The sequence below is a fragment of the Pedobacter terrae genome (assembly GCF_900100705.1).
Taxonomy (GTDB): domain Bacteria; phylum Bacteroidota; class Bacteroidia; order Sphingobacteriales; family Sphingobacteriaceae; genus Pedobacter; species Pedobacter terrae.
This window is the reverse complement of record NZ_FNCH01000019.1, coordinates 1-97,982: the sequence shown is the minus strand read 5'-3', so window position 1 is coordinate 97,982 and position 97,982 is coordinate 1. Positions and strand designations below refer to the sequence as shown.

The 97,982-nt window shown below is 38.4% G+C and carries 101 protein-coding genes, 4 tRNA genes and 2 pseudogenes; 58 read left to right on the top strand and 49 right to left on the bottom strand.

The annotated features are described in order from the left end of the window. Positions 1-393: 393 nt before the first annotated feature. The 9 genes and pseudogenes from BLR60_RS19855 (at position 394) to BLR60_RS19810 (ending at position 8,136) form a co-directional block, all read left to right on the top strand. On the top strand, positions 394-1,791 hold the full coding sequence (locus BLR60_RS19855) for an anthranilate synthase component I family protein (protein WP_090503033.1): 1,398 nt from the start codon (positions 394-396) through the stop codon (positions 1,789-1,791). A 51-nt stretch (positions 1,792-1,842) separates the two neighbouring features. After that, positions 1,843-2,457: an anthranilate synthase component II gene (locus tag BLR60_RS19850; protein WP_090503030.1), complete on the top strand. Its 615-nt coding sequence runs from the start codon at positions 1,843-1,845 to the stop codon at positions 2,455-2,457. A gap of 73 nt (positions 2,458-2,530) precedes the next feature. Beyond that, positions 2,531-3,364 carry an indole-3-glycerol phosphate synthase TrpC gene (gene trpC, locus BLR60_RS19845; RefSeq protein WP_244155708.1) on the top strand — a complete coding sequence of 278 codons (834 nt, stop codon included), beginning with the start codon at positions 2,531-2,533 and terminating at the stop codon, positions 3,362-3,364. Between the two features lie 68 nt (positions 3,365-3,432). Continuing rightward, positions 3,433-4,623, top strand: coding sequence for a GTPase HflX (gene hflX / locus BLR60_RS19840; protein ID WP_090503028.1), 1,191 nt, complete (start codon positions 3,433-3,435; stop codon positions 4,621-4,623). A gap of 404 nt (positions 4,624-5,027) precedes the next feature. Next, positions 5,028-5,405 (top strand): 30S ribosome-binding factor RbfA, encoded by a 378-nt coding sequence (gene rbfA, locus BLR60_RS19835; RefSeq protein ID WP_090503026.1) that lies wholly within the window; start codon positions 5,028-5,030, stop codon positions 5,403-5,405. Positions 5,406-5,411: 6 nt separating this feature from the next. After that, positions 5,412-6,062, top strand: a pseudogene (trhA, locus tag BLR60_RS25240) (PAQR family membrane homeostasis protein TrhA). Next, complete coding sequence (locus tag BLR60_RS19820) at positions 6,050-6,736, top strand: peptidoglycan DD-metalloendopeptidase family protein (RefSeq protein ID WP_090503018.1); 687 nt, start codon at positions 6,050-6,052, stop codon at positions 6,734-6,736. The pseudogene trhA and the gene BLR60_RS19820 overlap by 13 nt, the downstream one beginning before the upstream one ends. Before the next feature lie 360 nt (positions 6,737-7,096). Next, positions 7,097-7,747, top strand: a complete 651-nt coding sequence (locus tag BLR60_RS19815) for a TonB family protein (RefSeq protein WP_090503016.1) — start codon at positions 7,097-7,099, stop codon at positions 7,745-7,747. Next, positions 7,747-8,136: a hypothetical protein gene (locus tag BLR60_RS19810; protein WP_090503014.1), complete on the top strand. Its 390-nt coding sequence runs from the start codon at positions 7,747-7,749 to the stop codon at positions 8,134-8,136. Before BLR60_RS19815 ends, BLR60_RS19810 begins: the two co-directional genes overlap by 1 nt. On the opposite strand, the gene BLR60_RS19805 is transcribed toward BLR60_RS19810, so the two are convergent. Beyond that, entirely contained in the window at positions 8,125-8,997 is an 873-nt protein-coding gene (locus tag BLR60_RS19805; RefSeq protein WP_090503012.1) for a diacylglycerol/lipid kinase family protein, read from the bottom strand. The genes BLR60_RS19810 and BLR60_RS19805 overlap by 12 nt on opposite strands. A gap of 59 nt (positions 8,998-9,056) precedes the next feature. On the opposite strand from BLR60_RS19805, the gene BLR60_RS19800 reads away from it, so the two are divergent. Further along, positions 9,057-10,031, top strand: a complete 975-nt coding sequence (locus tag BLR60_RS19800; RefSeq protein WP_090503010.1) for an App1 family protein — start codon at positions 9,057-9,059, stop codon at positions 10,029-10,031. A gap of 723 nt (positions 10,032-10,754) precedes the next feature. Here BLR60_RS19800 and BLR60_RS19795 read toward each other — a convergent pair. Further along, positions 10,755-11,123, bottom strand: coding sequence for a YccF domain-containing protein (locus BLR60_RS19795; protein ID WP_090503008.1), 369 nt, complete (start codon positions 11,121-11,123; stop codon positions 10,755-10,757). A 106-nt stretch (positions 11,124-11,229) separates the two neighbouring features. Between BLR60_RS19795 and BLR60_RS19790 the strand changes: the two genes are divergently transcribed. Beyond that, the gene (locus BLR60_RS19790) at positions 11,230-11,583 is read left to right on the top strand and encodes a hypothetical protein (protein WP_090503006.1); all 354 of its coding nucleotides are present in this window, start codon (positions 11,230-11,232) and stop codon (positions 11,581-11,583) included. Between the two features lie 56 nt (positions 11,584-11,639). On the opposite strand, the gene BLR60_RS19785 is transcribed toward BLR60_RS19790, so the two are convergent. Further along, positions 11,640-12,839 carry a DUF1501 domain-containing protein gene (locus BLR60_RS19785; RefSeq protein ID WP_090503004.1) on the bottom strand — a complete coding sequence of 400 codons (1,200 nt, stop codon included), beginning with the start codon at positions 12,837-12,839 and terminating at the stop codon, positions 11,640-11,642. 114 nt (positions 12,840-12,953) lie between these two features. Further along, the gene (locus tag BLR60_RS19780) at positions 12,954-14,396 is read right to left on the bottom strand and encodes a DUF1800 domain-containing protein (protein ID WP_090503003.1); all 1,443 of its coding nucleotides are present in this window, start codon (positions 14,394-14,396) and stop codon (positions 12,954-12,956) included. Between the two features lie 73 nt (positions 14,397-14,469). Here BLR60_RS19780 and aat point away from each other — a divergent pair, with 73 nt between their 5' ends. Continuing rightward, positions 14,470-15,102, top strand: a complete 633-nt coding sequence (gene aat, locus BLR60_RS19775) for a leucyl/phenylalanyl-tRNA--protein transferase (RefSeq protein WP_090503001.1) — start codon at positions 14,470-14,472, stop codon at positions 15,100-15,102. A 216-nt stretch (positions 15,103-15,318) separates the two neighbouring features. Here the strand turns inward: aat and BLR60_RS19770 are convergent, their stop codons facing one another. From BLR60_RS19770 to dapF, 8 genes are all read right to left on the bottom strand, one after another. After that, on the bottom strand, positions 15,319-15,927 hold the full coding sequence (locus tag BLR60_RS19770) for a TMEM175 family protein (protein ID WP_090502999.1): 609 nt from the start codon (positions 15,925-15,927) through the stop codon (positions 15,319-15,321). 237 nt (positions 15,928-16,164) lie between these two features. After that, entirely contained in the window at positions 16,165-16,947 is a 783-nt protein-coding gene (locus tag BLR60_RS19765; RefSeq protein ID WP_090502997.1) for a 3-keto-disaccharide hydrolase, read from the bottom strand. A 66-nt stretch (positions 16,948-17,013) separates the two neighbouring features. Continuing rightward, positions 17,014-17,331 (bottom strand): YgaP family membrane protein, encoded by a 318-nt coding sequence (locus BLR60_RS19760; RefSeq protein ID WP_090502995.1) that lies wholly within the window; start codon positions 17,329-17,331, stop codon positions 17,014-17,016. A gap of 311 nt (positions 17,332-17,642) precedes the next feature. Beyond that, complete coding sequence (locus BLR60_RS19755) at positions 17,643-20,534, bottom strand: DEAD/DEAH box helicase (RefSeq protein ID WP_090502993.1); 2,892 nt, start codon at positions 20,532-20,534, stop codon at positions 17,643-17,645. A gap of 460 nt (positions 20,535-20,994) precedes the next feature. After that, complete coding sequence (locus tag BLR60_RS19750; protein WP_090503045.1) at positions 20,995-22,395, bottom strand: efflux transporter outer membrane subunit; 1,401 nt, start codon at positions 22,393-22,395, stop codon at positions 20,995-20,997. Between the two features lie 10 nt (positions 22,396-22,405). Beyond that, entirely contained in the window at positions 22,406-25,588 is a 3,183-nt protein-coding gene (locus BLR60_RS19745; RefSeq protein ID WP_090502991.1) for an efflux RND transporter permease subunit, read from the bottom strand. A gap of 49 nt (positions 25,589-25,637) precedes the next feature. Next, positions 25,638-26,807: an efflux RND transporter periplasmic adaptor subunit gene (locus BLR60_RS19740; RefSeq protein ID WP_090502989.1), complete on the bottom strand. Its 1,170-nt coding sequence runs from the start codon at positions 26,805-26,807 to the stop codon at positions 25,638-25,640. Between the two features lie 781 nt (positions 26,808-27,588). After that, positions 27,589-28,371 carry a diaminopimelate epimerase gene (gene dapF / locus BLR60_RS19735; RefSeq protein ID WP_090502987.1) on the bottom strand — a complete coding sequence of 261 codons (783 nt, stop codon included), beginning with the start codon at positions 28,369-28,371 and terminating at the stop codon, positions 27,589-27,591. Between the two features lie 401 nt (positions 28,372-28,772). Between dapF and BLR60_RS19730 the strand changes: the two genes are divergently transcribed. Next, positions 28,773-30,323 carry a trypsin-like peptidase domain-containing protein gene (locus BLR60_RS19730; RefSeq protein WP_208600685.1) on the top strand — a complete coding sequence of 517 codons (1,551 nt, stop codon included), beginning with the start codon at positions 28,773-28,775 and terminating at the stop codon, positions 30,321-30,323. A gap of 58 nt (positions 30,324-30,381) precedes the next feature. Here BLR60_RS19730 and BLR60_RS19725 read toward each other — a convergent pair whose 3' ends face one another. After that, a complete protein-coding gene (locus BLR60_RS19725; RefSeq protein ID WP_090502984.1) occupies positions 30,382-30,726 on the bottom strand; it encodes a four-helix bundle copper-binding protein in 345 nt (114 codons plus the stop codon). Between the two features lie 597 nt (positions 30,727-31,323). On the opposite strand from BLR60_RS19725, the gene BLR60_RS19720 reads away from it, so the two are divergent. The 6 genes from BLR60_RS19720 to BLR60_RS19695 all read left to right on the top strand — a co-directional run bounded on the left by BLR60_RS19720 (position 31,324) and on the right by BLR60_RS19695 (position 36,715). Further along, the gene (locus BLR60_RS19720) at positions 31,324-31,827 is read left to right on the top strand and encodes a hypothetical protein (protein ID WP_090502982.1); all 504 of its coding nucleotides are present in this window, start codon (positions 31,324-31,326) and stop codon (positions 31,825-31,827) included. A 259-nt stretch (positions 31,828-32,086) separates the two neighbouring features. Then, positions 32,087-32,278, top strand: a complete 192-nt coding sequence (locus BLR60_RS19715; protein WP_010599638.1) for a cold-shock protein — start codon at positions 32,087-32,089, stop codon at positions 32,276-32,278. 247 nt (positions 32,279-32,525) lie between these two features. Next, positions 32,526-32,930 carry a GxxExxY protein gene (locus BLR60_RS19710; RefSeq protein WP_090502980.1) on the top strand — a complete coding sequence of 135 codons (405 nt, stop codon included), beginning with the start codon at positions 32,526-32,528 and terminating at the stop codon, positions 32,928-32,930. Positions 32,931-33,186: 256 nt separating this feature from the next. Continuing rightward, entirely contained in the window at positions 33,187-33,867 is a 681-nt protein-coding gene (locus BLR60_RS19705; RefSeq protein WP_090502978.1) for a succinate dehydrogenase cytochrome b subunit, read from the top strand. Positions 33,868-33,884: 17 nt separating this feature from the next. Beyond that, the gene (locus tag BLR60_RS19700; protein WP_090502976.1) at positions 33,885-35,864 is read left to right on the top strand and encodes a fumarate reductase/succinate dehydrogenase flavoprotein subunit; all 1,980 of its coding nucleotides are present in this window, start codon (positions 33,885-33,887) and stop codon (positions 35,862-35,864) included. Between the two features lie 80 nt (positions 35,865-35,944). Then, positions 35,945-36,715 (top strand): succinate dehydrogenase/fumarate reductase iron-sulfur subunit, encoded by a 771-nt coding sequence (locus BLR60_RS19695; RefSeq protein ID WP_090502974.1) that lies wholly within the window; start codon positions 35,945-35,947, stop codon positions 36,713-36,715. Positions 36,716-37,175: 460 nt separating this feature from the next. On the opposite strand, the gene BLR60_RS19690 is transcribed toward BLR60_RS19695, so the two are convergent. The 6 genes from BLR60_RS19690 to BLR60_RS19660 form a co-directional block, all read right to left on the bottom strand. After that, positions 37,176-37,805: a TonB-dependent receptor plug domain-containing protein gene (locus tag BLR60_RS19690; RefSeq protein WP_090502972.1), complete on the bottom strand. Its 630-nt coding sequence runs from the start codon at positions 37,803-37,805 to the stop codon at positions 37,176-37,178. An 11-nt stretch (positions 37,806-37,816) separates the two neighbouring features. Further along, entirely contained in the window at positions 37,817-39,796 is a 1,980-nt protein-coding gene (locus BLR60_RS19685; RefSeq protein ID WP_090502970.1) for a M56 family metallopeptidase, read from the bottom strand. Continuing rightward, the gene (locus tag BLR60_RS19680; protein ID WP_090502968.1) at positions 39,793-40,170 is read right to left on the bottom strand and encodes a BlaI/MecI/CopY family transcriptional regulator; all 378 of its coding nucleotides are present in this window, start codon (positions 40,168-40,170) and stop codon (positions 39,793-39,795) included. The genes BLR60_RS19685 and BLR60_RS19680 overlap by 4 nt, the downstream gene beginning before the upstream one ends. A 208-nt stretch (positions 40,171-40,378) precedes the next feature. After that, the gene (locus tag BLR60_RS19675) at positions 40,379-41,020 is read right to left on the bottom strand and encodes a response regulator transcription factor (RefSeq protein ID WP_090502966.1); all 642 of its coding nucleotides are present in this window, start codon (positions 41,018-41,020) and stop codon (positions 40,379-40,381) included. 3 nt (positions 41,021-41,023) lie between these two features. Beyond that, positions 41,024-41,815: a sensor histidine kinase gene (locus BLR60_RS19670; protein WP_090502964.1), complete on the bottom strand. Its 792-nt coding sequence runs from the start codon at positions 41,813-41,815 to the stop codon at positions 41,024-41,026. Between the two features lie 616 nt (positions 41,816-42,431). Further along, positions 42,432-42,809, bottom strand: coding sequence for a hypothetical protein (locus BLR60_RS19660; protein ID WP_090502959.1), 378 nt, complete (start codon positions 42,807-42,809; stop codon positions 42,432-42,434). Positions 42,810-43,096: 287 nt separating this feature from the next. Between BLR60_RS19660 and BLR60_RS19655 the strand changes: the two genes are divergently transcribed. Further along, entirely contained in the window at positions 43,097-43,327 is a 231-nt protein-coding gene (locus BLR60_RS19655) for a response regulator transcription factor (protein WP_090502957.1), read from the top strand. A 105-nt stretch (positions 43,328-43,432) separates the two neighbouring features. Here the strand turns inward: BLR60_RS19655 and BLR60_RS19650 are convergent, their stop codons facing one another. The 3 genes from BLR60_RS19650 to BLR60_RS19640 are packed head-to-tail and all read right to left on the bottom strand — an operon-like array spanning position 43,433 to position 45,403. Further along, a complete protein-coding gene (locus BLR60_RS19650; RefSeq protein WP_090502955.1) occupies positions 43,433-44,230 on the bottom strand; it encodes an ABC transporter permease in 798 nt (265 codons plus the stop codon). A 1-nt stretch (position 44,231) separates the two neighbouring features. Then, entirely contained in the window at positions 44,232-45,140 is a 909-nt protein-coding gene (locus BLR60_RS19645; protein ID WP_090502952.1) for an ABC transporter ATP-binding protein, read from the bottom strand. Between the two features lie 5 nt (positions 45,141-45,145). Continuing rightward, positions 45,146-45,403, bottom strand: a complete 258-nt coding sequence (locus BLR60_RS19640) for a hypothetical protein (RefSeq protein WP_090502949.1) — start codon at positions 45,401-45,403, stop codon at positions 45,146-45,148. Between the two features lie 252 nt (positions 45,404-45,655). On the opposite strand from BLR60_RS19640, the gene BLR60_RS19635 reads away from it, so the two are divergent. After that, the gene (locus BLR60_RS19635) at positions 45,656-46,690 is read left to right on the top strand and encodes a sensor histidine kinase (RefSeq protein ID WP_244155707.1); all 1,035 of its coding nucleotides are present in this window, start codon (positions 45,656-45,658) and stop codon (positions 46,688-46,690) included. Positions 46,691-46,746: 56 nt separating this feature from the next. After that, positions 46,747-47,496 carry a LytR/AlgR family response regulator transcription factor gene (locus BLR60_RS19630; RefSeq protein WP_090502946.1) on the top strand — a complete coding sequence of 250 codons (750 nt, stop codon included), beginning with the start codon at positions 46,747-46,749 and terminating at the stop codon, positions 47,494-47,496. A 226-nt stretch (positions 47,497-47,722) separates the two neighbouring features. On the opposite strand, the gene BLR60_RS19625 is transcribed toward BLR60_RS19630, so the two are convergent. From BLR60_RS19625 to BLR60_RS19610, 4 genes are all read right to left on the bottom strand, one after another. Beyond that, positions 47,723-48,481 carry a lysophospholipid acyltransferase family protein gene (locus tag BLR60_RS19625; RefSeq protein ID WP_090502944.1) on the bottom strand — a complete coding sequence of 253 codons (759 nt, stop codon included), beginning with the start codon at positions 48,479-48,481 and terminating at the stop codon, positions 47,723-47,725. A 35-nt stretch (positions 48,482-48,516) separates the two neighbouring features. Then, positions 48,517-48,978 carry an IS200/IS605 family transposase gene (tnpA, locus tag BLR60_RS19620; protein WP_090502942.1) on the bottom strand — a complete coding sequence of 154 codons (462 nt, stop codon included), beginning with the start codon at positions 48,976-48,978 and terminating at the stop codon, positions 48,517-48,519. Positions 48,979-49,631: 653 nt separating this feature from the next. Beyond that, positions 49,632-50,186: an NUDIX domain-containing protein gene (locus BLR60_RS19615; RefSeq protein WP_090503039.1), complete on the bottom strand. Its 555-nt coding sequence runs from the start codon at positions 50,184-50,186 to the stop codon at positions 49,632-49,634. A gap of 179 nt (positions 50,187-50,365) precedes the next feature. Further along, on the bottom strand, positions 50,366-52,852 hold the full coding sequence (locus tag BLR60_RS19610) for a TonB-dependent receptor (RefSeq protein ID WP_090502940.1): 2,487 nt from the start codon (positions 52,850-52,852) through the stop codon (positions 50,366-50,368). A gap of 270 nt (positions 52,853-53,122) precedes the next feature. Between BLR60_RS19610 and BLR60_RS19605 the strand changes: the two genes are divergently transcribed. Then, entirely contained in the window at positions 53,123-54,049 is a 927-nt protein-coding gene (locus tag BLR60_RS19605) for a 2-hydroxyacid dehydrogenase (protein ID WP_090503037.1), read from the top strand. A gap of 306 nt (positions 54,050-54,355) precedes the next feature. Then, entirely contained in the window at positions 54,356-54,823 is a 468-nt protein-coding gene (locus BLR60_RS19600) for an OsmC family protein (RefSeq protein ID WP_090502938.1), read from the top strand. A 57-nt stretch (positions 54,824-54,880) separates the two neighbouring features. On the opposite strand, the gene BLR60_RS19595 is transcribed toward BLR60_RS19600, so the two are convergent. Beyond that, positions 54,881-56,761: a M1 family metallopeptidase gene (locus BLR60_RS19595; protein WP_090502935.1), complete on the bottom strand. Its 1,881-nt coding sequence runs from the start codon at positions 56,759-56,761 to the stop codon at positions 54,881-54,883. Between the two features lie 276 nt (positions 56,762-57,037). On the opposite strand from BLR60_RS19595, the gene greA reads away from it, so the two are divergent. Continuing rightward, positions 57,038-57,511, top strand: coding sequence for a transcription elongation factor GreA (gene greA / locus BLR60_RS19590; RefSeq protein ID WP_010603520.1), 474 nt, complete (start codon positions 57,038-57,040; stop codon positions 57,509-57,511). Between the two features lie 84 nt (positions 57,512-57,595). Continuing rightward, positions 57,596-57,994: an HIT family protein gene (locus tag BLR60_RS19585; protein WP_090502933.1), complete on the top strand. Its 399-nt coding sequence runs from the start codon at positions 57,596-57,598 to the stop codon at positions 57,992-57,994. Positions 57,995-58,050: 56 nt separating this feature from the next. On the opposite strand, the gene BLR60_RS19580 is transcribed toward BLR60_RS19585, so the two are convergent. Next, positions 58,051-58,911, bottom strand: a complete 861-nt coding sequence (locus BLR60_RS19580) for a hypothetical protein (RefSeq protein WP_090502930.1) — start codon at positions 58,909-58,911, stop codon at positions 58,051-58,053. A gap of 178 nt (positions 58,912-59,089) precedes the next feature. On the opposite strand from BLR60_RS19580, the gene BLR60_RS19575 reads away from it, so the two are divergent. Together BLR60_RS19575 and BLR60_RS19570 are read left to right on the top strand one after the other, a co-directional pair. Next, positions 59,090-59,731: an RNA polymerase sigma factor gene (locus tag BLR60_RS19575; RefSeq protein ID WP_244155706.1), complete on the top strand. Its 642-nt coding sequence runs from the start codon at positions 59,090-59,092 to the stop codon at positions 59,729-59,731. After that, positions 59,728-60,912, top strand: a complete 1,185-nt coding sequence (locus BLR60_RS19570; protein ID WP_090502928.1) for a porin family protein — start codon at positions 59,728-59,730, stop codon at positions 60,910-60,912. The genes BLR60_RS19575 and BLR60_RS19570 overlap by 4 nt, the downstream gene beginning before the upstream one ends. A gap of 6 nt (positions 60,913-60,918) precedes the next feature. Here BLR60_RS19570 and BLR60_RS19565 read toward each other — a convergent pair whose 3' ends face one another. From BLR60_RS19565 to BLR60_RS19520, 9 genes are all read right to left on the bottom strand, one after another. After that, entirely contained in the window at positions 60,919-61,200 is a 282-nt protein-coding gene (locus tag BLR60_RS19565; RefSeq protein WP_090502926.1) for a GNAT family N-acetyltransferase, read from the bottom strand. Between the two features lie 5 nt (positions 61,201-61,205). After that, positions 61,206-62,096 (bottom strand): pirin family protein, encoded by an 891-nt coding sequence (locus BLR60_RS19560; RefSeq protein ID WP_090502924.1) that lies wholly within the window; start codon positions 62,094-62,096, stop codon positions 61,206-61,208. Between the two features lie 563 nt (positions 62,097-62,659). Further along, positions 62,660-63,760 carry an NADH:flavin oxidoreductase gene (locus BLR60_RS19550; RefSeq protein WP_090502921.1) on the bottom strand — a complete coding sequence of 367 codons (1,101 nt, stop codon included), beginning with the start codon at positions 63,758-63,760 and terminating at the stop codon, positions 62,660-62,662. An 11-nt stretch (positions 63,761-63,771) separates the two neighbouring features. After that, positions 63,772-64,074 (bottom strand): ArsR/SmtB family transcription factor, encoded by a 303-nt coding sequence (locus tag BLR60_RS19545; RefSeq protein ID WP_090502920.1) that lies wholly within the window; start codon positions 64,072-64,074, stop codon positions 63,772-63,774. Positions 64,075-64,530: 456 nt separating this feature from the next. After that, on the bottom strand, positions 64,531-65,064 hold the full coding sequence (locus tag BLR60_RS25125) for a hypothetical protein (RefSeq protein WP_208600684.1): 534 nt from the start codon (positions 65,062-65,064) through the stop codon (positions 64,531-64,533). A 96-nt stretch (positions 65,065-65,160) separates the two neighbouring features. Beyond that, complete coding sequence (locus BLR60_RS19535) at positions 65,161-65,559, bottom strand: winged helix-turn-helix transcriptional regulator (protein ID WP_090502918.1); 399 nt, start codon at positions 65,557-65,559, stop codon at positions 65,161-65,163. A gap of 111 nt (positions 65,560-65,670) precedes the next feature. Then, positions 65,671-65,865, bottom strand: a complete 195-nt coding sequence (locus tag BLR60_RS19530; RefSeq protein WP_090502916.1) for a hypothetical protein — start codon at positions 65,863-65,865, stop codon at positions 65,671-65,673. A gap of 115 nt (positions 65,866-65,980) precedes the next feature. Further along, a complete protein-coding gene (locus tag BLR60_RS19525; protein ID WP_056849153.1) occupies positions 65,981-66,205 on the bottom strand; it encodes a CDGSH iron-sulfur domain-containing protein in 225 nt (74 codons plus the stop codon). 84 nt (positions 66,206-66,289) lie between these two features. After that, positions 66,290-66,973, bottom strand: coding sequence for a GNAT family N-acetyltransferase (locus BLR60_RS19520; RefSeq protein ID WP_090502915.1), 684 nt, complete (start codon positions 66,971-66,973; stop codon positions 66,290-66,292). Positions 66,974-67,416: 443 nt separating this feature from the next. Here BLR60_RS19520 and BLR60_RS19515 point away from each other — a divergent pair, with 443 nt between their 5' ends. Together BLR60_RS19515 and BLR60_RS19510 are read left to right on the top strand one after the other, a co-directional pair. Next, positions 67,417-69,342: a histidine kinase gene (locus tag BLR60_RS19515; protein ID WP_090502913.1), complete on the top strand. Its 1,926-nt coding sequence runs from the start codon at positions 67,417-67,419 to the stop codon at positions 69,340-69,342. A gap of 13 nt (positions 69,343-69,355) precedes the next feature. Then, positions 69,356-70,102, top strand: coding sequence for a LytR/AlgR family response regulator transcription factor (locus BLR60_RS19510; RefSeq protein WP_090502912.1), 747 nt, complete (start codon positions 69,356-69,358; stop codon positions 70,100-70,102). Between the two features lie 147 nt (positions 70,103-70,249). Here the strand turns inward: BLR60_RS19510 and BLR60_RS19505 are convergent, their stop codons facing one another. Both BLR60_RS19505 and BLR60_RS19500 read right to left on the bottom strand, forming a co-directional pair. Continuing rightward, positions 70,250-70,984 (bottom strand): SDR family oxidoreductase, encoded by a 735-nt coding sequence (locus tag BLR60_RS19505; protein WP_090502909.1) that lies wholly within the window; start codon positions 70,982-70,984, stop codon positions 70,250-70,252. Between the two features lie 64 nt (positions 70,985-71,048). Next, entirely contained in the window at positions 71,049-71,933 is an 885-nt protein-coding gene (locus BLR60_RS19500; RefSeq protein WP_090502908.1) for a helix-turn-helix domain-containing protein, read from the bottom strand. 495 nt (positions 71,934-72,428) lie between these two features. On the opposite strand from BLR60_RS19500, the gene BLR60_RS19495 reads away from it, so the two are divergent. The 4 genes from BLR60_RS19495 to BLR60_RS19480 are packed head-to-tail and all read left to right on the top strand — an operon-like array spanning position 72,429 to position 76,587. After that, complete coding sequence (locus BLR60_RS19495) at positions 72,429-73,259, top strand: class II glutamine amidotransferase domain-containing protein (RefSeq protein ID WP_208600683.1); 831 nt, start codon at positions 72,429-72,431, stop codon at positions 73,257-73,259. Then, a complete protein-coding gene (locus BLR60_RS19490) occupies positions 73,260-74,495 on the top strand; it encodes a hypothetical protein (protein WP_090502904.1) in 1,236 nt (411 codons plus the stop codon). A gap of 2 nt (positions 74,496-74,497) precedes the next feature. After that, a complete protein-coding gene (locus BLR60_RS19485; RefSeq protein WP_090502901.1) occupies positions 74,498-75,415 on the top strand; it encodes a glycosyltransferase family 2 protein in 918 nt (305 codons plus the stop codon). A gap of 8 nt (positions 75,416-75,423) precedes the next feature. After that, complete coding sequence (locus BLR60_RS19480) at positions 75,424-76,587, top strand: AMP-binding protein (RefSeq protein ID WP_090502899.1); 1,164 nt, start codon at positions 75,424-75,426, stop codon at positions 76,585-76,587. 150 nt (positions 76,588-76,737) lie between these two features. Here the strand turns inward: BLR60_RS19480 and BLR60_RS19475 are convergent, their stop codons facing one another. The 4 genes from BLR60_RS19475 to BLR60_RS19460 all read right to left on the bottom strand — a co-directional run bounded on the left by BLR60_RS19475 (position 76,738) and on the right by BLR60_RS19460 (position 79,724). After that, positions 76,738-77,436: a response regulator transcription factor gene (locus tag BLR60_RS19475; RefSeq protein ID WP_090502897.1), complete on the bottom strand. Its 699-nt coding sequence runs from the start codon at positions 77,434-77,436 to the stop codon at positions 76,738-76,740. Continuing rightward, positions 77,414-78,220: a sensor histidine kinase gene (locus BLR60_RS19470; RefSeq protein ID WP_090502894.1), complete on the bottom strand. Its 807-nt coding sequence runs from the start codon at positions 78,218-78,220 to the stop codon at positions 77,414-77,416. The genes BLR60_RS19475 and BLR60_RS19470 overlap by 23 nt, the downstream gene beginning before the upstream one ends. Then, positions 78,184-78,840: a hypothetical protein gene (locus BLR60_RS19465; RefSeq protein WP_090502892.1), complete on the bottom strand. Its 657-nt coding sequence runs from the start codon at positions 78,838-78,840 to the stop codon at positions 78,184-78,186. The genes BLR60_RS19470 and BLR60_RS19465 overlap by 37 nt, the downstream gene beginning before the upstream one ends. Before the next feature lie 83 nt (positions 78,841-78,923). After that, positions 78,924-79,724 (bottom strand): hypothetical protein, encoded by an 801-nt coding sequence (locus tag BLR60_RS19460; protein WP_090502890.1) that lies wholly within the window; start codon positions 79,722-79,724, stop codon positions 78,924-78,926. A gap of 467 nt (positions 79,725-80,191) precedes the next feature. Between BLR60_RS19460 and BLR60_RS19455 the strand changes: the two genes are divergently transcribed. The 19 genes from BLR60_RS19455 (at position 80,192) to BLR60_RS19365 (ending at position 89,416) form a co-directional block, all read left to right on the top strand. Beyond that, positions 80,192-80,926 carry a helix-turn-helix domain-containing protein gene (locus BLR60_RS19455; protein WP_167354789.1) on the top strand — a complete coding sequence of 245 codons (735 nt, stop codon included), beginning with the start codon at positions 80,192-80,194 and terminating at the stop codon, positions 80,924-80,926. A gap of 67 nt (positions 80,927-80,993) precedes the next feature. Next, on the top strand, positions 80,994-81,149 hold the full coding sequence (locus BLR60_RS25485) for a RebB family R body protein (RefSeq protein WP_090502886.1): 156 nt from the start codon (positions 80,994-80,996) through the stop codon (positions 81,147-81,149). Between the two features lie 70 nt (positions 81,150-81,219). Next, positions 81,220-81,546 (top strand): hypothetical protein, encoded by a 327-nt coding sequence (locus BLR60_RS19445; protein WP_090502885.1) that lies wholly within the window; start codon positions 81,220-81,222, stop codon positions 81,544-81,546. Positions 81,547-81,570: 24 nt separating this feature from the next. Beyond that, positions 81,571-82,599 carry a hypothetical protein gene (locus BLR60_RS19440; RefSeq protein ID WP_090502883.1) on the top strand — a complete coding sequence of 343 codons (1,029 nt, stop codon included), beginning with the start codon at positions 81,571-81,573 and terminating at the stop codon, positions 82,597-82,599. Positions 82,600-82,609: 10 nt separating this feature from the next. Then, on the top strand, positions 82,610-82,987 hold the full coding sequence (locus BLR60_RS19435) for a RebB family R body protein (protein WP_090502881.1): 378 nt from the start codon (positions 82,610-82,612) through the stop codon (positions 82,985-82,987). 20 nt (positions 82,988-83,007) lie between these two features. Further along, positions 83,008-83,232: a RebB family R body protein gene (locus tag BLR60_RS19430; RefSeq protein WP_090502879.1), complete on the top strand. Its 225-nt coding sequence runs from the start codon at positions 83,008-83,010 to the stop codon at positions 83,230-83,232. Positions 83,233-83,260: 28 nt separating this feature from the next. Continuing rightward, positions 83,261-83,527 carry a RebB family R body protein gene (locus BLR60_RS19425; protein WP_090502877.1) on the top strand — a complete coding sequence of 89 codons (267 nt, stop codon included), beginning with the start codon at positions 83,261-83,263 and terminating at the stop codon, positions 83,525-83,527. 42 nt (positions 83,528-83,569) lie between these two features. Continuing rightward, complete coding sequence (locus BLR60_RS19420; protein ID WP_090502875.1) at positions 83,570-83,836, top strand: RebB family R body protein; 267 nt, start codon at positions 83,570-83,572, stop codon at positions 83,834-83,836. Between the two features lie 30 nt (positions 83,837-83,866). Next, a complete protein-coding gene (locus tag BLR60_RS19415) occupies positions 83,867-84,133 on the top strand; it encodes a RebB family R body protein (protein ID WP_090502873.1) in 267 nt (88 codons plus the stop codon). Positions 84,134-84,162: 29 nt separating this feature from the next. Next, positions 84,163-84,429: a RebB family R body protein gene (locus BLR60_RS19410; RefSeq protein ID WP_090502871.1), complete on the top strand. Its 267-nt coding sequence runs from the start codon at positions 84,163-84,165 to the stop codon at positions 84,427-84,429. A 28-nt stretch (positions 84,430-84,457) separates the two neighbouring features. Then, positions 84,458-84,745, top strand: a complete 288-nt coding sequence (locus BLR60_RS19405) for a RebB family R body protein (RefSeq protein WP_090502869.1) — start codon at positions 84,458-84,460, stop codon at positions 84,743-84,745. A 41-nt stretch (positions 84,746-84,786) separates the two neighbouring features. Next, positions 84,787-85,056, top strand: a complete 270-nt coding sequence (locus tag BLR60_RS19400) for a RebB family R body protein (RefSeq protein WP_029287502.1) — start codon at positions 84,787-84,789, stop codon at positions 85,054-85,056. 101 nt (positions 85,057-85,157) lie between these two features. Further along, the gene (locus BLR60_RS19395) at positions 85,158-85,562 is read left to right on the top strand and encodes a hypothetical protein (RefSeq protein ID WP_090502867.1); all 405 of its coding nucleotides are present in this window, start codon (positions 85,158-85,160) and stop codon (positions 85,560-85,562) included. 11 nt (positions 85,563-85,573) lie between these two features. Next, entirely contained in the window at positions 85,574-86,353 is a 780-nt protein-coding gene (locus tag BLR60_RS19390) for a hypothetical protein (protein ID WP_090502865.1), read from the top strand. Positions 86,354-86,380: 27 nt separating this feature from the next. Continuing rightward, a complete protein-coding gene (locus BLR60_RS19385; protein WP_090502863.1) occupies positions 86,381-86,851 on the top strand; it encodes a hypothetical protein in 471 nt (156 codons plus the stop codon). A 112-nt stretch (positions 86,852-86,963) separates the two neighbouring features. Beyond that, entirely contained in the window at positions 86,964-87,743 is a 780-nt protein-coding gene (locus BLR60_RS19380; protein WP_143009117.1) for a hypothetical protein, read from the top strand. Positions 87,744-87,792: 49 nt separating this feature from the next. Continuing rightward, positions 87,793-88,650, top strand: a complete 858-nt coding sequence (locus BLR60_RS19375) for a GH25 family lysozyme (protein ID WP_090502859.1) — start codon at positions 87,793-87,795, stop codon at positions 88,648-88,650. Between the two features lie 8 nt (positions 88,651-88,658). Next, complete coding sequence (locus tag BLR60_RS19370; RefSeq protein WP_090502857.1) at positions 88,659-89,075, top strand: hypothetical protein; 417 nt, start codon at positions 88,659-88,661, stop codon at positions 89,073-89,075. Between the two features lie 11 nt (positions 89,076-89,086). After that, positions 89,087-89,416 (top strand): hypothetical protein, encoded by a 330-nt coding sequence (locus BLR60_RS19365; RefSeq protein ID WP_090502854.1) that lies wholly within the window; start codon positions 89,087-89,089, stop codon positions 89,414-89,416. Between the two features lie 257 nt (positions 89,417-89,673). Here the strand turns inward: BLR60_RS19365 and BLR60_RS19360 are convergent. Further along, positions 89,674-89,745: transfer RNA gene (locus BLR60_RS19360), tRNA-Glu, on the bottom strand. A gap of 68 nt (positions 89,746-89,813) precedes the next feature. After that, positions 89,814-89,889, bottom strand: a tRNA-Met gene (locus BLR60_RS19355). 339 nt (positions 89,890-90,228) lie between these two features. Between BLR60_RS19355 and BLR60_RS19350 the strand changes: the two genes are divergently transcribed. Both BLR60_RS19350 and BLR60_RS19345 read left to right on the top strand, forming a co-directional pair. Continuing rightward, entirely contained in the window at positions 90,229-91,731 is a 1,503-nt protein-coding gene (locus BLR60_RS19350) for a hypothetical protein (RefSeq protein ID WP_090502852.1), read from the top strand. Between the two features lie 7 nt (positions 91,732-91,738). Beyond that, entirely contained in the window at positions 91,739-92,332 is a 594-nt protein-coding gene (locus BLR60_RS19345; protein ID WP_143009116.1) for a hypothetical protein, read from the top strand. Between the two features lie 500 nt (positions 92,333-92,832). On the opposite strand, the pseudogene BLR60_RS25235 reads toward BLR60_RS19345, so the two are convergent. The 4 genes and pseudogenes from BLR60_RS25235 to BLR60_RS19325 all read right to left on the bottom strand — a co-directional run. Next, positions 92,833-93,372, bottom strand: a pseudogene (locus BLR60_RS25235) (site-specific integrase); the annotation flags it as partial. Between the two features lie 69 nt (positions 93,373-93,441). Then, a complete protein-coding gene (locus tag BLR60_RS25230) occupies positions 93,442-94,050 on the bottom strand; it encodes a phage integrase SAM-like domain and Arm DNA-binding domain-containing protein (protein WP_244155704.1) in 609 nt (202 codons plus the stop codon). Positions 94,051-94,297: 247 nt separating this feature from the next. Then, positions 94,298-94,369: transfer RNA gene (locus tag BLR60_RS19330), tRNA-Glu, on the bottom strand. A 68-nt stretch (positions 94,370-94,437) separates the two neighbouring features. After that, positions 94,438-94,513: transfer RNA gene (locus BLR60_RS19325), tRNA-Met, on the bottom strand. Positions 94,514-94,626: 113 nt separating this feature from the next. Here BLR60_RS19325 and era point away from each other — a divergent pair. The 3 genes from era to BLR60_RS19310 all read left to right on the top strand — a co-directional run bounded on the left by era (position 94,627) and on the right by BLR60_RS19310 (position 97,774). After that, entirely contained in the window at positions 94,627-95,523 is an 897-nt protein-coding gene (gene era, locus BLR60_RS19320; RefSeq protein WP_090502846.1) for a GTPase Era, read from the top strand. 186 nt (positions 95,524-95,709) lie between these two features. Continuing rightward, positions 95,710-97,011, top strand: a complete 1,302-nt coding sequence (der, locus tag BLR60_RS19315) for a ribosome biogenesis GTPase Der (protein ID WP_090502844.1) — start codon at positions 95,710-95,712, stop codon at positions 97,009-97,011. A 376-nt stretch (positions 97,012-97,387) separates the two neighbouring features. Further along, positions 97,388-97,774 (top strand): GNAT family N-acetyltransferase, encoded by a 387-nt coding sequence (locus BLR60_RS19310; protein ID WP_090502842.1) that lies wholly within the window; start codon positions 97,388-97,390, stop codon positions 97,772-97,774. The last annotated feature ends 208 nt before the right edge of the window (positions 97,775-97,982 follow it).

Below are 97,982 nucleotides of genomic sequence, written 5' to 3'. Positions count from 1 at the left end.
TAACTCCAATTGAAATGGCAAAAAAAGCAAATGAAAAAATCTAATAATTAATGCTCCTCAAAAAAATCTGTTACCGAATTACTAAACTATTACAAGGATGACAAGTGGATTAAGACTCACGACTCCGTACTAAACTTATTTTCATAAATATTTTGCTTTTTCAAAATTCTTTATATTTTTGTAGCTCATGATCAACAATATACATACATGGCTTTGGCAAAGTAATTCGAAAACGGATTGCGCCGGCTGCGTATGAAAGAAATATAGTTTATCAACCTAAACCTTATTAAAGAACCATTAAAGCCCGGCGTAGAACCACACGCCGGGCTTTTTATTGTTAAAATAATTTAACCGTTATTGCAATGCACGAAGCGATAACAACATCGTAAAAACATGTATAAAATAAATACAACTTACAAAAAACTACTTGCCGATACCACCACGCCGGTAAGCATTTACCTGCGCCTGCGCGATGTTTATCCAAACAGCATTTTACTGGAGAGCTCGGATTACCACAGCCGCGAAAACTCCATGAGTTTTGTTTGCGCTGATCCGGTTGCGGGTGTCATTTTAAAAGGTTCCCGACTGGAAACGTATTTTCCTGACGGGGCGGTCGAAATTACCGAGAGCAAAAGCCTGATTGATGAAATTGCTGATTTTAAGGATAAGTTTAGGGAAACTGAACTGCCTGAAATCAAATTCATTTCGAGTGGCTTGTTCGGCTATTTTACCTGGAATGCCGTGCAGCATTTTGAAGATATCAAGTTTACCTCCGAAACGCCCGAAGGAGAAGAGATTCCGGAAATGCAATACCACTTGTATCGTTACATCATTGCCATCGATCATTTTAAAAACGAGATTACACTATTCAAAAATACTTTCGAAGGCGAAGAAGAAGGGGGATTGGAAAAAATGGAATACCTGATCCAGAATAAAAATTATCCTGAATATAAGTTCCAGCTTCGTGGTGAGGAAAGTTCAAATCTGACAGATCAGGGTTTTATGGATCTGGTAGAAAAACTACAAAAGCATATTTATCGTGGCGATGTTTTTCAGATCGTTCCTTCAAGAGCATTTAAACAAGCTTTTACCGGAGATGAATTTAATGTATACCGTTGCCTGCGTTCAATAAATCCGTCACCTTACCTGTTTTATTTTGATTACGGGAATTTTAAACTGTTTGGCTCTTCACCAGAGGCGCAAATTACGATCAAAAACAATTCGGCCAATATTTTTCCAATTGCAGGAACATTTAAGCGAAGTGGAAACGACATTGAAGATGCAGAGCAGGCCAGAAAGTTAGAGCAAGATCCTAAAGAAAGTGCTGAGCATGTAATGCTGGTAGATTTGGCCAGAAATGACTTAAGCAGGCACTGTAACCGCGTTGAAGTAAAGTCTTTTAAAGAAGTGCAGTACTATTCTCACCTTATCCACCTGGTGAGTAAAGTGAGTGGCCGTTTGCAGGAAAATGTAAGTGCTTTTAAGGTGGTCGCCGATACTTATCCGGCAGGGACTTTGAGTGGGGCACCAAAATATAAAGCCATGCAGCTGATTGATGAAAATGAAAAACTGGGCAGAAATTTTTACGCCGGTGCCATTGGCTTTATGGGCTTTAACGAAGATTTTAACCACGCCATCATGATCAGGACTTTTATGAGCAAGAATAACGAACTGCATTACCGTGCGGGGGCAGGTATTGTGGCCGATTCAGTGCCTGAAACCGAAATGCAGGAAGTAAACAATAAAATTGCCGCATTGCGTAAAGCAGTGCAAATGGCAGAGCAGATTTAGTTTGTAGTTGGGAGTTTTTAGTCTGGAGTAAATCCACTAGTAAGAAATACAATGGAAAAAGATATTAATAGTAATTCCCCTTCAGAGGGCAAGGGGGTAGTTCTGGTGATCGATAATTACGATAGTTTTACCTATAATTTAGTGCATTTGATTAATGAAGTGGGTTACGAAGCGGTAGTTTGGAGAAATGATAAATTTGATCTGGCAGATGTAGGCAAGTATGATAAAATATTGCTTTCACCAGGCCCAGGTATCCCTGAAGAAGCTGGTTTATTGCTGGATGTAATTAAAACTTATGCACCAACAAAAAGCATTTTTGGGGTTTGTTTAGGCCAACAGGCCATTGCCGAAGCCTTTGGGGGTACGCTGTACAATTTAGGCAGGCCCATGCACGGAATTGCTACACCGGTAACGGTTGTAGACGGCGATGAGCCATTGTTCTGGGAATGCCCGCAAACCATTAATGTTGGCCGCTATCACAGTTGGGTGGTGAGTAAAGATAATTTTCCTGCCTGTTTAAAAATTACAGCCAGAGATCATAAGAATGAAATTATGGCGTTAAGACATGAGACGTTAGATGTGCGTGGTGTACAGTTTCATCCTGAGAGTGTGTTAACGGAGTATGGTAAACAGATGATGGAGAATTGGTTAACCGCTGCGCCTTAACCCCCAGCCCCCCTAAAGGGGGAGTTAAAAGCAAGGGGGAAATAGCAGGGGTTAAACTTTAAGCAAAATATTTATGAAAAAAAATATGAACGATGGAACGGAAAAGACCCCTTTAGGGGGTGTGGGGTCTATATTAGATAAAATCGTAAAACGTAAGAAAGAAGAAATTGCTGATGCGAAAGCCTTGGTTTCCATAACTGATTTAGAAAATTCGGTGCATTTTAAGCGGCAACCCTATTCTTTTAGGGAATTTTTATTGGCTCATGATCGAACAGGGATTATCGCAGAGTTTAAGCGTCGATCGCCCTCTAAAGGTTTAATCAATGGCGTGGCCGATGTTGCTGAAGTAACGCAGGCATACAGTGCTGCTGGAGCATCTGCACTTTCTGTACTCACTGATGTAGATTTTTTTGGTGGTAAAACCGATGATATCCTAGCTGCCCGTGCTGCAAACAAGATTCCGATTTTAAGAAAGGACTTTATGATCGATGAGTACCAGATTTTGGAAGCAAAAGCCTGGGGTGCTGATATTATTCTGTTGATTGCGGCTATATTAACGCCGCAACAGATTAATGATTTTGGAAAGTTTGCGCATAAGCTTGGTTTAAATGTGCTTTTAGAGGTGCATAATCTGGAAGAGCTGGAAAGAAGTATTTCTCCTCATTTAGATGCTATTGGGGTAAACAACAGAAACCTGGCAGATTTTACGGTTGATATCCAGACTTCGTTCGATTTGGTGAATAAAATTCCGGATGAATTTTTAAAGATTTCGGAAAGTGCCATCAGTAATCCGCAGACCATTAAAGAATTGAAAGTAGCAGGTTTTAATGGATTTTTGATCGGTGAAAATTTTATGAAAACGGATAATCCGGGAACTGCCATTCAGCAGTTTGTAGAACAGATTTAGCGATCTATAAACCTCGCAGTTTGCGGGAGGATGATTGGTCGCAAATTTCGTATCTTTGTATCAATTACATGGGAAAACAAAAATTTTATGATACTGCCGTGGTGCAGGAAAGGGCAATTTTAGTCGGCGTGGTTACGCCTGGCGAAAAAGAAGCCCAAACAAAAGAATATTTAGACGAGCTGGCCTTTTTGGTAGATACAGCAGGAGGGAAGGTGGAGAAAGTTTTTACGCAAAAAATGCTTAAGCCTGAGCGTGCCACCTTTGTAGGTACAGGTAAGCTCGAAGAAATTAAAGCTTATGTAAAATCAGAAGAAATTGATGTGGTGGTTTTTGATGACGAGTTATCGCCGTCACAATTGCGTAATATCGATCGTGAGCTTGGGGTTAAGGTTTTAGATAGAAGTAATTTAATCCTGGATATTTTTGCCAACAGGGCACAAACTGCTCAAGCAAAAACGCAGGTGGAGTTGGCACAATTGCAATATGTTCTGCCGCGTTTAACGGGTATGTGGACCCACCTGGAACGCCAAAAAGGTGGTATCGGGATGCGCGGTCCGGGTGAAACGCAGATTGAAAGTGATAGACGGATTATTTTAAATAAAATCTCTTTGTTAAAAGAGCGTTTAAGAAATATCGACAGACAAAACGAGACACAACGTAAAAACCGTGGTCAGCTGATTCGGGTAGCTTTGGTTGGTTATACCAACGTTGGTAAATCTACCATCATGAATATGTTGTCGAAATCGGAAGTATTTGCAGAAAATAAACTTTTTGCTACTTTAGATACCACTGTTCGTAAAGTAGTAATCGAGAATTTACCTTTCCTGCTTTCTGATACTGTTGGGTTTATCCGCAAATTGCCTCACCATTTGGTAGAATGCTTTAAATCTACCTTGGATGAAGTTAGGGAAGCCGATTTGCTGATTCATGTGGTAGATGTTTCGCATCCAAATTTCGAAGATCAGATTAATACCGTTAACGAAACGTTGAAAGATCTCGGTGCGATTGATAAAGATATGATCCTGGTTTTCAATAAAATTGATGCTTATGTTTCGCCTGAAGTTGACAATGAAGAGGATGATGGAAAGCTTACTTTAGAAGACTTTAAGAAAAGTTGGATGAGCCACGATAAAGTGCCTGTATTGTTTATATCAGCCACTGAGAAAGAAAATTTAGAAGAATTTAAAACGTTATTGTACGATAAAGTTAAGGCTGCCCATGTGGCGAGGTACCCGTATGATAGCAATTTATTATATTAAATAAATTCCGTCAATAGGTTGCGGAGATAAGTCTTACAGCTTTTAAAAGTAGGTCTCAGTTTGATTAATGACATCTCTATTCAATGTTTCTAAGTCCTTTTAATTTGGAATCGTCACCCTGATCCGATAACTATCGGATTTATTTCAGGGTCTATTTGGAGTAGAGAGGCTGAAATGAATTCAGCACGACGATCGCCTTCGAATAATATTAATCAAGAAGGTGGTGAGGTTTTAAAGGTTTTTACATTTTTTGAAATATTTATTATTGCCCGGTTTAATGTTAGCAGATGAGTTATGGTCTGATAATTGATTCTTGGTCATTGATAATTTAAACCTTATCGATCGATATTATCTGGATTAAATCGTCTGGTAATTGATGATTGGTAATTGATAATTTAAATAATATGGAAAGTAAACGTCAGCAAAAATTTGCAGGAGTATTACAAGAGGAGTTAGCACAGGTTTTTCAGCGTGAAGGTGCTGCATTTTTACCTAATACATTGGTAACCATTACCCGCGTAAGGGTTTCGCCTGATTTGGCAGTAGCAAAAGTTTACCTTAGCTTTTTTAATACCAATAATACCACACTATCAATCAACACCGTTAATTCGCATGCTGGAGAGATCAGGTATAAATTGGGAAGCAGAATCCGCCACCAGGTAAGAGTGGTGCCAGAGCTTACTTTCTTTGTAGATGATACTAATGAGTATGTGGAACGCATGGATCATCTTTTTGATAAGATTGCTAAAGAACCCAGACAAAAAGACGAAGACAGCGAATAATTTTTTGTGAGGAAGCTAAGGGAGCCCGTTAATTTCTTCACACATTTTATACCGGCATTGGTAGCAATTCCGGCCGGATACTTTTTGCTTCAAAAATGCCATACATCGATTGAATACGCCGCTGCATGGATTTATAGTATAGGTATTTTTATTCTTTTTGGCGTAAGTGCCATGTATCATGGCTATCCTGCAACCGAATACGGTGTGCGTTTTTGGCAAAAATTTGATCACTGTTGTATTTACCTCATGATTGCCGGCTCTTACAGCCCCACTGCCTTACTGGTTTTTGACGGCTGGCTGGGTTGGAGCCTGTTTGCTATTGTATGGATTATAGCCATCGTGGGTTGCCTGCTCAAAATTTTAACCGCTTAAAAAGTACAGCTATATCTTTTGTCTATCTATATTTTAATGGGCTGTTTAATTGTGCCATTGCTCCAAAAAATGTTAGGCACCTTACCCATCGGAGCTATTTTCTGGTTATTGTTAGGAGGCGTTTTTTATATCGGCGGAACTTATTATTACGCAAAGGATAAACAGCTTTCCAGGTGGATGCATAGTCATGAACTTTGGCACTTAATTGTTATCGGTGGCGCTTTATCGCACTATATTTATAATTACGTTTATATTTTAAATAAACATCTTCCATGCATATTCTAAAGCAGGTAATTGAAAAGAACCGCGAATTCATCCATAAGATTGTAGATTTCGATCCGAAACATGATCAGCTTTTGCCTTTTGATTTTACCGTTGTCAATACGGAATTAAAAGATGAAATTTTAGATGATACCGACCTGTTCTCTGAGTGGGTAAATGAAAAGTTAGCTAAAAACAATACCCGATACGGAATTGGCGGATACAACGAACACCGCACTATTTATTCTAGAAGTGCTTATTTTAATGCTGGTGAGGAACACCGCAGGTTACATTTAGGTGTAGATATCTGGGGAGCTGAAGGAACACCAGTTTACAATTTTTACGATGCAATTGTTCATAGCTTTGCCAATAACAATAATTTCGGCGATTACGGGGCAACCATCATTCTGGCTTATGATATCGAAGGGTATAAATTCCATGCGCTTTACGGGCACTTAAATTTAGCTTCTTTAGGTAATCTGAAAGAAGGAATGCAGATAAAAGCAGGGGCAAAATTCGCCGAACTGGGGAACAAAGATGAAAACGGTTGGTGGCCGCCACACCTTCATTTTCAGCTGATAGAAGATATGCAGGGATTAACAGGCGATTATCCGGGCGTATGTAAATTTAGTGAGCGGGAAAAATATCTAGCCAATTGTCCTGATCCGAATTTAATTTTGAAGGTTACTTTTTCTTAACCGCAAAGAAAATAAGGAATGCGCAAAGGGCGCAAAGTTTTTTCTGTGTTTTCGGTGCCTCTATGGCCAAATATGATGTTGCAAATTTAACCACAGAGAGAACAGAGGGAAGGCACCGAGGCCACAGAGCGGATTTTTAGCGATCGTCATTCCTAATTTGATTGGGAACCACAAAGTGTTCATGCATACCTTTGAAAAGAGAAAAACTGATGAATAATCGTAATGCAATAAGCTTTAAGGTTTCCGACTGCACAGGAATGACGAACTTACTATTTAAATTAAATCTCTCATTTTCTCTGTGAAAAACTTGGTGTTCCTCTGTGGTAAAATGTTTTCAGCTTTTTTTAGTAAATTAGTACAATGAAAAAACTGTTCACCTTGTGTTTACTTTTCTGCTGCTCGCTAGCCATGGCTCAGCAGTTTAAAACTGGTAAAAGCGGTTTTACAAACTTCCTGATGGAGAATACCATCTATCCGCAGTTTTCTAAAGATAATTGTATCCAGGGAACAGTGAATATAAGTTTTAAGCTTAATGCACAAGGGAAAGTTTATTTTTCGAAAGTGAGCAAAGGCATACTGTCTGATTTGGATGAGGAAGCACTGCGTTTAGTGAGAATGAGCAGTGGTAAATGGCAGGTTCCGGCGGGTTACGATACAACAGTTTCGATCATTGCCCCGGTTAATTTTAAACTTTCGGGCTACAATTGCGAAGGGAAATCAAGTGAAGCCATGCAGGAAGCCATTCGCAACTATCAGGCTGAAGAAGGCCTCACCAATTCTGTGATTAATTTCTATAAAAATATCGATCAGGCCAAACCCGGACAAGAAGTTCAGATTATAGCGATCAAAAACCAGTTGGGTATAGATGATGAATACCTCGATGATCGCATTAAAATGGGCCTAAAAAAGATAAAACAGGGAGACAAACAAGGTGCTTGTGAGGATTTTCTTTTTGTTAAATACATGGGAAGCAAAAAAGCAGATGATTATTTAGCAAAGTATTGTAAGTAATGAAGAACACCGGCCGGTTTTTTGCCTTATTGGATCTCATTAGTATCGTTTTGCTGTCCAAACAATTTTGGCAGATTTTAACACACCTGAACGAAATCCCCGATCAGATCCTTTCGCAAGCCAAAGTTGTATTGTTGCTGCCCTTATTCGTTTCACTATTCATTTCTGCTGCCGGTTTAATTCTGAACAAGAAATTTGGCTTTGTTGCCTATTACATTCAATTTCCTTTCCGTTTGGTGGTATGGGTATTTTCCATCGGTTTTATTACTTTTTTACCCGAAATGCTAAACCTGGCTGAACGATGGTTCGATATTTTATTCCGGATCTGTTTTATTGCCGAATTTTTCAGGTTGTATTTTACGATTAAAATTCACCGCTCAGTTTTCTAATACTTCAGGTAAAACTACTGTTATGGCAGCAGGAAGGACTTTTGCTTCAACAGTATTTACCTTTCCAATATATTCTCCATCAATCTGAAAGTGTGCTTTGTGTTTTGAGGAAATTTTTACTTCAGCAGTTTGAAATACTTCTATCTTTTTAGGGTTGAAGGGTAACTTCGTAATCCATATCTTTATGACCTCCAGGTAGGAATAATCTTTTACCAGAACCACTTCAAAAAGATCATCATCTAATTTTCCGTCAGGATTAATCTTAAGTCCGGTCCCATACATGGTCGCATTGGCAATGGCTACCATCGCTGCTTTAGAGGTAACGGTTTCATCTTTAAGCTTCAGCTGCACTTCCATTCTGCTGTGGTTCCATAAGGCATGCCAGGTGGCTTTGGCATAACCCCACATACCGCGTTGCGGCAGGGTATCGAATTTTTTTACCAGATAGGCATTAAAACCAAGGTCTGATAAATGAATGCAGATCTCATCATTAAGTTTAACCACATGGATTTTTTGCAAATGGCCTTCATCCAAAATGGCTAAGGCCTGTTCAATATCAGTAGGTATGCCCAATTCTTTTGCCATCCCGTTAGCCGAACCAGCGGGAATAATGCCGATAGGCGTTTCGGTATGCAGCAGGCATTCTGCAACCAGTTTTAAGGTTCCGTCGCCACCAACGGCTACTACGCGATCTGCTTTCGCACTTTTGATCTTCTCCTTGATCTTTTCTAAAGAACAGTCTTCCGGTAATTCGAAAAGATCAATTTCTGTATTTTTTGAATCGAAATGGGTAGAAATTACTTCCTTTAAATTTAGATCATGACTGCCTGAGCCTGGGTTGATGATGAATAATAATTTCATGTTTTACCTGATGGGGTTTAATCAACAAACAACTTTAAATAAACTCTGTTTTAATACAGATGAATAAATCTGTTAGTGTAAAAGTATATCACGGTTATGGTCATGCACACAATTTGGTTGTTTATGGTCATGTTTTTAAGCACAAGGCGAAAACAAGGCAAGTTTACAGTAATAATTTGTTTGTTAATATTATCCATCTCTTAAAGCTCTTTATTTTAAAACCTTATGCTTCTGTTGAGGTGCGTTTGCATTTCTTTGATCAGACTGTTTATAATAAAACCGAAGTAGATGGTTTTTTTAAGTTCGAATGGAAGGCCCAACATGATGTTCCGGCGGGGTGGCACAATGTTAAAGTGGAAGCTATTGATCAAGACGGATCTGTTTTAAATAGTGGAGAAGGTAGGGTATATGTGCCACACATTACGCAATATGCTTTTATTTCTGATGTGGACGATACTGTGATGGTTTCTCACTCGGCAACTATAGGCAGAAGATTGAGAGAGTTATTTATCAAAAACCCCCATACACGTAAAACCTTTTCAGATACGGCCAGCCACTATCAGCAATTGGCCTTGTCGCACACGGAGGCGAATCAACCCAACCCTTTTTTTTATGTAAGCAGCAGTGAATGGAATCTTTACGATTATTTGGTGGAGACTTTCAGGTTTAATCAACTGCCTGAGGGTGCTTTTCTGTTGAATACACTCAAAAGGTGGAGAGATTTAATTAAAACGGGTAAAACCGGTCATGAGGGTAAATTATTAAGGGTAATGCGAATCTTAGATACCTTTCCCAATCAGAAGTTTGTATTCTTTGGAGATAATTCGCAGCAGGATCCGGAAATTTATAGTTCAATAGTAGAAAAGTACCCCAAAAATATCGAAGCGGTTTATATCCGTAATATCCGGCCTGAAAAAGAGTTAGAAACCAAAGAACTGCTTAAAAAAGTAAAAGATAAAGGGGTGGAAGCTTGTTTATTTAATGATAGTGCGGAAGCGATTGTACATTCTAGATCCATAGGATTGATCCAATAATTTAAAGGGGCGTCATTCCTGCGCAGGCCTATCGTGTGGACACATCTCTGTTAGCTTTTATTTGTTCTTTAGCACTTAGTTTTAAGGCGATCGTCATGCTGATCCGATAGCTATCGGATTTATTTTACAAGTAGAAATATGGTTTTCAATTGCCTTGTAGCTACTTCGTGGTCAGGATCTTTCGTACTATTAACCCCGTTGATTAAGAAAAATTATTTTTCAGCAAAAATATTATTTTTTCCGCTCTATGCCGCGGGGGGCATGGTACTTTGGAGCGCCAAAGTACCCAAAGCGCTTTGTCATCCGATAGCTATCGGATCCAGCTAGGAGCCTTTCACACAACCACACTCACATCAAAAAAACAGCGGCACTTCGTTTAATCAGTTATTGTTTATGTTTTCTTTGGTCTGATTGAGCCCTATGGGGTTTGTGTTTAATTCTCTTTAGCAATTAAATTAGTATTATGAACACAAAACCACTGCGTTTAAGGTTTGGTAATGCTATTTGTTCTTTCCTGCAACTGTTTTTTTGATAGCTCCGGCTCCTGGGATTGACGGCGTTCTTCGGTAAAACCAGTAATCTATTAAAGCAAGCTCGGAATTGAGCAAGCCGAAGCAATCTCAAGTAGCGATCTTCGTAAGATTGCCTGCCTGCTGCAGGCAGGCTTCGTCGTTCCTCCTCGCAATGACGAATAAGCAGTAGATTTTTTTTAAAATTTAATTATTAAGAAATCGATTTTCCGAAAGGCGTAAAGGCCAGATTCATCAGTTTAAAATGCTGGCGTCCGAATGGAATACCAACAATGGTAATGCAAAGCAGGATGCCGAAAAACAAATGCGTTAAGGCAATCCAGAATCCTCCACAAAAAATCCAGATTAAATTCATGATAGTAGATAAGCAGCCGGTATTCGATGATGTATCACTTATTTTAACGCCGAAAGGTGCGAGGCCTACAATAGCAAATTTAAAGCATTGAATGCCAAAAGGAATCCCCACAATGGTTAGGCAAAGGATTAATCCTCCGATGATATATTCGAAGAAAATAAAGATACCGCCAAAAATAATCCAGATAATATTGCCTAAAAAGTTCATTGTGTTTTTTACGTTAAGATTTAATATTGCATATTTTGTTACAGATCGTTCGTGTATTCTAACTGGATTCTTTGTAATTTAGACTTACACACAAAAGAAACACAATATGAAAAAAATCATCTTTGCAGCGGCAATGTTCGCATGCTTTGGGCTATCGCGCGTTAAAGCCCAAAATGTAAATGGAGTGAAACTGACTGATATCCATGTAGATTATATTCAAATTCGCGCAGTAAAAAGTTTTTTAACAGACAGACAATGGATTGCATTGGAACATGGTCAAAAAGTAGGTGATTATAGCGAACTCTACATCAGGGATGATCACGATAAAAAAATCGAATTTAATTCGGCTATTGATGCGATCAATAAAATGAAGGGCTATGGTTATGAGTTGTTTAGCGTTTATACGGAGCAGATAGATCAATCCTCAAACCGGCCGGTATATGTATTGAAAAGAAAGTAGAGAATAAGAAGTCAGGTTTCATAGCATGCTGGCCACTAAACTTGACTTCTTGTACCTTATATAAAATCCAATGTATTAAATTTCTTATTCAAAATATCAGCATTATTTACATCCAGCCACTTATCTAAAATGGTACCGTAAACCTGTCTGAAATCCAGCTGGTATTTTAAATCTCCTGTGTCTAAATCACTAAGGTTAGGCGCTGCATTGAAGATTCCCTGCTTCTTCAATCGTCCACCAAAAACAAACATATTATTTGCCGTGCCATGATCGGTACCATTACTGGCATTTTGCTCCACCCTACGGCCAAATTCAGAGAAGGTAATCACCAGGGTATCTTCGAGCTTATTGTTCGATTTGAGATCTTTTAAGAAAGCAGCCATGCCCTCGCTATACTGTTTAAGCAGGTTCCCTTGTTGACCAATCTGATTCACGTGGGTATCAAAACCGCTTAATGATACATAATAAACCCTCGTTTTTAATCCCGAAGAAATAAATTTCGAAACCGTTTTCAGTTGATTGGCAAAACCTGAAGTTGGGTAGGTGAACTTAGACTGATAAACTTTAGAAGTATTCTGTATATAAGTGGCTGATGATGAGGTTTCAATCATAGTTTTATACAAATAACCTAAATTATCTTCATCTAAATGTTCCTTATCGTTCTGTAACATGGCCTTAAAAAACGGATCGTTGGTATTACGGAACAGAGCTGCAGGATCTTTTAATGCAATTCCTTTTTTGGTCTGACCCTTCATAGCCAGCGAAAGTGAGTCGTCAACTTCTATCGCGGTATAAGGGAATTTGCAGGTTTGGCAATTGCTATCTAAATAGCGGCCAATCCATCCGGTTGATAAAAATTGATTGCTATCGCTACCGGTTTGCCAGATATCCATTGATCGGAAGTGCGAGCGATCGGGGTTTGGGTACCCTACATCGTTAATAATGGTCATCCAGCCTTGGTCGTAAATCTCTTGCAGAGCGGCCATGTTCGGATTTAATCCCTGCATATCGTTCAGTTTAATTACTTCTTCGGGTTTAATGGCAATACTATTTCTTTTTTGATAGTAAATGTCGTTTCCAAAGGGAATAACTGTATTTAGGCCGTCATTTCCGCCAGAAAGCTGTACCACAACCAGGTTTTTGTAGAGGCTTAGTTCATCAAGTGCCATGGCCTCAAGTGGTTTCATAAAAGCGGGAACAAATAGCGAACCTGCTGCAACAAATCCTGTATTTCTTAAAAAATTTCTTCTGTTCATCTTATTGGTGTTTTTGTTCACTTGTCAATGGTTTATCGGTTGATGGTTGATTGCCTGGATGTTTAGCGAAAACGGCTATTGACCATGAGCTATTAACGATCAACAAACATAAGCCTAGCACAACTGATACTCTGGCATGCTTGTAATTTCTACCGCCGTGCTTCTCAATCCTTTATTATCGCCTACCATCGTTGTTATTTTGGTATTCAGTTTCGGTTGCAATAAAAATTCGGTGAGTTCCAGTGGTGTTAATCCCTTTGGCAGCGTGCTTAAAAATTTAGGCCAGTCTGCATTTGCATTTACGTAAGATTTTGGTTTCGAGTTGGCATTTGCATTGGTGGTAGCCGTTCGGCTTAAAGCAATTACCGCTTCATCCTCGGGGTCGGCCTTGCCGCTAAAATCAATTTCTCCATCATTCAAAACAAGTGAAGGAATCCGCATTCTTAACATTAACGATGAACTATCGATCCAGCTTTGTCCACCAGGCCAGCCTGCAACATTGGGCGGGTTAAATAAATATTGCCCTAAACTGCTTTGTAGCTGTATTAAAACCTGTGGCTTGTTATAGGTAACATAAAACTCGCGGCTTAAACCAACTAAAAATTCGGCTGGTGATTTAATTTTCGTGCCAACATTTTCCGGGCTATAGAACCAATCGGAAGTAAACATTTTTTTCATCATTGAAGCGATGTCGTATTTCGAATTGTAAAAATGTGTGGCAAGTTCTTTAATATGTGCCTCGTTAGGGCTATCATTAACGAAGAATTTATATACTTTCCCGGCTATAAAATGCGCGGTTTCTGGTTTTTCGAGAATAATATCAATAATGTTTTCGCCCTCAAAATTTCCGATTTTACCGAAAAACGTTTTTGTTCCGGGATCATGCAGATTCTTCCTGAAAATAAACGAACCATCTTTGTCATACATCCAGCCGGTAAATGAGCGGGCAGATTCTTTAATATCCTGTTCTGAATAATTTCCTCTTCCTAAAGTAAAAAGCTCCATCAGTTCCCGGGCGAAATTTTCATTTGGCTTACCTTTTTTATTCTGCTGGTTATTTAGGTATTGTAACATTGCAGGCGACTTAGAAACCTCAACCAATAAGGTTTTAAAGCTACCTAAGGCGTTTGCTCTCTGAATATTGTTCAGCTGTTGTGCAAAAAAAGGATTGTTGCTGCGGCAGGCAAAATGTCCATGCCAAAAGAGCGTCATCTTTTCCCTCAAGGGCGCATCTGTATTGATCATCTTGGTAATGAAAGCAATATTCAGGTCGCGGCTCACATCATTCTGTTCGCGGATAATTTGCTGGCGCATTTTCTTTTCCTCATCAGTAAGGTCTTTTTTTGCATATAAACCAGCCTGTACCAAAAGCTGCCGTCTTGATTCAAAATCGTTTACTAAGCTAATTGGATCATCTTTTTGCGAATCTTTAAGCAAACTATCTACTACTTTATCCAGTCTTTTTCTGCTTAATTTTTCTAAGTCGGTATAAGAAATTCCGAAGCCCGCCCGGTTATAAAGATGTTTTACTTTTAAGAAATTATCTTTCGTATTCATAATGGACTGTTTTACAATATGACTTATTTAGAACGTCAGGGTTTAATCTTTGTTTTCTTTCTTATTTTTGGTCATGTTTTTTCAGTTGCTAGATGATCATCCAGGCTTTCCTGATCCGGCCTTGGCAGAGGAGGACGGTTTGTTAGCCATAGGGGGCGATTTAAGTACGGAGCGGTTATTGATTGCCTATTCAACCGGTATATTTCCATGGTTTAGTGAAGGTGAACCTATTCTTTGGTATTCGCCACACGAACGCTGTGTGATTTATCCTGATAAAATCAAGATCAGTAAAAGCATGAGGAAAATTTTAAAACAGGAGGTTTTTAAAATTACTTTTAACCAGGCTTTTACCCAGGTGATCCAAAACTGCGCCACTACAGAAAGAAAAGGGCAGGACGGCACCTGGATTACCAACGACATGCAAGATGCTTATATCAAACTCCATCAACAAGGTTATGCACACAGTGTAGAGGTTTGGCAGCAGGATAAATTGGTTGGGGGGTTATACGGCTTAAAGGTAAACCGGGTTTTTTGTGGTGAAAGTATGTTTAGCCATGTCAGTAATGCCTCAAAAGCTGCCCTTATTTTTTTAAGCAAAATGAATATTGATTTAATTGACTGTCAGTTGCCAAATGGCCATTTGATGAGTTTAGGTGCAGAGATGATTGATCGGGAATTATACATGGAAACGCTACAGGCCCACTAATACCAATGTGCCTGGCTTATCATTTATTTGGAGCGCAGCTTGCTACTGTTATTTAGGTTTCTTCCCGCTTTACGTTTTACTTCTCCCGGTACTATTTCAGTGCCGATTGATCGGAGAAGAACCGGGAGGCGTGCTCACTTCAATCGGGGCTAAGGGGCTACGCTTGTGTGGCTATTTCCGGCTAACTGCCTAATGCCTGCCGGTATTGTATTGATGCTAGTTAGCTTGCTCATTATCAATGAAACCCTGCTCGCGCATGGCGTTTTCGATTCTGCTATCAGGAATAAACCAGATACAGGCCACCGCGAAATAAAGCGCTACGCCAATCCATGGGTTGATAAAACTTAATCCAACACCCGCAATATAGAATAACAACGAGAATTTTCCTTTAGCATCATTACCAATGGCATGTACCACTAAAGAGTGCTGACCTTCTGTTTTTTTAATGATAATGACCAATAAGGTATAAGAAATGGCTGCTAGAAGTAATACCACACCATACACAATAACCGGCCACAGTGCAAAGTGGTGTTCGCCCATCCAGCCAGCCGCAAACGGAAAAAGTGAAAGCCAGAATAAGAAATTTAGATTGGCCCAAAGCATTGATCCGTTTACCCTTTTAACGGCATGCAATAGATGGTGATGATTGTTCCAGTAAATGCCAACGTAAATGAAACTTAGGATATAACTGATGAATTTTGGGAAAAGCGGTTTTAAGGTTGCTAAAGTTTCGCCATGTTCAGGTACTTTGATTTCCAAAACCATAATGGTGATGATAATTGCAATTACACCATCACTAAATGCCTCTAATCTGCCTTTGTTCATAAAAAAAATCCGATCTTAAATATCTGATTACAATTATCCGTCAAATTATTTTATAAAACAAAACCTGCAAGCTTTTGGCCTGCAGGTTCCTTATTGTTGTTTTGTTGAAATTATAATTTCTATCGTCACTATTTGCAACCGGGATGTATGAACTTCACATTTTTAATGTGACTATAATTCCTTTAAGCGATACAATCGCAATTCTCTTCGATCCTTGTTATAAACAAAGACATCTAATTATAGTTCTCTTACCCAGATGTTTCTGTAGCTAATGGCCGGACTTGGATCGCCGTGATCTTGTAATTTAATAGAAGAAGGGCCATGTTTTTTATATTCAGGGGCACCGATGTACCTTGTTGCACCCTTTAATACAAATCCATTCTGTAGAAGTACGCCATTTAAAAATAAGGTAACACTTGCTGGTTTTTGTAGGGTTCCATCTTCGTTAAAACGTGGTGCATTCCAAATGATGTCGTAATATTGCCATTCGCCAGGTTTTTTGTTGGCATTAGCTAAAGGAACTGCCTGTTTATAAACACTTCCTGTTTGTCCGTTCACATAGGTTTTATTGTTGTAAACATCTAAAATCTGGATTTCGTAACCATCATCACCACCCCCGGTTGAAGCTAAAAACACGCCGCTATTTCCACGTGCCTGACCTTCGCCTGTAATGTTTTCAGGAATTTTCCATTCCATATGCAGCTGGTAATCGGTAAACTTTTTATTGGTTTCGATGTTTCCAGTACCTTTTTTCACGGTAAAAAAGCCATCATCAATTGTCCATGCAGCTGGTTTAGCCGGGTCTTTAACAGCGTGCCACGCATCTAAATTTCTACCGTTAAAAAGAATAATAGCATCAGATGGTGCATCCTGAGGCAATTTACCCGGCGTAACAATTTTAGGAACAGGTTCCCAAACCTCTGTTGTTTTTGGATCGTTGGCAGGATCTGGTTTCTTATCTTGTGCCATAACTTGCCCTGCAAAAAGTGCCGGGATAAATAATAGTGTGTACTTGTTCATGATAGTGGGTTAACTTTTTTAAAGTTAACCAGTTTATTAAGAAATGGAAATTTAGTATTTAAAATTTTACCCTAAATCGTCAACAACATAGGTTTCAGTTATCACGACCTCATCAGGCGCTACATCTTCTCCTCGTTGTTCTGCTAAATCGCGCATTGGGCAGTAGCCTGTAATCCCACGGTAAAGTAATCCTGCACCAATTGCTGCGCCAGTCAGACCAATTACAGGATGCGAAAAAATGCTGGTAATACCTTTAAAAAGTAAATATGTACCCGCTGCGCCAGATAACCAACGTTCTGATTTCGAAACATTTTCAAATAACTCTGGATATTTCCATGCCTCTTTAACATTATTTACTGCGGTATTAAAATCTTGATTTGTCATAATAGTAGAATTTATGTTCTATTGTATAACAAGTAAGGAGGAAATGAGTTTGAAAAGAATTTTAAATATGGGATCATCTCTGAGAATCGTCCTGCTGAACTTCCGCCTGGTCGGTCGGACGGGTGTTTCAGCATCTTATTGGTTATCAAGACCCTGAAATAAATTACCTTCGGTGAGCTCGCTTAAGGCTCGGTTTACTTCGTACCTTTCCACTTCGCTACAAGTCAGGGTTGACGTATGTGACTGATTTACTTTCAAAATTCAACTTGCTCAGATGGGTTATATTAACCAATGACTGTAAATACTTTATATTAGTTTAAAATATCTCTGATATCCTCTTTACTCAGTGATTTAAAGAAACTTTCTTCGGTAGTGATCAATGAATTGGCTAAAGATTTTTTACGGTTCTGTAAAGCTAAAATTTTCTCCTCGACAGTATCTTTTGCGATGAATTTATAGATAAAGACTTTTTTATCCTGACCAATCCGGTGGGTTCTATCAATAGCCTGCTGTTCTACTGCAGGGTTCCACCACGGATCGAGGATAAAAACGTAATCGGCCTGGGTTAAATTTAAACCAACACCACCAGCTTTGATGGAGATTAAGAAAACCTTCAGCTCGGTATTCTGCTGAAATTCAGAAACGATCTCGCCACGGTTACGGGTTGAGCCATCTAAATAAGCAAATGGTATATGTTCTGCTTCAAAATGTTTTTTGAAGATATCCAGGTGTTTTACAAATTGTGAAAATACTAAAACTTTATGCCCGCCCTTAAGCACATTATCTAACGTATGGATGACGTTTTCAAATTTGCCAGAATCAGAAATGTACTCCCCATCAATCATTACAGGGTGGTTAGCGAGCTGACGTAAAGCGGTTAATCCCTGTAAAAGCTGAACCTGTTTCCGAGCGAAAGTTCCGTCATCCATGCTCTGCAATAAATCATTACGGTAGGCTGATTTTGTTTTTTCGTAATAAGCGGCCTGGTCTTCACTCATGTCGCAATAAATTACCTGTTCCGTTTTAGGAGGTAATTCTGCCGCTACCTGCTCTTTTGTTCTGCGGAGTACAAAAGGTTTGATAATAGATTGGAGTTTACGTGCTTTTTCCTCGTCCTTTTTCTTTTCTATTGCCTGTACATATTCTTCGTAAAAAAATGCCTGCGTACCTAATAAGCCTGGATTTAAGAAAGTTAACTGCGACCATAAATCACTTACCGAATTCTCTACCGGTGTACCACTCAGAATCAGTTTGTGTTTTGATTTTAAGCTTCTGACGGCTTTGAAAGATTTTGATGCCGGGTTTTTAATGTTCTGACTTTCATCAAGAATAATGTAATTGAAATAGAAGTTTTTTAACTCATCTACATCTACCCTGGTTACACCATAAGTGGTAATGATAATGTCGTAATTGGCAAAATTGGCTACATCTTTATTACGATTAGTACCTGTATGGGCCAGTATTTTAAGTTTCGGGGTAAATTTTTTAGCCTCTGTTAACCAGTTATAAATTAAAGAAGTTGGCATAATAATCAGCGACGTGGTTTGCGTTTCCACCAGTTGATCATCTTCCTTCACTTTTTGCAGCATGGCTAAGGTCTGGATGGTTTTACCCAAACCCATATCATCTGCTAAACAGCCACCAAAATTATATTCGCGTAAAAAGCTGAACCAGTTATAACCAGCTTTCTGATAATCGCGCAAACTACCTTTAAAATGAACCGGCATCTGTGTATCGGCAATATCCTCAAAATCCGAAAGACGCTGAAGTTTACGCTCGAGTGTAACATTAGCCAGTCTATCTTCAGCCAGGTCATTAATTAAACCGATATGGTGTTTCTTTAATTTAAGCGTTTGCCCTGTTTCTGCCAAACTGAACAAACTGCCGTATTGCGTAAACCACTTATCAGGGATAATGGCTATTTCTCCGTCGGGTAATAAAAATTCGCGCCTTTTATGTAAAATATGTTGTTTTAAAGATAGAAACGGGATCTGGTATTTACCAAACCAAACCACTGCATGGATATCGAACCAATCATTTCCTTCTTTAACCTCCAGGTCGATTTTACTGGCACCGAGTACAAATTTTTTCTGTCCTGTAGCCTGTTCAATTTCAAAACCCGATGCCTCTAAGATTTCGATATGCTCATTTACCCAGTTTATGGCGCCATAACTTGGGTTTTCTTCTGCTGAAGCTACTTCCAGATTACTGAACAAAGAACTTGTTTTTTTAAGCCCTAAGGAGAGGAGCAAATTGAACTGTTTTTTCTCCCAGTCTGCCGAACGTCTAATACGGTGGAAAATATAGTTATCTTCTGTTTTTTCTAAACGTACCGTAACTTTATGTGCATTTTCTACTGAGAATGTGTACTCCCCATATTTAAAATATAGCTGAATCTGAGAAAGACCACCATCAACATATAAAACCTTAATCACTGGTATAGCCTCAAATTGCTCGGTCCGGATCTCGAAACCTTCAGCATACACGTGGTGTTTTTCTATTAAGGGCGCAACAAATTTTTCGAAATAAGTGGCTTCAGTTGTTTTGGGTATGGCTATAAAGCGTTTATTTAAAAAGGGCTGTAATTTCTTGCCCTCAATATCCTGATCAAAAAAGTATAATACATCATTCAGCAATAACCAGGCAGGTTTGTTGCTAATAATCTGCGCCTCTTTAAACATGAATTCGATGCGCAGGTTCTGGTATTTGATGGTAGGAAAATAACGTGTTTCTGTTTCATTCCTCCGGAAATGGAAAAGGATAGAAGCAGGCTCATGAGCAAGTTCGATTTTGCGTTCTACAGGCCAGCCATCTTTGTCCATTATATAAAGCTCATTTTTGACCTTTAAGATTTCTAAAGCTTCGGCAAGTTTCTTTTCAATTTTAGGACGAACACTTTCATAAAACTTATCGTCGAAAATTTTGGTAAAGAATTCAGTAGGTCTGATTAATTTTTTATAATACTTTTTAATGAGCGAATCCTGCTCAATATCATCCAAAATCCTGATCAGTTTATAATCAATGTCAGTCAAACAGGCATTAAATTCTTCAGCGGTGTGGGTGAAAATTCGTTGATAAGTAAAGGAAAAATCTCCCTGTGGATTTAGCTGAACTACGTGTGGTTCAATTAAATAGCCCAAATACTCATGCTTGCACAAAGAGTACACCACTTTACAGGCTTTAGAACTATCGACACGTAACATTGATTGGTTTAAAAATTTTTCTAAGCTAAGCGCTTAAAAAAAATTAAACTTACAATATTTTGCGGTTACATCAAAAAAACTGGCCTTTTTTAGCATAAAAAGGTATAGATTTTTAATATCCGTTGAAAATGAACTATGATGGGGATAATTTAGCCTACAGATATTAATTTTTTGGTACAAACAAAGTTTAGTGACCAGGATTTTAGTTCACAAGCCTACATTATCTTTCTTAAACTGACTTGCCCTGATTGTTTACCAGGCGGTATCACTACGTTGCGGTTCCTCATTAATATTGATTTTTACAATAAAATATCACTCGTGATGACAAACAAAAACTTCCGTGCTAATCTGTGCTTTCGTGGCAAAAACATAACGCGATTGCCTGTACCAACACAACCCGTGAAATAAAAAAGGCATCCTGTATAAATCAGAATGCCCTTAACGTACTTTTTATGACTGTTTATTTCCAACCACCACCCAGTGCGCGGTATAGATTTACCACTGACTGTAATTTTTGTAATCGATCATTAATCCCGTTCAATTGAGCGGTTAACAAACTTTGTTCTGAAGTTAACACATCCGTATAATTTGTTGCTGAGCTGTAGCGCAATAATTCTTTGGTAAAATCTACTGCTTTCGTTAAAGAGGCAATTTGTTTTGCCCTCGTTTCCTCTTTCTCTGCCGCCGTTTGATAAGCATACAAGGCATTTGATACTTCCTGTCCACCAGTTAATAGCGTCTGTTGAAAGTTATAAAAAGCAATCTGTTGATTGGCTTCAGCTGTTTTTAGGCGGGCTTTATTTGCTCCCCTTGCAAAAATTGGCTGTGTTAAACCGCCCACCAAATTATAGAAGATAGATTTGCTAAAGAAATCCTGTAATTGTAAACTTGATAATCCACCGGCTGCGGTAATCGTTAATGCAGGGTAAAAGTACGCCTTCGCTACATTGGTATTTTCGAAAGCTGACCTAAAACCAAATTCTGCAGCGATTACATCCGGGCGGTTTTTTAATAATTGTGCAGAAACACCTGTCTGTAAATTCGCATAAGGAGTCTGTTGATCTAAGGTAGTACGATTAATCGCATTCGGTGCTTTGGCTACCAATACACTTAATGCATTTTCAGCTTCTTTAATGCTTCTTTTTAAATCAGGTAAGGTTACTTGAGCAGCGTATAAATTCGCTTCACTTTGTACAACCGCCGCACCATTTACCACCGCACCTTGTTTTAATTCTCTCATGGTTTCCACATCCTGCGTTCTCACCTTAATGGTTTGTTCAGTAATGGCCAATTGTTTATCGAGCGCCAATAACGTATAATAGTTGTTGGCAATAGTGGCGATTAATTGCGTTTGGACAGCTCTTTTTGCGGCATCAGTTTGCAGTAAGGTTGCATATGCGCCACGTTTTGCGCTTGTTAATTTTCCCCATATATCAGCCTCCCAGCTAGTGCTCAGCTGCGCCTTATAGGTTTGGGTTTCTAAATTAATATTAATCCCGGGAGGAAAGTTTAAGGAGGCCTGCGACTGCTTATTGTCAGTCACATTTACATCAGCCTGCAAGCTTGGTAGTAATGCTCCACGACTCTGTATTAAAGTAGCCTCTGCAATTTTGATCCGCTCAATGGCTTGTTTCAGGTCTAAATTTTCATTTATTCCTTGTTGGATCAGCGACTGTAAAGTGGTATCCGAAAACAAGGTTTTCCACTGCAGGTCTGCCATTGTAGTCGTATCTGTTGTATTATTATCCCGGTATAAACCCTCGCTTTTTACCTGAGGACGTTCGTATTTTTTAGTTACGCAGGCACTCAGGGCAACAATGGCTAAACCGATTAAAAGGGAATGCTTATATCTAAAATTCATTTTCTTAATATTAATGTTTGCTATTCGCAGTAGCCAATTCATATTCCTCTGGCGTTTGTTCATGGTCAATACCTTCGTTAAAAGGTGATTTATTGCTAATGCGCTCCTGTAGGGATTGGAATATGATAAAGAGTGCTGGAATTACGAAAACCCCGAAAATTGTTCCGATCAACATACCACCTACAGCTCCCGTACCAATTGAGGTATTACCTGCCGCACCAACACCTGATGATAACATTAGCGGTAATAAACCAAGAATGAAGGCAAATGAAGTCATTAAAATCGGGCGTAAACGTGCTGTTGCGCCATCAATTGCCGCATTGGCTATGCTCATACCTTTTCTTCTTCTATCTACTGCATATTCTACAATCAAAATGGCATTTTTGGCTAAAAGTCCTACAAGCATGATCAGCGTAATTTGCGTATAAATGTTATTATCTACTCCGAAAATTTTATCGAAAACGAATACACCTGCTAAACCAATAGGTAAAGAAAATAAAACTGCTAACGGCAAAATATAACTTTCGTACTGTGCGGCAAGCAAGAAATAAACAAAGATTACGCAAAGTAAAAAGATGAAAACCGTTTGACTTCCGCCTGCCATTTCCTCGCGCGATAAACCTGAAAATTCGTAGCCATATCCTGCCGGAAGATTTTTAGCAGCCTCTTCCTGAACGGCCTTTAAGGCATCACCCGAACTATAGCCAGCATTTGGATTACCTGTTACCGAAATTGAAGTAAACAAATTGAAACGGGAAATAGCTTGTGGTCCATATACTTTGGTTAAAGTAATAAACTCCGATACCGGAGCCATTTGCCCTGAAGAGGTTCTAACATAAATACGGGTTAGCGTTTGCTCATTAGCGCGATATTGCGCGTCAGCCTGGTACATTACCCTAAACTGTTTACCAAATTTGTTGAAATTTGAAGCATAAACACCACCGTAATAGCCTTGCATCACACCCAATACGTCGCTAACATTCAGGCCGGCCTGTTTAACCTTTGCCACATTTACATCAATCTGATATTGTGGAAAATTTGGGTTAAAAGAGGTAGAAGCATATTGAATTTCAGGGCGTTTACTTAATGCTGCTAAAAAAGTATTTCCAACTTCGTTGAATTTTTTAATGTCTCCGCCGGTTTTATCCTGTAACTGGAACTCAAAACCACCACTGGTACCAAAACCCTGGATAGTTGGCGGAGCAAAGAAAATAATTTTAGCACCTTTAATGCCTGCTGTTTTTGCAAACAGTTCTCCAATAATTGCTTTTACATCCCGTCCTTTACGTTCATCCCATGGGGTTAATCGCGAAATTACCATACCATACGAACTTCCTGAACCACTGATCATACTACGGCCCACAATCCTTAAAGTGTTTTTAATTTCAGGTATTTTGTGCGCAATACTGTCAATCTTGGTAATGATAATACTCGTTTCCTCTTGTGAAGTCCCTGCCGGTAAAGAGATATCGCTCATGATGGTTCCCAAATCCTCATTGGGTACGAAACCTTTTGGCGTAGTATTCATTGTCCAAACCAGTAGGGCAACGAAAAAGGCAATGGCCAAACCTACTATCCATTTTTGTCTGGAAAGAAAGCTTACCGATTTTTTATACTTTCCGGTTACGGCATCGAATGATGTATTAAAAGCATCGTAGAAACGCTGTAAAAAGTTTTTAGATTTTTTATGCTCTTCTTTATGCGGTTTTAAGAATAAGGCACATAATGCCGGACTTAAAGTTAAGGCATTAATGGCCGATAAAATAATGGAAATGGCCAGTGTTAAACCAAATTGTTTATAAAATACGCCAGATGATCCAGAGATAAAACTTACCGGGATAAATACAGCGGCCATTACCAAAGTGATCGATATAATCGCTCCGCTAATATCATCCATGGCATCAATAGTTGCTTTTTTGGCGTCGGTATAACCCTCGTCCAGTTTGGCATGTACAGCCTCAACTACTACAATCGCATCATCTACCACAATACCAATAGCGAGCACCAGGGCGAACAAGGTGAGCAGGTTGATGGTAAATCCAAATAAACTCAGGAAAAAGAAAGTTCCGATAATCGCCACCGGTACACTGATCGCCGGAATCAAGGTTGAACGGAAATCCTGCAAAAAGATAAACACCACCAGGAACACCAAAATAAATGCTTCGATTAAGGTATGAAGTACTTTTTCAATCGATGCATCCAAAAAGTCGTTCACGTTAACCAAAGTAGAGTAATGTACCCCTTTTGGAAAAGATTTTTGAGCTTCATTAAGGGTTTTGATAGAATTTTCGATTACCTCTTTTGCATTTGAACCTGCAGTTTGATTAATCGCAATACCTAAAGCCTGTTTTCCATTAAATTTAACCGAACTGGCATAACTTTGTGCACCTAATTCAATTCTTGCAATATCTTTTAGACGAAGAACCTGTCCGTTATCGGTAGTGCGGATAATAATATTGCCAAACTGTGCCTCGTCTTTTAACCGACCTGTATACTTTAAAGTGTACTGAAATGCCTGATTACCAAGTTCTCCAAACTGACCCGGAGCAGCCTCCACGTTCTGATCGGCAAGGGCTACGCTAATATCGTTTGGCACCAGTCCGTAAGTGGCCATCACATCAGGTTTTAACCAGATCCGCATGGTATAATCCAACGTTCCGAACGCACTCGCATCCCCAACACCATTTATCCTTTTAATCTGTGGTATGATGTTGATGTTGGCATAGTTTTGCAAAAACTTCTGATCGTAGGAAGGATCATCGCTATATAAACCAAAGATCAATACGTTACTGGCTTGTCTTTTCGCTGTAATTACACCCGATTTGGTTACCTCTGCAGGTAATAAACTGGTCGCACGGGCAACCCTGTTCTGTACGTTTACCGCTGCAAGATCGGGGTTGGTACCCAGTTTAAAGTTTACTGTGATGGTTGCAGAACCATCGTTACTGGCACTTGAAGTCATGTAGGTCATGTCTTCCACACCATTGATCTGCTCTTCCAGCGGAACAACTACGCTATTCATCACCACATCGGCATTGGCACCCTGGTATGAAGTGGAAACTTGCACCGTTGGCGGGGCAATTTCCGGATATTGTGAAACCGGCAACGTAGCTAAACCTAAAACACCGAGTATAACGATGATGATGGATATAACCGTTGATAAAACCGGTCTTTCTATAAATTTCTTAAACATAATTAATATTGATTACACTGATAACAGTGTGATAAGCAACATGATATTGTTATTTTTTGATTTCAGCATAAACTGAATCGGCACTTTTTTCTTCCGGTTTGATTTTCGTTCCGTCTTTTAACGATTGGAAACCTTCCAAAACAACTTTATCTCCACTCTTAAGGCCCTTAGTTACTACATAGAACTTTCCTTTGGCCAAATCCATAACCTCAATTTCAGTATTAATTACTTTAGCAGAATCGCCTAAAAGATAAACGAATTTTTTGCCCTGTAAATCGATTGTTGATCTTTGAGGTACTAAAATGGCATTCTCAATGTGCTGTGGAACCCTTACTGAAGCGCTCGCTCCATTTTTCAATAAAGAAGCAGGGTTAGGAAAGGTGGCCCTTAAGCTTGCAGAACCTGTATTGGTATTAATCTGTCCGTTGATGGATTCGATTTTACCATTCTGTGCGTAAACTGTTCCATCCGCCAATACCAAACTTACCGCCGGGATGTTTTTCATTTGCTGAGCCAAAGTATTCCCTTTATAGGTCCTCGAAAAATCCAGCAGTTGTTTCTCATTTAAGGAGAAGTAAGCATAAACCTTTGATGTATTAGAAACTGTTGTTAAAGGCTGTGTACTGGTACTGCTTACTAAACTTCCATTTCTGAAAGGAATACTGCCAACTACACCATCAACCGGACTTTTAACCGAGGTATAACCTAAGTTAACCTGTGCATTTACTAATTCAGCTTTTGCCTGTGCCAACGCGGCTTTTCTGCTTTGGAGTGTTAATTGAGCAGCATCAAGATCGTACTTGCTGATGATGTCTTTTTCTACCAAAGGCCTGGTTTTGTTTACTGTTAACTGGGCGGCATTAACATCGGCTTCAGCACTGCTAATGGCCGCTCTTGCAGTGCGTACCTGTTGTTCGTACTGAGGTGCATTGATCGTGAAAAGTAACTGGCCTTTTTTAACCACGGCACCCTCATCTACAAAAATCTTTTCGATAAAGCCGTCAACTTTTGGGCGGATATCTATATTTTGAATACCTTCAATCGTTGCTGGATAATCAGAATCTAAAGTAGTATTTTGTGTATTTACGGTAAAAACCGGGTAGGCTTGTGGACCAGCTGCTGCAGCAGCTGCCGCTTTTTTAGCATCATCATTGTTTCCGCAGGATGCTAAAAGCATACCTATGCTCACGCTAAAAAAGAGAGTTGTTACTTTTCTCATGGACTATTTCTGTGTGTGTATAAATTTGAATTTCCTGAATTAAGAGCGTCGTCAAAATTTAGGGCTTAGATTCCGCAATTATTGTCCAAAAATAGCGCCTAACCAAAAATATATCTGTCCAAATTCTGTCATTTAATCAATCGATTGATTTATTTTAGGGTTTCACTATCTCTTAAATATAATTAAAATATTGCTTATGAGTCTTTTAATAGAATTTTTTATTTCAAAATGATACTTGTAAATATCTTGAGACAGTTGTTAAAAGCTGTTAAATTGGTACGCTAAATTGGAATTAATGAAACCAACTGTTGCTTATATCAAGCAGTTGGCGATATATAGAGTGTATATTTTACACTACTACTCCATGAATGATAATAGTAGTTTTTCTTATTTAAAATTATGAAATATCTTTTGTCGCTAGTGGTTATGGTATTTAGCTCCAGCTGCTTAATGCTTGCTGCACCTCACTATTATATTTATCAATCAACCCGCGAAACGCTAGATTCGATTGTGGTGATCTCTTAACCTTCAAGGCCCGACTACCAATACCGCTTTACAAAAATAAATGGGACATTGTTAAGGTTTTTGATCCTATACAATTGAGCTTTAAAAAATGATGCTAACAGAAAATGTTGATTTCTACCTAAAAGCCTATTATTCTCTTTACAAGAGTGAACGCTGGAATTAATAAAGATGAAAAATGTTAAATTAATTATTGTTAAAAGGTATCATCAAAATATAGCTGATGTAGATACCTTTATAATGTCGTCAAATGAACTGCTTATACCACTTCTCCCTCAAAAACCAATTTTGCGGGCCCGCATAAAAATACATTGGTAAATGTTTTACCATCATAATCGAATGCTACTTTAATATCGCCACCCAAAACCTTAATATCGGTTTTAATATGACCCGTTTGGTTTTTATGTTTGGCCATGGCCATGGCAACCGCCGTTACACCAGTGCCGCAAGCATAGGTTTCATCTTCAACACCGCGCTCGTAAGTGCGTACAAATAAATGATCGCCTTTATCTTCAACAAAGTTTACGTTTATACCTTTTTCTGCATATGTTGCATTATAGCGGATTTCTTTTCCTTCGATAAAAACGTCAAAATCTTTTAAATCACTTTGCAGTGCAACGTAATGTGGCGAACCTGTATTTAATACGTAGGCTTCACCATCTTTGGTAATGGTATCAACATCAATCATTTGTAGATCAACCCATTCTCCATTTTCTGAAATTCTGGCATAATGCGGACCGTCTACTGCCAAAAAGTTTGTTTCCCGATCGATAATGCCAAGCTGTTTGGCAAAGGCTACGATGCATCTGCCACCATTTCCGCACATACTTCCGGGCTTGCCGTCTGCATTGAAATAGTGCATTTCAAAATCATAATCTTCATGTTTAGTTATAAACATTAATCCATCGGCACCAACACCAAATCTTCTATGACATAATTGTTCAAATAGCTGATTGTCAATGTTTTTTAACGGACCATCAGTATGGTCTATTAAAATAAAATCGTTACCTGCGCCTTGGTATTTAAAGAAATTAATTTTCATGAAAGCTTCATTTTCTAATGCAATATTTGAAATGCAAAAAGCTAATTAATGATGTGTATTTGTTGATTTAACATTTTTTAACACAAAACTAAGTGCTTTGAGGATACAAATATCGTTTATATGGTATTAAATTTGAATAAACTTACTAAAGAAAATTTAAGCAGATGAGAACTGCTGGAGCACCATGCTTAAATCAAAATTAAAAACGCTCTTGCAAACAAGAACATTTAATAAATGAATATTATAAGCTAAACCATTAGCTAGCAAATTAGTTTATAATAAATCATGGCCGTTAAAAAACAATATACAAACACATGAAACCATTAAAAGCTAACCAATTTATAAAATAAAACTAGGCTTTTAATAGCTTCATGACCATTAAAAAAACAATATATAAGCACATGAAAAAAATATTAGGAATTACCGTGTTGGCTGCTTTTATAGGTGGGGCAGCAGCAATTGGAGGTTATAAACTATTTGAGCGTAACCAGACAGGCAGTACAATTACTGAGAAACAGAATTTGTATTTTGCCAATAACCCACTAAAAGTATCATCGGCTGGTGCTGCAGATTTTACTCAGGCGGCTGCAGCAGTGGCGCCTGGTGTAGTACACATCAAAACAACTTACGCTGCGCAGAGTGGTGGTGGCAGAGGTTCTTCCCCGTTTGATATGATGGAAGATTTCTTTGGCGGCGGTGGTCGTCAGATGCAGCGTCAACCAAGAGCCGCATCAGGTTCTGGTGTAATCATCAGTCAGGATGGCTATATCGTAACCAACAACCACGTGGTAGAAAATGCGGAGAAAGTTGAAGTGGTTTTAACAGACAGACGTAAGGTAGAGGCAAAAGTAATCGGCCGCGACCCAAATACAGATTTAGCATTGATTAAAGTAAATGCAACTGGTTTACCTGTAGTAAAAATGGGTAATTCGGATAATGTTCAGGTTGGAGAATGGGTATTGGCTGTTGGTTTTCCGTTAGATTTAAATACAACTGTAACAGCTGGTATTGTAAGTGCAAAAAACCGTAGCATCGGGATCATTGGCCGCGAGCAACAAGGTAATGAAATTACAGAAGAGGAATATCGCGAATACCAACGTACCGGTAAAAGACCAGATCGTCCAGCAAATACCAGTATCGAATCATTTATCCAAACAGATGCTGCCATTAACCCTGGTAACAGCGGTGGTGCCCTTGTAAATGCAAGTGGCGAATTGGTGGGTATTAATTCAGCAATTGCATCACAGAGCGGGTATAACCAAGGATATGGATTTGCAATTCCGGTTAACCTTGCCCGTAAAATTGTAGATGATTTTATGAAGTATGGTTCTGTTAAACGTGGTTATATTGGGGTTAACTTTGTGCCATTAAGTGGTGAGGAAAAACCAGAAGGCATTAAAACCAACGAAATAAGTGGTTTATATGTGAACGATGTAGTTGCTGGTGGCGGTGCTGCCGCAGCGGGCATTAAAGCAGGTGACGTAATCAAAAAAGTTGACGGCGTAGTGATCAACGATTCGCCTGATCTTCAAGAAAAAGTAGGTCGTTTAAATCCTGGCGATAAAGTTAAATTAACCGTGTTGAGAGATGGCGCACTTAAAGATTACACTGTAACTTTAAAAGGAGAAGCCAGCGTTGGTCTTACCGCTAAAAATGCTGCAGGTAAAAGCATAGAAGTTTCGAAACTGGGTGCAACCTTTGTTCCGGCTACTCAAGCGCAGAAATCGAAATATGGCATTAACAGTGGCGTGGTCGTAACATCAGTTACTACGGGTAAAGCTTTCGATAATATTGGGGTAGAAAAAGGTTTAATTATCACCAAAGTGAACGGACAACCTGTAAATTCTGTGGCAGATGTCCAAAAAGCATTGCCTTTAGGCAGAAATAACATGGTGAGTATTTCTGGTGTAAGTGAGCAAGGCTCGTATAACTACAGTTTCCCTGCCCAGTAATTCATTGTAATAAATAGTTAAAAAGGCTTCCCAAATTTAATTTGGGAAGCCTTTTTATTTAATCCTGGTTGATCGGTTCGTGGTTGGCGTGGCAGGCGTCTGCACATTCTTCGCAGGCTGCTGCGCATTGTCTGCAGTGTTCATGATCGTGCTTGCTACATTCTGCCGCGCAAAGCCTGCATATTTCTTCGCACAACAATAAATATTGATGCCCTATAATTGAATCTCTTTGCAATAATCTGGCCGCCTGCGTACAGATATCGGCACAATCCCTATCAAGTTTAATACAATTGATCATCATGTTGATATCTTCTTCTTTTAAGCAAGACGATGCACAATGTTCACAAGCTAGCGCACAATCCAGTAAGGTCTGGATCAATGCATGGTTGTTTCTCGTTTCCATATTGGTAATTATTTAGTGATACATGTTTTGTATAATCATATAACCTGCCAGCCACTTAAACAGTTTTGAAAATTGAGTTGATGCAATCCATTGGTTTGTATCACATAGACAAGCGCATTATCCAGTATAATCTCAACTTTTGTCACGTTGAGGGGAAATTTATTGTAGAAAAATCAATTGGAGTAACAGTTAAATTTTAAGTTGATAATATCCCGAGATAGATCGTCATTCCCAACTTGATCCGATGGCTATCGGATGGGGATCTTAATGCAAGGTTTCTTAAGATTAGCTCCGCTGAGCACTTCATGGTTCCCGCATGCGCGAGATCCGATAGCTAGCTATCGGATGACGGAAGTACTTGTAGACTCTGTCAATAGTAGTGTAATCAGGAGCCTTTTTACATCTAATCAATACAGTTAACTGTTAAAATATCTTAAATCTTAGTTACTTGACCTCATTTCTGATACATAAAATCAATATTCATCCGTTGTTCATAATCAAGATTTAGTTTCGCTGCTACTGATTGATCATCAGTTTTTGCCGATATAAATTAATTTTTTATTGTTCCATTGGAATCAGCAACCAAAACCGAATATTATGGCTTTAGCTAGTATTAACCTTCGCGTAAAACAATATTTCAATTTCATGTGCAGAACGGATTTTGAAAGACGAATATTTCATGATACTTATAAAGAATTTCAAAAAAGATCAAAAATCTATAGCTTAGATCAAAGCCTGCATACTTTTTCTCAGATGCAACAGGCCAATGAAAAGGCCATTACGCTAAATCAGAAACTTCAGTATTCGGTCATGAACAGCATTGCCGCATTAGATTATAAAATACCCGTTTTAAGTGATCTCGAAGATCATCCGATCCTTTTCAATTGTGCCGAATTGCATATTTATGCTTCTGATTTGTTAAACAAAGCAGCGCACGTCGTTTCCATCACTTATACCAGCCCGAAGTTAATTTTACATGAGATTGTTGGTGATTTGCTGATCTTAAGCTATAGTGATAGGGGTAATGAAACATTAGTTGTAAAAATTACCGAAAATGTGACGGTGAATGAGGAGCAGTGCGAAAGTGTGGTTTATAGCTAACGAAAGCTCTAATTGTGAAGGTTTACTTTTGAAATAACTTTGTTTTTTAGGCAGAAAAGTGAATGGGCGGAACCTATTTTGAACATAATTCGTGCTGAAACCAGGTAGTATGTCAATAATTGTTAGATTAAATTTGATCTTAAAAAGGGCTTAACAGGCATACAGACCATGTATTTGAGCGATATTATATAATAAAAAAAATAAAAAATTGATTTATAGGTATTTAACCTTATCTTTGGTAAAATTAAAATACAATACAATGCAACAAGGAACAGTAAAATTTTTTAATGAAACTAAAGGTTTCGGATTCATCACTCCATCTAATGGCGATGCCGAAATTTTTGTTCATGCTTCAGGCTTAATCGATAACATTCGCGAGAATGATACCGTAAACTACGATGTAGAAGAAGGTAGAAAAGGCCTAAACGCGGTAAATGTTAAAGTAGCTTAAGAAAACTCGAATACATAAATCGTAAAAAGTCCCGATGCAAATCGGGACTTTTTTTTATGCCATTCTTTTTTAAAAGTTAAGTTTTCTTATCATCTAATCTATTCCCATTAAGAAATTTAGGTAGTTAAGAGGATATTTGTTAATTTGGTGTTTAAATAAGTTTCTATTATAAACTTATTTGTCATCCCTAATTATTTGCTTAAAAGTTAATGCGGAAAAGCATGTTTTAACTCAACTAAATTAGGAAATGACTAAAAGAGAGGTTACACAGTTATCCTATGAGATAACGGGATTCGCAATTAAAGTTCATAAAATATTAGGTCCAGGTTTATTGGAAAGTGTTTATGAACGCTGCTTAAAATATGAATTGGAGAAAAACGGATATACAGTTGCTCAACAATTCGTACTGTCAGTAGAGTATGATGATTTAGAAATGGATTTAGATTTGCGGCCGGATTTATTTGTTAATAATTGTGTTGTAATAGAAATAAAGGCAATATCGAATATCTTACCTGTTCATCAGGCGCAACTCCAAACCTATATGAAACTTCTAGGTGCCCCACAGGGATTATTGATTAATTTTTTTACGGAGAATATTACTAAAAGTATAGTGCCGATCGTTAACGAATATTTCAAAATTCTACCTGATTAATAAGTTTGCAAGAAAAAGCGTATTTAAACCTTAATGACCTTAATTTCTTAATGGTCAAAACAATTATATAACACTTTACTAAAATTAAAAATTGATAATCGAAACCCTAAATAATCGCATATTCTTTCGATTAATTACGAATATGCTTTAGAATGTTTCTAAATAAATGTTTTATCGCTGTTTTGTCATAATCGTTTATAAATTAAACTCATAATTAGATACTTTTGCAAGAAATTTAGATATAAATCCTAATCAAATGAGTGGTTTCGGAAATGCACTTTCTTCATCAATAGGGAGAAAATACGTTATGGGTATTACAGGGATATTCCTGATACTCTTTTTAATTGTACATGCTGGTATTAATTCGTTAATATTTCTTGACGATAATGGTTTGAAATTTAATATTGGAGCGCATTTTATGGCTACCAATTGGATCATTAGAGCAGGGGAGTACATATTATTTTTAGGTTTGCTTGTGCATATTTACCAGGCAGTTAACCTTACAATTCAAAATAGAAAAGCCAGGCCAGTAGGTTACGCCGTTTATAATGGTAACGCCAATAGCAAGTGGTATAGCCGTTCTATGGGTTTATTAGGTACTTTACTACTGATTTTCCTTGTTATCCACCTGAAGGATTTTTGGGTAGTTTCCCGTTTTACCGGTATTCCAACTGTTGATGCAAACGGACATGAAGATTTATATGCCGTAATGAAAGAGAAGTTTCAGGATCCGGTTAGGGTTGCTGCTTACGTTTTATTAATGATTTCTCTTTGTTATCACTTATTACATGGTTTCGCTTCTGCATTTCAAACTATGGGATGGAACCATTCAAAATACAATGGAATTATTAAACGTGTTAGTGTATGGTATGCAGTAATTATTTCGATCGTATTTGCCTTAATGCCAATTGCAGTTTACACACATTTAATTGATTAAGTTTTAGCACACAAGATATGTCAGATATTAATTCAAATATTCCAGAAGGCGAATTAACCAGTAAATGGACAAAATATAAGTCTTCTGTGCCTTTGGTAAACCCATCGAACAAAAGAACTATTGAGGTAATTATTGTAGGTTCAGGTTTAGCAGGTGCTTCGGCAGCGGCTACTTTGGCTGAGATGGGTTACAAAGTAAAATGTTTCTGTTTTCAGGATTCACCACGTAGAGCACACTCTATCGCTGCTCAGGGTGGTATTAACGCAGCAAAAAACTATCAGAATGATGGTGATAGTGTTTATCGCCTTTTCTACGATACGATTAAAGGTGGCGATTACCGTGCCCGCGAAGCTAATGTGCATCGTTTGGCCGAAGTAAGTGCCAATATTATTGATCAGTGTGTGGCTCAGGGTGTGCCCTTAGCCCGCGAGTATGGTGGTTTGTTAGATAACCGTTCATTCGGTGGCACGCAGGTTCAACGTACTTTTTATGCCGCAGGTCAAACCGGTCAGCAATTATTATTAGGTGCATATTCTGCTTTAGAACGCCAGATTGGTATGGGTAAAGTAGAAATGTATACCCGCCACGAAATGCTTGAGGTTGTTAAAATTGATGGCAAAGCCCGTGGTATTATTGCCCGCAACTTAATTACAGGAGAAATCGAGCGTCATTTTGGTCATGCGGTAGTATTAGGGACGGGTGGCTACGGTAACGTATTCTATCTTTCTACCAATGCGATGGGCAGTAACGTTACTGCAGCCTGGAAAGCGCACAAACAAGGAGCTTATTTTGCAAATCCTTGCTATACGCAGATTCACCCAACCTGTATTCCGGTTTCTGGCGATCATCAATCTAAATTAACCTTAATGTCTGAGTCGTTACGTAACGATGGACGTATTTGGGTGCCTAAAAAGAAAGATGACAATCGTAAAGCTTCAGAAATTCCTGAAGATGAAAGAGATTATTACTTAGAACGCCGTTATCCTGCTTTTGGTAACCTGGTTCCCCGTGATGTAGCTTCACGTGCTGCGAAAGAGCGTTGTGATGCTGGTTATGGGGTAGGGGCTTCAAAATTGGCTGTTTATCTAGACTTTAAAGCCAATACAGAACGTTACGGAAAAATCGAAGCTGCTAAAGCTGGTAATCACAATCCGGATAAAGAAACCTGTATGCGTTTAGGTACTGCAGTGATCAAGGAAAAATATGGTAACCTGTTTGATATGTATGCGCAGATTACTGGTGAGAATCCTTATGAAACGCCGATGCGTATTTATCCAGCGGTTCACTATACCATGGGTGGTTTATGGGTTGATTATAACCTAATGACCTCTGTACCGGGATTATATTGCACAGGTGAAGCTAACTTCTCAGACCATGGTGCGAACCGTTTAGGTGCATCTGCTTTAATGCAAGGTTTGGCTGATGGTTATTTCGTTCTGCCTTACACTATTGGCGCTTATTTATCAAAAGAAATTTCGGTGAAAGCAATTCCTACAGATCACCCTGCCTTCGTAGAAGCTGAAGCCAGAGCAGTAGGTATTTTAAATACCCTCGTTAATATTAAAGGAACAAAGTCAGTAGATCATTTCCATAAACGTTTAGGCCACATTATGTGGGAGAAATGTGGTATGGCCCGTAACGAAAAAGGTTTAAATGAAGCCATTCAGGAAATCAGGGCATTACGTGCTGAATTCTGGAGTGATGTTCGTGTACCAGGAGTTGTTAATGAGCTTAATCCTGAATTGGAAAAAGCAGGCCGCGTAGCTGATTTTATCGAACTGGGCGAGTTGATGTGCATTGATGCCTTAAACCGTAACGAAAGTTGTGGTGGTCACTTCCGCGAAGAGTATCAGACAGAAGAAGGTGAAGCATTACGTGATGATGAGAACTATGCTTACGTTGCCGCTTGGGAATTTAAAGAAGGTGTAAACTTCGAACTTCATAAGGAAGAATTGAAGTTTGAAAATATTAAAGTTGCACAAAGAAGTTATAAATAGATAAGAGACGTGAGATGTGAGACATGAGATGAAAATCTCAATCTCATATCTAATTTCTCAAATCTCAAATCTGAGATACCATGAGTACAGGAAATATGAACTTAACGCTAAAAGTTTGGCGTCAAAAAAATAACAATACCAAAGGTGCTTTGGTAGATTATAAATTGGCCGATATTTCACCGGATATGTCTTTCTTAGAGATGTTCGATGTATTAAACGAACAATTGATTAACAAAGGTGAAGAGCCGGTTGTATTCGACCATGATTGCCGCGAAGGGATTTGCGGAATGTGTTCAATGTATATCAATGGCCGTCCGCACGGACCAAAAGATTTAGTTACTACCTGCCAGTTGCACATGCGCTCTTTCAAAGATGGCGATACCATAGTTGTTGAGCCTTGGAGAGCAGCCGCTTTTCCGGTAGTAAAAGATTTAACGGTAGATCGTTCGGCATTTGACCGGGTTATTGCTGCTGGTGGTTTTATTTCGGTAAACACTGGTAATGCACAGGACGCTAACAATTTGCCAATTCCTAAAATGCAGGCTGATGCAGCTTTCGAAGCGGCTGCCTGTATTGGTTGTGGTGCTTGTGTGGCAACTTGTAAAAATGCTTCGGCAATGTTATTTGTATCTGCTAAAATTTCTCAGTTGGCACTGTTGCCACAAGGCCAGCCTGAGCGTTACCGCAGGGTACAAAGCATGGTTGCGCAGATGGATGCCGAAGGTTTTGGTAATTGTACCAATACTGGTGCCTGTGAGGCCGAATGTCCTAAAGGAATCTCTTTGGAAAATATTGCCCGTATGAACCGAGATTTTGCATCTGCAAAATTTGTTTCAGAAGAAACCGTTTAAAAAATATACTGTGTATTCCGATTTATCGGAATTTTAAGCCTCCACCTAGTGGGGGCTTTTTAGTTTAAATTAAAGTTATTAGTGCAACATTAATTTGTACGTATTATTAAATTGAAAAACTATACTACTCCTGTTATTTAATGACTGGGCGAGAGCTAGTCATTAAATTGGTACTTTGTTAATGGTTATACGCTATTATGAAAACATATGAAACTTTAAATTTTGAAAGCGAAAGCTTGTACAATAAATTGACCTCAAAATAAAAGTTTGCGAAGGTTATAATAATCTTATGTTTGCATATTAAATTTTTGCATTTATTGAAATTTTATTCTGTAATATTTGTATGTATATTAAATATTTTCTAAATTTAGTCTTCCGAGACAGGAGAGAAAACACAAAACCCCGGCAAATTTGCTGGGGTTTTGTGTTTAGAGAAATTAACTTTTTATTGCATTCACAATTAGTTTTTCTGTGAGGCTGCATTTTTAGTCGTAGTCATTATTACTCCGTTTTTGCCTTTATCGCCATATATTTTTTGAGAACTGGCATCTTTTATCACCACAACAGATTTTATGGATTTTTCGTTTATGTTAGGATTGGTAACTTCTTTTCCATCTACCACGTAAAGGGGTTTTGCCTTGGGGTCAAAATCTCTGTTCAATAAATATCTTACTTCTTTATGCGTATTAATATTCGGTATTGAGGGGCGCACGCTAAATCCTGATACTTTTCCTTTTAAATCAGATTTGTTCATTTCTATTGGAGCGGCTTTAGGTGCATAATTATTGCTTAGTGCGCCAGTTTTGGTCTTAACGTCTATTACACCTGCAAAACCATCGGCGCCATATCGGGCCGTTGCCAAACTATCTTTTAAGATGCTTACAGATTCAATGTTATCTGGGTTGACCTCGTTAAGTGACGAAAGACCCCTTAAGTACTGTTTATTACCATCTATTATAATCAAAGCCTCATTGCAATAGGCGGCTACGCCTCTAAGTGTAATTTTGGTTGTTTTAGTACTATCTGCTTTTTGGGCAAACCCGGCTAAACTAAAGCCTATCATCATGCTCAATATAATTACTTTTTTCATATCGAATTTGATTAGAAGTTTCTTTGTCGTTCGAAAAAGTTAGTGTTTTTATCTATCGTAAACTCTTTTGGGTTGAGTGGCCGGAAAGTATTGCTTTTTGTACCTTTGCTGGTCACTAAAATCACTCCACCCTTAGCTTTTGGGCCGTATAGATCTACTGCAGTTTTATCTTTTAATACCTCCATTGATTCAATATCATTTGGATTAACTGTATTTAGCAGACTGTTATCTGATAATTTAACACCATCCAGAATAATTAGCGGGTCAATATTTGTACCATCCGTTAATCTGATTCTGTTGTTAGAAATGCTGCTCGTTTTGGTTTCTTTTGCAGGATCAGTAAGTGTGAAATTAATGTTGATATTATATTTTACCCTTACCGCTAAGCCATCTTTGATACCTGGGTTCCATTTTGGCGATTCTTTTAAAACCCTTACGGCCTCTTCGTCAGTTCCACTTCCTAAACCACGTGTAATTTGAATATCCGATAGCGCCCCGTCTTTCTCCACTATAAAACTAAGGAAAACCTTACCCTGGACATTGTTATCCTGCGCCATTTTTGGATACTTGATATTACTACCTACATAGTTATAAAATTTGTTGATGCCGCCCGGAAACTCCGGTTGTTTCTCAATAGAAACAAAATCATATACTTCGCCTGCATTTTCAGATTTTAAATCGTTTTTTTCTGTATCTTCAGGAAGATAGGATAAGATATTAATTTTGTTTAGCGCTATATATCCATCAGATTTTGGCAGCAGTTTATTCTTAAACTCTTCTGCAGATTCTGGAATGCTAAAGCTTACTGTCAAGGCGTATTCCCCATCAGCAACAGTTTTAAAACCTTTGTATAATAAAATTACTCTCATCAACTCTTCATCGCAGCCAGCACCTAGTTTTACATTTGATGAAATACGTGTAATCAGGCCTCCCTTTATGTTAAACTTTACTTGAGCATTACCTTGAATTTGATTGCTGTTTGCCGCTTTTGGATATCTGATGTTCTTTGTTAAAAATTGATAAAACCCTTTCCAGCTTGGATCTGTTTTGCCATCAACAAAAGTTTCGGGTGCCATAACAGTCTTCCCGGACGGACTAACTATATTTTCAACCATCTCTATTGGCTTATTCATTGGGATCTGATCAGTAATGGATAGCAATTTTTCGTTTTTACGTACAGTAGCTGATGCAAGTACAATGAGAAGTGCAAATAACGGAATAAAGATACCATACTTCAAAACAGCGATCTTTTTAGATCGCTCTTTATGAAGCATGAAGATTCTTTTTTTGATCAACGATTTTTCTAAAAATCCATTTGTTAAGGTATTTGGTGAAATACCAAAAGACTTACTGAGTAGCAACATGGCATATTGAGCTTTATCACCTTGAAACTCGGCAGCAAGTTCATCTGCCAGATACTCGTGAATATTTTTAATGGCTTTCTTATAAAGATAAATTACTGGATTTAACCAGGTAATAATTCCTATAATTTCGAAAAATAAAATATCCAGGGTATGCCATTGTTTGATGTGTGCTTCTTCATGAATATCAATCACATCCATTTGCGGTAATTCATGATCAATTACTTTTTTTCCAAAAAAAGAAAAAGCGGAGCCTGCCTTTCTTACACTTATGAGTTTTTTAACGGCTATTAAGTTAAATATGAACCTGACTAAAAAAAATGCAATTCCTGTGCAGTAGATATACACAAGGGCATTTCCCCAGTTAAAGCCATCATTACGTTCCGTTACAATGGTTGCTTTTGCCAATACGGCTTCCCAATTAACTGATGTATAAACCTGTTGCGCCGCCTTCTGTTCTGTTAACCACTCTAAACGGATAAATGGTGTGCATAAAGACAAAAGACCTGCAGCTACTAAATAAATACGGTTTAAAGTGAAGTACGTTTCCTTATCTAACAGTAATTTGTAAAAGCCGAAAAAAACAATTAAGTATAAGTTTACCTGTAATAGGTAGTGGGCAAAACTCATTTTGGCTTATGTTTAATCTGATTAATCATTTTTAAAATCTCATCAACATCACTTAAATCCAGTTTTTCTTCTTTAACAAAGAAAGAGAACATACTTTCTACAGAGTTTTCGAAGTAATTGCCTAACAGTTTTTCTGTAGCATGGCGTTTATATTCTTCTCTGCTGATTAAGGGATGGTACTGATGAGCCTTTCCGAAAGCCTCGTGACCGATAAAACCTTTGGTTTCTAAAATTCTAATGATTGTTGATACGGTATTGTATGCAGGCTTGGGGAGCGGTAGCTCGTGAATAACCTCTTTAACAAATGCTTTTTCCAATTGCCATAGAACCTGCATAATCTGCTCTTCCGCTTTAGTTAAATCTTTAATTTCCATAATAGTTAATAATAATAAGGATAATGGCAAATTAATTGCCTTAACTAAAGTTAAAACTAATTGGTTAGTTGCCCAAATTTTATCTAATAATTATTTGAAAATAGATAAGATAGTGCTTTTGTGCTATTTTAGGCGTTTTCTTTGAAAAGAGATAATGAAATTTTACTATATATCCTTCTGTAAATCAGTATTTTGATTGATCTCTGCATTAGATATTGATTAGGTTATTTTTGATGCCATACACCACTAACCCAGTACGCGATTTAATGTTTAGCTTGGCAAAAAGAGATTCCCTATAGTTGTCAACCGTTCTGGGGCTCACATTCATCAGATCGGCAATTTCTTTATAGGTAAGTTCTGTGCTGCAATATTGTAAAAAAGTAAGTTCTCTGGCAGAAAATGTTGGTTTAACATCTCCATCTTTTAAAGCCACTAAAAGTCTGCCTGATACGAGTTCATTTACATAAAATCCTTTGTCTACAATCACCTTAATAGCAGTTAATAAGTCAGAAGGTGTAGATTCTTTGAGCATATAACCTCCGGCACCTGCTTTAAGCATCCCAATTATTGCTTTTTCATCCTCTAGCATGCTAAGCGCAAGTACATGTACGTTTGGATAGTTGGCTTTAACCCATTTAGTAGTGGTAAAACCATCCATCACGGGCATGTTAATATCCATTAAAATAAGCTGAACTCCAGTATGCTGATTAATTTTAGTTTGAAGATCAGTGCCGTTCATGGCTTCGAACATCACTTCTATTTCATCAAATTCTTCTAATAAACTTGCTAATCCAGAGCGGAAAAGGGTATGATCATCAACAATGGCAATAGAAATACTTGGTCGTTGCATAATTTAGGGGTAGGGGATTTCAATTGAAATAGACGTACCTTCGCCAGGAGCCGAATTTAGGACTAATTTTCCATTGATCATCTCAATTCTTTTGTAAATAGAATTTAATCCCATCCCAGATTTTTTCATCTTCATTTCATTTGGGTCAAACCCTATACCATTATCCGCTACCTTTAAATGTAATTTATTTTTCTCAAGATACGTATCAATATGTATCTGTTTTGCCTGCGCATGTTTAATAATGTTGTTGATGATTTCCTGCAATAAACGAAGAATGATCAAATCTTTATCAGGGGAAGTGATCTGCAGATCTACCAAATGATTATTCACTTTTAGTTCATATGTTCCTGCCTTGTTAAGCCAGTTAATTTCCTGGTCTATGGCATGGCCAATGCCGCTCTCTACCAGTTGTTCACCATGTAATAGCTTGGCTAGCTCCCTTAATTCTTTAATGGATTTGTTAACAAGTGCCAGTGAATTGTCGATTTTCTTTCTGGCCTTCTCTTCATCGTTTACATTTACGGAGTTTAGCGTTAAGGTGGTAAGACTGAGCAACTGGCCAACATTGTCATGTAATTCGGTCGCGATGCTCTGCATGGTCTGGTCCTGTACCTCCACACGAGTTTGAAGCATCTCAGACTCAAATTTCTGCTGCATATTCTGCTTTTCCAGAAAATGATTCTTTTTATGCCGGTTGTACGATCTGATGTATAAAATCAAAAATACGGGTACGAGTAGAAATATTAGTGTAGCAATGGCTACTAAGAGTGCAATTTTCGTTGTTTCATTCTGCATATAAAGGAATATAACCAACAGCTATATAAAATCAGGTTTAATATGATATAAATGCAATACCTCAGGGTAGCAAAGCCTATAAGTTTAACGGTAAATAATCCATCAAAAAGATTTGACATGGTACTTCCGAAGTAATAAAACAAAACGCCTGTAACCCACCAAAATTCAGGATGTGTGCGAATCTCAATAAAGCTTTCATCTTTTAAGAGCAAGTAATAATAGTAAAGGCAAAAAAGTGTGAAAATCACCGACATTACAGTAATTGTAACCGTATTTAAATGTGAAAAAGATTGAGTAACTAAAAAGAAAATATAGGTGAGTATTATAGTGCCCAAGCTTATCAGAAATATAGGCTTGGCACTAACATATTTTTTTATGCAATGGTATAGACCATATAATATTGCGCTGATTTCAAAAATAATATAAATGTTAAATAGCCATAAATTGTGTATTCCTCTTATGGCTAAATAGGCTGCAGCCTCCTCTGTAACGAGCGCAATAGCTAAATAACAAGTGATTACTTTTCCAAAAGCATTTTTATCTTTCCATATTATAGCGAGTGCGACTATAAAGCAAATAACCTCTGCTATAAATATGGGCGATAAATACCTCATTGTCATAAGGTCGTACCATTGCACTGGTCAGGGCAGCCCTGTCCGCGGTTTCCAATATTGTCCAAATCATCTTCGTGGTCCTCTCCTCCATTGCCATTACCCACTTTTGATGTAGTTGGTACCAACAATAAAGTATTTTTACCTTCGTATGATTCAGGAACACCATCGATCGCTCCTTCTAAATATTGTGCAAAATAAATTCTTAATCCATCATATTTGCCTTCGCTCATTGATTTTGCGATGTCCAAAATCTGTTCAGCAGGAAACCATACTGCCTTTGTGTAAGATTCTGAAGGGGTCATACCATCTTTGGCATAGGCAATAACCATAGCCTTTGCAACCTTCGGGTCGATAGGTTCCATATTTAATTTTTCGCTCATAAAATTTAAAGGGTTTGTTTGTAAAGGCCTAAAAATCGATAATAATTAATGATCTATCAAGAAGTATTTGCAAATAAATACCGTAAAAACACCCTTTAATTTAGGGCGATTTACACTCGCATTATATTGGGTTTGTCCACTAATTTTGGTATACAATAGCGAGGAATAGTTTGTTATTGTAAATAATGAAGGCTGTCTACCCTATAAAACAAACATTTTAAACTGATATCAAAATAAGTCTGTTTTGATAAAGGCTGATTATTAGAAACTAATTAATTCTCTCAAAAATGATGAATAATATCCTATTGCAGGAAAATCATGGGGCGATTAGTGAAAGGGAAGTCGAAATTGTACATCTGTTATCAAGGGGGTACAATAGCAAAGAAATTGGTTCAATGCTTTTTATCAGCGAGCACACGGTTAATACGCACCGAAGAAATATGGTGAGAAAATTAGATCTTAAAAACTCTTATCAATTAATTGTCTGGGCTTTCAAAGAAAAAATATTATCTCTATAAGCGTAAAAAATACATATAACCTCTCAGTCTAAACAAGAAAGCCTGCTATTTGATCCTAAAGTCAAATCAGCAGGCTTTTATTTGTGGGTATGTTTACTATGGCACTTACTTTATGCTCTTTTTGGTTACAATAAAATAGCCGATGATGAAAAGAACTGAAGCATAGATTAAACTTGTCCATATTTCTTGTGTAAAAATAGAGAAAGCTAAGGGATCCATGCCTTTTTTTACTTTAGATATTCTTGAAGCAAGCGTTGGCAAAGAATAGGGAATCAGGTAAGCGTACTTCCAGCCTACATTGGCAGCAATAATGCCCATAATGGTGCCTACAAAGCCAATCCCCATTGGTTTAAGGAAATCGCTCCATAACAAACTCAATATAAATTGTAGCGATAAAATGCCCAAAGAAGCTAAAAATAATTTAGCGTAAGCGTTAATCAGGATATCTAATGGGTTATATTGATTAAAATTAAACGTAGGAACCAGTACCTGTAGTAAATTTCCAAATGCATAAGTAAGTGCAGCAAATAAAAACAAGCAAATGAATATTAACAATATAGCGTATAGGTATTTTGCTGCATAAATTGAAAATTTATTGAGTGGTTGGGCAAATAACATTTTCCATGTATCGTTCTTATGTTCGATATTATTGACCGAAAAAGCCATAAAAATAACGTAGAAAGGCATGATTAAGAATCCCATTACGCCTAGTGCTGCGCCGCTATATTGTGCCCATAAGAGCATTGGAGGGTAGTGGTTAGCAATGATTTTTTCAGCATTGTTATAAAAACCAGCGCTGATTAATCCACAAATAATAAGGGGTAATAATATGGCAGCCCAAAAGGCTAAGGTTTTTCTGGATTTGTAATATTCTGATACTAAGGAAATATAAAGAGCGTGCATGTTAATTGGTGTTAGTGATATCCAGGAATAAATTTTCGAGATCTTTTCGTTGCTGATATAGACTGCTCACCGTAAAACCGTTCTGGATTAATAATGTATTTAGTTCTCCGCTTTTTTGTGAAGACACAAATAGTACACTAATTACCTTCTCCGTTTTTGTGGTAACTTCATATCCCTGCTTTATTAATAGGGTGCTTGCGCTTTCGATATTGTCGACTTCGATTTCAAGCATGGGTTTGCTCAATAAATGAAGTTCGTTAATTGTACCCTGAAATAATAACTGGCCTTTATTTATAATGCCAACATGAGTTGCTGTTCTTTCTATTTCTGCTAATAGATGGCTTGAAACCAGTATTGTTTTTTGGTGTTTTGTGGCTAGATCGATCATGAGGTTACGAACCTCAATAATCCCATTTGGGTCCAATCCATTGGTAGGTTCATCAAGTAAGAGTAATTCTGGATCTGAAATTAGTGCCTGCGCAATGCCCAGCCGTTGTTTCATGCCTAGCGAATATTTGTTAGCTTTTTTATTTGCTGCTTCTGCTAACCCTACCAGCGACAGCATTTCATCGGCCTTTGCTTTTTTAATACCCAGTAGGATACAACGGTTAACCAGGTTTTCTTTTCCGGTTAAATGACCATAAATGGCCGGTTGTTCTACTAATGCACCTATACGTTTAAGAATCGCTATACGGTTGCTGTTTATTTCTTTACCAAATATAAATACCTGATCGGACGGTGACTTCAATAGGTTTAGTAGGATTTTTATGGTGGTTGTTTTACCAGCGCCATTTGGGCCTAAAAACCCGTATATGCTTCCATTCGGTACTTGTAAAGATAAATCTTTTACTATTGTCTGGTTGCCGAAGTTAAAGTTTAGACCTACGGTTTCGATAGCGTAATTACCCATTACACCTATTTGAAAATAGCAGTTGCCTGTTTCACCATAGAACCAGTTGTTTTTGTAGGTTTTACAACTATTTCTGCATCATTCTGATTGGTGTTAACGGTAAGTGTTAAAATAATCATCATAAATACTGGTACTAATAAAAGTAAAAATGGCGATGTGTTTGCTAACTTTTTCATGATCGATAGTTTTATTTGAGAGATTGTGAAAAGACCATCAGTAATTACTGTTTGATTTTTTAAGTTGATTGCTGATGATGTTTTCATTTTGTTTTCGTTTTGATGATTCAAAGAAACTCAAGAAAAATAACCTGCTAAAATCTATTATACCAAGTGTTCAAGATTCTAGATCAACAGAACATTTTTGGCGTTTGTCGATAAAATTTGCCTTTTGGACCGTTCGTAGAAAAAAAATGCCCGTTGGTAGATTGTGTAAGTAAATCGATAAAACTTTATTTATTTTGTGAGCATGATAGGATATGATTCTATATATTCTTCATAACCATTAATATATTTCTAATGAAACAAAGTAAGGGTCCTTTAATATTGCACGCTATTTTCTGGGCAATTATCGTTATGCTAATTGTTGGGGTAAATATTTTTGATACTTCAATACATACCGCCAAGGACTATTTTATCAGCTATATCGCATACGGAATAATAAATATTTCTATTTTCTATATTAATTACATTTTCTTAATCCCCGAACTAATCAAAAAAAGGAAGAAGTATTTTATCTATGTACTGGCATTCCTATCGTTGATTGCAGTTTCTGTTGTGGCTAAAACAGCAATTGCGGTTTTGTATCCGGATGATGTATTGACCAACGTTAGTGCTAAAGGTAAACGAATGGAGATACCGGTACATAGTTTTGTGATTATGGTTACTTTTCTATCCGGCTTTTTCTTAATTTGTAGCTGTATTATCAAATTTACTATTGATTGGTTTGCAAGTGAGCGGATACAACGGAACCTGGAAAGTGAGCGCCGTGAGATGGAACTTCAGTTTTTGAAGTCGCAGCTAAATCCACATTTTCTTTTCAACTCGCTTAATAATATCTATTCACTGGCTTATCAAAAATCAGATAAAACAGCTGATGCGATTATGAAGCTTTCTGAGATTATGCGGTACATGATTTATGAAAGCAATACGCCCACAGTTGCCTTAAGCAAGGAAGTAGATTATTTAACCAGTTATATCGAACTGCAAAAAATACGGTTTAAAGATGGTGCCTATATCGAACTCACTTTAAACGGCGAGATTGATAATCAGAAAATTGTTCCTTTGATGCTAATTTCTTTTGTAGAAAATGCATTTAAACATGGCGTAGTAACCGATCCGGCAGAACCCGTAAAGATCAATATCATTGCCAACCAGAAGATTTTGCATTTTAGTGTAGTGAATAAAAAGAACCAACAGAATAAAGATGCCCAGGGTGGGGTTGGTTTAACCAATGTAGAACGGCGGTTACAATTAGTTTATCCTGATAGATATAAATTAAATGTTGTAAATTCGGCTACTCATTATACCTGTGAACTGATGATTGACATATAATCCGCGATAGCCAAACATAAACCGGATAAAATCATTAATTAAAATAATAACCTAAAATGAACCTAAACTGTATTGTTGTTGATGATGAGCCTTTAGCGCTTGATATTTTACAGGATTATATTTCTAAGGTACCTTTTTTAACTATGGTTAAAAGGTGCGAAAACCCTATTGAAGCTTTGCAGATTGTTCAGGGTGGTGGAATTGATTTGGTGTTTTTGGATATTCAGATGCCCGAATTAACCGGAATCCAGTTTTTAAAAATCGCCGGCAATAAATGCCACTATATATTAACTACCGCTTACCCACAGTATGCTTTGGAAAGTTACGACCTCAATGTTTCTGATTATTTGTTAAAACCTATTGCATTTGATCGTTTTTATAAAGCGGTAGAAAAAGTACATAATCAGGTAAAACCGGTTGAAGTTCCTGCCAGTGTAGCACAACCCATTGTTACACCTGCACCATTTTCGGGCTCACCAAACCCGGTTCAGGATTATATTTTCGTGAAAACGGAACATAAAATTCAAAAAATCTACCTGCACGATATTTTATTTATTGAAGGCTTAAAGGATTACATTTCAATTTTTACCAAGGATGAGCGTGTAATTACCCTGCAGAGCATGAAAAAGATGGAAGAAGCTTTGCCTCAAAGTCAGTTTATCCGCGTGCATAAATCTTATATTGTAGCGGTTGATAAGATTGAAAGTATTGAGCGTAGCCGCATCACCATTAACCAGAAAATTATTCCTGTAGGCGATACTTACCGCGATGAATTTTTTAGGGTGATTGGAAATAAGAATATTTAGAGCGATTGGCGTTAGCGCTTAACCGGTTTAACCATTTTGTTGCCACAGATTCACAGAAATACCGAGCACCTAACCAAAAAATCGTCATTTCGAGCGGAGTGCAACGCAGTCGAGAAATCTGTTTAGGTAGATATTTCCATTTCGCTGCACTACAGAGATGACGATCATTCTATGGAAACCTGTCTATGCTGTCGGAATCGAAGAATCCTTAATGAGATTAATAAAATTATAACGTAGCTGGCTGTGCCATCGGCTGGCCCAGAACTTTCCTGATTTCGTTTTCGACTTCCAAAGTAATATCGTTTGCTGATTTTACGCCCGGTTCTATCGGCTTTAAAACGGTCCATTTTAAAGCATGACCTGTGGTTAAAGGGAACATGCCAAAGCGGACAATTTTCCATGAGTTTTCTATGGCCACCGGAACGATTAAAGCATTAGGCACTACTTTTAATAGGGTAGCAATACCGCCAAATTGGAATGTTTTCAATTGTCCGTCTTTTGCCCGGGTTCCTTCCGGGAAAATAACGGTGCTCCAATTATGTTCTTTCATTCTGCGGCCAAGTTTGATAATTTCAGAAATGGCCTGCTTGTTATCTTTCCGGTTGATGTTTGCTCCACCACCCAAACGCAGGTTAATAGATATTGATGGAATGCCTTTGGTCAGCTCGATTTTAGAAATAAATTTTGCGCTGTATTTTCTTAGGAACCAAATTAACGAGGGAATATCGTACATGCTTTGGTGGTTTGCTGCAAAAATAATAGGCCTGTCTGTCGGCAGTTCGTATTCGTTTTTAAAACGAATTGAATTAAAAAGGAAAATCTGGCAATAGGTAAGAAAAAAATTAAGGAGATCTACTGAAACCTTATGTGCCTTATAGCCAAAAAGCTTAAAACAAAGCCATTGTATCGGGTGGAAGATGCAAAGGGTTAATCCAAATAAAAAATAAAATATAGGACTTAAAATATATCCGAAAAGCTTGCTCATCTGGTTGATTAATACGTGGCAAAGATAATAATAAATTATTCTGGTTCTTTGAAGATGTATTTTTCTTCATATTCGATCTCAAACATTTTTAAGAAGTTGCTGTATTCCTCTAAAAAGGTCTTCTTTTTATGGTGTTGTTCCTGGTTTTGGATATATTGAATAACCTGTTGGATATGGCTTTTTGAATAGGAAAATGCACCATAGCCTTCTTGCCAGGCAAATTTTCCTGAGCAGAATCCCTGGCCGTTTATCCACTTAGAACTTTCAGTTTTTACATTTTGGATCAAGCTAGAAATAGATTGGTGCGGACGCATGCCGATAAAAATGTGTATATGATCGGGCATACAATTAATCTGGATCATTTTATGGTTATTCGCCTGAAATATTCCGGTAATATACTTCAGGAGCCTTTCTTTCCAATCTGCTTTGATTAATGCAGCCCTGAATTTAACTGCAAACACAAATTGAATATGCAATTGGGTGTATGTATTTGGCATGGTATTATAAATTAAATCAATATCAATTTTCTTCTGGAACTAAAATTCCTAGCTAGAATTTGTTCTTATGAACTTTAAATTTTAGGATGATTTAATTTTTTTTGGGATTACGTCAGCGATTTAAACAAGGCCTTTAAAAATGTGATGTACGGTAATCTTTGATTAAATTAAAAATTATTTTCTGATTTTATTAAATCCAAAGCCTTTTTATTTACACGAAACGTTCCTACGGAACGAAAATCCTGATTGTATTATTTTTTCTACCAAGGATTTGTTCCTACGGAACAGCATAAGAAATTGCTGAGGTGTATCCGCAATCCTGTTATGTCTTCGAACTTTAAAAAATTAGGTCTGTTAAAAGGTATTGAAATGCTTTTTTTAATTTTGAATTAAATTATAAATTTTCTGCTTTTACCAAATCCTAGGCCTTTGTTAACACAAAATGTTCCTGCGGAACAAAATGCTAACCGTATTATTTTTGTACAAAGAATTTTTCCTCCGGATCGGTATAAGAAATTGCTGAGATGTTTGGAGGGAATAATAATTTTATCAAGTGTATTCTATCTGAAAAATGTCCCATCGGGACATATGCTGGGTAGAAAAATATGTAATATTTTTTATGTTCCGTTAGGAACATTTGGTGGTTATGGTCATTACAATTCCCCATTTATCAGCATAAGCTTCGCTTTTAAAATTGCAGCTACACTCATCGAGTCTGTAATTTTCCCATCTAACACCATTTGGTAAACCTCGCTGAAGGGCAATTTTTTTACAACGAGCTGTTCTGTCTCTTCAGGCATGGCAATACCTTGAATAAGATCGGTGGCGATATAGATGATGCTTAATTCGTCGCTTACAGAGTTAGAAAGATGCATCCTTTGGATCTCTTTCCAATTTCGGGCACTCATCCCCGTTTCTTCCAGTAATTCTCTTCTTGCACTTTCTGATGGTTCTTCATGGAGTGGCCCTCCGCCTTCGGGAATTTCCCAGCTATAGGCATTTAACGCATATCGGTATTGACCAACCAGCCAGGTATTGTAGTTTTCATCTAATGGAAGAATGCCTATGGCCAGGTTCTTAAAATGAACGGTTCCGTAAATTCCTTGCCCGCCAGATGGGTTAATCACCTGTTGTTCGGTTAAACGGATCCAGTTGTTATCGTATTTTACTTCGCTCTCCAGCGTTCTCCAGGGGTTAGTTTCTTCCATGATCGCAAGATAAGCAATCATCTTATTTTATAGTGCCAAATGAAGATTTCTTCAATTGACTGATGTATAAAAAGCTATACCAGAATCAGGTGTCGGCTGGAGCATTATAAAATGGAGAAATCTTTAACTATGTTAAAAGATTTCTCCACTGAGGTCGAAATGACGGGTTACCTTGGTTATTAAAATGATCCTTCATCAGGGCGGTTGTCCTGCTCTTCTTTTTTCTTTTTATTCGTGCCGGTAAAGGTAGTTTTTCCAAAGCGGTAAGAGAAAGTTAAATTTCCCATCGTTCCCTGAAACTGGCGTTCAAAATCAACAATGGTGGCTCTGTCTTCAGTGGTCATGCTCCATCTTCTGGTATTAAATACATCTCTAACATTGAAACTTAACGACGCTTTTTTGTTCGGGAAATCGTATTTGGCCCCACCATCAATTCCATACATGGCATTGCGTTTTCCCTGTGCCATCACTTCTGGAGCCCTGTAATCGCCGCGCACCTGTAACGATAAATTTTTAACTACAGTTAAATTTCCGGTCAGGTTGGCGTTCCAGCTAAAGCCACTGCTTGATGGGATGTCAAACCGTGCATCGCCAGCAAATTTTGCCTGGTACAGGTTTACGTTTGTGGTGAAATTTAAAGCTTTAATCAGGTCGAAACGGCCAATTAATTCTAAACCACTATTAATCTGGTTGGTTAAATTTTGAGGGGTTGAGGTAATAATTCCATTAACCGGTGTACTTCTTACGCGCTGAATCACATCATTGGTTTGACGGAAATACAAGCTTGAGGTTAAGGTTACTTTTTTCCAGTATTTGCTATAACCCAGTTCGAATGAGTGTACATCTTCCGGTAATAAATTCGGGTTACCACCTCTATAGTTTAATGGATCGGAAACATCTAAAAATGGATTAGTATCCCATGGACGTGGACGGTTTACACGACGGGTATAACTTAGTTGAAGCTGGTTATCGCCTTTCAGTTTCTGCGTTAAGAATACGCTTGGGTATATCCTTTTGTAGTGGATATTTCCCTCGGCAGTGGTTAATACATTATTCGTGTAGCCTTCTAAATGCGTGTCTAAACGAGCATCTTCTCCCCGTAAACCTATTTGATAACCAAAATCTTTAATCTGGTTCTGGTAATTGAAATATAGGGCATGCACCTGGTCTTTACTATCAAAACCATTGATTAATTTATTATTACTGATATAGATACTGCTATTGGTCAGGATAGAATCTGCATATTGATCATTTTCTCCTAAGCGGATCTGGCTACGGTAACCCACTTCAATTTTACCCGCTTTACCCACAGGCAAGGCATAATCCGTTTGGATATTATAGTTGGTGTTGTTACCGGTATTAAATACACGCTGTAAACTCAAAGTTTCATCAAGGGGTACGCCGTTACGGTTAGTAGTATTGGTACTGTAATACTGATCATTATTGTTGGTACCATAAGAATAACCAAAATTAAAGGTTAGTTCTTCTTTCGGTTTCTTAAACTTCTGTACGTAATCTAAATTTGCATCATAACTTGATCCAAAACCATCGGTGTTATTTGTTCTGTTGCTGAACAGAACCGGCAATTGGTTTTTATCTAATTGCCTGATGTCGAGCTGCTCATTGCGTTCATTTTCTCTTGAGTTAAAACCACCCGATAAGCTGATCACACTTTTTGGTGCTAAATAATAATCTATGCCTGCTTTGGCATTGTGTCCTTTGTCCAATGAGCTGGAAACTGTATTTTGGCTCGCAAACCTTGTTCTTAATGAATCTGATTTATAGGTAATGTCTTGAAAGCCACCGCCAACTCGATTGCCATAACGATAGCCATAGTTTCCATAAATATTCACTTTGCTGTTCTGAAAACTTAAGTTGGTATTGGCATTATAGTTATCGCGGTTACCTGCCGTTAAAGCAACTGAACCGTTAAAACCAAGTTTTGTATTTTTCTTAAGTACAATATTAATAATACCTGATTGGCCTTCGGCATCGTATTTCGCTGATGGGTTGGTGATTACTTCAACACTCTCAATAGAGCTGGCCGGGATAGATTGCAGGATTTGTGCTACATTGCCGCCAGCGATTAAAGATGGCTTTCCATCAATTAATACTTTAACACCTGAAGAGCCACGTAAACTCACATTGCCATCCATATCGGTAGAAACAGAAGGAACATTTTGTAATAAATCGCCAGCAGAACCGCCCTCGCTGATTACGCTCTGATCTACAGCGAAAATCTTTTTATCGATTCCCATTTGCATGCCCTGTTTTTGCCCGGTTATGGTAATTTCGCTTAATACATTACCTTTCGCCGTATTCATTTTAATGTCGCCAAAATTTAAGGTACCTGTGCTCGCTGTTATCGTTACATTATCCCTCACCATGGTCTGGTAACCCACAAAACTAATTTTAAAAGTAAAGGTTCCTGTAGGGATATCGGTCATCACAAAAGCACCGTTTACATCGGTTTGCGCTATTTTTGCGTTTTTGGCCGTCGCTTTATCTATTAAAACTGCTGTAGCAAACGGAATGGTTTCTTGTGTTTTTGCATCTTTAAGTACTCCGGTAATTTTTGCCTTTCCGCCTGTTTGTGCGAAAAGGTTAAATGATAAGCTTAAAAGTAAAAGGGTAATCTGTATAGTTCTTGATTGTAAAAGTCTCATTAAAAATAAAATTTCGTGTGTTTTTATAAAGGGAGACAAAGTAACGGCAACTAAGTTTAATAAACGGGCCGTAACTATTTTATTACAGGTATTTTATAGTAATATTTTTGTGGGGTAGTATTCGCCTTAAAGTTAGCGATAAGCTTCTTAGTGGCCGTTTTCAATTAAGCGTTCGCGGTTATTGGTTTTATAAAAACTATAAACGAATATTACAATTGAACGATTTACAAAATGTTACTTTTGTTTATCACATTGAGCATAAATGAACAGATGAAAAAAATATTAATTGTTGATGATCTGCACCCTGCATTTAAAGAGCAGGCCGTTGCCATGGGCTACCAGGTTGATGATGAACCACAGATTACCCGCCAACAAACATTAGATAAAATAAAGGATTATACGGGGATTGCCGTACGTACCAAATTTCGAATTGATGCCGAGATTTTTGCTGCTGCTACAAATTTAAAATTTGTGGCCCGGGCGGGGGCTGGTTTGGATAATATTGATGATAAAATTGCCTTTGAAAGAAATATTGAACTGATTAATGCACCCGAAGGCAACTGCGATGCTGTTGGCGAACATGCCATAGGTTTGCTTTTATCGTTAATGAACAACTTCCGCAGGGCCGATACCGAAATTAGAAATGGTGTTTGGGACCGGGAAGGAAACCGCGGTTACGAATTGAAAGGGAAAAAGGTTGGCATTATCGGTTATGGTTTTATGGGACAAAGTTTTGCCAGAAAGCTGGCTGGTTTTGAGGTTGATGTAATGGCTTATGATAAGTATAAAACAGGCTTTTCTAATGCTTTTGCCCGTGAGGTGAGTATGGAAGAAATTGTAAAATACAGCGATATAGTGAGTTTGCATATTCCTTTGACAGCAGAAACCAGACAAATGGTTGATGACGAATATTTCTTTCATTTTAAAAAGCCGATTTTCTTTATCAATACAGCCAGAGGAGAGATTGTAAATACCACCGCAGTGCTGAATGCAATTAAAAACGGAAAAATTTTGGGTGCTGGATTGGATGTGCTGCAAACGGAAAAATTCCCGGCCTTGGGCGAACAGCCCTGGTACGATGATTTAAAGCATAATAATCAAGTGATTTTAACCCCGCATGTTGGTGGCTGGACGTTTGATTCGTACCGTAAAATTTCGGAAGTCTTAGCGGATAAATTGAAAGCGCTTAATTTTTAACTAACATGACCTAGCAAGGTTCGTTGACAGTATTCCGAACTTTAATGGCAAGGACATTGCCCCACCTCAGGAAACTGTTGTTAACTAAACCTGATAGAACGGAAAGCCCGGAGCGCCGCGAGGACTTGGAGAGATAGCAGGGCTTTCGGAACCGAAGCATCACCAACCCTGATTTTCAAATTAATATTCATCACCTATAAAGACCTATGAGGTTTTCGAAACTTCATAGGTCTGAAAGTAGGGCGAATAATAGGAAAATCTCCATTTTATTTTCTAAATTGGCTATATAATCTAACCAATTTTATCATGCCGAAAGATCACTTATATTCTACCACAGTTACCTGGACGGGCAATAAAGGCTCGGGCACAATGGATTACCGTTCGTACGATCGTGATTATGTAATTTCAGTAAAAGGCAAAGCCAATATTTCCGGATCCTCAGATTCTACCTTTTTAGGTGATAAATCTAAATATAACCCTGAAGACCTCTTATTGGCATCAATTTCCAGCTGCCACATGCTCTGGTATTTGCATCTATGCTCTAAAAACGAAATCGTAGTCATCGATTATAAAGATGAAGCAGTAGGTACAATGGAAGAGTTGGCTGATGGAAGCGGAAGATTTAAAGAAGTTACGCTTCATCCGCAGGTTTTAATAGCTGATAAAGCTCATTATGAACTTGCAGCAACGCTGCATCATGAAGCCAATAAAATGTGTTTTATTGCCAATTCATTAAATTTCCCGGTTAAACACCAGCCAGTTATCAGTTATTAATCAACAGTTTTCAGTTGGCAGTTTCATAACTGCCAACTGAAAACTGCCAGCTGTTAACTATTTCGCTTCCCAAACATTGTCTTTCGGCGTAGCATCTACATAAATGCCATTATCCAAAGTAACTGACTTTACTTTTTTAGCAGTACTCAGCAAGATGTTCAACTCTTTTAGATTGGCTTTCCAAACTGCCGGACTTTTGTGGATGGTTTCGGTTTTTCCATCGGTATAGGTCACAATCATATCAAATGGAATGGCAAATCCGCCCACATTTTTAACCGTTACGGTCGATTTTCCTTTTGCAGTTGTTACTTTGCTAATGGCTAAATCGAGGTAATTATTGGTAAAGAACCAGTTTTGGAAAAACCAGTTTAAATTCTGCCCGGAACCTGCATTCATAGAGTTAAAGTAATCCCATGGAATAGGATGCTTGCCATTCCAGTTGCTCATATAGGTATGTAGTGCTTTTTTAAATAAATCATCGCCCAGCATATCCTTAAGCGCCAGGTAAGATAATGAAGCTTTACCGTAAGAATTATTGCCATAACCTGCGCCAGAAACCTGATCAGACATTGAAATTACAGGTTGGTCTTCTTCTGCAGATTTATCATTAATATAGTTGTTCACTCTAAATTTCCTGTAAAAATCATCAGCAGCCTGTTTACCATGCTCGGCAATGCCGATTAAATATTCGAATGTGGTGGCCCAGCCTTCATCCATGTAGGCATAACGGGTTTCGTTAATGCCCATATAAAATGGGAAATAAGTATGTGCCACTTCGTGGTCCTGAACCAGTTGTGCAAATACAGGGTCGCCAAATTGCGAATCGTTCACCATCATCGGATACTCCATATCTGCAAAACCCTGAAAAGCAATGGTTTTTACATAAGGATAGGGGATGCCCGGCCAATTGTTCGAAAACCAGTCTAACGCGTTAAGATTGTATTTAACCGAATTGATAAAGTCCTTTCCTGTAGTTGGGTTATAAGCAGCCTGGGCACTGGCACGGCGATTGGTTTTTTTATCTACAATTACGCTGGCACCGTCCCAAACATAGTGGTTGCTTAAGGCAAAGGTTACATCGGTAATGTGGTTTACCGCGAATTTCCAGGTGTTCCAGTCCTTTTGTTGCGTTACCTTCCCATCTTTCATTTCCTGTTCGGTAGCAATATGGATGACTTCATCACCGTTATATGATTTTTTTAAACGTGCAGAAATCTCCGGTTGCAATACTTCATCCGGATTCAGGAAATCTCCGGTTGCATATACTACATAGTTTTTAGGAGCTTTGATCGTGAATTCGTAATCGTTAAAGTCGTTATAAAATTCAGCCCTATCCGTGTGTGGAATGCGGTCCCAGCCATTATAGTCATCGTATACTGATATACGGGGGTAGCTGTAAGCCACAAAAAATGAGTTTGGATCAATCTGTCCCTCTCGTCCGCTTTCTTTTGATAAGGGGTAATCCCACTCGATTTTGACCGTCATTTTCGATTTTGGCAATAAGGGCTTTTTCAGCGCTACATTACCAACTGTTCCCCAGTTTTTGCTGTCCACTTTGTATTTTTGGCCATCTATCCAAAAAGCCTTAATATCTAAGCCTGTGCTTAAAAAATCTTCACTTACCGCACCGCTTCTTGGTGAGGTGGGTTTGTGTAAGTTGTTTACAAAGCGGATGGCCAGATTTTTTAAGGTATCGGAACTGTTGTTGCTGTATAAAATTTCCTCTTTACCGCTAACCACTTTGGCTTCGGCATCTACCTGAATATCCATGTTGTATTTACCATGGTTTTGCCAATAATTAGGGCCAGGTTTCCCATTCATCGCACGCGTACCTTTTGCATAGGCTGCTTTGATGTTCCTGGGCATGTAAAGTTCCTGTGCAGAAACCGTATACCCACTCAGGCAAACGAGGAGAGCAATAGAAAATAACTTTTTCATTTTTTAAGAATAATTTGAGCTAAAATAAAACTAATGATTGGATTTTGAGTACGTGTATGATTGAATGTTACGTATCGGCTTAATTTTGTTTCTAAAGTGAGCGGGTTGATGTAAAAAAGGGGGCTGAAATCTAAAAATTCCGTTAAATGTTAATCTTTTATTTGCTTTTGTAATTTCCACATTTTATCTTCGTTATAATTGAAGCAAGACTATGTAGCAAACCAACTATATAGTCTTGTTTGTTTTTTATGGCGTTTGAATAAAATTAATAGAGCAATGACAGAGGTAACATATTATACCCAAGAAGGGTTAGATAAATTGAAAGAGGAAGTTCATTATTTAACTACCACCGGTCGTCAGCTAATATCTAAAGCAATTGCAGAAGCAAGGGATAAAGGTGATTTATCGGAGAATGCCGAATACGATGCCGCAAAAGAAGCGCAGGGATTGCATGAAGCAAAAATAGCAAAACTAAAAAATACGTTGGCAAATGCCCGTTTAATTGATGAGTCTAAGCTGGATTTATCAAAAGTATTGGCATTATCTATTGTAAAAATAAAAAATGTTAAAAACGGTGCGACCATGACTTACCAGTTGGTGGCAGAAAGTGAAGCCGATCTAAAAACCGGAAAAATTTCTGTTAAATCGCCAATTGCACAAGGTTTGCTGGGTAAATCGGTAGGCGAATTTGCCGAAATCGAAGTGCCGGCAGGCAAAATGCAGTTTGAAGTGCTCGAAATTTCCAGATAAGGCAGAAGGTGGAGGGTTTAAGTCTTAAGGCATATCCTCCGCTATAAAAACCCTAAGCCTCACACCCTAAACCCTATACCACAAATGACTATCTTTTCAAAAATCGTTGCAGGCGAAATCCCTGCCCATGTTGTTGCTGAAACAGTAGAATATTTAGCATTTTTAGATGTTTCTCCATTAACGGCCGGCCATGTGCTGGTGATCCCGAAAATTGAAGTGGATTACGTCTTCGATATGGATGAAGATCTGTATGTTGGTTTGTGGATGTTTGCAAAAATTGTAGCCAAGGGTGTTAAAATAGCATTTCCTTGCAAAAAAGTGGGCGTTTCGGTAATTGGACTCGAGGTTCCGCATACGCATATTCATTTAATTCCGATGAATAACGTGAGTGATATGAATTTCAGCAAAGAAAAATTAAAGCCAAGCAATGAAGAATTGGCTGAAGCAGCTGAAAAAATTAAACAAGCCTTATTAGAGGTATAAAAAAGGCCGGCTGCGAAAACACAGCCGGCCATTCTACCCGCCTAACCCAAGTGTTTTTATTGTGCAGGGGCAACAGTTGCGTTTAACTGTAATACCGGCCAAGTTAATCCAGGTCCTTTTCCAATTACTATTCCCAGGTTATCTCCTCTTTTTACATCTGATGCCCAGTAGTATAATGGCCATCCTTTATAGGTTAATTGTTTTTTACCTATTGTGGCTATAGTAATTACGCCAACATCAGTTTTTGCAATGGCCGAGGGCACACTAAGCAATTCAGATTCATACACTGGCCAGATACCTTCTTGAGCTGCACTCCTGGTGTATGTATTTACACCGTTTTTGTCTGGTGCAAAAGCATACAAAGTACGCCCTTTGCTATCGGTTAAGTAAATGGTTTTTCCATCACCAACCGCATAAGTACTGGTGTAATTGATATTGTTCCCTGTTAACTGCGCATTCGCTAACATTAACGAATAATCGGGCTTCGCTACAAACCAGATTCCACCAACACCATCCCCTTTAATTTCACCTTTTGCAGCATCGCCAGCAAAATAGTAAAGCGGATATCCGCGATAAGTACTCTGTTTACGGCCATCAGCACGGGTAACTTCACCAACTTCAGTTTTGTTCAGGTTTAAGTCTGTACTGGCATCGGCTGAATAATAAAGAGGCCAGGTGGTTTCGCAACCACCTATACAGGTTGGTGTACCTGCAGCATCGTTGGCAAAAAAGTATAAGGTTTTGCCGTCTTTATCTGTTAATACTGATCCGAATTTGGCATCGGTTGCCAATTGGATTCCTTTATTGTTGTTAACAGGTGGGGTTGTTGGTTCGTCTGAGCTGCTTTTTTTGCAGGCAGTAAATACTATAGCTATACAAAGTACCGCCAATAGATTTCTTTTTAAGTAGATTAGCATAAGATTTTTGTTTTTAGTTTTAACTTTAATAAAAATTGATATGCTGCTATTACGCCCACAAGTTTTAAATGGTTGCTTCCATCATGAAGATTTTTAAACCAAGATGAATACTGTAAAATATTTTTAGAAAAATTGATTTTTTGAAGCAACCTTTCGTTGTTCCTCATCGTAATGTGTTTTGAAAGGAGAGTTTGTGACCGCTAACCGCGACAAAGAAGACATTCTTATACAAAAGTATGTTCAAGGCTGCATTAGAAATGAAAGAGATAGTCAAAAAGCGCTATATCAACATTTCTATAGCTTTGCTATGGGTATCTGTTTGCGCTATGCTAACGATCGGTTGGATGCCGCGGGAATACTGAATGATGGCTTTTTTAAGGCTTTTAAGCACATTGCCAAATATGAACCTACGAAAGCTTTTTTACCCTGGCTAGGTCGGATTATCACCAATACCGCGATTGATTATTATCGCGCTAATCTAAAATTTGCAGATCACGTAGATATTATTGATCATGAAAATGTAGCGCAGGTAAGTTCTGTTTATGATAAGTTGGCTTACCAGGATTTACTGGCCCTGGTGCAACAACTAAGTCCGGGTTACCGTACCGTTTTTAACCTGTTTGCCATAGATGGATATACGCATGAAGACATTGCCGAAATGCTTGGGATTTCGGTAGGTACATCAAAATCTAACCTGTTTAAAGCAAGACAAAAATTACAGGAAATGTTAAAAGCTACGGAAACGAAAACTTACCAGGTAAGGAGTTCGGACGTAGACAGAAACCTGTTACAGGTAAGGTTAAATACAAATACGCAATGAAAGAGGGAAAAGATATAGATAAATTATTTAAGGATGGATTGGAAAATCCTGACCTTCCTTTTAATGATTTAGATTGGGATCATCTGGAGGAAAGGTTGCATCCATCACCAAAAAGGAGGGTAGTGCCACTAATATGGTTAACTGCTGTGGCTGCGATAGCTGCTTTGTTGCTGGTGGTGTTTTTATTGGCTAAACCAAGCGCTGATCAATCTAAAAACAATCTGGTTAAAGCTAAGACAGAAAAGGATAAAAATACTGATAGACCTTTAAATGATAAACCAAATTTAATTAAAAAGCCAGCAGATGATACCACTTCTACCGGAAATGCGGAAGAAAACTTATTAGCTGGTAATAAGAATACAGACCAGGCCGACCATACGCAAAAGGGAGATGGAACATCAATTACGCAAACAATTTCCTCAAAAGTTATGAAAGCTGGCCGTGATAATAACCAGTTAGCTAATGTAATCCATAAACCCGAAATAAGGACTGAAACGGAACCAATAGCATTTGAAGAACAAAACATTGTATTTGAACCCGCTTATGGTAAGGTGGCAAAAATTAATGCGCCAATTTTTAAGAGAAAGCCTCGATTGATATTAAGTATACTGGCGGCACCCGATTTAACTAGCGTACAAAAGTCTGGGCAAAGTAGCTTAAGTGGCGGTTTTGGTCTGGAAGCAACTGTAATTCTAACCAAAAAATTAAGTGTTACTACAGGGGCATCTTATGCAAAGAAAATTTACAATTCGGATTTTAGGTTATATAAACCGAATACAAACTATGTATTTGGCATAACACCATCAAATATCCATGCCAACTGTGATGTATTGGATATTCCGATTAATTTAAACTATAAAGTTTTTGATAACCGACGTAATTCCATTTCCGTAAGTACCGGTTTATCCAGTTATTTAATGTTAAAAGAGAAATATAGTTTTTCTTACAGTGGCGCTTATCAGGGGCCTCAGGATTTCGAAATAAGAAACGAAAACCAACATTATTTGGGTATTGCCAATATTGGTGTAGAGTTTCAGCACAAAATCAATCATAATTTAAGCATCAGTGCTAAACCTTTTATGAAAATTCCTTTAACGAATATAGGCTATGGAAATACCAGACTATCTTCAACGGGCGTAGCCGTTTCGGTAAACATGAATTTATTTGGCAGGAAGAATTAATCAATATTAAAACAATACATCTTGGATTTCGGGTGTTTTATCGAAAACACTTTTTGCAAATGGGCAAAGGGGAAGGATTTTTAGCTTGTTTTCCCGGGCATAATCTACAGCCGCCATCACTAATTTTTTTCCTACACCTTGGCCAGCAAAATCTGCACTGACTTCGGTATGATCAATAATGAATTTGCCGGGGCCAGCCCAAACATATGCCAGAATGCCTGCTTGCAAGCCGTTATCCAAGGCTTCGAACTGTCCTTTCTTTTCGCTGTTTAGCTGTTGTATTTCCATCAGGATTATTTCTTTAGGTATGGATTTTGATTGGGTAAAGGCACGAAATCAGTTTCTCCCGGCACAGGTTTAAAAGTTTGTTCCAGCCACTTTATTTTGGCTTTTTCAATCAATTCCCTGTCAGAAGCCACAAAGTTCCAGTAAATAAAACGTTCTTCGGGAAAAGGTTCGCCCCCGAAAATGTAAACAGTGGTGTTTTCGTGCATGGTAAATTCGCAGAGTTTGGCATCGTTGGCAATTAAAATCTGGCGGGGTTCGAAAATATGTCCGTCGCTCTCTATTACTCCTTCTAAAATATACAGCGCACTTTCGCCAAACAGGTAATCGCCAATATTTACTTTCTCCCGTTTTGTACTTTTTAATTCTAACAAATACAGCGGACTGTACACTGGAACAGGAGATTTATAGCCAAAAGCCTCTCCAGCAATTAATTTAAAATGGACGCCATTTTGAGTCCAGTTTGGAATGTCTGCTTCTTCCACATGACAAAATTCAGGCTCCATTTGTTCTAAAGCTTTGGGCAAAGCTACCCAGATCTGTAAGCCATGGAGCATTTTATCGGTATGGCGAAGGTATTCAGGGGTTCTTTCTGAGTGTACAATGCCGCTGCCTGAGGTCATCCAGTTTACCTGCCCGGGTTTAATTACAATATCCGATCCCAAACTGTCTTTATGTGTAATTTCGCCCTCGAACAAGAAAGTTAAGGTAGATAAACCAATATGCGGATGAGGTGGGACATCGAGGTTCTCATGATCACTCATTGCAGCAGGCCCCATATGATCAATAAATGAAAATGGCCCAACCATACGTTTCTCTCTGAAAGGCAGGAGTCTGCCAACCATAAAATTGCCAATGTTCGCCGGCCTTTCTTCGATAATGAGTTTAATGTTCGACATGGGATGATCAATTTTTGATGTGAATTTAAGGAAAAAATCGTTAGGCAGATTGATTGGCCATGTCTAACACCATAAAAAAAGGATTTAGGTTTTTTTGAAAGCAATAACAGAAGCTTTTGGGTTGTTGTATTCCCGCTCCCGCCTCTGCCAATTTGAAGGAATTGGCATCCCGCTTTGATCGCCCGCCTGCAACGGGCAGGGGTTTAGGTGGCCACAGCATTGCTACTGTAAGAGGTAAAATAAACCCGACCGACAGCGTTATTCCGACTTTTTCAGTCGGGATTAAGCAAAGGGCGGGGCTGGAGCAAGCGAAGCATTGCAGGCACTGCTTTCCTAATCATAGAGAAAAAAACTATTCATTTATCCTACAACTCACGAAATTTCTACTTCGTTGCTAAAAAAGCCTGCTCGTAATGACGGACTAGGCGAGAGTGCAGCTAACTCCGTGATTTCTGTGTTTTCCGTGGCAAAAACTCTAAATGTTAGATGGTAACATCTGACATCACAAACAAAAAAGCATCCCTTTCGAGATGCTTTTAAAATAAAAAGAAGAAATATGGTTTTTATACCAATTCCATTAAAGCCTCTTTGCTAAAGCCTTTCAATTCTTCCATGCGGTTATTTTTAATTTTTTCCACCCAATTCGCATCTGCTAAAAGCGGCCGACCAACTGCTACTAGATCAAAATCGCCACGGTCCATTCTGCGTACCAGTTCGTCTAGCGAGCTAGGCTGTGAGCTTTGGCCTGCAAAAGCACCAAAGAAATCGCCATCCAAACCAACTGAGCCCACTGAGATTGTAGCTTTCCCGGTTACTTTTTTGGCCCATCCCGCAAAATTTAAGTCAGAACCTTCAAATTCAGGTTCCCAGAAACGGCGCTGCGAACAATGGAAAATATCAATTCCGGCTTCGGCCATTGGTGTTAACCATTGTTCCATTTCCTGCTCATTTTTAGCTAATTTAAAATCATAAGCAGCGGGTTTAAATTGTGATAAGCGGATAATTAAGGCGAAATCTTCACCAACCCGTTTCCGTACTTCTTTAATTACTTCAACAGCAAATCGGGTACGTTCGGCTAAGGTTTTACCTCCATAAATATCGGTGCGGTTATTGGTCGCATCCCAAAAAAACTGATCAATCAGATATTGGTGTGCGCCATGTATTTCAACTGTGTCAAAACCTAAATCCTTGGCATCAGCCGCAGCCTGACCAAAAGCAGCAATAGTATCGGCAATAGCCGCATCTGTCATCGGTACGCCGTTTTCGAAACCCGGACTATTAAAAGATGAAGGCCCTTCAAATGGGGTATCTGGCAACCAGCCTGAAGCATGATTTGCATGAATACCCTGGTGCCATATTTGTGGCCCCATTTGCCCACCGGCCTGGTGCACTTCATTAATTACCTGCTGCCATCCTGCTAAAGCTTCGGTACCGTAAAAATGTGGAATGTTGGGATCTGATGAAGAAGACGGACGGTTAATTACCGTCCCCTCTGATAAAATTAAACCCACTTCTCCGGCTGCTCTTTTTGCATAATACGATGCAACCTCAGCCGTTGGTACACCACCAGGAGAAAACGAACGCGTCATCGGCGCCATTACAATTCTATTTTTGATATTTAATGTTTTAAGGCTAAATGGCCTGAATAAACTATCTGTGTTCATATGTTTCTAAATTATAATTCGGTATTGATGATATTGCTTAATTTTTTTAAGCCTTCTTTATTTCGTTTGTAATAAGTCCATTGGCCCAGGCGTGTAGAGTTGATTAAATCAGCACGCTGCAAAATAGACAAGTATTCGGAAATGGTACTTTGTGATAAGCCACTTTTAAGCTGGATCTGCCCAACGCAAACACCAACATTTTCAAAATCGGCATTTGGCTGTTCCGGAAAATGTAACTCAGGCTCTTTTAACCAGCCTAAAATCTGTAAACGTGTTTTGTTCGAAAGGGCTTTAAATATTTCTATCTGATCCATGATGCAAATGTATATCGACTTTTCCCGATATGCCAATCAAAAGAATAAAGTTTACAATTGGATGTAAAACTTGATGATGAGAGAAAATGAATTATGGTACAAGCTGAAAGATGCTTTGATGCCTATTATTGACTGATTTTAGAGAACGGTCGTCATTCCTGCGCAGGCAGGAATCTTAATGCAATATATAAACCTACCGAGGCATTACGATTCCCAATCAAGTTGGGAATGACGTATCGTGAGAATGGTCGTTGAAGTTTAGAGAAAAAATGAGTTGGAATGGCTGAGGTCAGTGTCTTCTCTGCTTATGTTGCTAAGATTAAACTGCAAGGGCAAAAAACTGCTAAAAAAGAACGGGGATAAATCATACCGACCTATCCCCGTCATCTAAATTAACGCTCTCATATATATAAACAACCAGAAAGGTGATTTATTATATATGAGGTAAAATATTTTTTATTTTTTTGTTGCAGGCTTTTTAGCTGCTGCTTTTGTTTTCTTTTCAGCTGCCGGAGCTTCTTCTGTTGCCTCAGCTTTTTTCTTTGCAGGCGCTTTAGCTTTTTTAACTTCAAATGAAGGCGTTTCAGTTGCTTCGGCTTTCTTTTTAACAGGTGCTTTTTTCTTTTGTTCCCCGGCCGGTGCTTCTTCAACTACAACTTCTTTCTTCTTAGCTGGTGCTTTTGTCTTTTTTACTTCAGTTGCAGGTGCCTCAGCAACAGGTTCTTCTTTAGGTGCTGCTGCTTCAGTTACATGATCTTGTTGCAGATAGTTTGCAAGGATCTGTCTTAAATATACCTCTGGTTTAGGCATATTGATGATTGTTCCTGGTTCTTTATCCTGAGATTGTTTAATGTAAGCTGATTTAATTTTGCCCCAATCTTTAGAATAAAGTTTGATAAACATTTCTACAAATTGTTCGTCTGTATATTTTTTAGGCAACCTACCCAGCACTGCCTGAATTTTTTCTTCTTTTTTATGTAATACCGCCATGGATTTTATTTTGTACAAAGATAGCCGAATTTTATCATTATCGGTTTTTTGCTTTTTTAGGCGAAATGGATGATAATAAAGAATCGGCTTTTGCTTCTACAATGAAACCTTCATTTCTGCTGCTGATGATTCTTTTTTTCTATTCTTCACCAGGCGTTCGCGATGTTTCAATCCCCAATCTCTCAACTCATTAATTACCCGGTCAAGCGACTCACTGTAGGGCGTAAGTTCGTAAGTTACAGTAACAGGAGTAGTAGAAAATACCTTTCGAACCAGAAACTCATTTAATTCCAGATCTTTAAGTTCTTTTGATAAAATCTTGGGTGTAATTTCTCCAAGTGATTTCTGGATTTCATTAAACCGCTTTGGCCCATCTTGCAAAGCAATAATCAAAGGAAACTTCCATTTTCCATTTAACACATATAGGGCATCTTTTACTGCGTTTAAATTTGCTGTACAGGTTTCTTTATTACGGTGCTGTTTTCTTGATTCCATCGTACAAAGTTACAAGCTTTCATTGAAGACGTTGCTATCTTTTTGAATATAAGTATCTCTTTGATAGTTGCAGGTAAATGTGGTGAAAACAATAACACCAAACATCAGTAATTACTTCTTCCAGCCTTTTTGCATTTTTTTGTATGCCTTTTTGCTGATTTTTGACTTTTTCTCGGATCTCGATTTGCCCTTTTTCTTTCGGGCATTAATGTTATTTACCAACGAGTTTTTGACGCCTAACTTATTCTTTTTTTTGCCTTTCTTTTTATCCTTTTTCTTTTTGCTTTTTTTCTTCTCTTTTGCCATAATGTAGATTATTTATTCATTTAACATCAAATTGCATAGAAAGGTTCCGGTAAAAGTGGGGCTTGAAACAAAAATGCACCAACCTAGGAAGATTGATGCTTTTAAATACTGTTTATTAAACTTTTTTAGGCGGAAGATCGAATGCGATGGCTTCGTGCTCAAAATGCCCATTATGCGCGCCATCGCAAAAAGGCTTGTTTTTAGATAAACCACAACGACAGATCGAAACTATTTCTCTGCCCTGTAAGCCATAAGCATTACCGTTTCTATCTACTATTTCGAAATCGCCCTCTATCTTAACAGAGCCGTTATTGTTAATGGTAAGTTTTGTTTTAGACATGTTTTGTTATTTGTCTGGCAAAATTAAGCCATAAAAACCGCAAATTTTTTGCTGATTTCTATTTAGAAACATTCTCTTCTTGGTTTAAACCTCTTTTTTGATCACATAGGCAATCATATCGGTCCTGATCTCAAAACCAAGTTTTTGGTAAAGTTTAATGGCGCCTTCATTGTCATTTCTAACGTGCAGAAAAGGTATTTCCAAACGGAGCAATATTCTTTTAATCTGCTCTTGTAAAATCTTAAAAGCATACCCTTTGCCTAAATAATCAGGATGTGTACAAACAGCACTTATTTCCCGGTAAGGACTCGGGAAAAACCGGTGTCCAGCCATTGCAGCTAGTTTTTCCTCTACAAATATGCCAGTATAATTACTCAGTTCAATGGTTCTGGCGAGAAAGGGTCCTGGTTTGGTTAGTTCTACCAGGTCGATCATTTCATTAACATGTTTTAAATCCAGTTCTGTTATTTCACTTGCATCTGCCATGGGTATTTCTTTGCCGCGAAAAATGAATTGAAACATATCAATATGGGTCAACAATTTCCATGGCCCGGATATTTCTACTGGTGTTTTTGAGAAAAACACGAAAACACTTTCTGCCGGACTGATATGATAGAGTGTATTTAGATTCTCTTGCGAATTATCTTTTAAGCCGGCAAACGCGGTGATATCTTCCACATAATATTTTACCTCATCAGTGCCTTTTGAGATATGTCTATGCCCGGATGTTAGGGCATAATAAATAGGATTATCCAATACATGTTCCATCTGGCAAAGATATTAAATGCTTAATCAGGTGGGGGTAAATTTTTGGCTATACCTTGAGTTGCTTTGTATTCTAATTGCTCATTTATAGCTTCACAGCAAAACTATCTTTTCCTGAATTTAGAAATTGAAGCTGTATTTAAGTAAAAACGTTCTTTGCCTTAAGGGCATGTTATAAATATTGAGTTCATGAGTATTAGAACTGCTTTGTGTGTAAGCCTGCTGGCCAATAAGGTTGATACATTGAAGCTCAAAAGCACCGATTGTTTTACCCGCAGTATACCTTAAATTGAAATCTAAAATTAGTCTTGATCGAATAATTAACTTTTACCAGCGGATATCGCCTCAAAGTCCCCGAATATTGACAAAGGTTTTTTAGCTAAGCTTCCGATTGATATATTTAAGCTTTAATTTTGAGAAAATACTCAGCCATCAAACAATCAATAATGAATATTTTTTTTCGGTACTGCTTTATTCCTGTTTTTATACTTTTTATGCTCTGCCTGGTTTCTTGCGAACAAAAACCTGAGGCAACTGGTGCCGGCCCGTCGGTATCTGTTAAAGGGCAGTCTACCGCTGATCTGATCTCATTTATCCTTTCTTTAGATACGCTCAAGGGCTCTAAAAAGCTAAGGCTTATCATTAATCAGCAGGATAGTATGCTTTCCTTATTGCCGGATAAGGAAAAAAATCCCTTTTACCATTATTTTAGGGCAAGAAAATTTTCGCTTAAAAAGAAAAAAGATAGTGCTTTCGCCGCTTATCAACTAATGAAGGGATACCGCAAAAATGACGACATTGAACTATTGAGGAATAATATCATCATTTCCTATACCATTGCCAATGGATCGATGGTAGAAGCCACGCTCATGAACCGGATTTTCTCTGGTTTAAAAACAGCTGAGACACAGAAAAGCTGTTTAACCTATCTTTATTACGATATAATTGCACAGGCCTATTATCAAAATAATAATGAACGAAAATCATTGGAATACGCTGCCAAGTATTTTGCGGCGCATCCTTATAAAAATCATCCTATTATTAAACAACGGTATTTTGATATCTCTTTTTTGCTGGCTTCAAGGCTTGGCGATTTGAACAAAATGTTATATTATAATAACCAGGCGCGCATACTGGCTGTTGACATCAAAGACAGTCTCGCACTCGCCCGCACTTACGATAATCAGGCACAGATTTACAGTAAACAAAGGAAGACAGATAAGGCGTTGGATTGTAGCCGTATATATTTCCGTTTTCTGAAAAAAACGGATAACTTAAATGACATTGCCTATAATAATCTGGCTACAGCGTTTATACAAAATGGCCAACCAGACTCTGCTATCTTTTATTATCGTGCAGGGATAGAAATGGAAAAAAAAGATCCTTCAGGAAAGCGCAAAACTAGTCCTTATCTGGGCCTGATGGATGCCTACAAGTTTAAAGGAGATTACAGATCGGCTCTGGCTGCTGCCGATTCCCTTTATAAAACGGAAATCAGAAATAATAAAGCCATAGAGGCAGCAAAAATAGCCGAATTGCATGAAAAATACGAGGTAGAAAAGAAAGACCGCAGTATTAACGACCTTAACAGTCGCAATAAGTTAAATGAAAAATTGATTAATCAACAACGATGGTTACTGTTCATGGTATTGGTTGTTTCTCTTGCTGCGGTATCATTGTTTATTATCAGTTATCGCCAGCTTCGGTTAAAAGATAAAAACAAGCTTCTTGCAGCCGATAACCAGCGTTTAATTATGGAACAAAAACTGCTTCAGGTACAGCTTAATCCTCATTTTATATTTAACGCTATTTCCAATCTGCAGGGCTTGATCTCTTCAGGCAACACGTCTGAATCTGTCAGATATCTAAAATCCTTTTCAGGTTTGTTAAGGGCAATCCTCGAACAAAACAGAAAAGATTTTATTTCCATTGACGAAGAAATATCTTCTTTAAATAATTACCTGTTATTACAGCAAATGCGTTACGCTGATACTTTTACCTATCAGATCTCGGTTTCGGAAGAAATTGATGCACAGGGTATACTCATTCCCCCAATGCTTATTCAGCCATTCATCGAAAATTCAATCGAACATGGATTCAGGAATATCCCTTACAAAGGGCTGCTTAAGATTTCATTTGAAAAACAGGACAATCAGCTCGAAATAACGATAAACGACAATGGCTGCGGTTTAAGCAATACAGCCTCTGTCGATCAGCAAAAACAATCTTTGGCGCAAACCATCCTGGCTGAGCGATTTGAGGCACTTTTTTGCCGTTATAGCCAAAACGCCAGTTTTAAACTTACCGACAAAAAAAATACTGGGGAAACTGGAGTACTGGTAAAAATCAATATTCCGATTATCAACGATTAATATACACGCTAACATGAAACTTTATATATTGGAAGACGAACCGCGTATCTTGCAGCATATTTTACAAATTGTGAGCCGGATTGATTATGTAGAAGTGGTGGGCTCAGCCGCCGAAATCGCTATCGCAGCCTTAGAGATACCAGCTTTAAAACCAGAAATTATTCTTGCGGATATCAGGTTAAAGGATGGTGATAGTTTTCAGCTTTTTGAACAAATTCAGGTTACCGATTTTCAGGTGATCTTCTTAACTGCATATGACCAATATGCAATACAGGCACTTAATCTTGGTGCTTTTGGCTACCTGCTTAAACCTGTTGATGAAGAATCTTTAACGTCTGCGCTAAATAAATGCTTCCATCATCGTAAACAGGATTTATTTGATCAGCAGCAGTTAACCATCGCTAAAGAACATTACCTGGCCCAGGGATTATCGGCTAATAAGCGCATCGCACTCAAAACACTAGAGTTTATTGAAGTGGTCGCGATTGAAAGTATCATGTTGTGCAGGGGTGATAAAGGGTATACTACTTTTGTAATCAAGGGATCAAACGAAATACTGGTGTCAAAAGGTTTAAAAGATTATGAGAGTCTGTTATCTCCTTTTGGCTTTTTAAGATGCCACCAATCTTACCTGGTCAATTTCGCTTATGTTAAAAAATACTTCAGGGAGGGCTATCTTCAAATGGAGAACGGAGAAAAGATTCAGGTTTCCAGTAGAAAAAAAGAAGAGGTACTAAGGTATCTGGAGAATATTGCTTAGACTCCCCTGGGCAGGAAATATTTAAATTTATAGGCAAAACAGAAAAAAATTATTAACCGGCTTAGTTTGCGGATCTGCCCATGCAATGATTGTGCAGCTCATTGCTTGGGTAGATCTATATCGCTTAAATCTTAATTACAAAAGACTTTACCAGGGACTAATTCCCGTTTCAGGTGCACTATCATCGCTAAAAAATTGTCCGGTTGGTCCATCTGCACCTAATGTTGCGGCTTTTACTACCCTTGCCGCTGCATCAGTTACAGTGCCGGGACCTGAATGGTTATTAAAATCTGTTGCTGTGTAACCAGGATCAACAGCATTTACTTTAAAGAAGGTATCACTTAACTGATGTGCCAGTAAAATAGTATAGGCATTAAGCGCAGCCTTTGAAGAAACATATGCTGCGGGTTTTACTTTGTAGTATTTCCAGGTTGGGTCGTTATGCAGCGCAAGTGAACCCAAACCCGATGTAACATTAACAATTCTAGGTTCAGGAGATTGTTTTAATAAATTGATAAATGCCTGTGTCACTTCTATCACTCCGAAAAAATTAGTTTCAAATACCTCTTTAAATACATTTATATCAGTATCTAATGCCGCTTGCATATTACCGGCAATACCAGCATTATTAATTAATACATCAAGTGATTTGATTTTTTGAGTAAGCCATTCGGCTGCGGCTTTAATGGAGCTGGCATTGTCAACGTCAATTTCAATGGGTTCTACCTCATTTAAGCCTTCTGATTTTAACAGATCAACTGCCAATTCTCCCTTTTGGATATCTCTACAGCCCAGATAGACGTAATATCCTTGCTGTAATAACTGTTTGGCCGTTTCAAAACCAATGCTTTTATTTGCTCCTGTAATGAGTACTGTTTTCATATATACATTTTTTAATACAAATGTAGACCACGATGCTGATCATGGTAGAACACATTCATCGGTATTAATGGTACATTTTGCGGATACTGGCACGGTATGCAGACGGTGTTAGCCCTGTTTCACGTTTAAAAAAGCGGTTGAAATAAGAAGTGTCTGAAAAACCCAGATCAAAGGCAATTTCTTTCAAAACTTGATCGGTATGGAAAAGCAAGCGTTGTGCCTCTAGTATCAATCGCTCGTGAATGTGTTTGATGGCAGGTTTTCCGCTTTGTATTTTCACAACTTCGCTTAAATGTCCGGGTGAAATATTTAATAGAGAAGCATAATCACTCACTTCGCGCAGTTCCCTATAATATTCATTAATCTTCGTCAGAAAATCTTTTAACAACAGTTTCTCTGCAGAATGGCCGTTATCTTTAAACTGTTCAGTATACAGTCTGCTCAGGTAGGTGAGGAGTAAGGTGAGATAGGCCGTAAGCATACGTTGCTGCCACTCGCTCTGATTTTGGTATTCTACATTAATTTTTGCGAGCATATCTTCAACAAAATCAAGGTCAGCTGCACTAAGGGCCAATTCATGTTGATCATGTAAGTTTTGTATCAATGGAAGTTTGCTTAATGAAGCATTTTCCTGAAGCGAAAGAAATTCCTTTGTAAAGGCAATTCCGGTACTCCATAACTGTTTAAAACCCTCTTTAACAATGATCTGATTTGGTCCCGAAAAATAAAGCGTATTATTTTTAAGCTTATAGGGCGTCATATCAATCCACTGGCGACTATCTGCTTTTCTGATCAAAACGATAAGGTAATGGTTTTTACGGTGTGGAATCAGCAGTTCCGATTGGTTTGGTAAAGTGCCTTCAAATTGATATAACCTAAAGTGTTTATTACCTGCAATGTCATCAGGTTCTAACTTGTAAATGGGCAATTTTTGGTTGTGTGACAGCATGGGTTACTTACAATTTAAAAAAAACATGATGGGTGGATGGATAATATACATTGATTTTTGTGAAAATTTAAATATGATTCTTTTTTAAAAGCCATATTCAAAAAATACAAATGAATTATAATAGCAATATATGTATGATATAAAATACATTTTAAGTGTGTTAAAAAGTAAAAATGTGTATTTTTTGAATATATTTTCTGTGCTTATTTCTTATTAAAAATAAAGTGCGTATCTATGTATAAGTCAAATCCAGCTGCTCACTCAAAACGCTTATCCAAATGAAAAATGCTCTTCCATCAATTATTCCGGTAATCGATAATTAGCTTTATTGCTTATTATCAGTTATTTAAATATTATTTGTTTTTTATATTGATATTCAGTCTCATCCTTTAAGGTGCGAACTAAAAAGCATTAGGTTATTTTATATTTAAAACAAATTAAGAATATTTTAAGCTGTATATATTTACATTTTAATAAACCTTAAACCAAACAATCGTGAAAAATTTATTGTCAATTATCATTCCAGTGCTTGAAGGGATTGAAGAATCTCCATTGAAGCACCAACTCTTAGCCTATTTTCCCCAACAAGCTGAACATTTTAAAACAATTGAAGACAGTTTTGTGAAACTTACTTCATTTCTGCATGACAGGGATCATCTTAAGCCTTTTTTTCATAGCTGGAGCCAAACCAATAATAGCGCGGTAACTGTTGCCGGATTAAGCAATCGCATGACCATGATGATCCATAAAAATATGCCTATACCAGATGAAGCGCAGCTTTTCAGATCGGTAGCCAGCCTGAACAGGATTGTTGATGAAGATTTGGCTGTTGTGGGCAAAGTATTACACTCTGATTTGTTCTATACCATGGCTACCAATACCTGCGGCGATGATGGCTGGTTGTTAAGGCAATACCTGGATCCAAGTGCACGTGCTTTTAAATATTGGAAAGACCAGAACTCGTTGCGCAATAAAGATTTGTTGATTGGCCTGTTAACTACACTAGTTCATGAAATTTATACCCATGGCGAGGTGGAATTTATATTACCAAAGTTTACCCGTTGGCTGGAAGATGATTTTGGTTTCGATAAAGATACCTTAAAACATACACTGGCCTGGATAACCGTACACTGTGGACCAACTGAGAAAAACCATTTCTTTTTTGCCGTTAACGCCATCAATTATTATGTTAAGGCGATGGATGTAAATTTAGCAGATTATGATTTACGCGAAATTGTTGCCGATTATTTGAGTAAAAAAGCAGCTGTTATGGAAACCATTAGCGCAAGTTTGGAACCTGTGATGTTTGAAGAAGAAATTGTATAAATGATGACGGGCGAGCTTGTAGAAAAACATAGCATCTGTAATCAGGAAACACTGAGTGAATTATTGATGAAACACCTGGGCGAAATACCCTGCAATGGTGCAGATTCTTTTTCTCCGGTTCCGGTTGCCGTAAACCGTAGCGAAATTTTACGCATGGAAAAACTATGCCAGGTTTTGAACAAAGCGCTAACCAATGTTGTGAATGCTTATTTTACCGATGAAAGAATACGTAACATTTATAATTTTGATGAGGCGTTAAACAATATTTTGAGCATCGCAAATGCTCGGCCTTATGAAGTGGGCATGTACCGCCCCGATTTTTTACAGGCAGACGATGGCAGTATCAAAATCTGTGAGATAGGGGCAAGGTATCCGATTAATGGATGGATGCTGAGTTATTACCTGAATCTGATTACTGAAGATAGCCATTTGCCTTTGTTGGAAGCTGTTCCTCATCAGCGCGACTTTATTCCTGCCATTTTTAGCCGTTTTAATAGTAGTGAGCCTATTGTGCTGGTGCATGAGAAAGAAAAAGGCACTGAGGTATTTTACCTGTTAAATGAATTTAGCAAGCAGGGCCTGGATTATGTTTCTGCAAGTCCGGCCCAGTTAAAATGCCAAAATGGGTCAATTTTGTTCGATGGCAAACCCGTTGATCAGTTTATATTGGAAATGGACCGTGAAGAACTACGTAATTTTGACCTTGAGGTATTAAAACTGATTATCCATAACGGGAACTACTTTAACGATGTACGTACACTGATATTGGTTCACGATAAACGTATTCTTGCTGTTCTTTATAATGAAGAGATCATGAGAAATTATCTTTCTGAAGAAGAATATCTTTTCTTACGGTCGTTTTTAATACCTACTTATGCCTTGCATACGCCTGAAAAACGGAATGAAGTAAGCAACTCACCGTTAAATTGGGTGTTAAAACGTAATAGTGGTGGCCGTGGTATCGATATGTACGTAAAAAGTGATTGCGAAGCTGTTGCCTGGTCTGATATTATAGCGAAACAATGGCCCGACTATATGGTACAACAGTATGTACCCCAACGCTGGTTTAAATATGGCAGTGGTACGGAGAAAGGCGTAATAAATTTAGTCGGGATGCTACTGTGTTACAATGACCGGTCTTTTGGTCCTGGTTTGTTCCGTGGTTCTGCAGAAAGCGTGGTTAATGTTCACCAGGGTAGGGGAGTCATCTTTCCTGCTATGATATCGGCATCATAGGTATGACACATGCGATCATTATACCCCTGTTTAATAAGGCGGCTTACATCACGCAAACTTTAAATTCAATCATCCGGCAAAGTAAACTGCCGGATGAGTTGGTTATTGTAGACGACCTAAGTACAGATAATAGCCTTTCTATTGTTTATGAATATTTACATCATCATATTTCGGCTTTTGGCAATTGCAGGATACAGGTCATAAGACTCACCGAGAATAAAGGCCCGGGCAATGCACGCAACATCGGTTTTGCGGCTACTAATTGCGAATTAGTCAGTTTTTTGGATGCAGATGACGAATATCAACCACGGCTGTTGGAAGTTGCAGCTCAAGCATTTAAATTGCATCAGCTTGATTTTATGGTGCTAAACATCGCGTTTATGCCGGGCAATGAAATATATCCAGACCTAAAGCCCTTAAAAAAGTACCTGGAGCCGCTTGATGTAGATCTATTTCTGATTAAGGATCCTTTAAAGGCAGTTAGTGCCCGGAATTTTATCATGGGGGTAGGCAGTAATGTAATGATACGGAGTAAATGGATTGCCGCTAACCGATACGAGACCGAAGCGCAGCTAAATGAAGGCATCGATTTTTGGTATAGGGTACTAAAAAGCATCTTAAACCAAGTGCCAGGAAAGATAGCTTTGCTAACCGGCGCTTATCTTTACGTTAACAAGGTACCTGGTAGCCTTTCGAGGAAAAAATACAGCCATTTTAAACAAATTGAATTACCACCGATAATTTCGAGATATATAAATAGTAAGGACAAGCACGATAAGCTGATGATGGGCATGATCGGCGAACGCTGGTATAAACATGCTTTACGGAATTTATCATCCAATAGCCAAAAAATCAGGTTTTTATGGTATTATCGCAGCTATTTGCCTAAATACATCGGCTATCTGCTCATCAAAAGATAAATATTTTAATGATCAATCCCCTCCTTAATCAGTACTACCAGGTTGTTAAACAGTCTGATCTTTTCAGATCCTATTATCTTGATCATGAAGACTATCTAAATGCGCCCATAGTAGGTAAAAAGGAATTAATTAAACTATTAAATGGTCATTTCGATCTGCATAGCCAGGAACGGGGTGTTTATTTGGTGCGCTCTGGTGGATCTACCCAAAAACCCCTGATTTTTCCGGTTGATATTACAGAAAATCTCGAACAGCGTGCAGTGCTTGCTTCGGCTTTACTACAAGCTAAAGTTTTTACGCCAAAAACCATTGCACTTAATATGTTCGGTTACATGGATATGTACCGTACCGCTGCCATTATGGACGATCTGCTGGAAAGGTGTAAGGCAACCACTTTGGTGGCCAGTGCCGGTTTGCCTTATGAAAATGCCTACCAGATGGCGCTAAATTTTAAGCCTGATTTATTATTGGGTACACCTTCAGTATTATTCCTTTTTGCGCAATACCTTAAAAAAAATCAGCTGCGTTTATCCATTAACAATCTTTTGTTTGGTGGCGAGTTTTTGCCGCCATCACATGTCAAACTTTTCGAAGATATTTTCGGAACCCGGCAGATCTATTCATTGTATGGTTCTGCAGAAACGGGGATATGGGCCTGGTGTAATTACAGCCGGTCACCATCATTGTTCAGTGTAATTGATGGTCTGGTAGTGGAGCTAAGCAGTTGTGATGCTGGTGGCTATGGTTCTCTCCTGGTAAGTAATCTATTCCGTAAACGTTTCCCGATTTTTAGGTACAATACAGGCGATATTGGTAAATGGGTAGAAATTGATGGCCAACCTTACCTTGAATTAAAAGGGAGATCATCAAATTCTTTTATGTTTAACGAGTGCAACTATGAGCTGGATGATTTTAATGCCGTTTTTTCAGATGTAGAACGGTTTCAGATACAGATCGCATCACAAGATGGTTCCAATATCATAAGATTTCTATTGATCACCGATGTAGCCAATAGCAACCAAGAAGCCTATATCGGGTTAAAGCTTCAGCAGCTCTACGAGATATTTGGTTACCCAGTGAAAAACTTAGAAGTATTAGTGGGTAAGGATTTAACTCTTTACATCAATGCCACTACAGGAAAAACACCCATAATTGTAGATCACCGGGTTTGATTGCAGCAATATTGTTAGAACTAATTTTATTTCATCCCACTTTTGTCAGGACTAAAAGTTTGGTGTTTGCGGGAGAAGGGGAAAATTCCATAATTTTTAAATTTTGCAACGTTTGGCAGAAAAATTAAAAAGATGAGGATTTGTTGTTTATTATCGTTCATCGAGAATTCCATTTTTAACTGCATATACGGCCAGGCTCACTGAATTGGACATACCTGATTTTTCCAATAAATTTTTACGGTGGCCCTCCACGGTTTTTATACTGATGAATAATTTCTGTGCAATTTCTGCCGTGGTTAAGCCATTGCAAATAAGGGTTAATACCTCAAGTTCTCTTTTGCTGAGCGGGCTTTCACCATACTTTAAAGTTGACCTCCTGCCATAATTATTTTTAACACCATTTAGCATGGCTGCGGTAACAGCATCTGTAAAATAGAATCCGCTATTATATACGGTTTCAATGGCTTTGTATAAGGTTTGTTCATCAATATCTTTGGGCAAATAGCTACGCGCACCGGCTTTCATCATATAAAAAATGAAATTATCTGCGGTGTGCATAGATAAGGCAATTATTTTTGCTTCCGGGAATTTTTCCATCATATGTTTGCAGCCATCTATTCCATCTGTTCCGGGCATTTCAATGTCCATCAGGATAACATCAGGCACCTGCAATTCCATTTCTTCTAACAATTGCGAATAGCTTTCTACTTCGAAAATAAGTTCGAAGTGTTTCACCTGTCCAAGAATTTCCATTAGTCCCCGTCTGAACAGTTTGTGATCGTCCACTATACCTATTTTAATTTGGTTTAAGGGTTGATGGGTTAGCCTATCTTTGATCTTTTTCATCATTTAAAGGAATATGTATTTCAATTAATGTACCCGTATCTTTTCCAGATGTTATTTTCAAAGTAGCCTGCATGGCTGCTACCCGGGTTTTAATACTCTTAATACCTATGCCCATCTGTATCGGATCTTCCATTATTGCCGCATCAAAACCACAGCCATCATCTTTAACTGTAGCCAATATGCGTTCAGGTGTTTGATTCAACATGATTAAAAGATTTTTTGCATTTGCATGATTGATGACATTGTTGATTAATTCCTGCATAATGCGGTATATGGCCAGCTCGTATTCAAAATTAAGTTCAAATTTTGTATCTAATACCATGTCAATCGCTAAGGTATTGCTCGCAGATAATACCTTTACCTGGTGATGTAATGCATCCGCCAATCCGAATTTTGCCAGTACAGATGGGAACAGGTTATTCGCAATCATTCTTACATCACTTATGGTGTTGCTCAATCCATTTTTAATGTTCGAAATCAATTGGTGGCTTTCAACATCCGTGTTCGGAAGCCGATTAACGAGCATTTTAATAGCTGAAAGAGAGGATCCTATTTCATCATGCATATCCTGTCCTATCCTTACCCTTTCTTTTTCCTGAATGCTAATGCTGAAACCAAGTAATTGTCTTTGGTGCTTATCCTTCACTTTTTGTAAACGCCCCTGCTCTTTAAGCAGCCTTCTATGGTATATAACAAAAAATGAAATGGTCGCAACAGCTAGCAGTAGCATAACCAGAATACTTCCGAATATCAGATGTTGTAATTCAGTTTCTTTGGGATTAAGCATACTGTTAAAGTGTAAAAAATGTATAAAAGTATATTAAATATAGAATGGGTAAACCAGATGAGATTAAAGAAATTAAGCGATAACATTTGAATGTAGTTACTAAAAATGAAGATCACCGAGTTGGCTGAGAAATAAATAAACAGACCTGTCGATAACCAAAACATAGGTTGACGTTCCAATTGTGTTTCTATAAACGAGCTTAGGTTTTTATAATAATAACACAATACAAGTAACAGTATCAGCACCCCTTCTGTAAAGTGAGGAAGGGCACTCAGATCATCATTAGGCGCCATCAGCCAGTCGGCAATTACATAAGCGATAAACAATAACGTTACAATAGGTATGAAACGGCTAACTGCCATTTTTTTAAACTCAGATTTATAAATCCTTGCCAGTAATGTAAATTCGATGAGTATAAAAATTGGCCACAAAAAATGATTGCTGATTTTCAGAAAGTACAAAATATGGCCAATAGCTTCTACCAAGAAATCAAAAAAGATTAATAAGGCCAGCGATCGCCATGCCTGGTCCATTTTTTTAAATCGTATAACAGCGACCAAAAATGGTACGATTACCACAACAGACGAATAGATTAAAAACGTTTGAAAAGCACTATTCATAAATGCAAGATTGGATCTTAATTCAAAATTTTATCCTGGCAGTCGCTTTATATATCCTGGCCGGAATATTGATTGTCCGGATCTCAATATGTACTGTTAGAAGGTGGGGTTGGAAGAGAGAGATCGTAAAAAGAGTTTACTTCCTCATCTCCTGTTATACCCTTTGCATTAAGCGGTACGCCAGCCAAAACCAGTCCGAAAGTACGTTTCAATGTAGGTTGTGCATTGAGGTGATCAGCAACATGTTTATGAATAACCGGCAATATAACTACATCATAACACTCTTTTTGCGTTCCTGGCGGAAATAACGAATACATAAAGTCTGAGACGACATAGTTGTATCCGACGAGGTATCCATAGTTTGTCAGAAAAAGCTTACTTAATAATTCAGGTGATTTTGGACTGGCATTGCATACCGTTTTCCACTCACTTATCCATTCTTTGGCAAGGCGGCCCGAAATAAAGTTCCCTATCTCTGGCAAGGACTTGCTGCTTACCACCGTAATGGTATCATGATATTGTGGTCTACCAATATGGTAAGCCGAACATCTTTGGCCCAGTTGATCGGTAGCATATAGTATGATGGTAAAAGTAGGCAGCTTGATCTTGTAAGGATAATAGTCGTGAACGATTGCAAATCTTGCATGGATGTGCTTAACCCCAACACATGATAGCAAACTTTGTATGGTTGCGTCGTTAAAGTAAACCTGAGCCAACATCTGTTCAATACTGCTGTCTTTATCCGCAAAAACTTTCCACGGCATTTCAATACCCGAAATCTGTTTGCTCCATTCAAGTGTGTATTCTATAAATTGGAGTTCAGAAACAACATTAAAATCTGCTAAGCCCCCAGGATTGGACGAGTTATCTTGATTGTTTATCATGTAGAATAATAAAAACAGGTAAATGAAAATTAATTTTTTATATAATTAATTGTTTTATGAGTATGGCAGAACCCTCTGTTATATTGAATTATACCCCCTCCAATAATCATCGAAAATACAAATTTACTATTTCATAAGTGTCTTTATTTATGGGTAAATACATTGAGTAATAATTAATCAATTGATTGTCTCATAAATATTACATTGATAATTCTAAAACGGCTATAGGGATTTACCCTTGGCGGTGAAGATTAAACCCTCATTTACAAAAACACCTGTTTACGCTCTTTAAACGAGTTTAACAATAACCTTCCTTTGATATACAGAATATCAGTTAATTAATTTCATTAGCAGCACTCATGAATCTACATCGTACGCCACCCTCAAAACTATCATCCCCGATATCGCCAACAATTACGATAATGGTACGGAAGAAGCACCATTTTATTGATTTAATGATGGCCCATATGGAATCAAATTATGGCGATGTAAATTTTTGTGTAGTTAAACTGGCTGCGTTATTGAAGATGACTGCATCTCAATTAACCCGTAGGGTATTCGAACTTACCGGAAATACACCTGCTAAACTTATACTTCATCACCGCCTGTACAAGGCTTGTTATTTATTGCTAAGTAGTAATGAGCCGGTAAAAAACATTGCTCGGCTTACAGGTTTCAGAGCTCAGGCCAGCTTCTGTCGCTCTTTCACGAGTGCATTTAAAATCAGTCCGTCTAAATATCGGGAAACCCAAAATGCTGATCATGATTTAATAATCCGTTGGAAAATACCTATTGATATGCCTGAAGCTAAAATTTTATTAAATCATGCCACGCAGCATCAATGGTTAAAAAAGCTTTTGAGCTTTTCTTTATCTGAGTGCGATAATCATACAGAATCAATACCAAAGCTTGCCAAACTGTTGAACACGACCCCATCCACGTTAAACCGTAAATTGAAAGAATTATATCCTGTCACTTCTGCAAGGTTTATACGGGACTTGAGATTGCAATATGCCTCTGAGCTGCTCGGCAATGCCGATACTATTACGGAGGTTGCGGTGGCTACCGGTTTTTTTGATCATTCACATTTTTGCCGTTGCTTTAAAACTGTTTTTGGAACATTTCCTTCGACGTTTAAAATGAAAAAAAATGCTGAAATGCCAGTATCATGGCTAAAGAATAAACTGCTAGAAAAATTGTAAAATGATTGACAGTTTTTTACAAGTCTTATGTATTTTTAGTTAGTAATTTTATATCAAACAATACGACATGGATTCATTACAGATTATATTTCAAAGTATGGCAGTATCAATGGGGATAGCCATGCACAATGCGAGCACCAATCAGCGTAGCGGACAACTAATAGCCAATGCATGCTTGTCTGTTTGCTGCAAAAAAATACTGGAGAGTCAAAGTAGTACATAATCTCTGCTAATAAAGCATCATTTCATATAAAAATGAACTAGTTAACGGATACACAATTAAATAATTTATTATGCCTTATACAAGTTTAACCACATCAGACAGTAGCATTACCCCACAGATTATGCAAGACGAAGGGACGATGAAAGCCTTTCAATCTGTCGCTCAATCAACAGCACTCGCCGTACAGGATGCAGTTGATAATCTCAGAAACGTAAATACCATCAGTTCTACCGCGATTGGTGTTGCCATGGCGCAAATGCTTGCAGTGCCGGCAGATGCGGAACAATATACACCTATTGTAACTGCCGCCCAGGCCTTAGCGACCAGCGCAGCGGCCAACTTTCTGGTGGTGGGTCAAAACGCCGCAACAGTACTCAGTGGATTTCCATCGAAATAAAGTCTTTAAACAAAATCAAGCGCAATGATTAATCTAAACGGAAAACAACTTACTTCTATTGGTGGGCTCAGCACAAAGGCACAGGCGGTGCTTTCTATGATTAATGGAGGGCAGAAATGGTTAAGCTTTGGCATCACCGATACCACGGTTAATGGCATCAATGCCGAAAGCGAAAACCAGTTGCTTAAACTGATACAAAATGGTTTGACGGGCGAAAGCTATATCCGGTTCAATACGTTCAGGGCAGATATCGACAAAATACTGTCTTTATCCGAAGCCGATATTGCACAGCTGGCTGCTATTCGGTTAACTGTGAATGACAATGAGGCCAACCTGGACTTATTGCTGCACCAAAACGAGCTGCTCAGCTATGGAGATATGGCAAAAAGTGCGGATATGATTTTTCTGCTTGTTCAACAACGGCCGGATCTTTTTCAGGCACTTTCTTTTAATGAAATGCTAACGTTAACTGATTTTGTGATGAAACAAAGCGAAGTTAATCCCGAATTGCAGACACAGTCGGCAGCCTTTGCAGCTACAACCGCGGCTACTGTATCCGATTTTGTTAACCTTTCGCTTTTCTATCAGTATGCACTACAACAGCTGCCGGGCGAAAACCTTATACCGCAAACGCAAAGCAGCGAAATCCAGGCCCTGTATGCGCAGTTTGAAGCAGTGGTACAGCCTTATTTGTTTACTCCATCAATAGACATGCTGGCCGACGGTGGAAACCTGGTCCAAGCTATTCCCGAACTGGCCAGGGCAAGTCATTTTATTGGTTATACTACCGCCAGTGCTGCCATGCTTAACCTTATTCAGAATATCACGCTCAACGAACAGGCAGGCGGCGGCTTAAATACAGCCATCCAAAATTACCTTGCCGCAGTAAAAAACCTCATCAGCTTTACAACGGCAACCAGCAATGCATTGTCGCAGGATGGGGCCACGGCTTCGGTTAAATTTCAATCCGCTCAGGGCATGGCAAATGTTGGCGTGGATCGAAATGGTACCGTATACCTGCTTCCAGATACCAAGATTACTCACTTAAATTAAATAGGAAATTATGGCAAACGATTATATCCTCTCTTCTGTAACCGATGTACAGCAACTGCTTAAGGGTAACGCTGACTCGCAATCGGTAGCAATGCTGAACAATGTAATGGCCGAAACCATAGGTATGGCTATGCACAATGCTGTTACGGCGCAGCACAATGCGCAGATGCTTAATTCGGCAACCACTACCTCTACCTGTGCGCGTATACTTTCGGTAATGGGAGCGAAACCTCCTGCGCCTACACCGCCACCGGGGCCAACTCCTGTTGCTCCCAGCCCAGCAACAGGAGGAACCACAACTTCGGCTTCTTCAACAACAGGAGCCGATCCTGCAACTGCCGCTACCGGAAGCGGTACGTCCGCTGCTAATAATGGCACCAGTAATTAATATTTAAAGCTAATCCTAAAATGGCAGAAACAGTAAATAGTCAGGTTACCGATTCAATTACCGAATCAAGTCTTGAAGTTATTGGAAATGCGCCGTCTATCGCTATAGGCAATCTATATCAGGCAACGGCCCAGGCATTGGCTAATGCAGCTCATAATGCTACAATAGCGCAGCAGCAGGCCAATATTTTAGGGCAGGCGGTAACCGCCCAGGGAGTGGCACTTATATATTCTATTAAAATTTAATCATTATAAACTCTAAAAAACAACAACTATGGCTTTTCCAACAGCAGTAAACAGCCAGATCACCGATTCGGTGACTCAGGCAAACACACAGGTATTGGGCGTTGCGCCGGCAAGCGCGATGGCTAATCTTTTTCAGGCAACCGCACAAGCCTTGTCTAACGCAGCCCATAATGCAACCACCAGTCAGCAGCAAACTAACATTACGGCGCAGGCGGCAACCACAATGGGGGTAACCACGCTGTATTCTATAGATACAGCATCTGATGCGGTGGGAACTTCCAAAATATTCGCTTAACAACTAATTCACTATTAATTCACAACTTAAATTAAAACAACAATGGCTTTTCCAACTTCAGTAAACGACCAGATCACCGACTCTGTATCACAGGTAAATACCAAAGTATTGGGTGATTCGCCGGCGATGGCAATGGGCAACCTGTTTATGGCTACCTCACAGGCACTGGCAAATGCGGCACACAATGCTACCTATTCGCAACAGCAAACCAACATTACGGCTCAGGCTGCCACAACATCAGGTATTACCACCTTGTATTCGATAGATACCTCATCAGATGCGGTGGGTACCCGTAAAATTTATCAATAATTAAATCTTAACTCTAAATCTTAAACGGTTATGGCTTTTCCAACAGCAGTAAACGACCAGATCACCGACTCGGTATCACAGGTTAACACCAAGGTATTGGGTGATTCGCCGGCAATGGCAATGGGTAACCTTTTTATGGCTACCTCCCAGGCACTGGCTAATGCGGCACATAATGCAACCACCAGTCAGCAACAAAGCAACATTACGGCCCAGGCCGCTACCACATCGGGCATTACCACCCTGTATTCGATAGATACCGCATCAGATGCAGTAGGTACCCATAAAATTTATCAATAATTAATTATTAATCCTAAATCTAAACCGTTATGGCTTTTCCAACAGCAGTAAACAGTCAAATTACCGATTCAGTATCTGAAGTAAACACCAAGGTACTGGGCGATGCGCCAGCGATGGCAATGGGTAACCTTTTTATGGCTACCTCTCAGGCCTTATCCAATGCGGCTCACAACGCAACCCATACGCAACAGCAAACCAATGTGACTTCGCAGGCCTCTACCACCTCGGCAGTAACAACCCTGTACTCCATTGATACTTCGTCAGACGCCGTAGGCACACATATGATTTATCAATAAACCTATGTTCAACTCAAACTAAATAAAAATGGCTTTTCCAACCGCAGTAAACAGTCAGATCACCGATTCGGTGACTCAGGCTAACACCAAAGTATTGGGCGATGCAGCAGCTATCGCAATGGGAAATTTTTTCCAGGCTACTTCGCAAGCTTTGGCCAATGCAGCACATAATGCAACCACCAGTCAGCAGCAAAGTAATATTACGGCGCAGGCGGCAACCACTATGGGCGTAACTACTTTGTATTCGATAGATACCGCATCTGATGCCGTGGGTACCAAACAAATCTATACTCCCGGCAAAGTGAAGGGATTTTAATCAAACAAAAATTATCTATTAATCTTTAAAACCAACTTATCATGGCTTTTCCAACTTCAGTAAACGACCAGATCACCGATTCAGTAACCCAGGCAAACACCAAAGTATTGGGCGATGCTCCTGCAATTGCAATGGGCAACTTGTACCAGGCTACTGCACAAGCATTGGCTAATGCAGCACACAATGCAACCAGCAGTCAACAGCAAAGTAACATTACCGCGCAGGCAGCTACTACTATGGGTGTGACCATGCTGTATTCAATCGATACCGCATCTGATGCCGTAGGTACGAAACAAATCTTCGGCTCTTAGGCCGTACTTACACCGGATCCAAAAAGGAACGGAATGGTTAAAGGGGGCGGCGCCCATGGTTGGTGCTGTCCTCATTCCAATCACTTTTAAAAAACAATGTTATGCAAAGCGATTCTCCTAATACAGGGACTACATCAGTTGTGCCCGATAATCAGCCGGCTGCGGCACCATCAATGTCACCTCATCAGGTCATGCAGCAACAAATCAGCGATCTTAAATCGCAGATTGCCACCATTCAACAACAGGCTATACAGGCGATGCAATCGCAGGTTGATAGTAGCTTCCAGGCACTTGCCGCAAGTAGTTTGCAAATGGTTAATGACCAGGCACAGCCTCAAGCCGCAGCAGCTGTTACACCGGTGGCACCACCGTTAATTAACCCTATTCAGCAAGCAATGAATACGGTAAATACAAATGTTGATGCGGCTATGCTGGCTGCCCAGCAAAGTGTACAAAATGCCGAAAGTATTATAAACAATCCAGCGCAGCAAAACGTCGGAAATTAATTTGGAAAGTTATGGAAATAGATTATAATACTTTTATAGAATATTTGAAGAAATGGTGTGAAGAAAGAAGCGATTACATCAAACAGTGTTGGCCCCTGAGAGGTAGTTGGGAGGCTTGGGTTCAAATTGATTTCGCAGCATATATGCACTCAAACTATCCAGATGTGGATATCCTGCGGGAAGCGGAAATTTTCAAAATGAGGTTAAATTCGAAGGGAAATAGAAGTTCAAAACAGCCTGCAGTTGATTGGTTGATTAATGGTAATACTGCAAATCCGAGATACCGAATTGCAGTAGAATTAAAATGTCTCTCCGCGGGACCGCTTGTTAATTCTATAGGAGATCCCCAACAGGTTGATCCATTAAATATCTCGAACCAACCACTCTACCCGGCAATCTATTCTTTAGTTAAAGGTGTAAATGAAGATCAGGAAAAACTAAATCAGAATAATATAAATGACGAGAATAGGTATTGTCAAACAACCGTTGTGGCATTAAACTTTGCGCCTGAAGCTCAAAACTATTTGAAAAATTACACTAAATTAGAGAGTATTTACATAACAACAAATCGCGAGGTGGAAATTTGGGCGCAGCTTTTTTACACCTCGGTTAAGTCAGATTGGGCAAATTCTGCTTCTTCAACTGCACCGTTTGGCTTGCCTGTGTCGTCTAATTCGTCTGGTCTTTTTGGGTCGCCTTTGCCTGGTTCGTCTCTATCAAATCCCATAGACCTTACATCCGGGTCGTCGTTGCTTGGTTCATCAGCGTCAAATCCGATGGAAATCGAATGATTAACTATAAGCTTAAAATGTAAACTTATGACAGCAGATAAATTATTAAATTTTTTTAAATTGAAAGCGCCGCAAATCGTTAATGCGAGCAGTACAGGGGCGGGTTGGGAAATTTGGCTTCAGACTGAATTGATTCTAGCACTTAGAGAAGCAAACCAGGGATACAGTGGTGCGCGTGAACTACCTTACCCTTCGCCATTAAGCAAGTCACGTCTTGACATAGGTATTGGTCACAATCAGGAGTATTACGCTATTGAAATGAAAGTGGAAAGCGCTTTCAAAGCCAAGCCTTTTCTGAGCCGTATCTTAAAAGATGTTACTAAAATAGGGTATTATTCGGTTCAGGGAAGCCCGGTGAAATTAACCAAATATGTAGTAGGTATAGCTTATGGTGTGGCGGCAAAAGCACAAATGAAGCAATATTCAGTTGATAATGCCGGACAAGTAGGTTATTGTGAGCAGAATGGGCTTGGAATCCTTTTAATCCTGGTTCCTTAAGCTCCATGTAATAACCAAATTAATATTTAACTTACTGAATTAAAGAGTTGATTAAGAGGAAAACAAGCTGATTGACCCATTCACTTTTTTATAGATTTAACCCTCAGCCCTTATGACCCCGATTTGTTCCCCGCTAAATGTTATGGTTTACCCGATGCTGATTTCGGGTAGCTTTATTGTGGTTACCCTAATCATATTTTTTTGTTTAGCGGCGTGGACGTCGCTCTTACGGGAAGAAATTACTAACAATGAGGAATTCCAAAATAACCATAAACAGCTGGAAATTAAACTCGGTAAGACATTAAGCCAAGAATATCCTTTCAGCCTGTCCAAAGTACAGCTGGGTGTTTGGACAATGGTGATATCATCATCCTATATTTACCTATCACTATTTAAAGGAGATTGTGCAGAAACGGATATTAATAAAACGGCACTGGTGCTTTTGGGGATTTTTTCCGGTACGGCAGTCACCTCAAAAATAATAGATAAACGGGAATTAAAAGATCAGCGACCGAGGCACCAGAATACTCCGTCAAGAGGCTTTTTAACGGATATATTATCAGATGATGCTGGGATCAGTATTCATCGTTTTCAGCATGTAGTATGGACCTTGGTGGGGGTGGCCATTTACCTTTATAAAATAGGGGAAATTAAAACAGGATGCATTTTACCCGAATTGAGCGATACTTTATTGACACTAATGGGCATCAGTAGTGCCACATTTGTGGCTATCCGGTCAAAAGAAAATGATCCTGAGGCTGCACGGAAATCCAGCGCGCCTGATGTCAGGCCGGTCGCCGAATCCATTATAACTCCTCCGTATCAGGTGCCCACAACTAAACAAGCTCTGCCAACGAATACAAATATCGGAAACAATAGCTTTTACGGATAATTATTATACAAATTACCGCTAGAATATTCATCAAACTTAATCTTAAAATATGCAAACACTTTCAATCGGTTCTACAGGCAGCGAGGTTTTAATGCTGCAAAGAGCGCTCTCTTTTCTTAATTATTCATTGGCCATTGATGGCAACTTTGGTCCGGGTACGCGGGCAGCAGTTATCCAATTTCAAACGGATCATCAGTTAAGTGCCGATGGCATTGCGGGACCCGCCACATGGACTGTACTGGATAATCTGGTGCCGCAGGGCATGGATATCAGCCATTTTAACAGTAATATCAACTGGAGCCAGTTATCATCCCATATTCAGTTTGTTTATTGCAAAGCCAGTCAGGGCGCAGGCTTTAAAGACCAAACGCTAGCTCACAACATGGCTACCATCAGGCAACAGAAACTGATATTTGGCGCTTACCATTTTTTAACTTTTCAGGATTCGGCTGCAGTGCAGATGCAGAACTTTTTGTCGTGTGGGATTGATTTCACAGCCCCCGGTACCTTACCACCAGTGTTGGATATTGAGTGGCAGGTAGGTTCAAATGATGCACAGAGCCAGGCAATGAACCAGTACATTTTGCAAAATAAAGATGCCTGTGTTCAGTTGATTCAAGATTGCCTTAACCAACTTTCAGTCGCAACCGGTCGCACCCCGATGATCTATACCGCAAAATCATTCTGGTCAGAATACTTTAATGGTGTCACTTTTCCCAATTACCCATTGTGGGTGCCTTCCTATCAGTCTAAACCTCCGGGGTTATTTGGCTCATGGCAAGAATATACTTTTTGGCAATATTCGGGCGCCGGGGTGGTAACAGGTGTGGCCGGGCAGGTTGATCAGGATCTTTTTAACGGAGACAAAACAGCATTAAATGCATTTGCGCTTATTACCAATATTTAATAACAGGTATGAAAAAAATAGCTTATTATTTGCTGGCAAGTATTTTAATCGGCACAGCTTGCAGTCCACTAATCTCAAATTTCGACCGGTTTGCTTATAGGCAAATTACATCTCTCAAGGTAGATGCCTTAAGTTTGATGGATGAAGCCACAAGTGATTACGCTAGTCACGCTGCAGAAGTAAAAGCTTTACAATCAGATCTTAATAAGACTGTAGAATACAATAAACACCGGCTGAATAACGACATAACCAATAAAATGTATGCCTTACTAAACGATCCAGAAGCGAATTTGCTCGGAGGTTTCTTGGTAAAGTGGCAGAACGATGGGAGGTGTAGTCCGGCCTATATCACTGATAAAAAGAAACAGATAGCCTTTTCGTTCGATCAGATTGCCGATTTGGAAATTAGAAAGATTAAACGTTAAAAATTAAAATAATGATTATCGATTTTAGCAATATTTGGCAAATACTGAAGCAAGGCATTGCAGGCATAGCAGAAAAGAAGCTTAGGGAATATGCTGTTGCGGCAACGTCTGATGGGTATAAGATGGTTAATGAAATGCAGACTGATCTTAAAAGCTGGATAAACGAACTAACTTCAGGATCGATAAGCAAATCTGATTTTGCTGATCTGGTAGCGGGACAAAAAGACGAACTGAAAATGGAATTGCTTGAACAGGCAGGTCTGTCGGAAATTTTGGTTGACCAGTTTAAGCAGGATATCTGTGATTTGATCACTAATACGGTTTTGGCATCGATACCCTAAGATAGTTAATGAAGCTTACATGTAACAAATAAAGAATGGAACAATGCAATGACTGACGTGAGGGTACTTTTTATATACTATCTCCCTTAATAAAAAAATCTTCTAAAGTGCGGCGTATATGCTTGCACAAAAGATTTTCTGTAACGATAGGCGCTGAATTACCAACTTTTTCATTAAGCTTTAATACAAATTTTGATGTCAACAAAAAAACCTGCAAATGTTTGAATTGCAGGTTTTAAATCATCGATGTGAATCTGTAGCCCGTAGGGGAATCGAACCCCTGTTTCCAGAATGAAAATCTGGCGTCCTCACCCCTAGACGAACGGGCCATTTTCAGTATTTTAATTTCCAGTTTTCAATTTGCAGTTAACCGCCAACTGAGAACTACTAACTGAATTGGTAGCGGGGACACGACTCGAACGTGCGACCTTCGGGTTATGAGCCCGACGAGCTACCAACTGCTCCACCCCGCACTCTATATCTTCAAAAGATTCTTCCTTTGAAGGAGTGCAAAGGTATATATTATTTTCAGTTTTCAAAAGGCTTCGCCAATATTTTCGAAATATTTAAATTATCTGCTTGATTTTTAGCGAATTATTTTTGCTTAAACTGAATTTTAATTGATCTTGCAAAAAGGGGGAAGATATTATGTAATCATATGATTTGTGTAAAAGTATCACAAAAAATAGTCCTATAATTACAATCAGACATCAATAGCTCATCTTCACGTAAATTTTGAAGTGGCTGTTTTAATTAATAATCTTGCCGTTGTATATTCGTTTCTTCGCTCATATAATAAATCTAAATTAACAATGAAAAAAACTTATTATCTGTTGAAACTGTACGGTACAGTTTTTATCTTACTTATTTTACTGCTCGTTGGCAATAATTCTTGTAAAAAAGAAAGTGACAAACAAAACCAAGAGACAGAAAATTTAATTAGCGATTATGTTAAAAGAACAAAAAGCGTCAACAAGAACGACTTCAGCCAATTACAACCTATTTGGAATTCCTCATATACATCGGAATACGATAGCAATGTTTTTTATGAGGTTGATTTAAGGAACCCTAATCACTTTTTTTTAACTGATCAAAAAACCACTCCTGAAAAGGCGGCTCAATATGAGAAGTCTAATAATATCAAGCTTCTGATCCGAAAGAACAGAGAAACTGGGAAATCAGCGTTTTTCTATATGTCGCTGATAGCTAGTAAAATTAATCAGGATTTTAGAAATATGCATTATAAAAAGCTACCGAACTTTACTGGATCGGTTCGCTATTATTCACTCAATGGAGAGTTTATAAATGGTTGGACTTATGCTGATGGCAAAGTTGCAAATAAGATCAAAGCTTTGAGTGCAAAATTGATGAGTCAGATGAGCTTGAACCCTCAGAAACTCGCGCAGACGGTTGGTTGCCCTATTGAAGAGATTGAGCGTTATCAAACAATTTGTTCAATGGGGGATGGTCACACCGATATGGAATGCGTAAGAAGACTGATCGGCACTGACCATCAATTTAACGACTGTACGGGTGACTCATCAGAAGACAACGAAGGAGGAGGAGATGGCGGTGTTGGAGATAGTGGCGGCGGGGACTCTCCACCTCCACCTTATTACGACTGCACAGGCGTATTAGATGGAACGGCTTATAATAGTGATTGTGGATGTATTGGAGGAAATACAGGTATTATAAACTGCGAACAGAAAACAATCATAGATAGTCTAAGAGGATATCCGTGCGCTCAGGATTTACTAAGGAAATTTCCAACTTTGCGTACTGAAATAGCAAACTTAGTCAAGAATACTTTTTCGGCCAACGATAATATTAATGTGACTTTCAAAGTTAACCAGACTCTAGCAGGTACAACAACTGACGGAAGAACGACTGCTCCAACAGGATATGTCCCAGGTATAACAGATGAAGAGACTGTTGAACTGAACCCAGATGTATTGAAGTACGCAACAAAGGAATATATTCTCGTGACTTTATACCATGAGGCTTTGCACGCTTATTTCAATAAAATGAAACATCAATTATCGCCAACAGAATTTACAAATCGATTCGGAACGATATCCGTTAATGGAGGAAGGACATTGTTCCCAGAAGTTGATGGTCATTTCGAGATGGCAGCCAATAATTACCTAAACGGCTTGCGGGATGTAATAAGGGCATTTAACCCAAATTTTGATATTACCAGGGCATATGCTCTGGCCCAGGCAGGAGTAGTACAGCTTTCTCCTGCAAATAGAGCTATTAACGATCAAGAAAGAGATACAAGAAAAACAGGCTACACGGGAACTAAATGCCCTTAACAATACAATGATGAAAAAAAAATCCAAAAAGTTAAACCTGATTTTTATTATTCTGGTTAACACAATAGCTTTGCCATCATTTGCACAGCAAAAAACTAATAAACAAAACCAGGACGCATCAATACAGAAAAAAATATATTCTGTTTTTTTCAAAAGCAGTCCAAAATCTTTTTTGAAAGATAGCTCAGCTATCTACGTTTTCAATTTCAAGTTGCATATCGTAAAAAAAACAAACGGGAAAGCGATAGCCGTTAAGATTGTGGCGAGTGATAGTCTTGCCTACAAGCTTTTTCCAACGTATAAAAAATTATATGAGCTTGATTACTCGCATCTGTCTAATGAGGATAATAGCGCGACCCTGGTGATTCCAATAATGATTTTTACAGTTGGAAGAGATAAGAAGAACGAGTATCTGATTTCGACACAAGCAGCAATCAATACTTTACAAGATCTAAATCGCAATGATGATTATGATCAAGATATGGCGGGAAAACAACAAACAAATCCTCCCGTTGCATTTACAAAGATAATTCTAGCAGCTCCCGTGGTTTTTGACTACAGCATAAAACCATTGCCTACCGGAACAGGGATTATCAAATAAGGATTAGTAAGCGAGTATGATGGATATCAATATGTCTACAGTTCAAAAGTGGGCAATTCGACAAAAGTTGGCGAAGACCATTTTTGTTGAATTGCCCATTATAGCTTTAACGCCAAACATAGAATCAGTAGAGAATTACGATCAGCAGCATATTTATTAAGGCCAGCAATCGATAAAGAGAATTTCATCGACTTCATCAATCAAAAGGCCATTAAAGCTAAATGACATCTATAACCTACTCCAGATCCTATCGAACCTTTTACACATTAAGATTTGACTACTTATGCATTTTTATTGCTAGTACTCGAAATCTAAATATGATTTTTACACAAATACTATCGTCGATTGCTATCTTAAAATAATATAGTAACAGATAAGGGCTGATGATTTGACGCCTCTCCGTTATTTTTAAGTTGTTGTTTTTAAGCTGGCTAACGATTGTTGTTTCGTCCTGTCCCATCTCCGACCAAGAGATTTATAATAGACTTAAATTATGTGTTTTAGCTGAGACTGAACTGCTGTTTAAGCTTACCCATATCCTGGCTGATCTTGATATCAAGAACCTTTGCATAGTGCTGAGTAGTTTTTAAAGCAGTATGTCCAAGTATTTTGCTTACTGTCTCGATTGGAACCCCATTCGAAAGCGTAATTGTTGTTGCAAATGTATGCCTGGCCAAGTGGAATGTCAAATGTTTATCTATGCTACAAACATCCGCTATCTCTTTTAGGTAAGCATTCATTTTCTGGTTGCTTAATACTGGCAATACCAAATCCCTATTTTCGCATTCAGGATTGTCCTTATAACGACTTAATATATCAAGGGCATTGGGTAAAATTGGTATATGGGATGATGTATCAGTTTTTTGTCTTTTGGTAAATATCCACTTCCCCCCATCTATCCCTAAAGCGATTTCAGATCGTCTTAATTTTTTAACATCTGCATAAGATAATCCAGTAAAGCAACAGAAGATAAAAATATCCCTAACCTGTTGCAACCTACCTATAGTAAATTTTTTAGCTATAATCTTATCTACCTCCTCTTGGGTTAGATAGGTGCGTTCTTTGGCTTTGGCTGTGGATTTATAGGCGAGAAAGGGGGCCTGTTTTAGCTATCCATTCTCCGTACAGTAATTCACGATCTTTTTAAGGTGTTTAATATATTTTGCGGCATAAACATCGCTACACTTACAATCTGCCCGTAAATAATGTTCAAAATTACTAATGAAGGCATAATTAAGTTCACTGATCTGAATATCATCTTGAGAGTATTGTTTTCGAAGAAAATCTGTTAAGTGTCTTTCAGATGTAATGTAACCTTTTAGTGTATTGGCTTCAAAGCCATTCCCAACTAATTCCTTTATCCTCGAATTATGTTCTGCAAATAATTTCATTAGATATCTGCTTTTTTGAGATTTGCCTTTAAACTGTCCTTGTAAAGTCGCTGCTGTAATTTGTTGCCCTGTGTTGAGTAAAGCCTGATGAGCTATTCTCATCTTGCTTTGCAAGCTATCCAGATAGCTATTGAGTGTTCTGACATCTTCCTTTGTGCAAATAGCACGTCCTGCAGAACTATTCCATTTGTTGGATTCACATTCACGACCAATGGACATTTCTGCCCGTTTACCATCTACGGTGATGCGCATATAAATGGCCCTAGGGCCTCCTTTGTAGACTTTTTGCTTTCTTAGATAATAAAGCAGATGGAAATTACCTTTCATAATTACTTACTTAGAGTGAAACAAAAGTAAGACGGCAGCCAGCCGATATCAAGATGTTTAGCGACTAAACATGTTAGTGTACAGTTTGTTATTGGAATTCGGTGCGTAGTATTTCCATTTTTGATACGCACCGAAATACACACTTTTTTATTGCGATTTGATGTGTATTTTAGGTTTTTGATATCAATAAAAAACCCTGCAAATGTTTGATTTGCAGGGTTTTGACATCATTTGACATTGATTTTTGTAGCCCGTAGGGGAATCGAACCCCTGTTTCCAGAATGAAAATCTGGCGTCCTCACCCCTAGACGAACGGGCCATTTTCAGTATTTTAATTTCCAGTTTTCAATTTGCAGTTAACCGCCAATTGAGAACTACCAACTGAATTGGTAGCGGGGACACGACTCGAACGTGCGACCTTCGGGTTATGAGCCCGACGAGCTACCAACTGCTCCACCCCGCACTCTATATACAACTCGTTTTTCGTGAATTAAATCCTTAACTCTGTTTCCGAATTGGAATGCAAAGATATAATTCGTTTCTTTGTACTGCAAATTTTTTTTAAAAAATATTTTAATGGCGCATAAAGCAGGTTTTGTTAGTATAATAGGTAAACCAAATGTAGGTAAATCTACCCTCATGAATGTGCTTGTGGGCGAGCGACTTAGCATTATTACTCCTAAGGCACAAACCACAAGACACCGTATTTTAGGTATCGTAAATGAAGAAGAATATCAGATCGTTTTCTCTGATACACCAGGTATAATTAAGCCAAAGTATAGCTTGCAAGAGAGTATGATGAGCTTTGTTAATGGATCTTTAACTGATGCTGACGTACTTTTATTTGTAACTGATATTAACGAAGAATACGATGAAGACGACGTTCTTGAAAAAATCCTGAACCGTAATATCCCAACTATCGTACTCATCAATAAAATTGATAAAGCATTACAGGAGCAGGTTGATGAGAAGATTGCCTACTGGCAGGAGAAGTTAAATCCCGTTGCTATTTATGCCATTTCGGCTTTACATAAGCACAATGTAGACGGGTTATTGGATCGTGTGCTCGAAATGTTGCCGGAACATCCGCCATATTACGACAAAGAAGATTTAACCGATCGTTCAGAACGTTTCTTCGTTTCGGAGATGATCCGCGAAAAAATCTTCCTCAACTATCAGAAAGAAATCCCTTACAGTACCGAAGTTATTGTAAAGAGTTTTAAAGAAGAGGAAATGAAAAACGGTAAAGGTTCCATGGTCAGGATTACTGCAGAAATTGTAGTCGAAAGAGATTCACAAAAAAATATTTTAATTGGTGCCGGCGGAAGCATGTTGAAAAAGGTAGGGACCGAAGCACGTTTAGAAATTGAGAAATTTTTAGACAGCAAGGTTTTTCTGGAAATGTTTGTAAAAGTAATTCCCGACTGGAGAAGTAAAAAGAATTATTTAAAAAGCTTCGGTTATGATAATTAATTTCGCTTTCTAGAACAGTTTAAAAATTAATATTAATAGAGGTTACGGAAAAATAACCGTACCTTTGCAGCCCGAAATAAATCGGTTAGTAGTTGATAGTCAATGGCTGATAGCCAAATCGTTTGAGCAGCTTGCCCAAACATCACGACCATTAACTATAAGCCATTAACTATCAAAAGAACACCCATGAGTAACATTATAGCCATCGTAGGCAGGCCAAACGTAGGCAAAAGCACACTTTTTAATAGATTAACAGAAAGCCGTAAAGCCATTGTAGACGATATGAGCGGGGTAACCCGCGACAGGCACTATGGCGTTGGTGAATGGACAGATAGACAATTTACCGTAATTGATACGGGTGGTTATGTAGCCAATTCAGAAGATGTTTATGAAGCAGCTATCCGCGAGCAGGTGATGATTGCTATCGAAGAAGCCAGTGTGTTGGTTTTTATGGTGGATGTAACTACAGGTATTACCGATTTAGATGATGATATCGCTCAGGTATTGCGCAGAAGTAATAAACCCGTTTTTGTTTGCGCAAATAAAGTAGATAACACCGCTTTATATAACGAAATACATACTTTTTATGGTTTCGGATTAGGCGAAGTATACCCGTTGTCATCAATGACCGGCTCTGGAACAGGAGAGTTGTTGGATGAGATTGTTAAAAACTTCGAAGATATTCCGGAAGAAGAAAATCAGTTACCTAAGATTACCATTGCCGGTCGTCCGAATGTGGGAAAATCTTCTCTGGTTAACGCCTTAATTGGTAAAGAGCGTAATATCGTTACTGCAAATGCCGGTACAACACGTGATTCAATTAAAATCCACTATAATCAATTCGGTCATGAGTTTATGCTGATTGATACGGCAGGATTACGTAAAAAAACAAAGGTTAAAGAAAATCTTGAGTTTTATTCAGTAATGCGTACCATTAAAGCTTTAGAAGAAGCGGATGTGGTGGTGTTAATGATTGATGCCGTTGAGGGGATTGAAAGTCAGGATATTAATATTTTCCATCTGGCCGAAAAGAACAAAAAAGGTATCGTAATTCTAATCAATAAATGGGATCTGATCGAGAAAAATACGCAGACTATGAAAGCTTTCGAAGAGCAGATTTATGAGCGGATCCGTCCATTTACGGATGTGCCGATCATTTTTACCTCCGTATTAAATAAGCAAAGGATCTTTAAAGCAATAGAAGCAGCTTTAGAGGTTTATAAAAATCGCAGTAAGAAAATTCCTACATCTAAATTAAATGATGTAATGTTGCCGCTGATTGAGAAATTCCCACCACCGGCATTAAAAGGAAAACACATTAAGATTAAATACATTACACAGATTAACGCTACTTCACCGATGTTTGCCTTTTTCTGCAATTTGCCACAATATATTAAAGATCCGTATAAACGTTTCATCGAGAATAAATTAAGGGAAAACTTTGATTTTTCCGGTGCACCGATTCAGATTTATTTCAGACAGAAATAAGTAGGGTTGAAGGTTTAAAGGTGGAAAGCGTAGGGCTAATATCCCTAAAAACCAATATTATTTAAAATAGGGCTGAATTCCATAGCGAAAGTAGCCCTGTTTTTGTTTTTGCTCCATCGTCATTTCGACTGGAGCACAGCGAAATGGAGAAATCTTTAAACTATGTTTATTGGACATTTTAAAGATTTCTCCACTACTGTCGAAATGACAGTCCTCTTTATCTGTGGTCAGAAAATGCCCTTACTTTTACCATATGCAATTACAAGTAAGAAATAGTCAACCAAAAGATATTGATGCCATTTTCGGATTTTACGATATGGCTATTGCATATCAAAAGAAAGTGTTTAACAAACACTGGTAGGGCTTTAGCAGAGAAATGGTGCAAACTGAAATTGATGAACACCGCCAATATAAAATTCTTGTAGATGGTGTGGTAGCCTGTGTATTTGCCGTTACATTTAACGACCAATTAATTTGGGGACAGCGGGATCAGGATGCGATTTATATCCATCGGATTGTAACCCATCCCGAATTTAGAGGTTATTCTTTTGTAAAGGAAATTATCAAATGGGCTAAAGATTACGCAGCAAAAAACAACATTAAATTTATCAGGATGGACACCTGGGCAGATAATGGAAAATTGCTCGAATATTATACAAGTTGTGGTTTTGATTATGTTGGGGTAGTAAGCATGGGAAAAACCGATGGACTGCCGAAACACTATGAAGGAATCAGTTTAAGTTTGTTTGAGATTGTGCTGTAGCACCTTGCAAGGTGCATCAATGGTGGCTCGTAACGAAATATATTCTGTGATAAAATTCATCAATATCTTAGGGAGATGCTAAGACTAGAGGAGATCCTGAAATGAATTCAGGATTGTAGATGTTATATAATTCGGTAACAGAATCATAATTATTAAATTGATTCTGTTATGCCAATAAACACCAATGATTTTACTGTTGAGCGGAAGT

What these genes read in the sequence shown, in the direction of transcription:
- BLR60_RS19855 (WP_090503033.1), top strand. Translation starts at nt 394, where the DNA reads ATGTATAAAATAAATACAACTTACAAAAAACTACTTGCCGATACCACC.
- BLR60_RS19850 (WP_090503030.1), top strand. Translation starts at nt 1,843, where the DNA reads ATGGAAAAAGATATTAATAGTAATTCCCCTTCAGAGGGCAAGGGGGTA.
- trpC (WP_244155708.1), top strand. Translation starts at nt 2,531, where the DNA reads ATGAAAAAAAATATGAACGATGGAACGGAAAAGACCCCTTTAGGGGGT.
- hflX (WP_090503028.1), top strand. Translation starts at nt 3,433, where the DNA reads ATGGGAAAACAAAAATTTTATGATACTGCCGTGGTGCAGGAAAGGGCA.
- rbfA (WP_090503026.1), top strand. Translation starts at nt 5,028, where the DNA reads ATGGAAAGTAAACGTCAGCAAAAATTTGCAGGAGTATTACAAGAGGAG.
- BLR60_RS19820 (WP_090503018.1), top strand. Translation starts at nt 6,050, where the DNA reads ATGCATATTCTAAAGCAGGTAATTGAAAAGAACCGCGAATTCATCCAT.
- BLR60_RS19815 (WP_090503016.1), top strand. Translation starts at nt 7,097, where the DNA reads ATGAAAAAACTGTTCACCTTGTGTTTACTTTTCTGCTGCTCGCTAGCC.
- BLR60_RS19810 (WP_090503014.1), top strand. Translation starts at nt 7,747, where the DNA reads ATGAAGAACACCGGCCGGTTTTTTGCCTTATTGGATCTCATTAGTATC.
- BLR60_RS19805 (WP_090503012.1), bottom strand. Translation starts at nt 8,997, where the DNA reads ATGAAATTATTATTCATCATCAACCCAGGCTCAGGCAGTCATGATCTA.
- BLR60_RS19800 (WP_090503010.1), top strand. Translation starts at nt 9,057, where the DNA reads ATGAATAAATCTGTTAGTGTAAAAGTATATCACGGTTATGGTCATGCA.
- BLR60_RS19795 (WP_090503008.1), bottom strand. Translation starts at nt 11,123, where the DNA reads ATGAACTTTTTAGGCAATATTATCTGGATTATTTTTGGCGGTATCTTT.
- BLR60_RS19790 (WP_090503006.1), top strand. Translation starts at nt 11,230, where the DNA reads ATGAAAAAAATCATCTTTGCAGCGGCAATGTTCGCATGCTTTGGGCTA.
- BLR60_RS19785 (WP_090503004.1), bottom strand. Translation starts at nt 12,839, where the DNA reads ATGAACAGAAGAAATTTTTTAAGAAATACAGGATTTGTTGCAGCAGGT.
- BLR60_RS19780 (WP_090503003.1), bottom strand. Translation starts at nt 14,396, where the DNA reads ATGAATACGAAAGATAATTTCTTAAAAGTAAAACATCTTTATAACCGG.
- aat (WP_090503001.1), top strand. Translation starts at nt 14,470, where the DNA reads ATGTTTTTTCAGTTGCTAGATGATCATCCAGGCTTTCCTGATCCGGCC.
- BLR60_RS19770 (WP_090502999.1), bottom strand. Translation starts at nt 15,927, where the DNA reads ATGAACAAAGGCAGATTAGAGGCATTTAGTGATGGTGTAATTGCAATT.
- BLR60_RS19765 (WP_090502997.1), bottom strand. Translation starts at nt 16,947, where the DNA reads ATGAACAAGTACACACTATTATTTATCCCGGCACTTTTTGCAGGGCAA.
- BLR60_RS19760 (WP_090502995.1), bottom strand. Translation starts at nt 17,331, where the DNA reads ATGACAAATCAAGATTTTAATACCGCAGTAAATAATGTTAAAGAGGCA.
- BLR60_RS19755 (WP_090502993.1), bottom strand. Translation starts at nt 20,534, where the DNA reads ATGTTACGTGTCGATAGTTCTAAAGCCTGTAAAGTGGTGTACTCTTTG.
- BLR60_RS19750 (WP_090503045.1), bottom strand. Translation starts at nt 22,395, where the DNA reads ATGAATTTTAGATATAAGCATTCCCTTTTAATCGGTTTAGCCATTGTT.
- BLR60_RS19745 (WP_090502991.1), bottom strand. Translation starts at nt 25,588, where the DNA reads ATGTTTAAGAAATTTATAGAAAGACCGGTTTTATCAACGGTTATATCC.
- BLR60_RS19740 (WP_090502989.1), bottom strand. Translation starts at nt 26,807, where the DNA reads ATGAGAAAAGTAACAACTCTCTTTTTTAGCGTGAGCATAGGTATGCTT.
- dapF (WP_090502987.1), bottom strand. Translation starts at nt 28,371, where the DNA reads ATGAAAATTAATTTCTTTAAATACCAAGGCGCAGGTAACGATTTTATT.
- BLR60_RS19730 (WP_208600685.1), top strand. Translation starts at nt 28,773, where the DNA reads ATGAAAAAAATATTAGGAATTACCGTGTTGGCTGCTTTTATAGGTGGG.
- BLR60_RS19725 (WP_090502984.1), bottom strand. Translation starts at nt 30,726, where the DNA reads ATGGAAACGAGAAACAACCATGCATTGATCCAGACCTTACTGGATTGT.
- BLR60_RS19720 (WP_090502982.1), top strand. Translation starts at nt 31,324, where the DNA reads ATGGCTTTAGCTAGTATTAACCTTCGCGTAAAACAATATTTCAATTTC.
- BLR60_RS19715 (WP_010599638.1), top strand. Translation starts at nt 32,087, where the DNA reads ATGCAACAAGGAACAGTAAAATTTTTTAATGAAACTAAAGGTTTCGGA.
- BLR60_RS19710 (WP_090502980.1), top strand. Translation starts at nt 32,526, where the DNA reads ATGACTAAAAGAGAGGTTACACAGTTATCCTATGAGATAACGGGATTC.
- BLR60_RS19705 (WP_090502978.1), top strand. Translation starts at nt 33,187, where the DNA reads ATGAGTGGTTTCGGAAATGCACTTTCTTCATCAATAGGGAGAAAATAC.
- BLR60_RS19700 (WP_090502976.1), top strand. Translation starts at nt 33,885, where the DNA reads ATGTCAGATATTAATTCAAATATTCCAGAAGGCGAATTAACCAGTAAA.
- BLR60_RS19695 (WP_090502974.1), top strand. Translation starts at nt 35,945, where the DNA reads ATGAGTACAGGAAATATGAACTTAACGCTAAAAGTTTGGCGTCAAAAA.
- BLR60_RS19690 (WP_090502972.1), bottom strand. Translation starts at nt 37,805, where the DNA reads ATGAAAAAAGTAATTATATTGAGCATGATGATAGGCTTTAGTTTAGCC.
- BLR60_RS19685 (WP_090502970.1), bottom strand. Translation starts at nt 39,796, where the DNA reads ATGAGTTTTGCCCACTACCTATTACAGGTAAACTTATACTTAATTGTT.
- BLR60_RS19680 (WP_090502968.1), bottom strand. Translation starts at nt 40,170, where the DNA reads ATGGAAATTAAAGATTTAACTAAAGCGGAAGAGCAGATTATGCAGGTT.
- BLR60_RS19675 (WP_090502966.1), bottom strand. Translation starts at nt 41,020, where the DNA reads ATGCAACGACCAAGTATTTCTATTGCCATTGTTGATGATCATACCCTT.
- BLR60_RS19670 (WP_090502964.1), bottom strand. Translation starts at nt 41,815, where the DNA reads ATGCAGAATGAAACAACGAAAATTGCACTCTTAGTAGCCATTGCTACA.
- BLR60_RS19660 (WP_090502959.1), bottom strand. Translation starts at nt 42,809, where the DNA reads ATGAGCGAAAAATTAAATATGGAACCTATCGACCCGAAGGTTGCAAAG.
- BLR60_RS19655 (WP_090502957.1), top strand. Translation starts at nt 43,097, where the DNA reads ATGATGAATAATATCCTATTGCAGGAAAATCATGGGGCGATTAGTGAA.
- BLR60_RS19650 (WP_090502955.1), bottom strand. Translation starts at nt 44,230, where the DNA reads ATGCACGCTCTTTATATTTCCTTAGTATCAGAATATTACAAATCCAGA.
- BLR60_RS19645 (WP_090502952.1), bottom strand. Translation starts at nt 45,140, where the DNA reads ATGGGTAATTACGCTATCGAAACCGTAGGTCTAAACTTTAACTTCGGC.
- BLR60_RS19640 (WP_090502949.1), bottom strand. Translation starts at nt 45,403, where the DNA reads ATGAAAACATCATCAGCAATCAACTTAAAAAATCAAACAGTAATTACT.
- BLR60_RS19635 (WP_244155707.1), top strand. Translation starts at nt 45,656, where the DNA reads ATGAAACAAAGTAAGGGTCCTTTAATATTGCACGCTATTTTCTGGGCA.
- BLR60_RS19630 (WP_090502946.1), top strand. Translation starts at nt 46,747, where the DNA reads ATGAACCTAAACTGTATTGTTGTTGATGATGAGCCTTTAGCGCTTGAT.
- BLR60_RS19625 (WP_090502944.1), bottom strand. Translation starts at nt 48,481, where the DNA reads ATGAGCAAGCTTTTCGGATATATTTTAAGTCCTATATTTTATTTTTTA.
- tnpA (WP_090502942.1), bottom strand. Translation starts at nt 48,978, where the DNA reads ATGCCAAATACATACACCCAATTGCATATTCAATTTGTGTTTGCAGTT.
- BLR60_RS19615 (WP_090503039.1), bottom strand. Translation starts at nt 50,186, where the DNA reads ATGGAAGAAACTAACCCCTGGAGAACGCTGGAGAGCGAAGTAAAATAC.
- BLR60_RS19610 (WP_090502940.1), bottom strand. Translation starts at nt 52,852, where the DNA reads ATGAGACTTTTACAATCAAGAACTATACAGATTACCCTTTTACTTTTA.
- BLR60_RS19605 (WP_090503037.1), top strand. Translation starts at nt 53,123, where the DNA reads ATGAAAAAAATATTAATTGTTGATGATCTGCACCCTGCATTTAAAGAG.
- BLR60_RS19600 (WP_090502938.1), top strand. Translation starts at nt 54,356, where the DNA reads ATGCCGAAAGATCACTTATATTCTACCACAGTTACCTGGACGGGCAAT.
- BLR60_RS19595 (WP_090502935.1), bottom strand. Translation starts at nt 56,761, where the DNA reads ATGAAAAAGTTATTTTCTATTGCTCTCCTCGTTTGCCTGAGTGGGTAT.
- greA (WP_010603520.1), top strand. Translation starts at nt 57,038, where the DNA reads ATGACAGAGGTAACATATTATACCCAAGAAGGGTTAGATAAATTGAAA.
- BLR60_RS19585 (WP_090502933.1), top strand. Translation starts at nt 57,596, where the DNA reads ATGACTATCTTTTCAAAAATCGTTGCAGGCGAAATCCCTGCCCATGTT.
- BLR60_RS19580 (WP_090502930.1), bottom strand. Translation starts at nt 58,911, where the DNA reads ATGCTAATCTACTTAAAAAGAAATCTATTGGCGGTACTTTGTATAGCT.
- BLR60_RS19570 (WP_090502928.1), top strand. Translation starts at nt 59,728, where the DNA reads ATGAAAGAGGGAAAAGATATAGATAAATTATTTAAGGATGGATTGGAA.
- BLR60_RS19565 (WP_090502926.1), bottom strand. Translation starts at nt 61,200, where the DNA reads ATGGAAATACAACAGCTAAACAGCGAAAAGAAAGGACAGTTCGAAGCC.
- BLR60_RS19560 (WP_090502924.1), bottom strand. Translation starts at nt 62,096, where the DNA reads ATGTCGAACATTAAACTCATTATCGAAGAAAGGCCGGCGAACATTGGC.
- BLR60_RS19550 (WP_090502921.1), bottom strand. Translation starts at nt 63,760, where the DNA reads ATGAACACAGATAGTTTATTCAGGCCATTTAGCCTTAAAACATTAAAT.
- BLR60_RS19545 (WP_090502920.1), bottom strand. Translation starts at nt 64,074, where the DNA reads ATGGATCAGATAGAAATATTTAAAGCCCTTTCGAACAAAACACGTTTA.
- BLR60_RS25125 (WP_208600684.1), bottom strand. Translation starts at nt 65,064, where the DNA reads ATGGCGGTATTACATAAAAAAGAAGAAAAAATTCAGGCAGTGCTGGGT.
- BLR60_RS19535 (WP_090502918.1), bottom strand. Translation starts at nt 65,559, where the DNA reads ATGGAATCAAGAAAACAGCACCGTAATAAAGAAACCTGTACAGCAAAT.
- BLR60_RS19530 (WP_090502916.1), bottom strand. Translation starts at nt 65,865, where the DNA reads ATGGCAAAAGAGAAGAAAAAAAGCAAAAAGAAAAAGGATAAAAAGAAA.
- BLR60_RS19525 (WP_056849153.1), bottom strand. Translation starts at nt 66,205, where the DNA reads ATGTCTAAAACAAAACTTACCATTAACAATAACGGCTCTGTTAAGATA.
- BLR60_RS19520 (WP_090502915.1), bottom strand. Translation starts at nt 66,973, where the DNA reads ATGGAACATGTATTGGATAATCCTATTTATTATGCCCTAACATCCGGG.
- BLR60_RS19515 (WP_090502913.1), top strand. Translation starts at nt 67,417, where the DNA reads ATGAATATTTTTTTTCGGTACTGCTTTATTCCTGTTTTTATACTTTTT.
- BLR60_RS19510 (WP_090502912.1), top strand. Translation starts at nt 69,356, where the DNA reads ATGAAACTTTATATATTGGAAGACGAACCGCGTATCTTGCAGCATATT.
- BLR60_RS19505 (WP_090502909.1), bottom strand. Translation starts at nt 70,984, where the DNA reads ATGAAAACAGTACTCATTACAGGAGCAAATAAAAGCATTGGTTTTGAA.
- BLR60_RS19500 (WP_090502908.1), bottom strand. Translation starts at nt 71,933, where the DNA reads ATGCTGTCACACAACCAAAAATTGCCCATTTACAAGTTAGAACCTGAT.
- BLR60_RS19490 (WP_090502904.1), top strand. Translation starts at nt 73,260, where the DNA reads ATGATGACGGGCGAGCTTGTAGAAAAACATAGCATCTGTAATCAGGAA.
- BLR60_RS19485 (WP_090502901.1), top strand. Translation starts at nt 74,498, where the DNA reads ATGACACATGCGATCATTATACCCCTGTTTAATAAGGCGGCTTACATC.
- BLR60_RS19480 (WP_090502899.1), top strand. Translation starts at nt 75,424, where the DNA reads ATGATCAATCCCCTCCTTAATCAGTACTACCAGGTTGTTAAACAGTCT.
- BLR60_RS19475 (WP_090502897.1), bottom strand. Translation starts at nt 77,436, where the DNA reads ATGATGAAAAAGATCAAAGATAGGCTAACCCATCAACCCTTAAACCAA.
- BLR60_RS19470 (WP_090502894.1), bottom strand. Translation starts at nt 78,220, where the DNA reads ATGCTTAATCCCAAAGAAACTGAATTACAACATCTGATATTCGGAAGT.
- BLR60_RS19465 (WP_090502892.1), bottom strand. Translation starts at nt 78,840, where the DNA reads ATGAATAGTGCTTTTCAAACGTTTTTAATCTATTCGTCTGTTGTGGTA.
- BLR60_RS19460 (WP_090502890.1), bottom strand. Translation starts at nt 79,724, where the DNA reads ATGATAAACAATCAAGATAACTCGTCCAATCCTGGGGGCTTAGCAGAT.
- BLR60_RS19455 (WP_167354789.1), top strand. Translation starts at nt 80,192, where the DNA reads ATGGAATCAAATTATGGCGATGTAAATTTTTGTGTAGTTAAACTGGCT.
- BLR60_RS25485 (WP_090502886.1), top strand. Translation starts at nt 80,994, where the DNA reads ATGGATTCATTACAGATTATATTTCAAAGTATGGCAGTATCAATGGGG.
- BLR60_RS19445 (WP_090502885.1), top strand. Translation starts at nt 81,220, where the DNA reads ATGCCTTATACAAGTTTAACCACATCAGACAGTAGCATTACCCCACAG.
- BLR60_RS19440 (WP_090502883.1), top strand. Translation starts at nt 81,571, where the DNA reads ATGATTAATCTAAACGGAAAACAACTTACTTCTATTGGTGGGCTCAGC.
- BLR60_RS19435 (WP_090502881.1), top strand. Translation starts at nt 82,610, where the DNA reads ATGGCAAACGATTATATCCTCTCTTCTGTAACCGATGTACAGCAACTG.
- BLR60_RS19430 (WP_090502879.1), top strand. Translation starts at nt 83,008, where the DNA reads ATGGCAGAAACAGTAAATAGTCAGGTTACCGATTCAATTACCGAATCA.
- BLR60_RS19425 (WP_090502877.1), top strand. Translation starts at nt 83,261, where the DNA reads ATGGCTTTTCCAACAGCAGTAAACAGCCAGATCACCGATTCGGTGACT.
- BLR60_RS19420 (WP_090502875.1), top strand. Translation starts at nt 83,570, where the DNA reads ATGGCTTTTCCAACTTCAGTAAACGACCAGATCACCGACTCTGTATCA.
- BLR60_RS19415 (WP_090502873.1), top strand. Translation starts at nt 83,867, where the DNA reads ATGGCTTTTCCAACAGCAGTAAACGACCAGATCACCGACTCGGTATCA.
- BLR60_RS19410 (WP_090502871.1), top strand. Translation starts at nt 84,163, where the DNA reads ATGGCTTTTCCAACAGCAGTAAACAGTCAAATTACCGATTCAGTATCT.
- BLR60_RS19405 (WP_090502869.1), top strand. Translation starts at nt 84,458, where the DNA reads ATGGCTTTTCCAACCGCAGTAAACAGTCAGATCACCGATTCGGTGACT.
- BLR60_RS19400 (WP_029287502.1), top strand. Translation starts at nt 84,787, where the DNA reads ATGGCTTTTCCAACTTCAGTAAACGACCAGATCACCGATTCAGTAACC.
- BLR60_RS19395 (WP_090502867.1), top strand. Translation starts at nt 85,158, where the DNA reads ATGCAAAGCGATTCTCCTAATACAGGGACTACATCAGTTGTGCCCGAT.
- BLR60_RS19390 (WP_090502865.1), top strand. Translation starts at nt 85,574, where the DNA reads ATGGAAATAGATTATAATACTTTTATAGAATATTTGAAGAAATGGTGT.
- BLR60_RS19385 (WP_090502863.1), top strand. Translation starts at nt 86,381, where the DNA reads ATGACAGCAGATAAATTATTAAATTTTTTTAAATTGAAAGCGCCGCAA.
- BLR60_RS19380 (WP_143009117.1), top strand. Translation starts at nt 86,964, where the DNA reads ATGACCCCGATTTGTTCCCCGCTAAATGTTATGGTTTACCCGATGCTG.
- BLR60_RS19375 (WP_090502859.1), top strand. Translation starts at nt 87,793, where the DNA reads ATGCAAACACTTTCAATCGGTTCTACAGGCAGCGAGGTTTTAATGCTG.
- BLR60_RS19370 (WP_090502857.1), top strand. Translation starts at nt 88,659, where the DNA reads ATGAAAAAAATAGCTTATTATTTGCTGGCAAGTATTTTAATCGGCACA.
- BLR60_RS19365 (WP_090502854.1), top strand. Translation starts at nt 89,087, where the DNA reads ATGATTATCGATTTTAGCAATATTTGGCAAATACTGAAGCAAGGCATT.
- BLR60_RS19350 (WP_090502852.1), top strand. Translation starts at nt 90,229, where the DNA reads ATGAAAAAAACTTATTATCTGTTGAAACTGTACGGTACAGTTTTTATC.
- BLR60_RS19345 (WP_143009116.1), top strand. Translation starts at nt 91,739, where the DNA reads ATGATGAAAAAAAAATCCAAAAAGTTAAACCTGATTTTTATTATTCTG.
- BLR60_RS25230 (WP_244155704.1), bottom strand. Translation starts at nt 94,050, where the DNA reads ATGAAAGGTAATTTCCATCTGCTTTATTATCTAAGAAAGCAAAAAGTC.
- era (WP_090502846.1), top strand. Translation starts at nt 94,627, where the DNA reads ATGGCGCATAAAGCAGGTTTTGTTAGTATAATAGGTAAACCAAATGTA.
- der (WP_090502844.1), top strand. Translation starts at nt 95,710, where the DNA reads ATGAGTAACATTATAGCCATCGTAGGCAGGCCAAACGTAGGCAAAAGC.
- BLR60_RS19310 (WP_090502842.1), top strand. Translation starts at nt 97,388, where the DNA reads ATGGTGCAAACTGAAATTGATGAACACCGCCAATATAAAATTCTTGTA.